89 protein-coding genes and 5 tRNA genes (1 of these 94 running past the window's edge) are annotated in these 93962 nt (G+C 42.7%); 41 read left to right on the top strand and 53 right to left on the bottom strand.

Features of this window, described 5'->3' with window-relative positions:
- The 4 genes from PY091_RS13550 to PY091_RS13535 all read right to left on the bottom strand — a co-directional run.
- Positions 1 to 2257: beta strand repeat-containing protein (locus tag PY091_RS13550; RefSeq protein WP_275650187.1), on the bottom strand; the 2257-nt coding region annotated here is incomplete at its 3' end.
- Between the two features lie 406 nt (positions 2258 to 2663).
- Positions 2664 to 4613 carry an OmpA family protein gene (locus PY091_RS13545; RefSeq protein ID WP_275650186.1) on the bottom strand — a complete coding sequence of 650 codons (1950 nt, stop codon included), beginning with the start codon at positions 4611 to 4613 and terminating at the stop codon, positions 2664 to 2666.
- Positions 4614 to 4624: 11 nt separating this feature from the next.
- Positions 4625 to 5572 (bottom strand): PorP/SprF family type IX secretion system membrane protein, encoded by a 948-nt coding sequence (locus PY091_RS13540; protein WP_275650185.1) that lies wholly within the window; start codon positions 5570 to 5572, stop codon positions 4625 to 4627.
- Positions 5573 to 5584: 12 nt separating this feature from the next.
- Positions 5585 to 9337, bottom strand: coding sequence for an Ig-like domain-containing protein (locus tag PY091_RS13535; protein WP_275650184.1), 3753 nt, complete (start codon positions 9335 to 9337; stop codon positions 5585 to 5587).
- A 396-nt stretch (positions 9338 to 9733) separates the two neighbouring features.
- Here PY091_RS13535 and PY091_RS13530 point away from each other — a divergent pair, with 396 nt between their 5' ends.
- Positions 9734 to 11323 carry a peptide chain release factor 3 gene (locus PY091_RS13530; RefSeq protein ID WP_275650194.1) on the top strand — a complete coding sequence of 530 codons (1590 nt, stop codon included), beginning with the start codon at positions 9734 to 9736 and terminating at the stop codon, positions 11321 to 11323.
- Between the two features lie 107 nt (positions 11324 to 11430).
- Positions 11431 to 11862 (top strand): hypothetical protein, encoded by a 432-nt coding sequence (locus PY091_RS13525; protein ID WP_275650183.1) that lies wholly within the window; start codon positions 11431 to 11433, stop codon positions 11860 to 11862.
- A 34-nt stretch (positions 11863 to 11896) separates the two neighbouring features.
- Here the strand turns inward: PY091_RS13525 and PY091_RS13520 are convergent, their stop codons facing one another.
- From PY091_RS13520 to PY091_RS13395, 26 genes are all read right to left on the bottom strand, one after another.
- Positions 11897 to 12208, bottom strand: a complete 312-nt coding sequence (locus PY091_RS13520; protein WP_275650182.1) for a DUF3467 domain-containing protein — start codon at positions 12206 to 12208, stop codon at positions 11897 to 11899.
- A 58-nt stretch (positions 12209 to 12266) separates the two neighbouring features.
- A complete protein-coding gene (gene rpoC, locus PY091_RS13515; protein ID WP_275650181.1) occupies positions 12267 to 16565 on the bottom strand; it encodes a DNA-directed RNA polymerase subunit beta' in 4299 nt (1432 codons plus the stop codon).
- A 39-nt stretch (positions 16566 to 16604) separates the two neighbouring features.
- Complete coding sequence (rpoB, locus tag PY091_RS13510) at positions 16605 to 20414, bottom strand: DNA-directed RNA polymerase subunit beta (RefSeq protein ID WP_275650180.1); 3810 nt, start codon at positions 20412 to 20414, stop codon at positions 16605 to 16607.
- A gap of 127 nt (positions 20415 to 20541) precedes the next feature.
- Entirely contained in the window at positions 20542 to 20922 is a 381-nt protein-coding gene (rplL, locus tag PY091_RS13505) for a 50S ribosomal protein L7/L12 (RefSeq protein WP_166247126.1), read from the bottom strand.
- 55 nt (positions 20923 to 20977) lie between these two features.
- Entirely contained in the window at positions 20978 to 21496 is a 519-nt protein-coding gene (gene rplJ, locus PY091_RS13500; protein WP_275650179.1) for a 50S ribosomal protein L10, read from the bottom strand.
- Between the two features lie 23 nt (positions 21497 to 21519).
- On the bottom strand, positions 21520 to 22212 hold the full coding sequence (gene rplA / locus PY091_RS13495; protein ID WP_275650178.1) for a 50S ribosomal protein L1: 693 nt from the start codon (positions 22210 to 22212) through the stop codon (positions 21520 to 21522).
- A gap of 20 nt (positions 22213 to 22232) precedes the next feature.
- A complete protein-coding gene (gene rplK, locus PY091_RS13490) occupies positions 22233 to 22670 on the bottom strand; it encodes a 50S ribosomal protein L11 (RefSeq protein ID WP_275614750.1) in 438 nt (145 codons plus the stop codon).
- Positions 22671 to 22737: 67 nt separating this feature from the next.
- On the bottom strand, positions 22738 to 23289 hold the full coding sequence (gene nusG / locus PY091_RS13485; protein WP_036383134.1) for a transcription termination/antitermination protein NusG: 552 nt from the start codon (positions 23287 to 23289) through the stop codon (positions 22738 to 22740).
- Positions 23290 to 23301: 12 nt separating this feature from the next.
- Positions 23302 to 23490: a preprotein translocase subunit SecE gene (secE, locus tag PY091_RS13480; protein ID WP_127138518.1), complete on the bottom strand. Its 189-nt coding sequence runs from the start codon at positions 23488 to 23490 to the stop codon at positions 23302 to 23304.
- A 21-nt stretch (positions 23491 to 23511) separates the two neighbouring features.
- Positions 23512 to 23584: transfer RNA gene (locus PY091_RS13475), tRNA-Trp, on the bottom strand.
- A gap of 73 nt (positions 23585 to 23657) precedes the next feature.
- Positions 23658 to 24845 carry an elongation factor Tu gene (gene tuf, locus PY091_RS13470; RefSeq protein WP_275650177.1) on the bottom strand — a complete coding sequence of 396 codons (1188 nt, stop codon included), beginning with the start codon at positions 24843 to 24845 and terminating at the stop codon, positions 23658 to 23660.
- A gap of 48 nt (positions 24846 to 24893) precedes the next feature.
- Positions 24894 to 24965: transfer RNA gene (locus PY091_RS13465), tRNA-Thr, on the bottom strand.
- Between the two features lie 89 nt (positions 24966 to 25054).
- Positions 25055 to 25127 (bottom strand) — tRNA-Gly (locus tag PY091_RS13460).
- 78 nt (positions 25128 to 25205) lie between these two features.
- Positions 25206 to 25288 (bottom strand) — tRNA-Tyr (locus PY091_RS13455).
- A gap of 23 nt (positions 25289 to 25311) precedes the next feature.
- Positions 25312 to 25385 (bottom strand) — tRNA-Thr (locus PY091_RS13450).
- A gap of 101 nt (positions 25386 to 25486) precedes the next feature.
- Complete coding sequence (hpf, locus tag PY091_RS13445; RefSeq protein ID WP_275650176.1) at positions 25487 to 25789, bottom strand: ribosome hibernation-promoting factor, HPF/YfiA family; 303 nt, start codon at positions 25787 to 25789, stop codon at positions 25487 to 25489.
- Positions 25790 to 25844: 55 nt separating this feature from the next.
- A complete protein-coding gene (locus tag PY091_RS13440; protein ID WP_275650175.1) occupies positions 25845 to 26735 on the bottom strand; it encodes a tyrosine-type recombinase/integrase in 891 nt (296 codons plus the stop codon).
- Positions 26736 to 26832: 97 nt separating this feature from the next.
- Complete coding sequence (gene rpsU, locus PY091_RS13435; RefSeq protein ID WP_090299076.1) at positions 26833 to 27027, bottom strand: 30S ribosomal protein S21; 195 nt, start codon at positions 27025 to 27027, stop codon at positions 26833 to 26835.
- 92 nt (positions 27028 to 27119) lie between these two features.
- Positions 27120 to 28289, bottom strand: a complete 1170-nt coding sequence (locus tag PY091_RS13430) for an acyl-CoA dehydrogenase family protein (protein ID WP_275650174.1) — start codon at positions 28287 to 28289, stop codon at positions 27120 to 27122.
- A gap of 10 nt (positions 28290 to 28299) precedes the next feature.
- Positions 28300 to 28905: a ComEA family DNA-binding protein gene (locus tag PY091_RS13425; RefSeq protein ID WP_275650173.1), complete on the bottom strand. Its 606-nt coding sequence runs from the start codon at positions 28903 to 28905 to the stop codon at positions 28300 to 28302.
- 266 nt (positions 28906 to 29171) lie between these two features.
- Positions 29172 to 30791, bottom strand: a complete 1620-nt coding sequence (locus PY091_RS13420; RefSeq protein WP_275650193.1) for an alanine/glycine:cation symporter family protein — start codon at positions 30789 to 30791, stop codon at positions 29172 to 29174.
- An 84-nt stretch (positions 30792 to 30875) separates the two neighbouring features.
- On the bottom strand, positions 30876 to 31883 hold the full coding sequence (locus PY091_RS13415; protein WP_275650172.1) for a potassium channel family protein: 1008 nt from the start codon (positions 31881 to 31883) through the stop codon (positions 30876 to 30878).
- A 2-nt stretch (positions 31884 to 31885) separates the two neighbouring features.
- Complete coding sequence (locus tag PY091_RS13410; protein WP_014033469.1) at positions 31886 to 32113, bottom strand: PspC domain-containing protein; 228 nt, start codon at positions 32111 to 32113, stop codon at positions 31886 to 31888.
- Between the two features lie 8 nt (positions 32114 to 32121).
- Positions 32122 to 33402 carry a DUF2851 family protein gene (locus PY091_RS13405; RefSeq protein ID WP_275650171.1) on the bottom strand — a complete coding sequence of 427 codons (1281 nt, stop codon included), beginning with the start codon at positions 33400 to 33402 and terminating at the stop codon, positions 32122 to 32124.
- A 25-nt stretch (positions 33403 to 33427) separates the two neighbouring features.
- Complete coding sequence (locus PY091_RS13400; protein ID WP_275650170.1) at positions 33428 to 33739, bottom strand: rhodanese-like domain-containing protein; 312 nt, start codon at positions 33737 to 33739, stop codon at positions 33428 to 33430.
- A gap of 182 nt (positions 33740 to 33921) precedes the next feature.
- Positions 33922 to 34479: a TlpA family protein disulfide reductase gene (locus tag PY091_RS13395; protein WP_275650169.1), complete on the bottom strand. Its 558-nt coding sequence runs from the start codon at positions 34477 to 34479 to the stop codon at positions 33922 to 33924.
- Between the two features lie 134 nt (positions 34480 to 34613).
- Between PY091_RS13395 and PY091_RS13390 the strand changes: the two genes are divergently transcribed.
- From PY091_RS13390 to PY091_RS13340, 11 genes are all read left to right on the top strand, one after another.
- On the top strand, positions 34614 to 35060 hold the full coding sequence (locus PY091_RS13390; protein ID WP_275650168.1) for a MarR family winged helix-turn-helix transcriptional regulator: 447 nt from the start codon (positions 34614 to 34616) through the stop codon (positions 35058 to 35060).
- 8 nt (positions 35061 to 35068) lie between these two features.
- Positions 35069 to 35701: an NAD(P)H-dependent oxidoreductase gene (locus PY091_RS13385; RefSeq protein WP_275650167.1), complete on the top strand. Its 633-nt coding sequence runs from the start codon at positions 35069 to 35071 to the stop codon at positions 35699 to 35701.
- 43 nt (positions 35702 to 35744) lie between these two features.
- Positions 35745 to 36317 carry a YceI family protein gene (locus tag PY091_RS13380; RefSeq protein ID WP_275650166.1) on the top strand — a complete coding sequence of 191 codons (573 nt, stop codon included), beginning with the start codon at positions 35745 to 35747 and terminating at the stop codon, positions 36315 to 36317.
- 243 nt (positions 36318 to 36560) lie between these two features.
- Positions 36561 to 37958, top strand: coding sequence for an anthranilate synthase component I family protein (locus PY091_RS13375; protein WP_275650165.1), 1398 nt, complete (start codon positions 36561 to 36563; stop codon positions 37956 to 37958).
- 3 nt (positions 37959 to 37961) lie between these two features.
- Entirely contained in the window at positions 37962 to 38528 is a 567-nt protein-coding gene (locus PY091_RS13370) for an anthranilate synthase component II (protein ID WP_275650164.1), read from the top strand.
- A gap of 192 nt (positions 38529 to 38720) precedes the next feature.
- Positions 38721 to 39716: an anthranilate phosphoribosyltransferase gene (trpD, locus tag PY091_RS13365; protein ID WP_275650163.1), complete on the top strand. Its 996-nt coding sequence runs from the start codon at positions 38721 to 38723 to the stop codon at positions 39714 to 39716.
- A 93-nt stretch (positions 39717 to 39809) separates the two neighbouring features.
- Positions 39810 to 40595: an indole-3-glycerol phosphate synthase TrpC gene (gene trpC, locus PY091_RS13360; RefSeq protein ID WP_275650192.1), complete on the top strand. Its 786-nt coding sequence runs from the start codon at positions 39810 to 39812 to the stop codon at positions 40593 to 40595.
- A gap of 8 nt (positions 40596 to 40603) precedes the next feature.
- Positions 40604 to 41257, top strand: coding sequence for a phosphoribosylanthranilate isomerase (locus tag PY091_RS13355; protein ID WP_275650162.1), 654 nt, complete (start codon positions 40604 to 40606; stop codon positions 41255 to 41257).
- A gap of 10 nt (positions 41258 to 41267) precedes the next feature.
- On the top strand, positions 41268 to 42452 hold the full coding sequence (gene trpB / locus PY091_RS13350) for a tryptophan synthase subunit beta (protein WP_275650161.1): 1185 nt from the start codon (positions 41268 to 41270) through the stop codon (positions 42450 to 42452).
- A complete protein-coding gene (gene trpA / locus PY091_RS13345) occupies positions 42449 to 43210 on the top strand; it encodes a tryptophan synthase subunit alpha (RefSeq protein WP_275650160.1) in 762 nt (253 codons plus the stop codon). Before trpB ends, trpA begins: the two co-directional genes overlap by 4 nt.
- A 33-nt stretch (positions 43211 to 43243) precedes the next feature.
- Positions 43244 to 44740 carry a M20/M25/M40 family metallo-hydrolase gene (locus PY091_RS13340; RefSeq protein WP_275650159.1) on the top strand — a complete coding sequence of 499 codons (1497 nt, stop codon included), beginning with the start codon at positions 43244 to 43246 and terminating at the stop codon, positions 44738 to 44740.
- Positions 44741 to 44811: 71 nt separating this feature from the next.
- On the opposite strand, the gene PY091_RS13335 is transcribed toward PY091_RS13340, so the two are convergent.
- The 9 genes from PY091_RS13335 to PY091_RS13295 all read right to left on the bottom strand — a co-directional run bounded on the left by PY091_RS13335 (position 44812) and on the right by PY091_RS13295 (position 53152).
- Positions 44812 to 44994 carry a hypothetical protein gene (locus tag PY091_RS13335; RefSeq protein ID WP_275650158.1) on the bottom strand — a complete coding sequence of 61 codons (183 nt, stop codon included), beginning with the start codon at positions 44992 to 44994 and terminating at the stop codon, positions 44812 to 44814.
- A 164-nt stretch (positions 44995 to 45158) separates the two neighbouring features.
- Positions 45159 to 46130 (bottom strand): hypothetical protein, encoded by a 972-nt coding sequence (locus PY091_RS13330; RefSeq protein WP_275650157.1) that lies wholly within the window; start codon positions 46128 to 46130, stop codon positions 45159 to 45161.
- A gap of 82 nt (positions 46131 to 46212) precedes the next feature.
- Positions 46213 to 46716 carry a hypothetical protein gene (locus tag PY091_RS13325; RefSeq protein ID WP_275650156.1) on the bottom strand — a complete coding sequence of 168 codons (504 nt, stop codon included), beginning with the start codon at positions 46714 to 46716 and terminating at the stop codon, positions 46213 to 46215.
- Entirely contained in the window at positions 46713 to 47123 is a 411-nt protein-coding gene (locus tag PY091_RS13320; protein ID WP_275650155.1) for a thiol-disulfide oxidoreductase DCC family protein, read from the bottom strand. Before PY091_RS13320 ends, PY091_RS13325 begins: the two co-directional genes overlap by 4 nt.
- A 111-nt stretch (positions 47124 to 47234) precedes the next feature.
- The gene (locus PY091_RS13315; RefSeq protein ID WP_275650154.1) at positions 47235 to 47945 is read right to left on the bottom strand and encodes a uracil-DNA glycosylase family protein; all 711 of its coding nucleotides are present in this window, start codon (positions 47943 to 47945) and stop codon (positions 47235 to 47237) included.
- Between the two features lie 11 nt (positions 47946 to 47956).
- A complete protein-coding gene (locus PY091_RS13310; protein ID WP_275650153.1) occupies positions 47957 to 50506 on the bottom strand; it encodes a phosphoenolpyruvate carboxylase in 2550 nt (849 codons plus the stop codon).
- Between the two features lie 174 nt (positions 50507 to 50680).
- Positions 50681 to 51442 (bottom strand): peroxide stress protein YaaA, encoded by a 762-nt coding sequence (yaaA, locus tag PY091_RS13305; RefSeq protein ID WP_275650152.1) that lies wholly within the window; start codon positions 51440 to 51442, stop codon positions 50681 to 50683.
- An 88-nt stretch (positions 51443 to 51530) separates the two neighbouring features.
- On the bottom strand, positions 51531 to 52562 hold the full coding sequence (locus PY091_RS13300) for an RluA family pseudouridine synthase (RefSeq protein WP_275650151.1): 1032 nt from the start codon (positions 52560 to 52562) through the stop codon (positions 51531 to 51533).
- A gap of 2 nt (positions 52563 to 52564) precedes the next feature.
- Positions 52565 to 53152, bottom strand: coding sequence for a PASTA domain-containing protein (locus tag PY091_RS13295; RefSeq protein ID WP_275650150.1), 588 nt, complete (start codon positions 53150 to 53152; stop codon positions 52565 to 52567).
- 79 nt (positions 53153 to 53231) lie between these two features.
- Here PY091_RS13295 and PY091_RS13290 point away from each other — a divergent pair, with 79 nt between their 5' ends.
- The 5 genes from PY091_RS13290 to PY091_RS13270 all read left to right on the top strand — a co-directional run bounded on the left by PY091_RS13290 (position 53232) and on the right by PY091_RS13270 (position 58959).
- Positions 53232 to 54206 carry a D-alanine--D-alanine ligase gene (locus PY091_RS13290; RefSeq protein WP_275650149.1) on the top strand — a complete coding sequence of 325 codons (975 nt, stop codon included), beginning with the start codon at positions 53232 to 53234 and terminating at the stop codon, positions 54204 to 54206.
- Positions 54207 to 54239: 33 nt separating this feature from the next.
- Complete coding sequence (coaD, locus tag PY091_RS13285) at positions 54240 to 54695, top strand: pantetheine-phosphate adenylyltransferase (protein ID WP_275650148.1); 456 nt, start codon at positions 54240 to 54242, stop codon at positions 54693 to 54695.
- A 191-nt stretch (positions 54696 to 54886) separates the two neighbouring features.
- Positions 54887 to 56713, top strand: coding sequence for a PAS domain-containing sensor histidine kinase (locus tag PY091_RS13280; protein ID WP_275650147.1), 1827 nt, complete (start codon positions 54887 to 54889; stop codon positions 56711 to 56713).
- Positions 56700 to 57113, top strand: a complete 414-nt coding sequence (locus PY091_RS13275) for a response regulator (RefSeq protein ID WP_275650146.1) — start codon at positions 56700 to 56702, stop codon at positions 57111 to 57113. Before PY091_RS13280 ends, PY091_RS13275 begins: the two co-directional genes overlap by 14 nt.
- A gap of 49 nt (positions 57114 to 57162) precedes the next feature.
- Positions 57163 to 58959: a M14 family metallopeptidase gene (locus tag PY091_RS13270; RefSeq protein WP_275650145.1), complete on the top strand. Its 1797-nt coding sequence runs from the start codon at positions 57163 to 57165 to the stop codon at positions 58957 to 58959.
- Here the strand turns inward: PY091_RS13270 and PY091_RS13265 are convergent.
- Positions 58952 to 59551, bottom strand: coding sequence for an NUDIX hydrolase (locus tag PY091_RS13265; RefSeq protein ID WP_275650144.1), 600 nt, complete (start codon positions 59549 to 59551; stop codon positions 58952 to 58954). The two genes, PY091_RS13270 and PY091_RS13265, sit on opposite strands and share 8 nt — an antisense overlap.
- 7 nt (positions 59552 to 59558) lie before the next feature.
- On the opposite strand from PY091_RS13265, the gene pyrE reads away from it, so the two are divergent.
- Both pyrE and PY091_RS13255 read left to right on the top strand, forming a co-directional pair.
- Positions 59559 to 60197 carry an orotate phosphoribosyltransferase gene (gene pyrE / locus PY091_RS13260; protein WP_275650143.1) on the top strand — a complete coding sequence of 213 codons (639 nt, stop codon included), beginning with the start codon at positions 59559 to 59561 and terminating at the stop codon, positions 60195 to 60197.
- A 9-nt stretch (positions 60198 to 60206) separates the two neighbouring features.
- Complete coding sequence (locus PY091_RS13255; RefSeq protein WP_275650142.1) at positions 60207 to 60605, top strand: SRPBCC family protein; 399 nt, start codon at positions 60207 to 60209, stop codon at positions 60603 to 60605.
- Here PY091_RS13255 and PY091_RS13250 read toward each other — a convergent pair.
- Positions 60599 to 61342, bottom strand: coding sequence for a biotin--[acetyl-CoA-carboxylase] ligase (locus PY091_RS13250; protein WP_275650141.1), 744 nt, complete (start codon positions 61340 to 61342; stop codon positions 60599 to 60601). The genes PY091_RS13255 and PY091_RS13250 overlap by 7 nt on opposite strands.
- 82 nt (positions 61343 to 61424) lie before the next feature.
- Between PY091_RS13250 and rsfS the strand changes: the two genes are divergently transcribed.
- The 6 genes from rsfS to PY091_RS13220 all read left to right on the top strand — a co-directional run bounded on the left by rsfS (position 61425) and on the right by PY091_RS13220 (position 66157).
- Positions 61425 to 61802: a ribosome silencing factor gene (gene rsfS, locus PY091_RS13245; protein WP_275650140.1), complete on the top strand. Its 378-nt coding sequence runs from the start codon at positions 61425 to 61427 to the stop codon at positions 61800 to 61802.
- 6 nt (positions 61803 to 61808) lie between these two features.
- Entirely contained in the window at positions 61809 to 63758 is a 1950-nt protein-coding gene (gene ftsH, locus PY091_RS13240; protein ID WP_275650139.1) for an ATP-dependent zinc metalloprotease FtsH, read from the top strand.
- 71 nt (positions 63759 to 63829) lie between these two features.
- Positions 63830 to 64438: an LUD domain-containing protein gene (locus PY091_RS13235; RefSeq protein ID WP_275650138.1), complete on the top strand. Its 609-nt coding sequence runs from the start codon at positions 63830 to 63832 to the stop codon at positions 64436 to 64438.
- Between the two features lie 4 nt (positions 64439 to 64442).
- On the top strand, positions 64443 to 65246 hold the full coding sequence (locus tag PY091_RS13230; protein ID WP_275650137.1) for a phosphatidate cytidylyltransferase: 804 nt from the start codon (positions 64443 to 64445) through the stop codon (positions 65244 to 65246).
- Entirely contained in the window at positions 65236 to 65901 is a 666-nt protein-coding gene (locus tag PY091_RS13225) for a phosphatidylserine decarboxylase family protein (protein WP_275650136.1), read from the top strand. Before PY091_RS13230 ends, PY091_RS13225 begins: the two co-directional genes overlap by 11 nt.
- Positions 65894 to 66157, top strand: a complete 264-nt coding sequence (locus PY091_RS13220; RefSeq protein ID WP_275650135.1) for an acyl-CoA-binding protein — start codon at positions 65894 to 65896, stop codon at positions 66155 to 66157. The genes PY091_RS13225 and PY091_RS13220 overlap by 8 nt, the downstream gene beginning before the upstream one ends.
- On the opposite strand, the gene PY091_RS13215 is transcribed toward PY091_RS13220, so the two are convergent.
- From PY091_RS13215 to PY091_RS13195, 5 genes are all read right to left on the bottom strand, one after another.
- Positions 66154 to 67422, bottom strand: a complete 1269-nt coding sequence (locus tag PY091_RS13215) for a sterol desaturase family protein (RefSeq protein WP_275650134.1) — start codon at positions 67420 to 67422, stop codon at positions 66154 to 66156. The two genes, PY091_RS13220 and PY091_RS13215, sit on opposite strands and share 4 nt — an antisense overlap.
- Before the next feature lie 55 nt (positions 67423 to 67477).
- Entirely contained in the window at positions 67478 to 68305 is an 828-nt protein-coding gene (locus PY091_RS13210; protein ID WP_275650133.1) for a sugar phosphate nucleotidyltransferase, read from the bottom strand.
- Positions 68306 to 68310: 5 nt separating this feature from the next.
- Positions 68311 to 69363, bottom strand: a complete 1053-nt coding sequence (locus tag PY091_RS13205) for a GHMP family kinase ATP-binding protein (protein ID WP_275650132.1) — start codon at positions 69361 to 69363, stop codon at positions 68311 to 68313.
- A gap of 13 nt (positions 69364 to 69376) precedes the next feature.
- Entirely contained in the window at positions 69377 to 70765 is a 1389-nt protein-coding gene (locus tag PY091_RS13200; protein ID WP_275650131.1) for a Gfo/Idh/MocA family protein, read from the bottom strand.
- A 105-nt stretch (positions 70766 to 70870) separates the two neighbouring features.
- Entirely contained in the window at positions 70871 to 73495 is a 2625-nt protein-coding gene (locus PY091_RS13195; protein WP_275650130.1) for a valine--tRNA ligase, read from the bottom strand.
- A gap of 198 nt (positions 73496 to 73693) precedes the next feature.
- Between PY091_RS13195 and PY091_RS13190 the strand changes: the two genes are divergently transcribed.
- Positions 73694 to 74080 carry a DUF1573 domain-containing protein gene (locus tag PY091_RS13190; RefSeq protein ID WP_417957236.1) on the top strand — a complete coding sequence of 129 codons (387 nt, stop codon included), beginning with the start codon at positions 73694 to 73696 and terminating at the stop codon, positions 74078 to 74080.
- Between the two features lie 58 nt (positions 74081 to 74138).
- Here PY091_RS13190 and PY091_RS13185 read toward each other — a convergent pair whose 3' ends face one another.
- Positions 74139 to 75440 carry an aspartyl protease family protein gene (locus tag PY091_RS13185; RefSeq protein ID WP_275650129.1) on the bottom strand — a complete coding sequence of 434 codons (1302 nt, stop codon included), beginning with the start codon at positions 75438 to 75440 and terminating at the stop codon, positions 74139 to 74141.
- A 189-nt stretch (positions 75441 to 75629) separates the two neighbouring features.
- Here PY091_RS13185 and PY091_RS13180 point away from each other — a divergent pair, with 189 nt between their 5' ends.
- From PY091_RS13180 to PY091_RS13140, 9 genes are all read left to right on the top strand, one after another.
- On the top strand, positions 75630 to 76823 hold the full coding sequence (locus PY091_RS13180; RefSeq protein WP_275650128.1) for a pyridoxal phosphate-dependent aminotransferase: 1194 nt from the start codon (positions 75630 to 75632) through the stop codon (positions 76821 to 76823).
- A complete protein-coding gene (gene murB, locus PY091_RS13175; protein WP_275650127.1) occupies positions 76820 to 77836 on the top strand; it encodes a UDP-N-acetylmuramate dehydrogenase in 1017 nt (338 codons plus the stop codon). The genes PY091_RS13180 and murB overlap by 4 nt, the downstream gene beginning before the upstream one ends.
- Positions 77837 to 78036: 200 nt before the next feature.
- Positions 78037 to 78603 carry an RNA polymerase sigma factor gene (locus PY091_RS13170; RefSeq protein ID WP_275650126.1) on the top strand — a complete coding sequence of 189 codons (567 nt, stop codon included), beginning with the start codon at positions 78037 to 78039 and terminating at the stop codon, positions 78601 to 78603.
- A complete protein-coding gene (locus PY091_RS13165; protein ID WP_275650125.1) occupies positions 78600 to 79358 on the top strand; it encodes an anti-sigma factor in 759 nt (252 codons plus the stop codon). The genes PY091_RS13170 and PY091_RS13165 overlap by 4 nt, the downstream gene beginning before the upstream one ends.
- 74 nt (positions 79359 to 79432) lie before the next feature.
- The gene (locus PY091_RS13160; protein WP_275650124.1) at positions 79433 to 79642 is read left to right on the top strand and encodes a membrane or secreted protein; all 210 of its coding nucleotides are present in this window, start codon (positions 79433 to 79435) and stop codon (positions 79640 to 79642) included.
- 30 nt (positions 79643 to 79672) lie between these two features.
- A complete protein-coding gene (locus PY091_RS13155; RefSeq protein WP_275650123.1) occupies positions 79673 to 80242 on the top strand; it encodes an RNA polymerase sigma factor in 570 nt (189 codons plus the stop codon).
- Between the two features lie 51 nt (positions 80243 to 80293).
- Positions 80294 to 81169, top strand: a complete 876-nt coding sequence (lipA, locus tag PY091_RS13150) for a lipoyl synthase (protein WP_275650122.1) — start codon at positions 80294 to 80296, stop codon at positions 81167 to 81169.
- 23 nt (positions 81170 to 81192) lie between these two features.
- Complete coding sequence (gene gap, locus PY091_RS13145) at positions 81193 to 82203, top strand: type I glyceraldehyde-3-phosphate dehydrogenase (RefSeq protein WP_275650121.1); 1011 nt, start codon at positions 81193 to 81195, stop codon at positions 82201 to 82203.
- Between the two features lie 47 nt (positions 82204 to 82250).
- Entirely contained in the window at positions 82251 to 84422 is a 2172-nt protein-coding gene (locus tag PY091_RS13140) for a tetratricopeptide repeat-containing hybrid sensor histidine kinase/response regulator (protein ID WP_275650120.1), read from the top strand.
- Here PY091_RS13140 and lpxK read toward each other — a convergent pair.
- A complete protein-coding gene (lpxK, locus tag PY091_RS13135) occupies positions 84419 to 85417 on the bottom strand; it encodes a tetraacyldisaccharide 4'-kinase (protein WP_275650119.1) in 999 nt (332 codons plus the stop codon). The genes PY091_RS13140 and lpxK overlap by 4 nt on opposite strands.
- 48 nt (positions 85418 to 85465) lie before the next feature.
- Here lpxK and PY091_RS13130 point away from each other — a divergent pair, with 48 nt between their 5' ends.
- A complete protein-coding gene (locus PY091_RS13130; RefSeq protein WP_275650118.1) occupies positions 85466 to 86560 on the top strand; it encodes a Nif3-like dinuclear metal center hexameric protein in 1095 nt (364 codons plus the stop codon).
- Positions 86561 to 86565: 5 nt separating this feature from the next.
- Positions 86566 to 87345, top strand: a complete 780-nt coding sequence (locus PY091_RS13125; RefSeq protein ID WP_275650117.1) for a zinc ribbon domain-containing protein — start codon at positions 86566 to 86568, stop codon at positions 87343 to 87345.
- Between the two features lie 197 nt (positions 87346 to 87542).
- Here PY091_RS13125 and PY091_RS13120 read toward each other — a convergent pair whose 3' ends face one another.
- Positions 87543 to 88889 carry an FAD-dependent oxidoreductase gene (locus PY091_RS13120; protein ID WP_275650116.1) on the bottom strand — a complete coding sequence of 449 codons (1347 nt, stop codon included), beginning with the start codon at positions 88887 to 88889 and terminating at the stop codon, positions 87543 to 87545.
- Positions 88890 to 89029: 140 nt separating this feature from the next.
- On the opposite strand from PY091_RS13120, the gene PY091_RS13115 reads away from it, so the two are divergent.
- The 3 genes from PY091_RS13115 to PY091_RS13105 are packed head-to-tail and all read left to right on the top strand — an operon-like array spanning position 89030 to position 92003.
- Positions 89030 to 89179, top strand: a complete 150-nt coding sequence (locus PY091_RS13115; RefSeq protein ID WP_275650115.1) for a DUF2256 domain-containing protein — start codon at positions 89030 to 89032, stop codon at positions 89177 to 89179.
- Positions 89169 to 90467 carry a DASH family cryptochrome gene (locus PY091_RS13110; RefSeq protein ID WP_275650114.1) on the top strand — a complete coding sequence of 433 codons (1299 nt, stop codon included), beginning with the start codon at positions 89169 to 89171 and terminating at the stop codon, positions 90465 to 90467. Before PY091_RS13115 ends, PY091_RS13110 begins: the two co-directional genes overlap by 11 nt.
- A gap of 3 nt (positions 90468 to 90470) precedes the next feature.
- Positions 90471 to 92003, top strand: coding sequence for a cryptochrome/photolyase family protein (locus PY091_RS13105; RefSeq protein ID WP_275650113.1), 1533 nt, complete (start codon positions 90471 to 90473; stop codon positions 92001 to 92003).
- Positions 92004 to 92138: 135 nt separating this feature from the next.
- Here PY091_RS13105 and PY091_RS13100 read toward each other — a convergent pair whose 3' ends face one another.
- The 4 genes from PY091_RS13100 to PY091_RS13085 all read right to left on the bottom strand — a co-directional run.
- Complete coding sequence (locus PY091_RS13100) at positions 92139 to 92687, bottom strand: ClpP family protease (protein ID WP_127138456.1); 549 nt, start codon at positions 92685 to 92687, stop codon at positions 92139 to 92141.
- Positions 92688 to 92763: 76 nt separating this feature from the next.
- On the bottom strand, positions 92764 to 93591 hold the full coding sequence (locus PY091_RS13095; protein ID WP_275650112.1) for a mechanosensitive ion channel family protein: 828 nt from the start codon (positions 93589 to 93591) through the stop codon (positions 92764 to 92766).
- Positions 93592 to 93625: 34 nt separating this feature from the next.
- Positions 93626 to 93814 (bottom strand): hypothetical protein, encoded by a 189-nt coding sequence (locus tag PY091_RS13090; RefSeq protein ID WP_275650111.1) that lies wholly within the window; start codon positions 93812 to 93814, stop codon positions 93626 to 93628.
- Positions 93815 to 93962 carry the end of an RNA polymerase sigma factor gene (locus PY091_RS13085; RefSeq protein WP_275650110.1) on the bottom strand. It continues 425 nt past the right edge of the window, so only the last 148 of its 573 coding nucleotides appear in the window; its start codon lies off the right edge, out of view; the stop codon is at positions 93815 to 93817.

Raw genomic sequence — 93962 nt, 5'->3', positions numbered from 1 at the left:
CGCTAAGGTCCACCGTAACATCGGTCGTGCCCTCGCTGATCGTCAATACGTTGCTCGGAGCGTCCAAGGAAGCTCCCGTGATATCGTCATCGGCCATGCTGTCGACATAGGCTTTGGTCGCGGCATCCTGAGCGTTGGTAGGATCTGCGATGTTGGTGATGGCAGCTCCACCACCATCGTTCCCATCGGCAAGCACCTCTCCCAAATTCTGGATCTCGTTGGTTGAGGATAGGTCACCGTCCGCGGCGATATGGTCCGCAATGTCGGTCGCGTTGGCTGAAATGGCCGTGGCATTTGTTGTGATGTTGCCCGTGTTGGTCGAGATGGCCGTAGCGTTGTCCGAGATATCGGAAGCGTTCGTGGCAATATTGTTCGTGTTGGCCGTGATGTTCGACGTGTTAGAAGTAATATTCGAAGCATTCGTTGTGATCGCAGCGGTGTTCGTTGCAATATCGGATGTATTGTCCGAGATGTTCGTGGCATTGGTTGTGATGGCCGAGGCATTGGCCGCCACTCCTGCACTGTCGTCAAGGTCGCTAAGGTCCACCGTAACATCGGTCGTGCCCTCGCTGATCGTCAATACGTTGCTCGGAGCGTCCAAGGAAGCTCCCGTGATATCGTCATCGGCCATGCTGTCGACATAGGCTTTGGTCGCGGCATCGCTACCAGCTGTCGGTGTCCCGAGACCGGTGATTACCAATCCGTTCGCATCGTTGCTTTCTGTAAGTACTTGCTCGATGTTCTGGATCTCGTTGGTCGAGGAAAGGTCACCGTCCGCGGCGATATGGTCCGCAATGTCGGTAGCATTCGCTGAAATGGCCGTGGCATTTGTTGTGATCGCAGCGGTGTTCGTTGCTATATCGGATGCGTTGTCAGATATGTTCGTGGCATTGGTTGTGATGTTGCCCGTATTGGTCGAGATGTCCGTAACGTTGTCCGAGATATCGGAAGCGTTCGTGGCAATATTGTTCGTGTTGGCCGTGATGTTCGAAGTGTTCGAAGTGATATTCGAAGCGTTGGTCGAAATCGCAGCGGTATTCGTTGCTATATCGGATGCGTTGTCCGAGATGTTCGTGGCGTTCGTTGTGATGGCCGAGGCGTTGGCCGCCACTCCTGCACTGTCGTCAAGGTCGCTAAGGTCCACCGTAACATCGGTCGTGCCCTCGCTGATCGTCAATACGTTGCTCGGAGCGTCCAAGGAAGCTCCCGTGATATCGTCATCGGCCATGCTGTCGACATAGGCTTTGGTCGCGGCATCGCTACCAGCTGTCGGTGTCCCGAGACCGGTGATTACCAATCCGTTCGCATCGTTGCTTTCTGTAAGTACTTGCTCGATGTTCTGGATCTCGTTGGTCGAGGATAGGTCACCGTCCGCGGCGATATGGTCAGAAATGTCGGTAGCGTTGGCTGAAATGGCCGTGGCATTTGTTGTAATCGCAGCGGTGTTCGTTTCTATATCGGATGCGTTGTCCGAGATATCGGAAGCGTTCGTGGCAATATTGTTCGTGTTGGCCGTGATGTTCGAAGTGTTCGAAGTGATATTCGAAGCATTGGTCGTTATCGCAGCGGTGTTCGTGGCTATATCGGATGCGTTGTCAGATATGTTCGTGGCATTCGTTGTGATGTTGCCAGTGTTGGTAGAGATGGCCGAGGCGTTGGCCGCCACTCCTGCACTGTTATCCAGACTGCTTAGGTCTACAGTTGCAGATGCTCCATTTTGTATATCAATTTGTAATTGATTTGAACCGTTCAGGGTTGCTCCTGTCAAGTCTTGGTTGTCGGTATTGGTATCAATCAAAGCTGCCAGATCCGCCAATGCTACAGCAAAAGTATTGGCTTCTGAATCCGTAATTACCAAATTGGTATTTGTACCGTCAATATCAAAAGAAGTTACGGTGGTATTTGAATCTGTCAATACATCCTTCAAGCTACTTAAATCAACATTTACATTCCCCCCATCTTCCAAGGAAAGTGATAATATGTTTGTAGCCTCATCAAAAGTAAATCCAGTTAATTGTTGATCGTCGGTGGCGGTCAGTTCCCATGAATCACCGTCCCAGAAATAAATGGTTCCTGTATTGGTGTTGACATAAATGTCTCCCAAATCTGCACCTGTTGGTGTCAAAGCTCCTGAACTGGTTACATCTGTACCCTTAAGAACTTCGCAATTGCATTGATCTTGAAGGGTTACTGTTGTTTGAGAAAAGGCAATTCCTGTAAAAAGCAGAAATAATAAGGCTAGAATGCTCTTTTTCATGAGGTTGCTATTAAATGAAGATTGTATTGCTGTAGTTTTGTTGATTCTTTAAACTTCTGGTCTTTAAATTCTTTGGTGATTCAACACACCGAATTTTCAACCGCATACAAAATTACCCTCACTTTTAGGGGTGGAAAATAATTGTTGTGAACCAATGAATTAGAATTGTATAGCAGTCAAAAAATGAGGTGACCAACTTAATTTTTTACGATATTTTTAAGACAGTTCATCGATGAGCCCACATTATTTAACCAATAAAGTAAGTCGAATCTTACATTTCAAACCTCTGAAATAGAATGACATCATGCCTTAAAATCATCCCCAAAAATTGAACATGTAAATCATACACATATAAAAAAACGGCCCCTTAAAAAGGAGCCGTTTTCTAAACAATTAAAAAATAATGTTATTCGAATATGATAAACTCAGATCTTCTATTTAATTGATGCTGTTCTTCAGAGCATTGAACCCCATTTGCACAATCATTCACTAAGCGTGTTTCTCCGAAACCTTCACCTTGCAACCTGTCCGCAGCTATTCCCTTTGAAATCATATAGTTTACGGTGGACTCAGCTCTTTTCTGTGACAACCACAAATTGTAAGCATCTACGCCTCGGCTATCTGTATGAGAATTGACCTTAATTTTAAGGCTAGGATACTTTTCCATGGCAACGATCACTTTCTGTATCTCAATTTCGGCATCTGGGCGGATATTGAATTTATTGAGATCAAAATAAATCGTGCTCAACTGTAACAACTTGGCCAAATCATCACCAAAACCACCGGTTACCACATCACGTTCCAGATAAAAATCCACAATACGGGGTTTACCGTCAGATATGGGTAAATATTCTTCTGCAGGGACGTAACCATCTCGAGAAGCCCTCACAAAATTACCTTTGGAACAATCCAACATAAGTATATAATTTCCTTCTGAATCCGTTATGGTGGAAGATATCTCGTTATTTTCCTCATCAATGATCTTTACCGTGGCCCCTGCCAGAACTTCATTGGAAATACGATCCCGTACCGTACCACTGACCTCCTGGATACAGTCCAAGGTCAGGGGTTCGTTTTCAACAAACTCATAAATATCGTCATCGCCTGTTCCTCCGTCCCTGTTTGAGGCAAAATACCCTGTACTATTATCGGAATCATAGATAAAAGAAAAATCGTCCTTTGGGGTATTTACAGGTTTCCCCACATTAACCACGGGCTGGGTGTAATCGTTATAGGTGATTTTGGTGGCAAACACATCCAAACCTCCCAGGCCTTGATGTCCGTCTGAGGAAAAGTACAAAATCCCATCCTTGGTTATAAAAGGGAAGGTTTCCCTTGCTATGGTATTGATATTCTCCCCTAGGTTTACAATGGGCCCGTAGGTACCATCACCGATGATATCAGTGACAAAAATGTCCGATTCGCCCAAACTTCCCGGCATATCGGAGACAAAATATAGTTTTTTACCATCAGGACTGAGCATGGGATGGGCAACGGAATAAGAATCACTGTTAAATGGAAGTTCCACGATATTGGTCCAAATACCATCCACATTTTCGGCACTGTATATTTTTAATCGTATGATTCCTTCTTCATCTTTCTTTTTTCTGCCGTCCATGAAGTTGTTCCTTGTAAAGTACATCATGGTTCCATCCTTGGTAATCACTGAAGATGACTCGTGTAGGCGGGTATTTACATCTCCATCCAGCTTTACCACAAAATCATTCGAAACACTATCGGCATTCACCTTGTAAAGGTCCAGAAAGTCCCTTGCATTCCAGGTATGCCTGTATCTTGCAAAATTTCCTGTATCTCGGTCCGAAGCAAAAATGAGTCCTTCCTCATAATAGGCCGCTGCAAAATCTGAATACTTGCTGTTGTAGGGAAACTCCTTTATGGTATACCTGCCTGAATTTTTCTCTATCTTGGCCATGTAATCCTCATCAAAGTCTACCATAGCAGCGGTCATGGCCTTGAAATCCTCCATTACCTTTGTGGCCTGATCATAATTCCCAGTGGATTTAAGACTCTGCGCATACCTGAACACATCCTCCACGGACATTGCATCCGGATAGGTTTCTTCGAGTTTTTTATAAGTCTCTGCAGCTTCTTGGTATTTGGCATTGAAGTAATAGGAATTACCCAGTCGTTTTAACAGGTCAGGGGAAGTATACCCCTTGTCAAGGACTTTCTTATAAATGTCTATTGCAGGACTAAAGGAATATTGATTGTATCGTTCATCGGCCTTTTCCATTACCCGGGCAATCTGTTTATCCGGGATACTATCTTGCTGAGCGTTCAGTTTAATAAAACATCCGCTGGTTACAATCAATATTATGAGTATTCTTTTCAGCATGCTATACTAGATTAAAAGAATCTTGGTGAAATGGTCCGTTGAAAGGACTTCAATAGTTCCAGTCTCAGGAAGACTTCAAAAGAGCCATCGTTAAACTGTGTACCTCCCAATTCGGTAGTCTCACGATCGTAAGCAAGTCCCAACATAATCTGGTCGGTCACCTGAAAACCAACCAATCCGCTCACAGCAGCATCCCACCTATACGCGGCTCCAAAACTAAATTTGTTGGCAAACAGAAAACTTGCCGATAGATCCACCTGTAAAGGTGCTCCTCCTACTGCCTTGGTGAGCAAGGCAGGTTTAAATTGAAGGTCCGGGCCCACATCAAATACATAACCGGTGATCAAGTATACGTTCATTCTATCAGCGGACAGAAAGTTGACGCCATCTTCCGTGTTGTCATTGTCAAAATATTCCGCTTCCAGCACATTTGGCGCCGAGATACCTGCGTAAAATTTATCGGTATGGTAATATACTCCCAGTCCAAAATTAGGATTGAACCTGTTATCTATATTGTTTTGATTGACCACTTCCTGATCAAAATTCCTCAACCCATTAAAATCCAAACTCAACATATTTCCACCAGCTTTAAGCCCAAAGGATAATTTGGCATCCATAGAAACATCGATGGTGTAGGATATCACCGCATCCAAATAAGTCTCTTGGACCACTCCATCACCAATGTTGTCGTTGACTATGGATATTCCATAACCCAACCTACTGTTGCGTATGGGTGAATGCAAATTCAGGGTAAAAGTTTCAGGTGCCCCATCCAGACCTACCCATTGTGATCGGTAGAGTCCTGCAAAACTTAGTTGTCCTCGAGAACCGGCATAAGCAGGGTTGACACTCAACGTATTGTACATGTATTGAGTATACTGGGCATCTTGTTGGGCGATTGCTCCTGTAGATAAAATCCCAATAAACAACAACGTAGTTAAAATATGTTTCTTTATCATTCTGAAAATATGTTATCTGCTTATATAAAGGTATTCCGAATCTGTAAAACTACCTTGTTCGGTCTGGTAATTAAAAATATAAAAATAAACACCTGCAGGAAGGTAATCGTTAACGCTCAAGGCTGATTTGCCCCTTACCCTTCCATCGAAGACATTGTTTACATTATCATAATTATTCCCTTCAAAAACAAGGGTCCCCCATCGGTTGAATATTTTGATAGTACTTGATTTGATGTACTCAACACCACGTATAAACAAAAAGTCATTTTTTAAATCTCCGTTCGGTGTTAGCATTTGGTTCACTTCGATGTCTTCCACAATCACCGTCACTGTTGCCGTATCACAATTATCAGGATTTGCAGCCTCACAAATGGTATACTCTATAGTATAGGTCCCTGCTGGAGTATTCGATGCCAATATTACCTCACCATTATCATTGATGCTGAGCTCGTTGGTAGATGTTGACGTTAAGATCACATCAATGGGCGATACTTGCTCATCATTCAATGTATCATTCAAAAGAACATTGCTATCCGTGATCAAACCACCACCTGAACCAGTGTTATAACCATCATCTACGGCATCGATTTCATTATCCATTCCGGATACTACCTCAACGGTTACCGTAGCCGTATCACAGTTCGTTGTATCCGTTAGATCACAAATGGTATAATCGATTGTATAGGTCCCTGGTCCGGTTCCTGGCACCACACTGACACTCCCATCAGGGTTGATGATCAGTTCATCGGTCGGTGTAGAGCTTAAATTGACATTGTCAAGGGTAGCCGCCCCATCATTATAAGTGTCATTGGACAGTACATTACTATCTGGTATCATTCCGTCATCTCCGCTTTCAACGGTGTATGAATCGTCCACGGCGTCCAATACATTTCCAGCACCCTCCATCACTTCCACGGTTACCGTGGCCGTATCACAATTATTGACATCCATTACATCACATAAAGTGTAGTCAATGGTATAGGTACCTGGTCCGGTTCCTGGAATAACACTGACACTCCCATCAGGATTGATGATTAATTCATCGGTCGGTGTAGAACTTAAGATAACATTGTCCAGGGTAACCTCGCCATCATTATAGGTATCATTGGACAGTACATTACTATCTGGTATCATTCCATCCTCTCCGCTTCCAACGCTAAAGGAGTCGTCAACCGCATCCAATCCATTCCCAGCACCCTCCATCACTTCCACGGTTACCGTGGCCGTGTCACAGTTTGTTGCATCGGCAAGGTCACAAATGGTATAATCGATGGTATAAGTTCCGGGTCCGGTTCCTGGAACAACACTTACACTTCCATCAGGGTTGATGATCAATTCATCGGTCGATGTAGAGCTTAAGTTGACATTGTCAAAGGTAGCCCCCCCATCATTATAGGTATCATTGGAAAGTACATTACTATCTGGTATCATTCCGTCCTCTCCGCTTTCAACGGTGTATGAATCGTCCACGGCGTCCAATACATTTCCAGCACCCTCCATCACTTCCACGGTTACCGTAGCTGTATCACAGTTCGTTGTATCGGTAAGGTCACAAATGGTATAATCGATTGTATAAGTTCCGGGTCCGGTTCCTGGAACAACACTTACACTTCCATCAGGATTGATGATCAATTCATCGGTCGATGTAGAACTTAAATTGACATTATCAAGGGTAGCCGCCCCATCATTATACGTGTCATTGGACAGTACATTACTGTCTGGTATCATTCCGTCTTCACCGCTTTCAACGGTGTATGAATCGTCCACGGCGTCCAATACATTTCCAGCACCCTCCATCACTTCGACGGTTACCGTGGCCGTATCACAGTTCGTTGCATCGGTAAGGTCACAAATGGTATAATCGATTGTATAAGTTCCGGGTCCGGTTCCTGGCACCACACTAACACTCCCATCAAAATTGATCATCAATTCATCGGTCGGTGTAGAGCTTAAATTGATATTGTCAAGGGTAGCCGCCCCATCATTATACGTGTCATTGGACAGTACATTACTGTCTGGTATCATTCCGTCTTCTCCGCTTTCAACGGTAAAGGAATCGTCCACCGCGTCCAAGTTGTTTGCACCAACTTCAATATAAATTGTAGCGGAAGCACAGACACTAGGGTCTGGCAACACATTACAAACCTGGTAAATTATTGTTACAGTAGAGTTGGATTCGGTAACCAATGGCGTATAACCAACAAAACCTGTCTCATTGTTAAAGGTAACCTCGCCTGTTGCATCTCCGCCTATTCTGGTCAAATTAGTAACACCAAGTTGATTAGGGTCGTTATTGGCAAGAAAGTCGTCATTCTCCAGTATATTGATAGCAACTTCCGTTAGGGCAGCAGTTGAACCAAAATCATCACTGGCATTGGCCATCAAAGGGTCTGGATCATTACCATTAGGGTTGCCATCGCCGTCACAATCCAATGCTTCCCAATCTGCGGATTGCGGCAAAGTTACACTCTCGGGATTGTAATCACATGGGTCCAATGGGTCTGTTCCATCTTCTTTTTCATCTTCATTGGTAACCCCGTCCCCATCACAGTCAGAGGTGTTCCATGTCGACGAAGGGTCCATAGTTTGACTTTCCAAATTAAAATCACATGGGTCTTGGGGATCAGTACCGTCCTCTTCTTCATCTCCATTGTTCACTCCATCTCCGTCACAATCTACCTCTAGATAATCGCCTGAGCGAGGAAGTGTTATACTTTCCGGATTGTAATCACAAGGATCCAAGGGGTCGGTCCCATCTTCCTTTTCATCTTCGTTCGTAACTCCGTCACCATCACAATCAGTTTCTTTCCATTCCTGCGTAGGTGTACAATCTTGGTGCTCCAGTATAAAGTCGCATGGATCTAATGGATCTGTATCATCCTCCTTTTCCTGACCATTGCTCACTCCATCACCATCGCAATCAGCGTTCTTCCATTCCTGCGTAGGTGCACAATCTTGGTGCTCCAGTATAAAGTCGCATGGATCTAATGGATCTGTATCATCCTCCTTTTCCTGACCATTGCTCACGCCATCACCATCGCAATCAGCGTTCTTCCATTCCTGCGTAGGTGCACAATCTTGGTGCTCCAGTATAAAGTCGCATGGATCTAATGGATCTGTACCATCCTCCTTTTCCTGACCATTGCTCACGCCATCACCATCACAATCAGCATTTTTCCATTCCTGGGAAGGGGCACAATTTTGATGTTCCAATATCAAATCACATGGATCAAAAGGATCTGTTCCATCTTCTTTTTCCTTTCCATTGCTCACACCATCACCATCACAATCTGCATTTTTCCATTCCTGGGAAGGGGCACAATTTTGATGTTCCAATACCAAATCACATGGATCCAACGGGTCAGTACTATCCTCTTTTTCCTTTTCATTGCTCACACCATCGCCATCGCAATCTGCATTTTTCCATTCTTGGGAAGGAGCACAATTTTGATGGGATAAAATAAAATCACAAGGATCATTGGGATCTGTACCATCTAGGTTTTCCTGTTCGCAGGTCACACCATCGCCATCACAATCAACCGTGCTGAACTCCTGCGCGAGGGGATTCCACAAATTATTTGCCCAACCAACACTTTGGACATCATATTTGTTCTCGGCATGATGATCCCCAGAAGGAAGAGTATGTGAAGTGTTATATGTATTGGCACCAAAAGCTGATTTAAGTCCAACTATAAAAATCAACACCAGTAAGGTGGATTTTTGGACCAAACGTTGCTTTAGTCTTACAAAAGTAAAATTCTCCATAAATGATAAGTTTTGGTCAACTAATCACCATGGCTAAAAGAGGTTGTTGTAATTGTAAGAAAATTGGGGTTTTCTTTTTGTTTTAATGTCACTGGTCCTATTCGACACAACTCGACACAATTACGTCACATAGTTAAACTATTTGACCATCACCTCCTATTTTTCTCGACAAAAGGCGATTTCTTCATCATAATTAACCTTATCCATCTGTTTGACAAACGAATGGTTCCCGCGTAGAATGGTTAGCGATTTTAAAACGGGCGAAAATTACCTTTCTTTTTCGTTTTGGAACGGGTAAATCACCAATTTTTTTCCAATGATATCAACAATTCCGAATCCTTTAGAAAATGAGGGTCAAAACATATAAATCCCCTATTTTTGCGGAAATTTTTGTTGATGGTTTTTGAAAAGGAAATAGCGAAAAGAAGAACATTTGGTATCATATCCCACCCTGATGCGGGTAAGACCACTTTGACCGAAAAATTATTGCTGTTCGGAGGCGCCATACAGGAAGCGGGTGCAGTAAAAAGCAACAAAATCAAAAAATCCGCAACAAGTGATTTTATGGAGATAGAGCGCCAAAGAGGTATTTCCGTTGCCACTTCCGTACTCGCCTTTATCTATAAAGACAAGAAAATCAATATCTTGGATACTCCAGGTCACAAGGATTTTGCTGAAGACACCTTTAGGACACTTACCGCTGTCGACAGTGTAATCGTAGTTATAGATGTCGCAAAAGGTGTGGAGGAGCAGACCGAAAAATTAGTGGAGGTTTGCCGTATGCGGAACATTCCCATGATTGTTTTCATCAACAAATTGGACCGTGAAGGTAAGGATGCCTTTGACCTTTTGGACGAAGTGGAACAAAAATTGGGACTTACGGTTACACCTTTGAGCTTCCCTATCGGCATGGGCTATGACTTTAAGGGCATCTACAATATCTACGAGAAAAACATCAATCTATTTAGCGGGAACAGTAAAAAGAATATCGAAGAGACCATTGCTTTTGACGATTTGGACAACCCGGAACTTGAAAAAATCATTGGCAGTAAAGCTGCCGAAGAACTCAGGGACAATCTGGAGCTGGTGCATGGTGTGTATCCGGATTTTGACAAGGAAGCCTATTTAAAAGGTGAGCTCCAGCCAGTATTCTTTGGATCGGCCCTGAACAATTTTGGAGTACGCGAGCTTTTGGATTGCTTTGTGAACATTGCTCCATCACCCCGCCCTAAAAAAGCTGAAGAAAGGTTGGTAAAGGCCAATGAAAAGGACTTTTCCGGCTTTGTGTTTAAGATACACGCCAATATGGACCCAAAGCACCGTGACCGTCTTGCATTCGTTAAGATTGTTTCGGGAACCTTTGAAAGAAACACCCCATACTTACATGTTAGACAGGGCAAAAAATTAAAATTCTCAAGCCCCAATGCCTTTTTTGCAGAGAAAAAAGAGATTGTGGACATCTCCTATCCCGGTGATATTGTTGGATTACACGACACGGGGAACTTTAAGATCGGGGATACCTTGACCAGTGGAGAAGAATTACATTACAAAGGAATACCAAGTTTCTCCCCTGAGCATTTCAGGTACATCAATAATGCCGACCCTATGAAGGCCAAACAATTGTACAAGGGAATAGACCAATTGATGGATGAAGGTGTGGCACAGTTGTTTACTCTGGAAATGAACGGAAGAAAAATAATCGGTACCGTTGGCGCCCTTCAGTATGAGGTTATCCAATATCGATTGGAGCACGAATACGGTGCGAAGTGCACCTATGAGAATTTCCCTGTACATAAGGCATGTTGGGTCGAAGCCGAGGATGAAAACAATGAGGAATTCAAAGAATTTAAACGCGTAAAGCAAAAGTTTTTGGCCACGGACAAAAAGGGACAACTGGTATTTTTGGCAGATTCCCCTTTTTCCCTGCAAATGACACAACAAAAATATCCTTCGGTAAAACTGCACTACACTTCGGAATTCGAATAGGACACATAAAAACTTGGTTGCACATGAATCTGAATATGAGCAGTTTGCACAGTTTTTGCTACTTTTTTTCGTACATTGAATAGCATAACCAATTAAATAAAGGTATTATGACTACTTCTGTTAAGCCGCCAACATGGTTTTGGGCGGTAAGTGTTATTGCCCTGCTATGGAACTTGGTAGGTGTATTCAATTATCTAAACCAGGCCTATAATCAACAAGCGATTTTGGAAACTTTGGACCAAGCACAGCGAGAGGCGTTTGAAGGTATTCCCGCTTGGGCAACCGCTGCATTTGCCATTGCTGTTTTCTCAGGGACTTTAGCCTGTATTGGATTGCTTATGCGAAAAAAATGGGCCAGACCACTATTTATTATTTCGCTTTTGGCCGCAGTGGCCCAATTTATCCATTGGTTGTTCATCTCCAATGCCGTGGAAGCTTTTGGACCTTCCACTTACACCATGCCCATTATTATACTGGTGATCGGACTTTACCTGATATCATTTTCCGGAAAGGGCATACAAAAAGGTTGGTTAAAATAAAACCAATAAAAAAGCCCCTGTTCAGGGGCTTTTTTTATGCTTCACCGGTAGGTCCAAAATTCAATGGAATCGCGGGCTGCTCATAATCCTGAATGGTTCCGTGGGCCTGTTCAAAACGGCTTACGTTCTCATTTAGGGCCTTGAGCAACTTTTTGGCATGTTGCGGGGTCAATATAACCCTGCTCTTTACCTTAGCCTTTGGAGCACCTGGCATCAAGCTGATAAAGTCCACAACGAACTCGGATACGGAATGGTTGATAATGGCCAAGTTGGAATAGGTTCCCTCAGCGGTTTTTTCATCCAATTCTATATTGATCTGTTTCTGTTTTTTGTTTTCCTCTGCCATAACTTGATAACTTATCTTAAAAATAAAACCCCGGCCTAAGGGCCAGGGTTTATGTTATTTAGAATTTAAATTCCTCCTTTCGGGCCATGATCTCATCGTATTCCTCTTTGGAACCAACTATGATGCTATCATAATCCCTCATACCTGTACCGGCCGGAATCTTATGTCCTACAATTACATTCTCTTTCAATCCTTCCAAGGTATCTACTTTACCGCTTACAGCGGCTTCGTTCAATACTTTGGTAGTTTCCTGGAACGATGCTGCGGAGATGAACGACTTAGTCTGCAAGGAAGCTCTTGTAATACCCTGCAAGATAGGGGTAGCAGTGGCTGCTACTGCATCTCTTGCGGATACCAAGGTCTTGTCCTCCCTTCTAAGAATGGAGTTCTCGTCCCGAAGTTCACGTACTGTCAAAATCTGACCTGGTTTCAACCTTTCTGAATCACCGGCATCTTCAACAACCTTTTTACCGAAAATCTCATCGTTCTCGTTGATAAAGTCATCTTTGTGCACCAATTGATTTTCAAGGAAAATAGTATCCCCTGGATCTTGGATCTTCACTTTACGCATCATCTGTCTCACAACCACCTCAAAGTGCTTATCGTTGATCTTCACACCTTGTAAACGGTATACTTCCTGTACCTCGTTCACCAAGTACTGTTGTACTGCTGATGGTCCTTTGATTGCCAAGATGTCTTCTGGTGTAATGGAACCATCGGACAATGGCATACCTGCACGTACGTAGTCGTTCTCCTGTACCAAAATCTGGTTGGACAATTTGACCAAGTACTTTTTAAGGTCACCTGTCTTGGACTCGATAATGATCTCACGGTTACCACGCTTGATCTTACCAAAGGATACCACACCGTCTATTTCCGACACTACTGCCGGGTTGGATGGGTTACGGGCCTCGAAAAGCTCGGTTACCCTTGGAAGACCACCGGTAATATCCCCTGCCTTAGCAGATTTACGTGGGATTTTCACCAATATCTTACCTTCCTTCACCTTATCTCCGTCATCCACCATAAGGTGCGAACCTACTGGTAGGTTGTACGAACGTAAGGTTTCTCCTTTAGCATCCTGTATCAACAAGGTTGGAATCAACTTTTTGTTTCTGGATTCAGAAATTACTTTTTCCTGGAAACCGGTCTGTTCATCGATTTCCACTTGGTAAGTAACTCCTTGCTCGATATTCTCGTAAGCTATCTTACCGGAGAATTCAGAAACAATAACACCGTTATACGGATCCCACTCACAGATAACCGTTCCTTTGCTGATCTTCTCGCCGTCCTTGATGAACAATTGAGAACCGTAAGGAATGTTATTTGTACTTAGGGTAATTCCTGTTTTTTGATCTACAATCTTAACTTCCGAAGTCCTGGAGATCACAATGTTGGTTTTACTTCCATCACTGGCCTCGCCTTCAACCAAACGCAAGTCCTCGATTTCTGCAACACCATCAAATTTGGACTCCAATTTGTTGTCCTCGGAAATGTTACCTGCAATACCACCCACGTGGAAGGTACGCAATGTCAACTGTGTACCCGGCTCACCAATGGACTGTGCGGCAACAACACCTACAGCTTCACCTCGTTGAACCATTTTATTGGTCGCAAGGTTTCTACCGTAACATTTGGCACAGATTCCCTGTGGCGCCTCACATGTCAATGGAGATCGTACTTCTATTTTCTCGATAGGAGCTGCTTCCACCCTTTTCACATCGACCTCGTTGATTTCTTGGCCTGCTTTAAGGATAAGTTCTTCGGTCAATGGGTTGTACACATCGTGCAATGATACCCTACCTAAGATTCTTTCTCCTAAGGTTTCTACAATCTCCTCGTTTTTCTTCAATGGCTCTACTTCGATACCTCTCAAGGTTTCACAATCTTCGCTATTAACGATCACATCTTGTGAAACATCCACCAAACGTCTGGTCAAGTAACCCGCATCCGCCGTTTTCAAAGCGGTATCCGCAAGACCTTTACGCGCACCGTGGGTAGAGATAAAGTATTCCAAGATCGAAAGCCCCTCCTTAAAGTTGGAAAGAATCGGGTTTTCGATAATTTCACCACCACCAGCGGTGGATTTTTTAGGTTTGGCCATCAATCCACGCATACCGGTCAACTGACGGATCTGCTCTTTGGAACCCCTTGCACCAGAATCCAACATCATATATACCGAGTTGAATCCTTGTTTGTCTTCACGAATACGCTTCATCGCCAATTCGGTCAACATGGCATTGGTAGACGTCCAAACATCAATAACCTGGTTATATCGCTCGTTGTTGGTGATAAGACCCATGTTGTAGTTCATCATAATACCGTCAACCTGCTCATTGGCCTCACCAATCATATCCAGCTTTTCTGCAGGGATGATAATATCACCCAAACTAAAGGATAGACCACCTTTAAAGGCGAAATCGTATCCCATGGCCTTGATCTTGTCCAAGAAATCAGCCGTGGTAGGCACATCGGTTACCGCAAGAATGTCCCCGATAATATTTCTTAGGGCTTTCTTGTTCAATACCTGGTTGATGAATCCTGCTTGTTCCGGCACTTCCGTGTTGAACAATACACGACCTACCGTGGTCTCGATGATTTGATATACCAATTCACCTTCTTCGTTAAAGTCTTTGGCCCTTACCTTAATTCCGGCGTTAAGCGAAACTTTTTTCTCGTTGAAAGCAATCTCAACCTCTTCAGAAGAGTAGAAGGTCAACCCTTCACCCAATACAGGCTCTTCCGGAGTGGATTTTTTATGTTTGGTCATATAGTACAATCCCAAGACCATATCCTGAGATGGTACGGTGATCGGGGAACCGTTGGCTGGGTTAAGGATGTTCTGTGAAGCCAACATCAATAATTGAGCTTCCAAAATAGCCTCTGGCCCCAATGGCAAGTGAACTGCCATCTGATCCCCATCAAAATCCGCGTTAAATGCGGTACAAGCCAATGGGTGCAAACGAATCGCCTTACCTTCGATAAGTTTAGGCTGGAACGCTTGGATACCCAAACGGTGCAATGTGGGGGCACGGTTCAACAATACTGGGTGCCCTTTAAGGACGTTTTCAAGAATGTCCCATACTACGGGTTCCTTCTTGTCTATGATCTTTTTCGCAGATTTAACGGTCTTTACGATACCCCTTTCAATCAACTTACGGATGATGAACGGTTTGTAAAGCTCGGCCGCCATATCTTTTGGAAGACCACATTCGTACAATTTCAATTCCGGTCCAACGACGATCACGGAACGAGCGGAGTAATCCACACGTTTACCCAACAGGTTTTGACGGAATCGACCTTGCTTACCTTTCAATGAATCAGAAAGGGATTTCAATGGTCTGTTCGATTCTGTTTTTACAGCGGATGCCTTTCTTGTGTTATCGAAAAGGGAATCCACCGCTTCTTGAAGCATACGCTTTTCGTTCCTCAAGATCACCTCTGGTGCCTTGATTTCCATCAAACGCTTCAAACGGTTGTTACGGATAATTACCCTACGGTACAAATCGTTCAAATCGGAAGTCGCAAAACGACCACCATCCAACGGTACCAACGGACGCAATTCTGGTGGAATTACAGGAATCACCTTCATGATCATCCACTCAGGGTTGTTCTCCCTGTTTCCTTGCGACTCACGCAAAGCTTCCACAACTTGAAGACGCTTCAAGGCTTCGGTCTTACGCTGTTTTGAAGTCTCCGTGTTCGCCTTGTGACGAAGTTCGTATGACAATTGTTCCAAATCGATTCTGGACAAAATGTCGATCAAACACTCGGCACCCATTTTGGCGATGAACTTGTTTGGATCGGTATCCTCCAAGTATTGGTTCTCGGTAGGTATGGATTCCAAAATGTTCAAATATTCCTCTTCGGTCAAGAAATCCATCTTGTTGATTTCTTCACCTTCCGGACCTTTGGCAATACCGGGCTGGATAACCACATACCTTTCATAGTATATGATCATATCCAACTTTTTGGAAGGCAATCCCAAAAGGTATCCTATTTTGTTTGGCAGTGAACGGAAGTACCAGATATGCGCTACGGGAACCACAAGGTTAATGTGCCCCACACGATCTCTACGAACCTTTTTCTCCGTCACTTCAACACCACAACGGTCACAAACGATACCACGGTAACGAATTCTCTTGTATTTTCCACAGGCACATTCGTAATCCTTTACAGGACCAAAAATACGCTCGCAGAACAATCCATCACGCTCTGGTTTGTGCGTTCTATAGTTTATGGTTTCCGGCTTCAACACTTCTCCTCGGGACTCCGCCAAAATTGACTCTGGAGAGGCCAATCCGATGGAAATTTTGTTGAACCTTTTTTGTGCGTTATTATCTTTTATTCTAGCCATAACAATATGGTGATGATATAATTAATGTAATATAGTGTTCTACTCTTCCAATCGGATATCCAAGCCCAAACCTTTAAGTTCGTGCATCAATACGTTGAAAGATTCTGGCAATCCAGGTTCTGGCATGGTTTCACCCTTAACAATGGTCTCATAGGTCTTGGCCCTACCGATCACATCATCCGACTTAACGGTCAATATCTCCCTAAGGGTAGATGATGCTCCATAGGCTTCCAATGCCCAAACTTCCATCTCTCCAAAACGCTGACCACCGAACTGTGCCTTACCACCCAATGGTTGCTGAGTGATCAAAGAGTATGGTCCAATAGATCTTGCGTGCATCTTGTCGTCTACCATGTGTCCCAGTTTCAACATGTAGATCACACCAACGGTTGCACGTTGGTCGAAACGTTGACCTGTTCCACCATCATATAGGTAGGTGTGCCCAAATCTTGGAACACCTGCTTCATCGGTAAGCTTGTTGATCTCATCCAATGAGGCACCGTCGAAAATCGGAGTGGCAAACTTTTTGCCCAATTTCAATCCGGCCCAGCCCAATACGGTTTCGTAGATCTGACCAATGTTCATCCTTGAAGGTACACCAAGCGGGTTCAATACAATGTCCACTGGGGTTCCATCTTCCAAGAACGGCATATCCTCTTGACGAACGATACGGGCAACGATACCTTTGTTACCGTGACGACCGGCCATTTTATCACCAACTTTAAGCTTACGCTTTTTGGCAATATAAACTTTGGCCAATTTCATGATACCTGCAGGAAGCTCATCCCCTACTGAGATGGTAAACTTGTCCCTTCTAAGGTTACCTTGAATATCGTTCAATTTGATTTTATAGTTGTGCAACAAATCGGCCACCAATGCATTGGTAGCATCATCCGTTGTCCAGCTACCTCCCACCAAGTGAGCAAAATCGTCAACGGCATTCAACATCTTAATGGTGTATTTCTTTCCTTTTGGAAGTACTTCTTCTCCCAAGTCGTTGATAACACCTTGTGATGTTTTTCCGCTGATCAACCCGAACAACTTCTCGATCAATTCATCTTTAAGCTGTTGGAACTTCACTTCGTAGTCCATCTCCAATCTTGCGATGGCTTCTTTATCTTCGGAACGTTTTCTCTTGTCCTTAATGGAACGTGAGAACAATTTCTTATCGATTACCACACCTCTCAATGATGGAGAAGCTTTCAATGATGCATCTTTAACGTCACCTGCCTTATCACCAAAGATGGCACGCAACAGTTTTTCCTCCGGTGTTGGATCGGATTCTCCTTTTGGAGTGATCTTACCGATCAAGATATCACCAGGCTTCACTTCTGCACCGATACGGATCATACCGTACTCGTCCAAATCCTTAGTGGCCTCTTCGGAAACGTTTGGAATATCGTTGGTCAATTCCTCTGCACCCAATTTGGTATCCCTTACTTCCAAGGAATACTCATCCACGTGGATGGAAGTAAAGATATCCTCACGAACCACTTTTTCGGAAATCACGATCGCATCCTCAAAGTTGTATCCTTTCCAAGGCATGAAGGCCACCTTCATGTTTCTACCCAAGGCCAATTCACCTTTTTCGGTAGCATATCCTTCACAGAGTACCTGACCTTTTTTCACCTTGTCCCCTTTTCTAACGATAGGCTTCAAGTTGATGCTGGTACCTTGGTTTGTTTTTCTGAACTTCACCAATTGGTAGGTCTTCGAATCATCATCAAAGCTTACCAATCTTTCTTCTTCCGTTCTATCGTACTTGATGGTGATTTTCTGTGCATCCACATATTCCACTACTCCATCGCCCTCTGCATTGATCAAAACACGGGAATCGGTAGCTACTTGTCTTTCCAAACCTGTACCTACGATCGGAGAATCTGGTCGTAACAATGGAACTGCCTGACGCATCATGTTAGATCCCATCAATGCACGGTTCGCATCATCGTGCTCCAAGAAAGGAATCAAGGATGCCGAAATGGAAGCGATCTGGTTCGGTGCAACATCGGTATATTTTACCTCTGTTGGATCCACAACCGGGAAATCACCTTCCTCACGGGCAATTACCTTCTCTCTTTCAATGGTACCGTCATCAGCCAATGGAATGTTGGCTTGGGCAATCTTCATTCCCTCTTCTTCCTCTGCACTTAGGTAAATGTGGTTTTTGGTATCCACTTTACCATCTTCTACTTTACGGTAAGGAGTTTCCAAGAAGCCCATATTGTTCACCTTGGCAAATACGGACAATGAAGAGATCAAACCAATGTTCGGACCTTCAGGTGTCTCGATCGGACACAATCTTCCGTAGTGCGTATAGTGAACGTCACGCACCTCGAAACCGGCTCTTTCACGTGAAAGACCACCTGGCCCCAATGCGGACAATCTTCTTTTGTGCGTAATCTCGGCCAACGGGTTGGTCTGGTCCATGAACTGGGACAACTGGTTGGTTCCGAAGAAAGAGTTGATCACGGATGACAATGTCTTTGCGTTGATCAAATCGATCGGTGTAAACACTTCGTTGTCACGAACGTTCATACGCTCACGGATGGTACGTGCCATACGTGCCAAACCTACGCCGAACTGCTGGGACAATTGTTCCCCAACGGTTCTCACACGACGGTTGGACAAGTGATCGATATCATCAATCTCCGCTTTGGAGTTGATTAACTCGATCAAATATTTAATGATGGTAATGATATCTTCCTTGGTCAAAACTTGTTTGTCCATTCCGATATCCAATCCCAATTTCTTGTTCATTCTGTAACGACCTACTTCACCAAGATTGTAACGTTGGTCGGAGAAGAACAATTTATCGATAATACCACGAGCTGTTTCCTCATCAGGCGGCTCGGCATTACGTAATTGTCTATAGATATGCTCTACCGCTTCTTTCTCGGAGTTGGTAGGATCTTTTTGCAAGGTGTTGTGGATAATGGCGTAATCCGATTGCGCATTGTTCTCCTTGTGAAGCAAAATGGTCTTCACATCGGCATCAATGATCTCATCGATATGCTCTTTCTCCAAAACTGTATCACGATCAAGTACAATTTCGTTTCTTTCGATGGAAACCACTTCTCCTGTATCCTCGTCCACGAAATCCTCATGCCATGTGTTCAACACCCTAGCGGCCAATTTACGGCCCAATACTTTTTTAAGTCCGGATTTGGAAACCTTAACTTCTTCCGAAAGGTCGAAGATTTCCAAAATATCCTTGTCCCTTTCAAAGCCGATGGCACGGAACAAAGTGGTTACCGGTAATTTTTTCTTCCTATCGATATAGGCATACATCACCGAGTTGATATCGGTGGCGAATTCAATCCAAGATCCTTTGAATGGGATTACCCTGGCTGAATACAATTTTGTCCCGTTTGCGTGGAAAGATTGTCCAAAGAAAACCCCTGGAGATCTGTGCAACTGGGATACTACAACACGTTCCGCTCCGTTGATAACGAAAGTTCCACTTGGGGTCATGTAAGGGATAGTCCCCAAATACACGTCCTGTACAATGGTCTCGAAATCTTCGTGCTCTGGATCGGTACAGTATAATTTTAGACGTGCCTTTAACGGTACGCTATAGGTAAGTCCACGCTCGATACATTCTTGGATGGAATATCTTGGTGGATCAATGAAGTAATCCAAAAACTCAAGTACAAACTGATTTCTGGTATCGGTGATTGGAAAATTCTCCATGAAGGTGTTGTAGAGACCTTCGTTTCCTCTTTCGTCAGATTTAGTTTCAAGCTGGAAAAAGTCTTGGAACGATTTTATCTGAATGTCCAAGAAATCCGGGTATTCCGGTATGTTCTTAGCGGATGCGAAATTAACTCTTTCAATAGTGTTTGTGAACATCTATGGACAAATTTTGATCGTGATTACTAAGTGGGTTGGTGTACGGCTTTATACACTCCTTATATAAATAGGCTAAGGTCTAACCAAAAATGGAAAGACCTTAACCAAGTTCTAATGGGAAAAGCGATTATTTAAGCTCAACTTCTGCTCCTGCTTCTTCCAATGATTTTTTGATACCTTCTGCTTCGTCTTTAGAAACACCTTCTTTAACTGCCTTTGGTGCGCTATCAACGATATCTTTAGCCTCTTTAAGACCAAGACCTGTCAATTCTTTTACCAATTTAACAACTGCCAATTTAGATCCACCAGCAGCAGTAAGGACTACGTCAAATTCTGATTTTTCCTCAGCAGCCTCAGCTTCACCACCACCGGCAGCACCACCAGCAACAGCTACTGCAGCAGCAGCAGGCTCAATACCATATTCTTCTTTTAAAATGTCGGCCAACTCATTTACCTCTTTTACTGTAAGGTTTACCAACTGTTCTGCAAAATCTTTTAAATCTGCCATTTTTCTATCGTTTAATAAAAATTTTTAAAAATATACTTAGTTTATTGTGCGCGAATTATTCTTTCTCAGAAAGTGTTTTAAGGATACCTGCCAATTTACCGCCACCGGACTTAAGTCCAGAAATAACGTTTTTAGCTGGTGATTGCAACAATCCAATGATATCCCCGATAACTTCCTCTTTGGACTTGATGTTAACAAGTGCCTCAAGGTTTTCATCCCCAATGTAAACTGCCTCTTCAATAAAGGCTCCTTTCAATACGGGCTTTTCCGATTTCTTTCTAAAGTTCTTGATAAGTTTCGCTGGTGCATTCCCTGTTTCGGACAACATCAAAGATGTATTGCCCTTCAATACTTCGGGAAGTTCACCGAATTCCTTATCAGAAGCTTCCATTGCTTTTGCAAGCAAGGTGTTCTTAACGACCGCAAGCTTAATGTTTGCCTTGAAACACGCTCTTCTTAAGTTAGAGGTATCCACGGCGTTCAATCCTGATATATCCGCCAAGTAAATGTTTGGATTATCAGCCAACTGTGCAGTCAAGTCTTTTATTACTGTTGCTTTTTCTTCTCTTGTCATAGTTATAAAAATTGAACTACCAGTTATTGAACTGCTTTTGGATCTAATTGAACACTAGGACTCATGGTACTTGACAAGTAGATACTCTTCATGTACACACCTTTTGCAGCAGATGGCTTCATTTTGATAAGGGTATCGATCAATTCCCTTGCATTTCCTGCGATCTTATCAGCAGAGAAAGAAGCTTTTCCTATTGCAGCGTGCACAATACCAGTTTTGTCCACCTTAAAGTCTATTTTACCGGCCTTCACATCGGATACCGCTTTCGCAACGTCCATAGTTACCGTACCGGTCTTTGGATTGGGCATTAAACCTCTAGGTCCCAAAATTCTACCTAATGGTCCTAGTTTACCCATAACACTTGGCATGGTGATGATTACATCAACATCAGTCCAACCGTTTTTGATCTTATCCAAATATTCGTCCAATCCTACAAAGTCAGCACCAGCTTCTTTGGCCTCTGCTTCTTTGTCTGGAGTCACCAATGCCAAAACTTTTACGTCTTTACCTGTTCCGTGCGGAAGGGTAACCACGCCACGTACCATTTGATTTGCTTTTCTTGGATCCACACCCAAACGAACTGCCAAATCAATGGAAGCGTCAAATTTTACATTGGTTATTTCTTTTACTAAAGCTGATGCCTCTTCCAAAGTATAGAGCTTGTTCTTGTCTATCTTGGCCTGGGCCTCTTTTTGCTTTTTAGTCAATCTTGCCATTTCTTAATTGCTTTCAGATTTTAAAAAGGTCTTGGTCCTGCTATTTTCAGACCCATTGATCTTGCTGTACCCGCAACCATACTCATTGCAGATTCCACGGTAAAAGCATTAAGATCCGCCATTTTGTCCTCGGCGATCGCTTTTACTTGATCCCAGGTTACTGAACCATTTTTAACCCTGTTAGGTTCTCCCGATCCTTTTTTAATCTTAGCCGCTTCCATCAATTGAACTGCCGCAGGTGGTGTTTTTACAACAAACTCGAAAGATTTGTCTTTGTAAACGGTGATAACAACAGGTAATACCTTACCTTGTTTGTCCTGCGTACGAGCATTAAACTGCTTACAGAACTCCATGATGTTAACACCAGCAGCACCTAAGGCGGGTCCAACCGGTGGCGATGGGTTCGCAGCACCTCCCCTAACTTGTAATTTAACTACCTTATCTACTTCTTTTGCCATTGTTTCTAATTAAATTTAAAGTGTGTCAATTGGAAGCAACACAGCTTTATATATGTAACAGCTCTTGTTATACTTTTTCTACTTGCATATAGCTTAGTTCCAATGGTGTCTTTCTTCCGAAAATTTTCACCATCACCTCAAGCTTACGCTTTTCTTCGTTGATTTTTTCAACAGTTCCATTGAATCCGTTGAAAGGCCCATCGATAACCTTGACCGTTTCGCCCAACACAAATGGTATGGCCACGTTGTCTGTATTTACAGCCAACTCGTCCACTTTTCCGAGCATACGGTTTACTTCGGACTTTCTCAAAGGAACAGGATCACCACCTTTAACTTCGCCCAAAAAACCAATCACATTGGTAATGGAACGGATAATGTGGACCATTTCTCCTCCAAGATTTGCCTTGATCATAATATACCCTGGAAAGTAAACCCTTTCTTTGTTGATTTTCTTTCCGTTTCTGATCTGAACAACTTTTTCGGTAGGCACTAGAACTTCTTCGAGATAGTCACCGAATCCGGCACGCTCCACCTCGCTTTCAATATAGCCTTTGATCTTGTTCTCTTGACCACTGACCGCTCTAACTACATACCATTTTTTCTCCAGAACCTCAGACATATCGACCGATCTTTATCCTATTAATTTTTCAAAATACAAAGTGATCAAGTTACTGAACAAGGAATCCACTCCCCAAGTCGCCAAAGCGAACAAAATGGAAAAAACAGCTACAATGACCATTAGATTGGAAGCTTTACTTCTTTCCAACCAAGTAACATTGTTTTTAAGTTCCTCGAACGATTCCTTTATGTAAGTGACCATAATCTTTATGTGTTTTACTTGCACGGGAGGAGAGACTCGAACTCCCGACACCTGGTTTTGGAGACCAGTGCTCTGCCAACTGAGCTACACCCGTTTATAATTACACTGAAAGGTATCCCGATGAAATCGGAACACCCTTAAGTGCAATTTTATAATATATATGAATATTAATCTAGAATCTCAGTAACCTGACCGGCACCTACTGTTCTACCACCCTCACGGATAGCGAAACGTAGACCTACGCTACAAGCTACAGGCTGAATCAAATCCACAGTAATTGTCAAGTTATCACCCGGCATTACCATTTCAACACCATCAGGCAAGTTAATGTTACCAGTAACGTCAGTTGTTCTCAAGTAGAACTGAGGACGGTAGTTGTTGTGGAATGGAGTGTGACGTCCACCTTCTTCTTTTTTCAAGATATAAACCTCAGCTTTGAATTTAGCGTGTGGCTTAACAGAACCTGGCTTACAGATTACCATACCTCTTTTGATATCGGATTTCTCGATACCTCTCAAAAGAAGACCTACGTTATCACCAGCTTCACCTCTATCCAAAATCTTACGGAACATCTCAACACCAGTAATGGTAGAAGACAACTTCTCAGCACCCATACCAATGATATCTACAGGGTCACCTGTGTTGGCAACACCAGTTTCGATACGACCAGTGGCAACAGTACCACGACCAGTAATTGTAAATACATCTTCGATAGGCATTAGGAAATCCTTGTCAACCTCACGAGTTGGCTCCTCGATCCAAGTATCAACAGCTTCCATCAATTCCATAACAGTGTCAACCCATTTTTGCTCACCGTTCAAAGCACCAAGTGCAGAACCAGCGATAACAGGACCATTATCACCATCGTACTCGTAGAAAGAAAGCAATTCCCTAACTTCCATTTCAACAAGCTCCAATAGCTCCTCATCATCCACCATATCAACTTTGTTCAAGAAAACAACGATACGTGGAATACCTACCTGACGACCCAAAAGGATGTGCTCACGAGTTTGTGGCATTGGACCATCTGTTGCAGCAACTACCAAAATAGCACCGTCCATCTGAGCAGCACCTGTAACCATGTTCTTTACGTAATCCGCGTGACCAGGACAGTCAACGTGAGCGTAGTGACGGTTAGCAGTTTGGTACTCAACGTGTGAAGTGTTGATAGTAATACCTCTTTCTTTTTCTTCTGGCGCGTTGTCGATGGAGTCAAAGCTTCTAAGCTCAGACAAACCAGCGTTTGCCAATACAGTGGTAATAGCAGCAGTCAATGTTGTTTTACCGTGATCCACGTGTCCAATGGTACCAATATTTAAGTGGGGTTTGGAACGATCAAAAGTTTCCTTTGCCATTTTAAAATAATTTTAATCTTAGTTTATATTAGTGTACAAATCGTTTTGAGCCAATGACGGGAATTGAACCCGTGACCTCTTCCTTACCAAGGAAACGCTCTACCCCTGAGCTACACCGGCCTATGGGTTATCAGGTTTAGAGTTTAAAGTTACAAGCTTAGCTCGTTAAAACTTCAACCTTTATCTTGAAATCCAAGTTTCAAGTTTAGAGCGGGAGACCGGGTTCGAACCGGCGACATTCAGCTTGGAAGGCTGACGCTCTACCAACTGAGCTACTCCCGCATTTTTTTGAACTTTCATCCAAAAGATTCCATTATTTCAATAAACCTTCTTCCCGATTGTTCCGACGAACAATCTTTGTGGGGGGAGCAGGATTCGAACCTGCGAAGGTAAAAACCAACAGATTTACAGTCTGTCCTCGTTGGCCGCTTGAGTATCCCCCCGCCTTAATTTTCAGTAATTTACGAGCCGATAGAGGGACTCGAACCCACGACCTGCTGATTACAAATCAGCTGCTCTAGCCAGCTGAGCTATATCGGCATTTCACCGCTTTTTACTCACTAAAAAAGCCCGCTATTTCTAACGGACTGCAAATGTATATATTTATATTTTAATTCAAAATAAATTTTGAAAAATTTTCATCAAGCTTTCGCCCTGAGCTTCTCCTTCTTTTTAACCAGCTGTCTCTCCAAGGAACTGCAAGCTGAATCAACGGCCTCCTCAAAAGACTTACATTGTTTTTTTACCATGATTTTATCCCGAGGGACGAACACCATGATTTCCACGATCTTATTCTCTTTTGCACTTGTGTTTTCCACTTTTAGATATACATCCGATTCAATCACCTTGTCATAAAACAATTCCAACTTGTCCATTCGTTTTTGGACAAAGTCGAGGAGTTTAACATCAGCTGTAAAATTTACCGATTGTGCGTTTACTTTCATAAGACGAAGTTTTTGTACTGTCCAGGACAGTGAAGTTAAACAATACAAGAATATTTTATTTCTTGTTTCTTGGATGGGCCTTTTGATGTACCTTTTTAAGTTCAGCAATACTGTTGTGCGTATACACTTGCGTTGATGCCAAACTGGAATGACCCAATAATTCCTTTACGGAATTTAAATCTGCCCCCCGATTCAGCAAGTGTGTTGCAAAGGTGTGCCTGAGTATATGCGGGCTCTTTTTAACCTTGGGGGACACCAAACTAAAATACTTATTTATAGTTCGATAAACAAGCGTTTCATAAATTTTAAGACCATCTTTTGTTAATATCAGATAGGAGGAATCCACTATCTTTTTAAGCGATGCTCGCTGCTGCAAATAATTTTGGACCTGCTTTACAGTGGCAGATAACATGGGAACGATTCTTTCCTTGTTTCGTTTTCCCAGCACTTTTAATTGCCTGGCGGAGAGATCCACATCCTTTAATTTTAAATTGACCAGTTCCGCCCTTCGCATTCCAGTGGCGTACAACAACTCTATCATGAGTTTGTCCCGCACTCCCTCAAAATCATCTGCAAATGGTATTTCGGACAATACGGATTCCATTTCCATTTCCGAAAAAGGAACCTCGACTTTTTTGTCGGTCTTCAAGGCCCTGTGTTTCACCAAAGGCGAAGTATTGATTTCACCAATCTTTAATAAAAACTTGTAGTAGGCCTGGAGAGATGATATTTTCCTATTGATGGTCCTGTTGGAAACACCTGTATCCGAGAGGGCAACGATCCAATTTCTGACCAAAGGATAGGAGACACCAAGAATATTGTCCTCATCATGTTGATCTCTGCAAAATTCAGAAAAGACCTCAATATCCTTTTGATACGCTTTTACGGTGTGATCGGAGTAGTTTTTCTCCAACTTCAAATAAGATATAAAAGCTGCAATGGACATATATCAAAAGTAACAATTTGAATCCGCTTAGGTACCAAACGAAAAATCCCGTTCCAATATTGGAACGGGATTTATATATTTTGTAAAAGCGATAGCCCTATACTTCTTCTTGGTCCCTAAGACCCTGAATGTATTGTGCTTTTTGAATTTGCGCTCTACGCTCTACAGAAGGCTTTGTGAACTGCTGTCTTGATCTTAGCTGACGCATTGTTCCTGTTCTGTCGAACTTACGCTTGAAGCGCTTTAGTGCTCTATCGATGTTTTCTCCTTCTTTAACTGGTATAATTAACATGGGCTACAACCTCCTTTCTTTAATATTTTGGAGCGCAAATATACAAATGATAATCAATAGTTAAAGAAATATTTTACTTTTTTGATATTCGCCTAGACAAATCGCTTTTTGTACTCCTTTTTATCCACGATAATCTTGGCAAGAATTTCCTTCAAAATTTCGGAAGTACCACCACCGATAGGGCCAAGCCTACTATCCCTGAGCAATCGAGCCATGGGATAATCCTCTATATATCCATAGCCTCCCAGGAACTGAAGACAATTGTAGATGACCTCATCGGCCATTTTAGTCGATTTAAGTTTGGAAATGGTCGCCTCTTTTACCACATATACGCCTTTTTCCATTTGTGCTATGGTAGCATAATTGAATTGCTTGCACATCACCATATCCGAATATAGCTCCACCAATCGATGGCGCAATGCCTGGAACTGATCTATTGATTTTCCGAAAGCTTCTCGTTCGGACATATAGTTCAGTGCATAATCCAAGGCAAATTCTGCTCTTGCATGTGCATTCACACCCATCACCAAACGCTCCAAAGCAAAAGCCTCCATGATATAGCCAAAACCACTGTTCTCCTCTCCCAATAAATTGGCAGCTGGAACCTCTACATTATCAAACGCAAGTTCTGCGGTATCGGATGCCCGCCATCCTAGCTTGTTGAGTTTGCTTGCGGTCACCCCTTTTGCATTGCGATCCATGATAAACATGCTTATCCCTTTATGGCCAGCATCCTTATCCGTTTTTGCTGCGAGAATGATATAGTCCCCATAAACACCATTAGTAATAAAAGTTTTGGAACCGTTCACAATATAGACATCACCCTTTTTTTCAGCTGTTGTCCGCATAGCGGCAACATCACTTCCACCGAAAGGCTCCGACACACCCAAACATCCTATTTTATCCCCAAGCACACTTGGCTCCAAATAAGCTTTTTTCTGATCATCATTGGCCAGTTTGTTCACATAGGTCATTGCCAAATACTGGTGCGCCCACATGGCAGCGGCAAAACCGCCCGAATTGATCTTTTGCAATTCTTCCAAAAAAATAACGGTATAAAAAAGGTCCAGGCCCAAACCGGAATATGCCTCGGGGGTCATGAGACCAAAATATCCCATCTCGCCGAACTTTTTCCATATGGCCCTGTCTATTTTACCGGACTCTTCCCAATCTCCTATATGGGGAACCACCTCCTTTTGCAAAAAATCCTTTAAACTTTCCCGGAATAAATTATGCTCTTCCGTGAAGTACATATCGCTCATACCACCTATTTTAAAGAGACAAATATAAGGCTATTCTATCTAGTTTTTCCGAAGGAAATTTTTCGATATTTTTCAAGTCTTGGAACGACCGAAACACCCCATTCAGCCCCCTATATTCGACAATATTGTAAGCTAATGATTTGGGAATATAGACCAATTGAGCCAATTCTTCCGCACTTGCTTTATTTATGTTTATTCTTTTTATCGTTGGGACTTCCTTTACCTTAAACTTGAGTAAAGTCTTCTGAACTACTTCTGGTTTGAGTCCATAAACATCGTACAATTGTTCATCCACAAGAAAACCGCCTAAACGATCCCGAAATTTGACAATTCTTTTGGACAAGGTCTCCCCTATTCCATACACTGCCATCAAATCGGAAGCCGTTGCAGTATTTAAATCCTTAACAAGCACCTTAGTTTTAGATTGAGACTGGTGCTTCCTTGTAGTTGATGGAACGGAACTGACCCAATCGGGAAACTTGAAATATGGAGCGATGGTCTTTAAAAGTGTATCCGAAATCTTGGTCACTTCTTGGAATTCTTCGGCCGAATTGACAAATTTTCCTTGATTTCTAAACACAAACAGTCTATCCAATTCAGCAGTCGACAAACCCAAGGTATAGCCTTTGGCATCTGAAAGGAAATTGGGATTGAAAGGAAATATTTTTAATGGGACGTTAGGCCGAGACGTTTTTAGACTATCTATAATTGCCTGCTCCTTAATATTTAGAGCAAAATTATTTTTTAATCTGGATGGATTGGTCTTTACAAGATAGTGGACTCCTTGAAGAGAAATTTAAATCAATAGAAAAAAGAAAATCCCACTTCGTTCCTGTTTATTGAACTTGAAGCGGGATTTTAATTTCATCTTTTACTTTGCTTTTACATTTTATCCACCAAATCCTCGGCACCGTCTTCCAATGCGTCTTCTTTTTTATTGATGGCATTCATGTATTTTCTTAATTCTTTTCTAACTACCGGAGTCAATAATATTACACCGATAATGTTCGGCACTACCATAGCAAAGATCATGGCATCCGAAAAGTCGATTACGGAACCAAGGCTAATGGAAGCTCCAACAACCACAAAGAACAAGAACAATATTTTATATGCTAGATCGCTTCTTTTACTTTTCCCGAAAAGGTACATCCAACCTTGCATACCATAGTAAGACCAAGAAATCATGGTAGAGAAGGCAAACAATATAACCGCTATGGTCAACACTATGGAGAAGTGAGGAATCACAGTATCAAAAGCTGTAGCCGTAATCTCGACCCCTTCTGTAATTTCTGTACCATACTGCAAAAAGCCAGCCTCGTAGTTGGTAATAATAATTACCAATGCGGTCATTGTACAGATAACTACAGTATCAACGAACGGCTCCAAAAGAGCAACGATACCTTCACTAGCTGGATATTTGGTTCGTACAGCGGAGTGAGCGATTGCTGCAGACCCTACACCGGCCTCGTTGGAGAAAGCACCCCTACGAATACCTTGGATCATTACACCGATAAGTCCGCCAGCGATTCCAAGTCCTGAAAAGGCTCCTTCGAATATCAATCCAAAAGCATCATCTATGGAAGAAAAGTTGGCCCCTAAAATAATCAGGGCAGCCAATACATAAATACCTGCCATGAACGGAACAATTTTTTCGGTAACAGAAGCTATTCGCTTAATACCACCAATAATAACGATGGCCACCAATACAGCCATCACCATCCCGAAGTACATTCCTGCATTATCATTTTCCAAGCTGAACAACTGTACAAACTGTGCTGCCGCCTGGTTGGCCTGGAACATGTTTCCACCACCAAAGGATCCACCAATCACGAAGATTGCGAACAACACTGCCAATACTTTACCAAGTCCTTTGGCATTTTTTTCCTTTAGACCTTTGGTAAGGTAATACATAGGACCTCCGTAAACAGTCCCATCTTCACCTACATCCCTATATTTTACACCCAAGGTACATTCCGCGAATTTGGATGCCATACCCAAAATTCCAGCAAGCATCATCCAAAAGGTCGCACCGGGACCACCAATGGACAAGGCCACTGCAACCCCTGCTATATTACCCAATCCAACGGTAGCGGAAAGGGCAGCAGTCAAAGCTTGAAAGTGGGAAACCTCACCATGTGCGGATTCATCCCTTATCGTATCCTGAAGATCGTGCTCTTCGGCCTGGTCACCGTACAAATGATCCACACCATGCTTTTCAATATCCTCGTACTTGCCACGTACTACTTTAATTGCAGTCCAGAAGCCCGTAAAGTTGATCAGCTTAAAGTATATGGTGAAATATAATGCACCACCTACCAAAACAATCAATACCCAAGGAATCTGAAATTCCTCGCTAAATGGAATTTCATAGAAGATGGCATCAACGAACCAGCCAGTGTATTTGGAGAACACTGCATCGATTTTTTCCGATGTACTTTGTTCTTGCGCAAAGGAGAGCGCCGGTAACATCAAACTTAAAATGGAAAGAAGTCTATACTTCATCATATTGTTTTGGTTATGTTAGTTTTTTGTAAAGGCCCCAATATCCTAAAAAATTTCTTCGCAAAAAAATTAATGGGTGTTAAACTAGCCTATCTGAAACATTTGGTTGAGCTTTCGTATTTGCTCCGGCCTGCCCAATACGATTACCTTGCTATTGGGCTGTAAAACCATATCGGCTTCGGGGTTGATAATATATTTACCATTGGGATCTATATAACCAATGATGGTACAGCCCGTCTTTCTTCGCAGATCCAAGTCCCTTAGTGAGTGACAATCCATTTGATTGGTAAAATCCTCAATGCTGACCTCCTCTAAATTTGTGGTGTGTTCCCCCTCAATGGAGAGTTGGTCCAGGAAGGTGATCAAATCGGGCATTACTACTAAAGATGCCATATGGTCACCACCGATCTTATCGGGCATAATTACCTTGCTCGCTCCAGCAAATTCCAATTTCTTGATAGAGGTCACCTGTGATGCCCTGCTTATAATAAAGAGATTTTTATTGAGCTGCCTTGCCGAAAGTACAATGAAAAGGTTTGCTGCATCATCGGGAACCGCGGTGATCAAATATTGAGCTCGATCAATACCCGCTTGTAACAGAACTTCGTCCTCATTGGCATCTCCTTCCACAAATAAAATATCCTCCTCATGCCTTTCTATGATATCCTTGTCCTTTTCAATAACAACAAATGGTTTCTTGTAGGCAATCAACTTTTCTGCCGCTTGCATACCATTTCTACCAAAGCCGCAGACCACTACGTGATTCGAAAGACTATCTATCTGTTTCTTCACTTTTTTCTTTTTTAGCAGTTCCAATGAGTTTCTTCCCAAAATGTATTCCGAGACCACAGAAATGGCAAAACCAAAAATAAATACACTGGTGACGATTAAAAATACGGTAAAAATCTTTGCGTTGGCATCCAACGGTCTTACCTCGGAGAAACCGACCGTGGTCACCGTAATTATAGTCATGTAAATAGCCTCGATCCAAGTAAAATCGGACAGCATTTTATACCCGATTACCCCAAATAAAAGGACAATCACCATTAGGGATAGTGCCAATACTATTTTGGAGCGCATCAGTCTAATCATGGCTATAGGTCAAATACGGAAGTTCGTTTTGTGTAGATCAAGTCTTTTATCCGTAACCAAAATGCAATAAAAAGATAGAGGGCAAAACCGAAACCTAGGGTCACAAAAGTCAGATAAATAAAACTGGTCCTGACCACTCTTGCCCTGATTCCAAGTCGTTCAGCTATTCGCCGACAGACCTCAAAGCCTCTTTTTTGAAAGTAGTATAGGGTATTATAGAATAAAGACATGGTTAAAATTATGTAATTCTATTCAATAATTGAGTACCAACAACGCATTGCATGCATTTATTTTTAGAACAATAATTGGTATAGAGTTCCAACTTTGCCTGACTCTCCAATGCATTTTGGGTTTTAGATCCAATAGCTGCAAAATTTTTGATGATGGAATTATCCTCCTTTGCCAAATCAGATACCAGGGCAATCAAATCCTCGTTCCAGTCCTTGCCCAAATGCTTTGCATAACAAAACTTAAGTGGCAACAAGGTGTTTATTATTATAAGATCTATAAACTTTTTGGACAGCAGCTTTTCCCTTTTCTTTGAAACCTTACCAAAAGTGTAATGCTCTTCCCAATACAGGCCTGCTGAAATTTCGAAGGCTCCATAAATCTCTTCTTTACCCTTTAAAGCCATTAAAGTAGAAAATAAATTATGGGTGCCCACATACAAATTCACCAATTGCGACACTCTGATCGTAGGGAAGTTCATAGGCCTTAGGCCAAAAAAATCGGGTTTGGACAATGGCCTATCCAGATTAAACTTTCTACATATATAGTCATACTCAATCTGAAGCTGTAAAAAATAAAGGTCCTTGCAATCCTCGACTCCCAAAAGACCAAAATGTCCAAAAAGCAAAGCTTCCAATTGCAACGGTTCGTTGCTTGTTTTGCGTACAATGGAAAAATCCAAAGCCGCCGCCCGCTCCAAAAAATAGGTTCCATTTACTTTAGAACCAAAATTTTTGGCGAGCATTATAAACAGAACCGATTCCCAATCATTATTTGATTTTTTTAGGAGCCCCTGTATCAACTGTGACTTATTTTCGAGTCGCTCTATAAACAATCGATGCAACCAGTTCTCCATTTTAAAGGAGTCTACAGCTTTTAGATCGCGTTCACAATTAATAAAACTAGAGCTCGAGTTTTGCATCAAGCTATGATAACCGTCCAATATTTGATCGGAAACATAGTGCTGTATTTCCAAAGTGGGAATCTGTGAACCGTCCTTCCTAAAAACAGCAATGTCATCCTCCCAAACTACATGGAGAATGACATTGTTATAATTATCATCGTTCTCGTGGTGATGCGCATACCAATCGGAAGATTTGAGGTGCATTTCCACATTCCCGGCCCATAACTGACCATCGATTTCAACTTTTGCATTAAAAAAATCGGGGCCTGCCAACCTATTTTGGGTTCCAGGTGACCTGATTACAATAGTCTCACCAACGCCGGTGAATAGCGCTTTTGTTGAAAGCTTATTATGCTTCCAAATAAAATAAAGTAGGTCTTCTCGCATTGATTTGGGATAAATGGAGAAGTGCTTAATCTACTCGGTCACCTTCCCAATTCATGAATCCTCCTTCCAGGTTATAGGCATTTTCAATTCCTATACTGTTCATGATAGCACAGGCTTGTCCGCTACGGGCTCCCGACCTACAGTAAACGTAATAATTTTTGTTCTTGTCCAATTTCTTGAGTTCCTCCAAAAATTCCTCTCCCAAATAAATATCCAGGTTTACTGCCCCGGGAATATATCCTTCTTCAAATTCTTGAGGAGTTCGCACATCCAGTGTAAAGGCGTTGTCATCATTTTGTAATTGCTCAGCCCATTCTTCTTGTGATAAATCTGCCATTATTTTCAATTTAAGTTCTGCAAAAATAAAAATCCGAAGCATTACTCCGGATTTCTGAGGGTTTTATTTTGAAACTAGGGATTTAAGATAGCATCCCAACTTGTTCTCTTAGCCATATTTGGCAATTGTATTTTATTGGACGATCCTGCAATCTAAATTACCGCCCCCCTCCTTCTAAAGCCCTATTGACCTATAAATTTGTTTACCTCCGCATCCAACTGTTCAAAGGAAAAACCGTGCTCATAAAAAGCCCGCTTATCCTTATTATATATTAAGGTCGCGGGAATGCCTCCACTCCAATCCGCTGACACCTTGGGAATCCATTCCTTCTGTTTTGGATCATCCAGTATAATTACTTCAGATGCAATGCCCTTGTTTTCTACATAGGGTTCCAATCGCTTTTTCCACATGTGGGGCATATCCAAATTCACTAAAACAACTTTTATATTATGATCTTTATATGCGGCATTTATGCGTTCAAAAAAAGGCATTTCCTCAAGGCAAGGTTTGCACCATGTGGCCCAAAAGTTGACGATATAGGTATTCCCGTCATTTCGGTGCAGCATGGGTTCGAATTCCTCAAAATCATACACGGGAAAATTCACATCAATACGTCCATTTACTTCATCTTCAACCATTTCATGGTTCGTACTGTCCTCGTTATCAGTCTTTGCCCCTTGCTTTTCAACACAACCAGCCAAAGAAAACACAAGGAAGCTGAAAAATATTAACCTACTCATTTACTGCTGTTTAAAGCCATAAAATTAACCATCCAGAGATCGACTTCCCTCTCTTTAACAAAAATTTATCGATCAAAAATTTGGATGGGCGAACAAAATCGACATACATTTGTATATACAAATATTGTTTATACATGAATGTTGAAGAAATCATAAAAACCTCAAAAGAAATTCCTTTGGAACCTAGGACTTTGATTCACTTGCAATTAGTTCACAATAAGGTGAACGAAGCAATGAACGTTGCCCTGAAGCCTTTTGAAGTTTCCCTTCAACAATTCAATGTATTAAGAATATTAAGAGGTCAACAGGGCAAACCGGCCAACCTATCCACCTTGAATGAACGTATGGTCACCAAAATGAGCAATACGACCCGATTGGTGGACAAACTTTTGGCAAAGGGATTCGTCAACAGAACGGTATGCCCCTCTAACAGACGAAAAGTGGAGATTGTCATTACAGATAATGGACTTAAAGCTCTGGAACAGATGGACAGTGCATTGTCCAACGCTCATAAGACAATCTTTGAAAACTTTGATAAAAAGGAGTTGGAACTATTAAATACACTATTAGATAAATTTTAGATATAGCAATGAGTACAGTTATTGAAAATAGAACATGGCGCTATGCCACCAAAAAATTTGATCCCACCAAAAAGATTTCGGCAGATGACCTAGAAACCCTATTGGAGGCCACTCGTTTGAGCGCATCCTCCTATGGATTGCAGCCTTATCATGTGATCGTGGTATCCGATCAAAACGTAAAAGAGCAATTAAAACCTGCTTCTTGGGACCAATCCCAGATAACTGATGCATCCCACATCATCGTTTTTGCCAATGCCGCCGATTTTGGAGAAGAATTGGTAGATGATTTCGTGGCCAATGTTAGCGAAACCCGAAATATTCCATTGGAAGGACTTAAAGGATATTCCGATTTTATGAAATCCAAGCTTATCGACCTTCCGGTGGAAACCAAAAACAGCTGGACCACAAAACAAGCCTACATAGCTTTTGGAAACTTGATGCAGGCCGCTGCGGAGTTGAAGATCGATACATGCCCAATGGAAGGCTTTGAACCTGAAAAGTACAATGAAATCTTAGGGTTGAACGAGAAAAACCTGAACGCTGCCGTAGTTTTGGCCGTAGGTTATCGTTCAGAGGAAGATGCTACACAGCATTTGCCCAAGGTCCGCAAATCAAAAGAAGAATTATTTACAATTATATAATTATTGAACCCTTAACAATTAGAAACAGAAATTTTAAACAATCATGAAAAAGACAATTTTAAGTTTAGCCTTGGTCACTCTTTTTGGAGCCTCAGCAGTTGCAAACCCTATCAAAAAGGAAACCAAAGAAGTAAAGACTTCCGAAAGCACTGTAACCTGGAAAGGTTATAAGGTCGGTGGTTCTCACACAGGAACGATCTCTCTGGAGTCCGGTGCTTTGGAGTTTGATGGTGACAAATTGGTAGGCGGCGAGTTTGTTGTGGATATGACAAGCATCAACACGACCGATTTGGAAGGAGATTATAAAGGCCAATTGGACGGTCACTTAAAGTCCGACGACTTTTTTGGAACTGCCAATCACCCAACGGCTAAATTGGTTTTCACCAAAGTAAAATCTACAGGTAAAAATTCTTATGCAGTAACTGGCGACCTTACTATAAAAGGCACCACAGAGCCTGTTAGTTTTGATGTATCCGTTTACGGGGACAAAGCTACTGCTACTTTGAAAGTGGACAGAACCAAGTACGATGTAAAATACGGATCTGGAATCATTGGTACCGCCAAGGACAAACTGATCTACGATGAATTTGATTTGGTAGTTGACCTACAGATGTAATCAACTACTGTTTAGTGTGTGAAAATCCCGTTCGAGCTAATCTTGAGCGGGATTTTTTATTTTAAACAAAACATTGTTGTCCCGTTAAAAATTCCTCCCTATATTTGATGCAATGAATAACAGAATAGCAAATACCTGGTGGTGGATAAACTTATGTCAAACGTCGTGAGTTAAGTCCCCATTATAACCATACAAGAGGCTTGTCATCACGACAGGCCTTTTTTAATTTATAGCAGTTTCAAAATGAGTTATACCCTTAAGACACATTACAAAAAAATACTTGCGGACACCATTACGCCCGTGAGTGTTTATCTAAAAATCCGGGATAAATTTCCAAACAGTATTCTTTTGGAAAGTAGCGATTACCATGCCAACGACAACAGCTTTTCATATATCTGTTGCAACCCGATCGCATCCATCAAGGTAGAAAACGAGATCATTACCCAACGGTTTCCCGATGGTAACAAAGAAGTTACCCAAATAACCCCTGATATCGATGTGACCGAAGTCATCCATAATTTCTCGCAAAAGTTTTCAGTTGCCCAGAATGATTTCAAATTCATCAACAATGGCTTGTTCGGGTACATGGCCTACGATGCTGTTCGCTATTTTGAGGATGTGAAGATTTCCAAAAAGGAAGATTCCGTAAGCATTCCGGATATTTATTATGCAGTGTACAAGAACATCATCGCCATCAACCATTTTAAAAATGAGGCCTATTTGTTTGCCCACTGCTATGATTCAGAAAGCAATGTGGATGAAATTGAACAATTGTTCAATGTTCGCACCTTCTCATCCTACAATTTCCATAAAGAGGGAGAACCCGAATCCAACTTAAAGGATGAAGAATACAAAGAACACGTGGAATTGGCCAAAAAGCATTGTCAGCGTGGCGATGTATTTCAGTTGGTGCTCTCCAAAAGGTTCAAACAAAAATTCAAGGGGGACGAATTCAATGTATATAGGGCACTCCGTTCTATAAACCCTTCCCCTTATCTTTTCTATTTTGATTACGGCAATTTTAAAATATTCGGAAGCTCACCCGAGGCGCAACTTATCGTAAAGGATGGGAAAGCAGAGATTCATCCCATAGCAGGCACCTATAAACGTACCGGAAACGATGAAAAAGATGCCGAACTGGCCAAAAAATTGGCACAGGACGAAAAAGAGAACAGCGAACATGTAATGCTTGTGGATCTTGCACGAAACGATTTGAGCCGCAATGGCAATACCGTAAACGTGGAAACCTATCGCGAAGTCCAGTATTTTTCCCATGTCATCCATTTGGTATCAAAAGTAACGGGACAAAAGAAAAAGGACAGTACCACCATGAAAGTGGTCGCCGATACGTTCCCGGCCGGGACTTTGAGCGGTGCACCCAAGCATATGGCCATGCAACTTATTGAAAAGTACGAAAAAACAAGTCGTTCCTACTACGGTGGCGCCATTGGGTTCATGGATTTCGAGGGCAACTTTAACCACGCCATTATGATCCGGACATTTTTGAGCAAGGACCATGACCTGTATTACCAAGCCGGAGCTGGTTTGGTAGCAGCGTCCAATCCTGATGACGAACTTCAAGAAACATACAATAAACTGGGCGCACTGACCAAAGCGCTGGAAATTGCCGAAACAATCTAAGCCATGGGACGAAAGATTTTAATGATAGACAACTACGATAGTTTCACCTATAATTTGGTGCACTATCTGGAAGATTTGGATTGTGAGGTCACTGTAAAACGGAACGACCAACTCACCTTGGACGAAGTGGAACCGTTCAAATACATCGTCCTCTCCCCTGGACCGGGAATACCAGATGAGGCCGGACTGTTAAAGGAGATCATCAAGACCTATGCACCGACCAAACGGATTTTTGGAGTTTGCCTGGGGCTCCAAGCAATCGGAGAGGTATTTGGGGGAACCCTGATCAATTTAGATGAGGTATACCACGGAGTGGACACCGCCATTATCGTGACCAAGGACGACCCTATCTATCAGAACATGGCCAAGACCCTTCAGGTAGGTAGATACCATTCATGGGTAGTGGACCCTGACCTTCCTGAAGTTTTGGAAGCTACCGCACTGGATGAAAACGGACAAGTAATGTCCCTACGACATAAAGAACTCGATGTTACGGCCGTGCAGTTTCACCCAGAGTCAGTTTTGACACCTGAAGGCAAACAAATGCTTGAGAATTGGTTGGAAAGTTAGTATGATCTCATTCCTGCAGTACCCTTAACGAAATCGAAGGGAAGCAGGAATACAAATAAATTGAATAAAAGATTCCGGATCAATTGCGGAATGACAAGCAAGAATAAAACGATTGTCATTCCTGCAAAAGAAGGAATCCAACAGAAATAAAAATTAGATCCCGCAACAGGTACGGGATGACAAAGAAGAACAATGAAAGAGACTTTAAATAAACTGATCAATCACGAGATACTTCCAAAGGAAGAGGCCAAGCAAATTTTGGTGAACATTGCCAAGGGAGATTACAATACCTCCCAAATTGCCGCTTTCCTTACCGTTTATATGATGCGAAGTGTGACCATTGAGGAACTTGAAGGTTTCCGCGACGCCCTGTTGGAACTTTGTTTGGCAGTGGACTTGACCGAATACGACCCGATCGACCTTTGTGGGACCGGTGGCGACGGAAAAGACACCTTCAACATTTCCACTTTGGCATCTTTTGTAACGGCCGGTGCAGGAATCCATGTGACCAAACACGGCAACTACGGGGTATCTTCCAAGTGCGGAAGCAGCAACGTCATGGAATTTTTGGGCATCAAGTTCAGTAACGATGCCGATTTCCTCAAAAAAACCATAGAGGAAGCTGGTATTTGTGTACTGCACGCCCCTTTGTTCCACCCAGCCATGAAAAATGTAGCCCCCATCCGGAGGGAATTGGCGGTCAAAACCTTTTTCAATATGTTGGGACCCATGGTAAACCCTGCATTTCCAAAAAATCAAATGGTAGGGGTATATAATTTGGAGTTGGCCAGAATGTACGGCTACCTGTACCAGAACACGGATAAGAGGTTCACCATTTTAAACGCATTGGATGGATATGATGAAATATCGTTGACAGGCGACACCAAAACCATATCGAACAGCACAGAAGCCATGCTCGCTCCAAAGGATTTTGGAGTGGAGAAAGTTTCGCAGCAAGAAATCGTAGGTGGTGCCGATATCGCTGAATCCGCCCAAATTTTCATGGATATTCTACAGGGAAAAGGCACCGAAGCCCAGAACAATGTTGTCTGTGCCAACGCAGGGGTCGCAATTGCCACGGTAAAAGGTACTTCCCCTAAAGAAGGTTTTGAGAAAGCAAAAGAATCCTTGTTTGGTGGTAAAGGACTGTCGGCATTAAAGAAATTGCAGGAATTGAGTAAGGACTAAATTTGATCAAATTGTCATTCCTGCGAAAGCGGGAATCCAATGGACATTAAAGAAATGGATTCCGCATCAAACGCGGAGCAACAACAACAGAAAATGAACATACTAGATAAAATAGTAGCGGATAAACGCAAAGAGGTGGCTTTAAAAAAATCGCTGGTCACCCTTCCGCAACTGGAAGCTTCGGTGATGATGGAACGCACCTCAATTTCATTGGCCGAGGTCTTGCGCAAAAGCGATTCGGGAATCATAGCCGAGCACAAACGCCGTTCCCCCTCCAAATCGGTCATCAACCAAGACCTGAGCGTTCAAGATGTAGCCAAAGGGTATACCGATGCCGGAGCCTCTGGCATGTCCGTTTTGACCGATGGAAAATATTTCGGTGGTTCCTTGGACGATTTGATCCTTGCAAGGGCATCCTCCAATATTCCCATTCTGAGAAAAGAATTCATCATAGATGAATACCAGATTGCAGAGGCCAAGGCATACGGCGCCGATGTTATTCTGCTGATCGCAGCAATATTGTCCAAAGAAGAGATTAAAACTTTTTCCGAAGTTGCAAAGGGTCTGGGACTGGATGTACTCCTGGAAGTGCACAATGAAGAAGAACTGCAGAAATCCCTAATGCCCAGTTTGGACATGTTGGGTGTGAACAACCGTAACCTAAAGACATTTGAGGTAGATTTGGACATAAGTAAATCACTCTCCACTAAGATTCCTGATGAATTTGTAAAAGTCTCGGAGAGCGGAATCAGCTCTGTGGATGCCATTCGTGATTTAAAAGAGTTTGGTTACAGAGGCTTTTTGATCGGGGAGAATTTTATGAAGACCGATGATCCTGGGGCAAGCGCCAAAAAATTTATTACTGGACTAATTTCTTAATCAGCACCATGAAACTGAAAATTTGTGGCATGAACCATAACCCGGAAGAAGTGGCAGAATTACAGCCCGATTATTTGGGGTTTATCTTTTGGGAACCTTCTTCCCGTTATTTTTCGGGAGAGATGCCTGTATTGTCCAGTTCCATAAAAAAAGTAGGGGTTTTTGTGGATTCCCCATTGGAAGAGGTCTTGGAGAAAACGGCCCTTTATCAGTTGGATGCCGTGCAACTCCATGGAAAGGAAAGTGTTCAGTATTGCTCCGATCTAAAATCCAACTTTCCATCATTTCGAGCGCAGCCGAAAAATCCAGACATCATCAAAGTATTTTCTATCAAAGATGATTTTGATTTCGATGTACTAAGGGAGTTTGAAGGAGTCTGTGATTATTTTCTTTTCGATACCAAGGGAAAACTACCTGGAGGTAATGGCTATACATTTGATTGGTCAGTTTTGGAAAAATATCCATCTGACAAGCCCTACTTTTTAAGTGGTGGCATAGGTTTGGATTCCATTGGAAAGTTGCAGGATTTTTTAAAAAGCCCTGCTTCCGTACATTGTTTTGCCATTGACGTCAATAGTAAGTTTGAGACAGCTCCAGGATTAAAAAATATTCAAGATCTAAACATATTTATAGATTCGCTGCAAAGCGGTCATAACCAGTAAACAAGAAACGATGAACAGTTATCATGCCGATGAAAGGGGGTACTACGGTGAATTTGGGGGAGCTTTTATCCCCGAAATGCTATATCCCAATTGCGAGGAGCTTCGCCAAAATTATCTGAGCATTATGGAAGAACCTTCCTTTAAGGATGAATTCCATCAATTACTGAAGGATTACGTAGGTCGACCGACCCCTTTATATTTTGCAAAGCGACTATCCGAGAAGTATAACACCAAAATTTACCTTAAGCGCGAGGACCTCTGCCATACTGGGGCCCACAAGGTCAATAATACTATCGGACAAATACTGATGGCAAAAAAATTGGGCAAGCATAGGATCATTGCAGAGACCGGTGCCGGTCAGCATGGGGTGGCAACTGCTACGGTATGTGCATTAATGGGCATTGAATGTGTGGTATACATGGGTGAAATCGACATCGCCCGCCAAGCACCGAACGTGGCCCGCATGAAAATGTTGGGAGCCGAGGTTAGACCGGCCACATCGGGCAGTAAAACCTTGAAAGATGCGACCAATGAGGCGATCCGTGACTGGATCAATAATCCAGTGGACACGCATTATATCATAGGTTCGGTAGTTGGGCCACATCCCTATCCCGATATGGTGGCCCGTTTCCAATCGGTGATATCCGAAGAAATCAAAGGTCAACTCCTAGAAAAAGAAGGCAGGCAAAACCCAGATTATGTTGTGGCCTGTGTCGGCGGCGGAAGTAATGCCGCAGGGGCCTTTTATCATTATCTTGATGTCCCCGAGGTCGGCATCATTGCCGTTGAGGCAGCAGGAAAAGGCATTGATTCGGGGGAGAGTGCCGCAACTTCCGCTTTGGGAAAGGTGGGCATTATCCATGGAAGCAAAACATTGTTGATGCAGACACAAGATGGTCAGATTACAGAACCCTATTCCATTTCTGCCGGTCTTGATTACCCAGGTGTCGGACCCATGCACGCGCATTTATATACATCTGGACGTGGAGAATTTATTTCCATAACCGATGACGATGCCATGAAGGCGGGCTTGGAACTTTGCAAACTGGAAGGCATCATACCTGCCATAGAATCATCGCATGCCCTGGCCATTTTTGAGGATAGAAAGTTCCAACCTGAAGATGTTGTGGTAGTGAACCTTTCCGGTCGTGGCGACAAAGATTTACAGAACTATATTGATTATTTCAAATTATGAACAGAATCAAGCAAAAACTAAAAGAGGACAAAAAAATCCTATCCATATACTTTTCTGCAGGCTACCCAAATCTGGAGGATACCGTACAAATCATCCAAGAGTTGGAAAAGAACGGTGTGGACCTCATCGAAATAGGACTCCCTTTCAGTGACCCTTTGGCCGACGGCCCCACCATTCAAGAAAGTTCCACTATAGCATTAAAAAATGGAATGAACACGGCACTCTTGTTCCAACAATTAAGGGATATCCGCAAGTCGGTTTCCATTCCGCTTATCTTGATGGGATATTTTAACCCAGTACTACAGTATGGCGTAGCAGAGTTTTGTGCCAAATGCGAAGAAATAGGTATCGATGGATTGATTCTTCCCGATTTGCCCTTGGATGTCTACAAACAAGAGTATGAGACAATTTTTAAAAAGCATGGTTTGATCAATGTCTTCCTGATTACACCACAGACCAGTGACGAGCGCATCAATGCCATTGACAAAGCTTCCGATGGCTTTATTTATATGGTCAGCTCTGCAAGCACAACAGGGGCAAAACAGGGTTTCGGTATAGAACAATCCGATTATTTTGAGCGCATTGCCCAAATGGACCTCGACAATCCACAGATAGTCGGCTTTGGAATCAGTAACTCGGAAACTTTTGAGCAAGCGACCCAAAAGGCGAAAGGAGCAATTATCGGATCGGCATTCATCAAACATTTAACAGCAAATGGAGTACATGGAATTGCTGACTTTGTGAGTCAAATTCGTTAAATTACAACCCTTAAAATCTATACGATTCCTTCCATGAAAAAAACCTTATCCTTAGTTTCCCTTTTCCTTAGCTTAAACCTGTTGGCACAGGATGATATGGCGGTTAAATCGCAGGTGGCCGATGCCATCAACGAGATCCGTGAATTTATTGCAATTCCGAACGATGCCCTGGATGCGGCGGATATCGATCGTAACATTATGTGGCTCAAGCGAAAATTTGGGGATAGAGGTTTCAATACAGCCGTATTGGACACCGAGGGACTGCCATTGTTCTTTGCGGCCACCCCGGTGAGCAGCGAAAAACCGACGGTACTTATTTATATGCATTTTGATGGTCAATCCGTTGATCCTTCCAAGTGGGATCAGCCGAATCCCTATCAAGTAGTATTAAAAGCTCCCAAGGACGGAGAATATGAAACCGTCTCCTTTGATGAGTTGGATGATGACATCAATTATGATTGGCGCTTGTTCGGACGTTCTACCTCCGATGACAAATCACCTATAGTAATGCTCTTGAACGCCATGGACCTATTGAGGAAAGATGGTACGGAAATTCCTTTTAATATCAAGGTAATCTTGGACAGTGAGGAAGAAAAGAGCAGCAAACCCCTACCGGCCGCTGTAAAACAATATCGGGAACTCTTGGAGTCCGATTTTTTGATGATAGTGGATGGACCGGTACATGCCTCGGAAAAACCGACAGTGGTATATGGGTGTCGTGGCATCACCACTATGACCCTTACCACTTATGGTCCGATCAAACCTCAGCATAGTGGTCATTATGGTAATTATGCTCCAAATCCAGGGTTTCAGTTAGCTCAATTATTGGCTACCATGAAAGATACTGAAGGGAGGGTGACCATTCGAGGATATTATGATGGTATTTCCATTGATGAAAAAACAGACTCGATTTTAAAGCGTGTTCCCGACAGTGATAAAGCAATTGCGGAAAAACTCCAGTTTAAAACAGCGGAAAAAGTGGGTGGGTTCTATCAGGAAGCACTACAGTATCCCTCGCTGAACATACGTGGTTTGGGTTCTGGATGGATAGGTGAAAAGGCCAGGACCATTGTTCCCGAAAATGCCACTGCCGAACTGGATCTCAGATTGGTCGTGGAGAGCGATGGCCATCGATTGAAACAATTGGTAAAGGACCATATTGCCAAGCAGGGTTACAAAGTACTGGACCACACTCCCTCGCTCGAGGAGCGTATGCAGTTTGATAATATTGTAACTGTAAAAGAAGGTAGTGTAACCGATGCGTTCCGGACAGATCTGGACAATAGATATGGTGATTTTATCGTAAACACCCTCGACCAAAGTTTTGGAGAAGATGTCATCCAGATACGTACCATGGGAGGAACTGTACCAATTGCACCTTTTATCAACGAGTTGAAGATACCTGCCTTTATTGTTCCGGTCGTTAATCCCGACAACAATCAACACAGTCCTAACGAGAATATTAAAATTGGCCAATTGGCTTATGGCATAAAGGCTTTTTATAGCATTCTGTCGACATCGATAGATTAAAACATAAAATACATCAACAGTAAAAAAGCCCCTTAAAAATGGGGCTTTTTATAGAATATAAGTTGCAAAAACTATAGGTTATTGCCATTCTTCTTTTGTTGTCCGGGAGCATACTCCTTGGCACTCTGGGCACCTGTAATCTTTTTCACTTGTCCGGGAGCTGTTGCACTATTTCCTGCTCTTCTATGTACGGAACATGATCCGAACAATAATACTGCACAAACAACCCCTACGATTTTGGTCATTGATTTCATAATTCAATATTTTTCATTTATCCATCTATATATCTACGGGGATAACGGAGAAAAAGATTAAATAATGCTTTAGTTGCTGCTAAAAACAAAAAATATGATTCAATTAAATTCCAAAAAAGTGAAATAAATCTAATTGTAAATAACGAAAGTTTGGGATATGCTTTTTAACGACCCTGCAACCTATAGATCAACTTTGTCTTTCGCTGTTTAAGCATGTGATATATAGAGGCAAGATCTGCATATACTGTTTTCCAATCCATTAGCAAAACACAGATTACCCTATAATATGAAAAGCTTAGCCCCATGGTATAACCAATGACACTATGCATTATAATTACGGATACAAGAAAAATATTTCTTAATCTTGGATTTACAAACACAATAAAACCAGCTAATTCCAACAAAACAGTTAGGATAGAAATCGTAGACATCAAAAACTTGTTAGAGCCTAACCAAGAATTAAAAGCTCTATTTGTTGGCGAGGTTCGGTAATTCCCATATGTATGAGAATAAAGTCCATAGGGGCCTTTCCAAACAAAATCATTTTCGTCAACGCTCCTACCCATTAATATTTGCTTTTTTCCTTCCTCATAATCCATCATTTTATCCTGAATATAGAAGCTAAGAGTCGAACCATCCAACCATTCAATCCCTCCATATCTTAATTTGGAAACGCCCGCTGTAAAATAAGTAAATGCCACTACAAGTAGAATAACATTTGTACTCATTTTAATAATTTTATTATCGGCCCTAACAAAATCTTTCTTCTTCCATATTTTGCCCATCACCCACTTATCAATCGAGTAGGACAATGTGCCTGGCAAAAACGCTAGGATAAAATAGATTTGACTAGGTAAAGAAAGGTTATGGTCAAAAATCCCAATTCCTTCCACCATACCGTTCATCATAATAGCGGTGAATGCCAATAAAAATATGCTCAACCTCCCAAATATTCCAACAACTGCAGTAATTGTGCATACTATGATCAGGTAATAATAGAATTCAAAATTACTTTGATTTACCAACATCTCCTTTGGAATCATACTATTGATCCAGGTCAATGAAAGTTCATAGGTCTCGTTATTCTTAACACCGATCAAAAAATTTAACCGCTCTAAAGCATTTTTACCAATCAATAAGGTTAAAAAAATTCTTAGTGTAAATAAAGGGTTACTTAAAAACTTGAGTATTTGATTTAAAATTGACTTGATCATAATACTAATCCATTATTACTTTATATTCCTTACTTGCGCAATTATAGGTTCCGAATGGTCTATAATCACGAACAATGTTTCTTTCACTATCCACTTGGGCAATTTTAACCTCGATACTATCGAATTTAAGTTGATACTCCTCCCAAAGAAATTTCTGGTAGCTATCAAAAAACAATGTCAACCTTTCGTGAAATCTCTCCTCATCTTCCAATACCCGACCAGAAAATGGTGTAAAGTAATCGGAAGAGCCGTACACCTTACTAAAAAAATGCCTAATAAATCTTAACTCCGATTTACCATAATAATCTACGAGGTCAACACTACCATCGGCAGTATGCCCTTCAAATTTTAGAAGATATAATTTGGTGTTCGAGTCTATGTAATGTCCGAACATCGGTGCTTGTGTGTAAGGAAAACTCTCAATACCCAAAGCCATAACAAAAAGGTTCGGCAGTAAAAAAATGGCAGCTATGAAGAAAATATAATTCTTCCTTGATAAAATTTTCATCCTATAGTATCTATGAATCTATTAGACATGCTTTTCGATGGCAACCAACAACTTTCCTTCTTGCCCATCATCTTATATCGATTTTTTGCAATTAGGTCATAAACAGCATTGTTGAATCTAAGAGGTAGAAATGAAAATATTCTCAATAGGGGCCACGGTGCTTTTAAATTCTGGATAATCTCAAAGAACGCCTTACTTTTAATATAGGCCTTTTCATTTTTGATAAATACAATGGAATCCACGGAAGAGGAATCAACGCCATATTCTTTTAATAGTCGTCGCCCTTCTTCAGACTGTAATGAGGCAAATGAAATATTACTGTTCTTCTCCCTTTTGATCACAAATTGCACAAATCCACTGCACAAATTGCAAACACCGTCGAACAATACAATGTTGTTAATGGTCAATCTTAAAATTTTCGGAAAAAGTAACTGTATTAATAAATCGGCAATCAATTAAATCGTCCAATTGCCTAAAAGTTGGCTAATCAGTAATCACTGGCTTGTTATCCAATTGTGTTATAGCGAATCTGAAGTAAAAAACTTGCTGTATTGCAGAACTCTAAAATCCAACGTATTGAATTCAGGGTTCTTGCCCTTTAGATCTTTATAAGCTTGGAGACTCCCAACCGCCCTATTGGCTGCACCGGAGGGTGCGATTAAAGAGACTGTTTTTACAATTCTGGACTTTGGTATTGGGGAATTGGATGGATTCATGGGAAGTTCCAAATGATGGATTCGGGGCACCTGATCGGAAATCACCCTTAACCTAAGACCATGCTCCTTAAGCTGTCGACGAAAGAAGTATTCGGGACCATTCTTACTGTTCCCTCCGGTAAACAAAAGGGTTTGGATATTGGGATATTCTCTCAAGTAGCCCACTAAATCACGTAGGACCACATTTTGCATCCCCAGATCAGAGGCATCGATTTTTTCACGTTCCGCGCTCTCCACGATATCGCACACTCCAATTTTATGTTCCATCAAGAACCTCTTCCGTTCTTGAATGGCCTCCTCGCTGGTTTCATAGGAAAGTCCCAGATTGAATATCCTATCCAAAATGGGCCATAACTGACCATTGCTGCTTCCATAGCAAAAATCCACATCTTGTGGTTTAAGCTCCCCAGTGGTAAACCGGGGAGGAGGAAGTGTACCTACGATCAACTTAGTGGCCTCCTTTAACAAAAAGGGGGCATACGGGTGTGTATGTTTAAAAAGTGTCGAACCCAATCCTTATCTATCTAGGCGGAGTTTCTACTGGCGTTGATATTTCCATATAGGGAACGTGTCACGATTTTCTCGTAAAGTTCCTTGTATTCCGAATTTTGTGTGATATGGTACAATGCATTTTGCTGTATGACCAACAAAGGCAATACTATTTTTTCCCTGATCTTCACGGACTCCCTTGAAACAGCCTCGTCCTCCATCAAGATTTTGAGACCGGAAATCTGCAAGAGCATCTTTTTGGACAGCTGGAATTCTTCGTGCAGAATGTTCCAGAAATCACCGAACTCGGGATCATCCTTCATGTAGCTTGTTAAATCGAAATTGGATTTTGCCAAGGACATCATACTATTCAACATTAAAGCCTTAAAAAATGGGACTTCTTTGTACAGTTTTTTCACCTCACCGAGCCTTCCTTCATCCTTTAGTTTTTGCAGTGCCGTTCCAAGGCCAAAATAACCAGGCACGTTCTGTTTTAACTGGCTCCATGAACCTACGAAGGAAATGGCACGCAAATCGGATAGGGTCAGCTGTTTTTTATTGCCACGTTTCCCTGGTCTACTTCCAATATTGGCCTTGGTATAATACTTCAATGTACTTCTATTCTCCAAATAAGGAATAAATTTTTCATGCTGTTTTAGGGCATCATATTTGTCAAAACTCGACTCGGAAAGTTCTTCTATCAACTTTCGTTGTGCGGCCGATATAGTGAGTTCCTTTCCAAAGAGGTTATTGCTCAGTCCGGCAGTGAGCAATTGCTCGGAATTGTGCATAAATTGCTCCTTTGTTCCATAGGTACTGGTAATGGTCTGTCCTTGAATGGTCAATTGTATTTCGTGATTGGCCACATCCTTGGTCTGGGCGGCATAGAACCTATGTGTCTTACCTCCTCCTCGTGCTGGCGGTCCTCCCCTACCATCAAAGAAAATAGCGGCGATTCCATTTTTCTTACAGACTTTGCTTAGCGTCTCCTTGGTTTTTAGGATGGACCAGTTGGCCTTCAGGTAACCGCCATCTTTTGTACCATCGGAAAAGCCCAACATTATGGTATGTATATCCCTTCTGCGCTCCAAATGTTGTCTATACTTCGGAATATCGAACAAGGTTTGCATCACTTCTTCGGAAGCCTCCATACCTTTCATGGTCTCGAACAATGGAACTATATCGAAAGTGATTTCTTTCTCGTCCCATCCGCACCATCTAAATAGACCGAATACGAACAGTACGGCAAAAACATCTTCTGAGTTACTGATGATATATCGGTTACATCCATCCTCTCCATTAGTTTCTTGAATGGTCTTCAAATTTTGGATATTGACAATGGTATCCTTTACAATATCGTCTTCAAAATCCTTTGGGTCGAGCTTAAAATTGTCTTCCAATAATAATTTCACCAATTCCTTATCCTTGAGCTCATCAAGGTTTTCCTTAATGATGCCCTGCTTTTTTAACACGGATTCGACGACCATAAAGTGCTTGCTGTGGTCCTGACGGATATCCAAAGTGGCAAAATGGGTTTTGAAGATATGGACCTTATCGATAAATTGGTCCAACTCATCCAAATAGAGCTCATGGTAATGATCCACCAATTGTGCCCTTACTGCACTCAAATGGCCAATGATCGTCTCATAGGAGATTGGCGCATTGGGGTCGAACATGGCCTTGTACAATTTGGAACTCAATTCATTGATCTCGCCCTGCATGCTCTTAAAGGTCAATTTCTTCCTAAGGTCTTTTAACTCGTTATAGTAACACTTCATCAAGGTCAACCTCAGTTCATCGGCCACTTGTTTTGTAATATCGGCGGTTACAAATGGGTTTCCATCACGGTCACCACCCGGCCAAAACCCGAGCTTCATCAGGTTATAGTTCTCGAACTTGTCGTCACGTATATTGCTCTTCACATATTGGTACAGCTCGCCAACTGCATCGTAATAAGTGTTTCGAAGAATATAAATAATGTTTTTGGCCTCGTCCAATGGTGTTGGCTTTTTGGCATTGATCAAAGAGGTAAGACCCAATTGTTGGAGGGTGACATCGATATCATGAATTCTGTCCTCGTCTATCAACGAACGTAGTTCGGCAATGATATCCAGAACTGCAGGGGTATAAAACTGTGTTGGGTGGGCCGTTAAAACTATACGTGCACTGAAGGTGGATAGTTTTTTGGATACCTTGTCCCAGTTTTTGGTACGGTTCACCAATTCAAAATAATCCTTGATGGTCAGTGAACTACTGTATTCCTGTAATTTTGGAAAAGCGGAATCCTCCACACTGTCATAGAGCACCACTTGGCGCTCCACATATTGGACAATCCTGAACATAAAGTCCAATCGTTCGCGCTCATCCTGGATATCGACAAAATTTGAGAAGAACACTTCCAAGATCTCTTGGGGTTCTTTACCTGCTTTGAGTCCTTTCTCGCATTGATCCAATAAAAGTGGAATCAATATCCCCACGTTTTCCACATTCTTGTATGGTAAACTTAGGAATAGACTATTATAGATATTGAACTTATTGGTTACCGATTTTTTAAATTCCTCTAACCGTTTGGTCTGCTGTTGCATGTATATTTTTTATGTTAGTGTTAAAATAAAGACAAACACCCAAAGTTCGTGAATAAACCGTAACCTCGGGTCCAAATTTAAGCGTATCACAATTTAAGGCATGCGTCCTTTAATCGTAACAACATGCCTTGTCGACTATAACTTAAAGATTACTTCGGATTTTACCAAAGTTTTTTATCGAATGAACACGGGTTCATTTGCCTTCACGGTATGTTCTTCACTGTACAAGTACCCGTCGTAGTTGAAGTTTTTGATGTCTTCCAAAGTTTCGGCACCTGAATCGAGAATATACCGTACCATGGAACCCCGAGCTTTTTTGGCGTAGAAACTGATGATTTTCAACTTGTCGTTTTTCCAATCCTTGAATACCGGCGAGATAACGGGAACTTTCAAGTTTTTGACGTCTACGGCACTAAAGTATTCGTTGCTTGCCAGATTCACGAACAGCTCGTCCTCCTGGAGTTCCTTGTTCAAGGATTCGGTGATTTCCCCTTTCCAAAACTCGTACAGGTTCTTTTTTCTGCCCACTTTTAATTGTGTGCCCATTTCCAATCTATAGGGCTGCATCAAATCCAATGGTCGGAGTACACCGTAAAGACCGGACAAAATTCTGAGGGTGTCCTGTAATCGGTCCAACTTGTCCTCCGGAATGGTGTAGGCGTCCAAGCCCTGGTATACATCCCCACTGAAGGCATAAATGGCAGGTCTTGCATTATCGGCAGTAAAGGGTAGCTCAAACTTTTGATTTCGTTCCCAGTTCAGGTCGGCCAGTTTATCCGAAATGGACATTAGATCGGCCAATGCTTTGGGCTTTTTCTTTTTCAATACGGTATTGAGCTTTTCAGCTTGTTCCAAAAATTGGGGCTGGGTATATGTTGATGTAGGCAAAGCTGTATCGTAGTCTAGGGACTTTGCCGGTGATATCACAATTTTCATCTTCTACTGTTTTTGGTAAAAATAACGAGCTTTTTACTTTTTTGGAAGCATATCCCAATGGTGTTTTCAATCTCGTAATTGAAGAAACCTATGATTCGTGGTGCTTGGCATACCCACGCCATTTCTCTATTCCATTGACCATATCCTCTGGCAATTCAGAGTCAAATCGCATAAATTCCCCGGTCACTGGATGCTCAAACCCAAGGGTTTTGGCATGGAGGGCCTGTCTTGGCAATACTTTAAAAGTGTTTTCAACAAACTGTTTGTACTTGGTAAAGGTGGTGCCCTTTAATATTTTATCGCCACCATAACGTTCGTCGTTGAACAAGGTATGCCCAATGTATTTCATGTGCACTCTAATCTGATGGGTCCTTCCGGTTTCCAGTTTGCAGGAAACCAAGGTAACATATCCCAAACGTTCGATCACGTTGTAATGGGTAACAGCTTCCTTTCCATCGCTCCCATCCGGGAACACCATCATCTGCAATCGGTTTTTGGGATTGCGGGCAATATGTCCTTCTATGGTTCCTTCATCCTCTTCCACATTGCCCCAGACCAGAGCAACATATTCACGCTCACTGCTCTTCTCAAAAAACTGTTGGGCCAGATGAGTCATTGCCGATTCGGTTTTGGCAATGACCAATAAGCCGGATGTATCCTTATCGATTCTGTGTACAAGTCCTGGCCTGTCAGAACTATTATTGGGAAGATTTTCAAAATGATAGACCAGCGCGTTGATCAATGTTCCAGAATAATTGCCATGCCCGGGGTGCACTACCATACCTGCCGGTTTGTTCACTACCAGGAGCACATCGTCTTCATAAACAATATCCAAAGGAATGTCCTCGGGGGTCAACAAAAACTCATAAGGAGGATGCTCGAACATCACCTTTACCTCATCACCGGCCTTTACCTTATAGTTTTGTTTTACGATGGAGCCATTCACCCATATATGGCCTTTTTTGGCTGCTTGTTGAATTTTGTTCCTGGTGGCGTTCTCGATAAAGTTCATCAAGAATTTGTCCACCCGCAAGGGCTCTTGTCCTTTGGACGCCACAAAACCGTGATGTTCATAAAGGTCGTCCTGCGAAAGTTCGTCCAAATTTTCGGAAGTATCCATATTTAGTTGGAATCAGCCTGCACCCTTGCACTACCCGGAATGGTCCCGTTCCCGCAAATCAATTCCACTTTGGAGGTTTTGGGCAAACGGTCGCCAGGTTTTATGTACTTACCCTTGTACTTCATTCGGTAGACCATGTCCTTACCAAGCTCATCGATATAGGTTACGCGCTCCACATCCAGGCCAACGGCCCTTAACATAGAAGAGGCGTTACGTTGGGTCACCTGTACAATATCGGGCACACTTACTTTTTTGTATCCGGAAGGGTTAACGGTAAAATAAATTTTACGATTGGACTTTACCTTGTTTCCAGCAGGTGGATTCTGATCCAAAATGGAAAATCTTGGGTAGTCCGGATTGTATTCCGAGGAATCCAAAACCTGATATCTGAGCCCGGCTTCCTCAACGGCCTTGCGCATCTCCATCACCGACATTTTTGAAAAGTCCGGCACCTCCACAAACTCACCATGGTTTGTAGTGCCCTTGAGCCATTGCAGTGCCACGAACACCAAAACCAATATGGCGACTGCCGCCAATCCGAGTTGGATGAGAAAGGTCTTGCTCTTTAAAAAGTTGAAAAAATTTTTCATGTAGTTCACCTTAACGGAACAAATATAGGAAAGCCAGTCCTTTTTTCTTTAATTTGGCTTCGCGATATTAATTAAGTCAATGAAAAAGAACATTGCCATCATCATGGGCGGCTATTCCAGTGAGCACAATATTTCCATAAAAAGCGGTAATGTGGTTCACAAATACCTGGACAGGGACAAATACAATGCCTACCGTATCGTCATCACAAGGGACAAGTGGTATTATTTGGACGGGTCCAACAGGGAACACCCCATGGAAAAATCAGATTTCAGCATAGGTGTCGATGGTAAAAAAATACAGTTTGACTGTGTTTTCAATGCCATTCATGGCACCCCTGGTGAAGATGGCCTAATGCAAGCATATTTTGAACTTCTGGGTATACCCCAGACTTCCTGCAACCATTACGAAGCTGCACTCACGTTCAATAAACGGGATCTATTGAGCACCCTCAAACCTTATGGTGTGCCATGTGCCACATCTTATTTTTTAAACAAGGGTCAGACCATAAACGAGGAGGCCATCGTAGAAAAGGTTGGGCTCCCATGTTTTGTAAAGGCCAATAGGGCGGGCAGCAGTTATGGCGTGTCCAAGGTCTACGACAAAAAAGAACTGGGAAAGGCAGTGGAAGATGCGTTCAAGGAGGACACCCAGATAATCATAGAATCCTTTTTGGACGGAACGGAGGTTTCCGTAGGGGTCATCACTTACAAAAGTGAAGTAACTGTACTACCCGCGACAGAGATTATTTCGGAAAATGATTTCTTTGATTTTGAGGCCAAGTATATGGGGAAATCGAAGGAAATCACCCCTGCAAGAATTTCCGAAAAACAAGAGACCAATGTTAAACAATTGGCTGAGTTCATTTATAAGGCACTAGGATTGAAAGGCTATACACGTAGTGAATTTATTTTTATCGGTGACGAACCCCATCTGCTCGAAATAAACACCACACCCGGTTTGACGGAGGAAAGCCTTTTGCCCCAACAGGCCAAAACCGCTGGAATATCTTTGGAAGAGCTATTTGACAGTGCCATTGTTGAAGCTTTGCGATAGAAACCGTATTTTTAAAAAACTTTATTCCACAACATGAGACGCGCATTGTTCCCGGGTTCGTTCGACCCACTTACTTTAGGACATTATGATATAATCAAAAGGGGAGTCACACTTTTTGACGAACTGGTCATCGCCATCGGAATCAATGCCGACAAAAAATATATGTTCTCCCTAGAAGATCGGGTGAAATTTATTGAAGAGGCTTTTAAGGACGAGCCAAAAATAAAAGTGACCACCTATAAGGGAATGACCGTGGACTTCTGCAAAAAGATCGATGCCAATTTTATATTGCGCGGATTGCGGAACCCTGCCGATTTTGAATTTGAAAAAGCCATTGCACATACCAATAGAAAGCTTTCCGAAATTGAAACAGTGTTCCTATTGACATCCTCTGGCAAATCGTTCATCAGTTCATCGATTGTGCGTGATGTGATCCGAAACGGTGGGGATTATACCGGTTTGGTGCCAGAAACCGTGGTCGCCAAGTAAAAATCTGACGCTGACCGACATAGCGCACTGTACGTAATTTCTTTCGATTCTTACATTGACACACCTAGTCAATTCGTGTAAATACCACATTAATAAGTGTTTTCACAACATTAACTACGCTTGAACAATGAATAATTTTACTTTGGCTGTAAATTCCTGAGTAGGAAAAGGTTTTTAAACATCCCCCAGTTTTGAAAGCAGCAGAGAGCATTGACCAATTTTATTTACTAAAACAGTTGCCCAAGGCAACGGCACTTCTTTGTAAAGAAGGTAGGCTGCTCGATGCTTCGTGCTCATGGCTCGAACTCTTCAATCTCCCTCCACAAAATGGAGACCTCAAAACCAAAGTTTATAACTTGTTTCCGGAAAATTCCGAGCTCAATAAAAAACTTAAAGAAAATAAACCTTTTACCATCCAGCACAAAAGAGCGGCAGCAAATGGCACCCGTTATTTAAAAAGCTATTTCTCCCCTTGGTTCGACAAGGAGGAAAATGTGGTCGGGACCATTGTACAAACCGATGATATTACCATGGAGGTGGAGAAGGATAAAAAAATCAAATGGCTCGAAAATGTACTGGAGACCAAGGTCGAGGTATCCAAAACGGGATGGTGGGAATTTGACGTGGAAACAGAAACACTAACATGGTGTAACGAAACCAAGCGAATACATCAGGTACCCGAAAACTATACCCCCACTACAAGCGAAGCCATCAACTTTTACAAAACCGGTTATTCCCAAAACAAAGTCGGGATGTTGTTCCACCGCGTCAAGGAAAACCAAGAGTCCTATGACACCAAACTCATGTTGGTCACTTTCCAAGGTCAGGAAAGGTGGGTACACGTCACGGGCAAGCCTATTGTTAAAAATGGCAAGGTCACCAAGGTATTCGGAACCATTAAGGACATCCATGAACAGGAAATGGCCGAAACCAGGGTTAAGGAGCACCAACAATTATTATCCACGTTGATAGACAGCCTCCCATTGAACGTATACGTTAAAGACCTTGAATCAAGAAAAATGTTGGTCAATAAAGGTGAATGCAACTATTTCGGCAAAACGGTGGGCGAGCTTATTGGCAAAAATGACTTTGACCTGTATGATGAAGAAATAGCCAAAGTCTCCAGACAAGAGGACATCGAGGTCATGAAGCATCTCACTCCTATAATCGGCAAAGAGACCACAAGCACCCTTAACGGCAAGACAACATATTTTCTAACATCAAAAATCCCGCATTTTGATTTAGAGGGCAAGGTTTGTGGACTGATCGGCATGAGCTTGGACATTACTTCCATGAAAAAGAAGGAAGAAGAGCTTCATAACCTGATAGACATTACCTCCATGCAAAACCAAAAATTAGTGAGTTTTGCACACATTGTGTCCCACAATTTGCGATCGCATTCAGCAAATTTCTCCATGCTTTTAGGCTTCCTTAACTCAGAAAATGACCCCAAAGAAAGACAACGCATAATAGACATGCTATCGCAGGCTTCGGACAATTTACTTGAAACCCTCGGGAATTTGAACCAAGTTGTGGATATAAATTCCAACACTTCCGCGACCAAGAAAAAATTGAACCTCAAAAAGAACATTGTCAAGGTCCTGCAAAACTTTTCTGCAGTTTTGGAAAAGAACGATTCCAAAATCATCAACAATGTTTCGGAAGATATAGTAGTGAGTTGTGTTCCCGCTTATCTGGACAGCATAATTCTCAATCTGGTCTCCAATGCGGTCAAATACAAAAGTAAGAACAGATCACCTCTTATAATCATCGATGCCATAAAATCAAGTGAAGGAATACTTCTGAGCATTTCGGACAATGGTATGGGCATAGATTTAAATAAATACGGTGACAAGATATTCGGAATGTACAAGACATTCCATAATAGAAAAGATGCCAAAGGTTTCGGTCTTTACCTGGTAAGGAACCAGATAGAAGCCATGGGCGGAAGTATAACGGTGCAGAGTGAAGTTGACAAAGGCACTACATTTAATGTGTATTTTAATGAAGACAGTTAGTTGTATTTTTATTGTGGACGATGATCCAATTACGGTTTTTGGTATAAAAAAAATGTTGAAATCCGTTGCCAATTGTGACGATATCCAAATTTTCCAGAATGGGCAGGAAGCCTATGAAGCCGTCAAGCTAAGACATGAACAAGGAAGACCTATTCCGGAAGTGATTTTTTTGGACATCAATATGCCGATAATGGACGGATGGGACTTTCTTGAAGAAATCATCGCCCTCGATATCAACGAACATATCGTGATCAACATGATCACTTCATCCATAGATCCTTTGGATTACGAAAAATGGAACGGTTTTAAAGATAGGTGCCCTTATACGCTCAACTTCAAGAACAAACCCATTTTCAAAATCGATTCGGCCGATCTTGGTTGCATCAATGTAGCTTCATAAATTATAATAATCTGTATTTTTGGCACATACAAACAGATGTACATTTTGTATGAACCAAAGTTCCCAAAGTATTTTGAAGCACATTTACCCAATTATCGCTTTCATTATTTTCATCTCCTGCGAGTCAGAGACCCAGGATGAAAAACCCTCTTACCCGACCCATTATGAACTATCGGAGGGAAAGGAGACCGCTACCTATAAGCAGACCATTGATTATTACATTGCCCTTGCCAAGGACTTTCCCGAAATCAATATCCATACGATAGGGAAAACGGACAGTGGTAATCCTTTGCACATCGTCACTTTTAATCCAGATGGCGACTTCAACTATGAAAATATCCGTAAGGAAAAATCCATTATACTCATCAACAATGGTATCCATCCAGGGGAAAGCGATGGTATAGATGCCACCATGATGCTCTACAGGGACTTGGCCACCGAAAAACTGGAAATGCCAAAAAACACCGTACTTGTCACCATTCCCATCTATAATGTCGGGGGTTCGCTAAATAGAAACTCCACTACCAGGGCCAATCAGAACGGTCCGTTGGAATATGGCTTTAGGGGCAATGCACGCAATTACGACCTTAATCGGGACTTTATAAAAATGGATACCGAAAATGCCAGGACATTTGCGCAGATTTTCCATCTGGTGAAACCCGATGTCTTTATCGACAACCATGTGAGCAATGGTGCCGATTACCAGTATACACTGACCCATCTTTTTACCCAGCACAACAAAATGGGCGGTAAAATGGGCGCGTATCTACACGAAACATTCATGCCCAGCCTGGAAACTTCCCTGGCACAAAAAGAATGGGATATTACCCCTTATGTAAATGTATTCAATGTTCCACCGGAAATGGGATTCAGTCAATTTATGGACCACCCCCGATATTCCACTGGGTACACTACACTATGGAGCACATTGGGCCTCATGGTCGAAACCCATATGTTAAAACCATACGAGCAACGTGTGGAAGGGACCTATCATCTTATGCAAAGCCTTATTGAGCTTGTGGAAGGTGAGCACGATAACATAAAATCGCTCCGTAAAGAGACCTTGGAGAACAACCTCGACCTTGCCGAGTACCACTTCAATTGGCAAGTGGACAGCACCCAAAGCTCCACCTTGCTTTTTAAGGGTTACGAAGCCGAACAACTGACCAGTGAAATCACGGGTCTTCCCAGGTTGAAGTACAACCGGGACAAGCCGTTCACCAAAGAAACCGTTTACCAAGACTATTTTTATCCGGCCGACACTGTAGCTGTTCCTGCAGCCTATATTGTCAAGAAAAGTTGGAAAAGGGTCATAGAACGATTGGATGCGAACAAGATTCAATATACACCCATTACAAAGGACACTGCCCTGACAGTGGAAGTCTATCGAATTTTGGATTACGACACCAGGAGAGCACCTTATGAAGGGCACTATCTGCATTCCAATACCAAGGTCTCCAAAAGTAAGAGGGAGGTTTCCTTTAGTGAAGGTGATCTTTTGGTTCCGACTCGCCAGCCAGGAATCAGGTACTTAATGGAAACCATGGAACCGCAAGGGACCGATTCTTTTTTTAACTGGAACTTCTTCGATACCGTACTCCAACGTAAAGAAGGGTTCTCCCCATATGTTTTTGAGGACGTTGCACTGGAAATGCTAAGAAATGATTCATTGCTCCTACAGGAGTTCGAAGCAAAAAAGGCAGCGGAGCTCAATTTTTCCAACAACTGGTACGCCCAATTGGATTGGATTTTTGAACGTTCAGAGCATTTTGAAGAAGCCTATCTGACCTATCCGATATACAGGGTTGCCAAAAACAGTGAAGCCTCGGGATTGTTGCCTAATTAAAGGGCCAATCTTCGAACAGAATCTTAATGTTGTGGTAAGAATTCTTTAAAGCTTTCTTGGTCTTTCGTGCACCTTTCCACTTAACTTTTTTGATTCCTTCGGATTTTTCGGCCACCAATTTGCCGTCATAATCTGTGGACATAATGAACCAGTGCGTCTGTTTCAACCTGTATTCACCGTTCCTTTTGAATATATGGTAGGTCGTATGCAAAAAACGGTCGATCTTGAGGTTTTTTACACCGGTCTCCTCCTCTACTTCCCTAACAGCGGCATTTTCGATGGACTCACCTTTGTCCACTTTTCCCTTGGGTAGATCCCATTTTCCATTTCTATAAATAAAAAGGACCTTACCCTTTCTATTGATCACAAAACCGCCACCTGCTATCACTACCGGTATCTTGTGCATGAATAATTTCAGGATCTTCTGCTCATCCGGATGGTACAAGTAGGCCTTTTTCAATTTCTTTTTGGACAAAAGCCTGATGGCCTCAACAATGGAATCACCATCCAAAGAAAACAAATTACCATTGGAATCCTGGGGGCGCTCGTTTGTTAAAATCAGTGGAGCCTCATTAACAAAAACTTCATACATTTGCGCAATGGTTTTAGATAAGCAAATCGCAAAAAAAACAGCTGAGCTGTTATTACAAATTAATGCAATTAAGTTGGAACCTGAAAATCCTTTTACATGGGCCTCAGGTTGGAAATCCCCTATTTATTGTGACAATAGGATAATGCTCTCCTACCCCATGGTCAGGAATTTTGTCCGAGAGGAGATCGCGAAACAGGTCGAGAACCTTTACGGCAAGCCAGATGTTATCGCCGGGGTGGCCACCGGGGCCATAGGAATTGGCATCTTGGTCGCTGAGGCATTGGGACTCCCCTTTGTTTACGTAAGGCCCAAACCAAAAGAGCACGGCAGGCAAAACCAGATCGAGGGATATTTTGAACCGGGACAAAGTGTCGTGGTGATCGAAGACTTGATCAGTACGGGCAATAGCAGCCTTAATGCGGTTCAGGCATTAAAGGAGCAAAATGCCGACATCAAGGGCATGATCGCAATCTTTACCTACGGCTTTCCAGTTTCCACCGAGAATTTTGCAAAAGAAGGCGTGGAACTCCACACGCTGTCCGATTATGAAAATCTAATCGAACAGGCATCGGAAACCAATTACATCAAAGAAAACCAATTACAGACCCTATTGGAGTGGAGATCGAATCCACAAGAATGGAACTAAAATTTCACCATGCACATAGAATCATCAAAAAAAACGGTTGCCAAAAGCAACAAAGAGGTATTTGAATTCTTGACCGACATCAAAAATTTTGAAACCTTGATGCCAGACAATATTGACAAATTCGAAGTATTGGACGAGAATACGTTCAAGTTTGCATTGAAGGGCATGCCGGAAATAGTGCTCAGATTAAAAGAACAGAATCCCCATGATAAGGTGGTTCTAGGCGCCGCCAGCGACAAACTTCCTTTTACCCTAACCGCGGACATCAAGTCGTTGGGTGAAAATGAAAGCGAGGTAGGATTGAGTTTCGAGGGGCAGTTCAATGCCATGATGGCCATGATGATCAAGGCACCTATCACCAACTTTATAGGAACGTTGTCCAATAACATGGACAAAATAGGTCAATAGAGCAGGCTGACCTCTTTTAGGTCGAACTCCTTTAAGATGTGATCCTCCAATTCAATGACCAGTTTGCCAATGGGCGATATCTTTCTGATATACCCCATGAACATCTCCCCATGGACATCGGTAAAGGTGGAAGGCTTGTCCTTTCTAAAAAGGAGTTTTTCGTAAACGGGCAATAATTGGGAAACCGTTTTGGCCTCTATCCCCTCTAAATGGAACCGTAACCGCTGCAAGAGGTTTTGCAGCAATTCATCCAGATCATATTGGGCACCGGTGACCAATTTCAAGGAAGAAACTTTTTCTAGCCCGATAAAATCGGTTTGGTTCACATTGAGCCCAATACCTATAACGGTCTGACCCACCCAAGGTCCCTTCAGGACATTTTCGATCAAAATTCCACAGACTTTCTTGGAACCTGACATTATGTCGTTGGGCCATTTAATGCTGACATCGGGAACGGAGAGTCCCTCCAACACCTCATGAACCGCCAAGGAGACCGCGATATTAAGTGCAAACTGATGGGACACACTCAAGGCCTCAAAACGCCTCAAGACACTGAACGTAAGGTTTTTGCCAGCATCCGATTGCCAAACAGTGCCCATTTGTCCCCGGCCTTTGGTCTGATTCCCGGTGACCACTACGGTATAATCCGAGGGATTTCCCGAACGCAACAATTCTTTCAAAAACAGATTTGTTGAATCCGTGGCATCAAGTTTGAGTATCTGAAATTGTTTTCCCAATATGACAAGCCTTTACGATTTGTTAAAAACTAGGGCTAAGAAAACAAAAAAAACATAACTTTGTAAAAACTAAACTTTTTGAATGCAGAAAAAGAAAGCTAGCGCAGATGAATTGATTGCCTTAATCCTGGAAGGAATAGAAGACGTTAAAGGAGTTGATATAAATCTACTGGACCTTAGGGAAATCGAAAATACAGTTTGCGACTACTTTATCATCTGCAACGGTACTTCCAACACACATGTAAACGCTATTGTTTCCTCTATCCAAAAAAAGGTAAGCAAAGCCATACAAGACAAGCCATGGCATGTCGAGGGCTCTGAAAATGCCGAATGGGTACTGATGGATTATGTCAATGTTGTAGTTCATGTATTTCAAAAACATATTAGGGAATTCTATGACATTGAGGGACTTTGGGGAGATGCCAAGGTTACTATGGTGGAAAGCAGTTACAATTCTTAAGAAAAAATGGCAAAAGAAAACAATCCAAATAATGCTCCAAAAAAGCCACGTTTAAGTTCGTGGTGGATATATGGTGTGGTAATCGCATTGATCATCGGCTTTCAGTTTTTTGGCGGAAGCAGTTTTTCAAGTACGGAAAAGACCACAACATCCGAATTACAGGAATTTTTGCGCAATGGCGATATCTCCAAGATCGTCATCATAACCAATACGCGCCAAGCCAAGGTATATCTTACCGAGGAGGCCATGAACAAGGACGTCCACAAGGGTGTGGCCGAAAAACCCTTGTTCCCGTCCACTAGCTTGGTACCACAATATGTATTGGACTATGGCGACCTGCAGATTTTCCAAAATGAAATAACGGAAATCAAAAAAGAGAACAATCTCGACACCATAGTGGAATTCGATACCGAATCCAACGTGCTCGGTGAAATATTCCTGACCTTACTGCCTTTTGCATTGATTATCGGTATATGGATATACTTGATGCGCAGAATGTCGGGAGGGGCCGGAGGTGGAGCCGGTGGCCAGATTTTCAACATTGGAAAATCCAAGGCAAAACTTTTTGACGAAAAAACGGATACCCGTACATCTTTTAAGGATGTAGCAGGACTCGAAGGAGCCAAAGAAGAGGTTCAGGAAATCGTGGAATTCCTAAAAAACCCCGACAAGTACACTTCACTTGGTGGTAAGATACCCAAAGGAGCGCTGTTGGTAGGACCTCCAGGAACCGGTAAGACCCTGTTGGCGAAGGCCGTGGCAGGAGAAGCAAAAGTGCCATTCTTCTCGCTATCCGGTTCTGACTTCGTTGAGATGTTCGTAGGTGTGGGGGCCTCCAGGGTACGTGATTTGTTCAAACAAGCGAAGGACAAATCCCCAGCTATCATATTTATTGATGAAATCGACGCCATTGGACGTGCAAGGGGCAAGAATAACTTTACAGGTTCCAATGATGAGCGTGAAAATACATTGAACCAGTTATTGACCGAAATGGATGGTTTCGGAACCAACACCAACGTAATTGTGTTGGCAGCGACCAACCGTGCCGATGTACTGGACAAAGCATTGATGCGTGCTGGACGTTTTGACCGTCAAATTTATGTTGACCTTCCCGACCTGAACGAAAGAAAAGAAATATTCGAAGTACACCTTCGTCCCATAAAAACAGCTGAAACCCTTGACTTGGACTTTTTGGCCAAGCAAACACCAGGTTTCTCCGGTGCGGATATTGCCAATGTTTGTAATGAAGCAGCACTTATTGCCGCCCGTAAAGAGAAAAAGGCGGTAACCAAGCAGGATTTCTTGGATGCCGTAGATAGAATTGTTGGTGGTCTTGAGAAGAAAAATAAAATCATCACTCCGGATGAAAAGAAAACCATAGCCTTCCACGAAGCGGGACACGCTACTGTAAGTTGGATGTTGGAGCATGCCGCGCCTTTGGTAAAAGTTACCATTGTACCTCGTGGACAATCCTTGGGAGCAGCTTGGTACTTGCCGGAGGAACGTTTGATCGTTCGCCCTGAACAAATGTTGGACGAAATGTGTGCAACTATGGGTGGAAGGGCCGCAGAAAAAGTAATGTTCGGAAAAATTTCCACAGGTGCATTGAGCGATTTGGAAAAAGTAACCAAACAGGCCCGTGCCATGGTTACCATCTACGGACTTAACGATGAACTTGGTAACATTACCTATTATGATTCATCCGGTCAGAACGAGTATGGATTCACCAAGCCCTACAGTGAGGAAACGGCACAAAAAATCGATCAGGAAATATCCAAAATGATCGAAGAACAATACCAACGTGCCATTAAACTGCTGGAAGACAACAAGGACAAGCTGACTGAACTAGCTGAAAGACTTTTGGACAAAGAGGTGATCTTCAAGGACGATCTTGAGAAGATTTTTGGTCAAAGACCTTTTGAGAAAGAAGAGGAGAAACTCGAGCCAGCAGAATAAAATCGTTTAGCAAAGTCTAATCAAAAGAAGTATATTGGTTCATTAGAAAGCGAAAGAACACAAAACCATAAATGGGAGTTTTTAAAAAACTTTTCGGAGGAGGAAAAAAGGTTTCCAAAGAAACCACGGAAACCCGCGGTGACCATATGCCCGATCTAAAAATTCCCGTAGATGAAAAATTTACCATCTACTTTAAAAAGAATGGTGGAAAGTTCATTTACTGCGAAGACTTTGCAGAAGTTTCCGAGGCCTTAAAGAACATTATTTCGGAAAACGATTGGCAAAACCACCTTTTCTATTCATTGGACCCACGTCTGGAAACAAAGTTTGCATCTGAAAAACTACAGTTCACCGACAAGAGAAGTGAAAGCAACATTTTCTTCACCACCTGTGAGCATCTGGTGGCACACAATGGATCTATTTTGGTATGTTCCAATCAGATCAAAGAAAAAAAGTTGGACGAGCTTCCTTCCAATCTGGTCGTTTTCGCAACCACCAGCCAATTAGTGGATTCCATAAGTGAAGCGCTCAAGATCATAAAAGAGCGATATCAAAAAAACATTCCCAACAACATTACCACCTTAAAGCATTTCCAACCTACCGCAGAAAACAAAGATGACTTTCTTTCTTACGGAAGTGCCTCAAAAAATGTATATCTTTTACTCCTAGAAGATTTCTAAATACATGAGAGAAATTTTAAGACGCTCCATTACAGGGGTGATTTATGTGGTACTTCTATTGGGTGCGGTATTTCTGAGTTCAGATGCCTTCGACTTTTTGTTCATGGCCTTTGGCCTTGGCTGTCTATATGAATTTAAACGTATCCTAAGGCTAAAGGGCTACCATATCTTTGTCGCCTATTTGGCTCTTTGGTGGATATTCATCTATCTCACCAACGATAGTACCATTATCAACCTGCTCATGCTCTGCACCATAACTGTGGACCTGGCCCTGTTGATGTTCCTCTTTTCCAAAAAACCCAGAAATTTCACCAACCTTCAAAAGTTCCTTATAGGACTATTTTACATTGGTGGCGGATGCATTTTTTTGACCATGATCCCTTATAAGCATGACAGCTTTGCCCAATTTTTGATCATGGGAATCTTTATTTTGATTTGGGTCAACGACACTTTTGCTTACTTAACGGGCAGAACTTTGGGGCGTACTAAGCTTTTTCCTTCAGTTTCACCAAAAAAAACCATTGAAGGTTCTGTTGGAGGTCTTATTTTTGCATTGGTAGCCGCTTACTTTTTATCGTGGTACGAAACACGGCTTTCGGTAACGGAGTGGATGGCAATGGCATGTTTAATAGTGGTCGCAGGTAGTTTGGGCGATCTTTTGGAATCCAAGTTCAAGCGAATGGCCGGCGTAAAGGATAGCGGAGCTATACTGCCCGGACACGGTGGAATTTGGGACCGATTGGACAGTTTGGTCTTTGCTGCACCTTTTGCATATTTGATTTTAAATATTTTCTCCTATGTTTCATAAAGAGGGTCAAAAGATTATTATAGTCACCTTTTTTAGTGTGGTCGCCGCTGTATTGGCCGCTCAATACCTTATTGATCTGGAATGGGTGCGCCTTTCCGTCCAGATCGCTGCACTGGCAATCCTAATTGCCATCCTGCAGTTTTTCAGGAACCCGAAAAGGCTTGTCACCCCGAATTTTGACGATATATTGGCTCCTGTAGACGGCAAGGTAGTGGTGATCGAAGAAGTCGAGGAGCCCGAATACTTTAAGGACAAGAGAAAACAGGTTTCCATTTTTATGTCTCCCACCAATGTACATGTTACCCGTTACCCGGCAAGCGGGACGGTGACCTATTCCAAATATCATCCCGGTAAATACCTGGTGGCATGGCATCCCAAATCCAGTACGGAAAACGAACGGACAACGATAATTCTTCATACACCCAAATTTGGGGAAATCGGATACAGGCAAATTGCTGGCGCCATGGCTCGAAGGATAGTGAATTATGCCGAGGAGGGCGAACAAGTGGCACAGGGCGAAGATGCCGGTTTCATAAAGTTCGGTTCACGAGTGGACCTCTTGTTACCGCTCGATTGCAATATTACCGTAAAGCTAAATCAAAAAGTAGTGGGAGCCCGTACATGTATCGCTTCCTTAAGACCGTTGGATGATTAACGAGGAACTACATAAAAGGTTCAATGAGGCCGTTAAATTTGTAAATGACTACACGGACCCCCTACCGGCGGACCTATTGCTGAAGTTGTACGCCTATTTTAAGATCGCCAACAAAAACTTTGAAAATCCGGGCAGCAGGACACCGCTCATTAATGCATTCAAAGCCAATGCACTTTTTCAGGCAAAAAGAATCAGTGTTGAGGAAGCCATGGAAAATTATGTGGAATTAGTGGAGAAAGAGCTAAAAACGCTTTAGGAGACCAAATCTTGTGTTGCAAAGGACTTCTCGAAATATGTAAAGTAGATTCCACCAAAAATGGTAATCAAAAAATAGACGGCCACCAGATAACTGCCCATATACAGGAACGAATCCATACCGAACCAATCTCCGCTCAGATAGATCAGGACCAGGCCACCCACTCCCCGGACCACTTCTATCCAAACTGCATAGTTCTTTCGATCCATCAATGTTGTATACCCATAGATGCCAACAAAAATAAAAGCCCCGAACAACAGAAGGCCATCAAAACCAATATCGGAATAACTATAAAACATGAACAGCATCAAGAAAGTGGTAACGATAAGTTGGAACAGAGCATAACCCTTTAGGGATTGCGAAGCCTCTGGACGGTATTTCCTGAAATTATATACGTTCTGTATTATGGCAATGGGGTATTTTTCCTGTACGTCCTTTGGACGCCAACCAGTGGGCATGAACCATATTCTGATCTTGTCCCAATAACTTTTGGTCCGCCAAGCATCCTGCACCAATCTCCATAAATGTTGAAAATTAATAATGATGGGGTTCCATGTATTTGCGGGTTTCAATACCCCATATTGCGGTGGCACCGAATCCAGCTCCTCCTGGAAGGTTCCGAACATCCTGTCCCAAACGCAAAAAATCTGCCCGAGATTTTTATCTATATACTCCCGGTTTATGGCATGGTGTACCCGGTGCTGTGATGGTGTAACGATCACATACTCCAAAAAACCCATTTTTCCGATATGCTGCGTATGGTACCAAAATTGCGCAAATAGGTGTATGGGTGCCAATATGGCTATTACCTGGTTGGGCACACCCAACAATGCCGCGGGAACCAATAAAAGTGCATAATAACCCAGCAAATTGGATATGGGCTGACGTAGTGCACAGGCCAGATTAAATTCCTCACTGCTATGATGGATGACATGCTGGTTCCAAAAAAAATTGATGTGATGGCTCAGCCTATGGTTCCAATAACCTGCAAAATCCAAGGCGATAAAGGCCACGACCCATACCAGCCAGGTTGCTTTGATCTCCACCAGGGCCAAATGTTCCAACAAAAAAGGGTAACTCACCAAAATAAGCACCAGCCCCAAAGAATCCTTCACCACATTGGTAAGACCGGAGCTAAGACTGCTCACGGTATCCATGAGATTGTGTTTTTGGTCTTTCACAAATCGGCCATAAAGAATCTCGATCAACACAAGGCCGATAAAAAAAGGTGTAGCATATAACAATGCCGTTGCATACGATTCCATATCAAGAAAAATTAAACTTTTGCTCGATGCAAGAATGGGATTATATGCCTATAAGTTACTCTAAATTTTTAAATAACTGAATATCATTTGCATCGGTTAGATCTGGAATATGCTCGGAACGGGGCATACAAAGAACACTTTGTGATTCTTCAGCCACTAAATTGGCTACGGCTTTGGGCAATTCCTTTTCATCCCGCTGCGGATCAAGAGGACAATTTTTTAAATAGGGATAGATTTCCTCTCCGGAAAAGCTAAAGATGTTCATGCTCACCCGCAACTCACCCAACGCATCTTTGTATTTGGGAACATCCTCCACATTGGGTTTCTCTATAATTTCTTTCAAAAAACCATCCGAGGAAATATCCATTACGGCGAACTTGGAGATGCGTTCCTCAGAATATTCAAAACCTGAACTACCATAACTGATCAACGCATGGGGAGCCTTTCTTTCTTTCCTTAAATCCATTAAGGCCCCGACAGAATAAAGATTGTCACCGTTGCAGACCGTGAAGGTGGTCCGCTTCAATACAGGGTACTGATCTAGGCATTGTTGGAGCGCATCGGCAGTTCCCAATGGCTTTGTTCTTCCCTTGGGCACCGATTGCACGGCCAAAAACACTTCCAATCCGGCTGGAAGGACATCTTGATCGATCAATTGTTGGAAGGCACCGTTATCCGGACTTGTGATCAGGAACAACTTGTTGTATCCAGCCTCCACGGCATTAAGGACCAAATAATACAAAAACGGCCTCCCCTGCTTTCCGACCGGAATCAAACTTTTGTGCGGTATGTTGCGCATAACCTGTTCGTCCCGCTCCTTCAAACTTCTCTTCATTCGTGACGATGCACCACCTACCATGATGATCAGACTGTTATTTTCCATTGCAATCAACTTGTTAATTCTACGGCATAGACCGCTTTGGCACCTTTGTTCAAAAATGCCTGTCTCACGTTTTCCTCGCTATCTTCTGTGACCATGGCCACCATGCACCCTCCACCACCGGAACCAATGATCTTTGTGCCCATGGCGCCTGCTTCTAGTGCAGCATTCATCATCCCTATCATTTCCAAAGGAGTGTTCTTGATTTCATTTTGAAGAATAAGCTGATGCCGGTTCATTAAATCCCCTAAGATTTTACTATTGGGATTCGGATTCAACAGTTCCTTTTTTGCCTCCAGCGTGATATGGTAATTATAAATGGTCGCATACCAATAGCCTTGAAGTTCCTTGGGGACGAATTCTAGATATTTTTCATAATCTTCCAAAGTGGCAGCTTCCAATTCAAACTCCGGATGCACAGCTTTGACCGCATCAACACCTTTTTGCGCATAAACCCTGGCATTTTTCAGCACTTCCAAGGTCTTTTTTGGCACTCCCGACTCCGCTACCAACAATCTCCCCATATGGGCATGGAGCCTAGTACTCTCGCCACTTTGGGTATCTATGTAAAGTAGCCCCCTCTGTGCAATCGTATACTGATCCATTAAACCACCGGGTTGATTAAAGAACAATACTTCGGCCTCATAGGCCCATCTTCCGATTTGTTCGTCATTAAACTCATTGGATCTACCCTGCGTTTCCACTAAAAACCGAATCCAGGCAACCACTAGTGCAGAAGAACTGGAGAGTCCAGCATTCACGGGAATGTTTCCGGAAATATCAATAGTATATCCTTGGGAAAATGTAAAACCTTCCTTTTTCAGCACGGCCATCACAGATCTAAAATAATCATCAGGTTCAATCGAGGTCAAAACATCAGCAAGCGCAATGGAAGTTTCCTCATCAAGGTCCAATAACTGTAAAATGAATCTATCCTGCGAATTCGGGGTGGCCCTTAAGTGAATAAAGCGGTCAATAGTCCCTGCAATAACAGGTAATCCCAAATAATCCTGATGGTCCCCGTAGAAACAGATTCGGGCGGGCACTTTAATTTCTATCATATTTCGAGTCTGCTTAACTTATGATCCGCAAGGGTTCGGTTTCCTGCCAATTGCCTCGGGTAAAATCAGGGAAAGGCTGTGGGGCACCTCCACTGGCCACAGAACGTTCACTCAAGGGAGATACTGAGCTCCATAGGCAGCCTTCATATACATTTTGATCCATAGGCAACCCTTGTTGCAGACATTCCACAATGCGATATACCATGATTCCATCCATACCTCCATGCCCACTGCCTTTGGCAGCCTCGTTCAATCGCTTATAAAGAGGATGGTCATATTTCTCGTACAATTTTTCCAGCTGTTCTCCTTGGACCCATGAATGATGGTCCTCGGTCAACCCTTCTACCCCGCCTTCCAAGGCAACACGCGTAGGGAACCCTGCCAAAATTCCTTTGGTCCCCTGTACCAAATTCAGTCTAGAATAAGGCCTTGGACTGGTTTCGTCCCATTGTACCATAATGGTTTTTCCAAAGTGGGTTTTAATGATGGAGGTATTCAAATCTCCTCCTTTAAATTCCAGCTCGTTCCATTTATGGTCTGCCGGATAGTTTTTCTCCGCATAGAGGGCCCTGCCCCTTGCCGGTGTGGAAAAGGACACCAAACTACCAAAGGTATCATCTTGTCTTGCCAAGTTCATATACTGTGCAACCGGTCCCAGACCATGGGTCGGATATAAGTTTCCGTTACGGTTGGCATAATGATGGGTGCGCCACGAACCGGTACCCCGCTCCTGCTCTTCCATTTGCCAGCGCAGTTCATGAATATAGGCTGCCTCACCATGTAAAATTTCCCCGATCAGACCTTGTCTGCACATATTAAGGAACATCAATTCGTCGCGGCTGTAGTTGACATTTTCCAACATCATGCAATGCCTTTGTGTTCGCTCACTGGCATCCACAATATCCCACATATCCTGGATGGTGGTGGCTATGGGCACCTCAACGAAAGCATGCGCACCATGTTCCATCGCCCCAATGGCCATTGGGGCATGATTGGCCCAGTTGGTGGCAATAAATACCACATCGGGCCTTACTTCTTCGAGCATGGTCCGCCATGTATCTTCATCTCCCCAATATTGGGCAATGTTTTTATGCCTATTTTCTCCAGCGGCATCTTTTACCCATTGCGTCTTTTCTTTGACCAAATCCTCGTATAGATCGCAAATGGCAACGACTTCTGTTCCTTCCAATGCGGCAAAAAACTTGGCATGTGTTCCGCCCCGGGCCCCTACCCCGATAAATGCGGCCCTTACTTTTTCCAGCTTAGGAGCGGTAAATCCCCCCATATAGGTTGAAGAAAATGGCCTTTCGGAATTGGCTCTTAAATAGCTTGGGACTATCGAGACTGCAGCTGCGGTCAAGGAAGTTTTTTGGATAAAACTTCTTCTATCGAGGTTTTTCATTTGTCTTGAAGTAATTGGTTATTCTACGTTCCAAAGTATGAAAAATAAAAAGAAAAGGGAAGCACGCTTCCCCTTTCAATTTCAATCCGTAATATATGTTTTTGACTATTTCAAACTAGCCAAACTCTTTTCCAAGGTTTCAATCTTGGCCTCTGCATCAGCTGCCTTTTTTCGCTCCATGGCCACCACTTGTTCCGGCGCATTGTTCACAAAGCGGTCGTTGCTCAATTTCTTTTCAACGGACCTTAAAAATCCTTTGGTATAGTCAAGTTCCTCGGTAATCTTGGCAATCTCTGCTTCGACATCGATGGCCCCGCTAATTGGAATAAAATATTCATTGCTCTTTACCCTAAAGGTAAGGGCTCCATCCAAGCTTGCTTCTACCATATCCATTTTGGAAAGGTTCCCCAATTTTTGGATTATGGGATCCATTTGGGAACCTACGTTTTCGGCATTTAGAATAAATAGTTCCAATGCATCCTTTTGCGGAATGTTCTTCTCCTTTCTAATGGTTCTTATCCCTGAAATCACATCTGCGGCAAATGCAAAATCCGAAATCAAGGCCGAGTCAACATCCTTGGCCTTGGGCCATTGGGAAACTATCAAGGCTTCCTCCGGGGTCCGTTCGGCGATGTGCTGCCAAACTTCTTCGGTTAAGAACGGCATAAACGGGTGCAATAATTTCAAATTTTCCTCAAATAGGCCCAATACCTCATCATATGTCTTTTGGTCTATGGGCTTTTGATACTCCGGTTTCACGATCTCCAACAACCAAGAGCAGAAATCGTCCCAAACCAATTTATAGATGGCCATCAAGGCATCGGAAATACGGTATTTGGAGAAATGGTCCTCGATTTCCACCAAGGTCTGATCGAACTTGGCCCTGTACCACTCGATTCCTTTTTGTGCGGCTTCGGGTTGCGGAATATCGGCCACTTCCCAGCCTTTTACCAATCGGAAGGCGTTCCATATCTTATTGGCAAAGTTGGCACCTTGCTGACAAAGGGCCTCATCGAACATAATATCGTTCCCAGCGGATGAACTTAACAATAGTCCAACACGTACGCCATCGGCACCAAAATCCCTGATCAATTTTAAGGCATCCGGGGAGTTCCCGAGTTGCTTGGACATTTTTCGTCGCTGTTTGTCGCGAACCAGTCCAGTAAAATATACATTTTCAAAAGGTCGCTTACCTCGATATTCGTAGCCTGACATGATCATGCGCGCCACCCAGAAAAATATGATGTCGGGTGCCGTGACCAAATCACTGGTTGGATAGTAATAGTTGACCTCTTCATTATCCGGGTCCAAAATCCCACCGAACACACTTATGGGCCACAACCATGAGGAAAACCATGTATCCAGAACATCTGCATCCTGGCGAAGGTCCGATGCCTGTATATTTGGGTTTTTGGCCTTTGCCAATTCCAGAGCTTCCTCCGGGGTTTCGGCCACCACGTAGTCTTCTTGACCATCGCCATAATAATAGGCAGGAATCTGTTGTCCCCACCACAACTGGCGTGAGATGTTCCAATCCCTGATTCCCTCCATCCAATGGCGGTATATATTTTCAAACTTTTTGGGATAGAACTTGATGTCGTTCGTTTCAAGGACACCTTCAAGGGCCGGTTTGGCCAAATCCTCCATTTTCAGGAACCACTGATCTGACAACCTTGGTTCTATAACGGCCTTGGTCCGTTCCGAAGTACCGACCTTGTTGAGATGCTGCTCCGTTTTTACCAAGAATCCCTTTTCTTCGAGCTCTTTTGCAATTTCTTTGCGCACCACAAAACGGTCCTTCCCTTCATAGTGAAGCCCAAAGGAATTCATGGTCGCATCATCATTGAAAATATCGATGACCTCAAGGTCGTGCTTTTCACCAAGATTTTTATCATTCTCATCATGGGCCGGTGTAACTTTAAGGCACCCGGTCCCAAATTCAACGTCCACGTATTCGTCCTCAATGATCGGTATCACCCTATCGCATATAGGCACAATGGCCTTTTTGCCCCTCAAATGATGGTATCTTTCATCATTTGGATTGATACAAATGGCAGTATCTCCCAAAATGGTCTCGGGGCGTGTAGTGGCAATGGTCACTTTTTCATCGGAACCCTCGATGGCATAAGACAAATAATACAGGTTACCTTGTCTTTCCTCATAGATTACCTCTTCATCCGAAAGTGTTGTTTTGGCTTCGGGGTCCCAATTGACCATTCGATACCCTCTGTATATCAACCCTTTGTTATATAAATCAACAAACACCTTGATTACCGAGGCCGACATATCCTCGTCCATCGTAAACTTGGTCCTGTCCCAATCACAGGAGCAACCAAGCTTTTTAAGCTGCTGCAGAATAACACCTCCATATTCATTGGTCCAATCCCAAGCATGCTTTAAGAATTCATCCCTCGACAACTTGGATTTATCGATGCCCTCGCTTTTAAGCTTGGCAACCACCTTGGCCTCGGTAGCAATGGACGCATGGTCCATTCCTGGCACCCAGCAAGCATTTTTCCCCAACAATCGAGCCCTACGGATTAGCACATCCTGTATGGTATTGTTTAGCATGTGCCCCATGTGGAGCACCCCGGTTACGTTGGGTGGAGGGATTACGATGGTATACGGCTCCCTGTCATCCGGTGTGGAACTAAAATAATCATGCTCCGACCAGTAGGCATACCAGTGCTCTTCTACCCTTTTTGGGTCATATTTTGATGGAATTTCCATTTTTCGGTACAGTTTTTGTTTAATAGAACTGTGATTGGTTTTTTTGAAGGGAAAGCTAAATGTTAATTTTACGCCATTCTTCCGATAAGGGCCAATCCAGAAATACGAAACAAAAATAAGTAACGTTATTCTATAACAAAAGAATTTTGGATGCAGGTATCAAAACATCTACATTTGAAGTTCACCCAAAAACCAAAAATGATGAAAAAAACTGTACTCATGCTGTTTGTAGGGCTTTTATCCTTAGGGATGTATGCTCAAGAAACTGCTAAAATCGAATTTAAGAGCGAGACCATTGATTATGGGGAAATTGAAAGAGGTAGCGATGGTGTGCGTGTATTTGAATTCACCAATACAGGTGATGCACCTTTGGTAATCAGCAATGTAAGATCTAGCTGTGGCTGTACCATCCCTAAAAAACCTGAAGAACCCATTATGCCCGGTAAAACTGGTAAAATCGAGGTAAAATACGATACGAACAGGGTTGGCCCTATTAGAAAGGCCATCACTGTGACCTCCAACGCGGACACACCTACAAAGGTTTTAAAAATAAAAGGTACCGTTAAGAGTCCAGGAGCAAAATAAGCAAAAGGAAAATTATATTATTGGACCCCGGGACCATTTGGTATCGGGGTCTTTTTTTTTAATCATCGTCAAATACTTTTTTCAGCACGAAGGTGAACAATAGGTCACGGTTGTACCTCTCTATCAAAACCTTGATGCGCTTGCCCTCTCTTTCGTTGAGCATTTTAAGTATTTCCTGAAGTTTGTATTTATGAATTCGTTTACCATTTACAGCAAGGATCACATCTCCTTCCTTAAGCCCAGCTTCTTCCGCAGGGCTTCCAGCTCTAATCCCGGATACGACAATTTCGGGCACAAGGCTTAGCCTTGTTTTATTTTCCAATAATATTTGAACATTGCCAAAGCTGTCCCCGTTATCACCTTTTACAATACCGTTCACATCGGCTATACTCTCGGCAATGTAACGAAGTCCGTTATGTTGTAGATCTATTCCCGCCAAATTGTACTGAAACGGATCATTGAAGTTTCCATTCTTCTTCAAAGTGACCAGTCCTCGACCATAATCGAATACCATATTGAACCTTTTGAGCACTTCCCCGCCCAAGCTTCCGTTTCGATCTCCAAGACTGTCCATGCCCTGGAAAAATTCGCGGTAGGGAAAGGCCACTTTGGCTTCGTCCAGTTTAAAATCACCGATACGGACCCCATTTATTTTACTGCGTTTGCCGAATATGTCACCGCTCAGTCCCCTTCCCAAATGATCCTCGTAGTTCTTTTCCGGAACTTCCAGGCCCTTTTTAGGTTCCGGGAACAGCCAAAGTGCATCGCTACTTCCCGTGTCCACCAATAATTTGACCGGGATATTCGCAGTATCCCTCATGAGGACGGTTCCCTCCACATAGGCCTTTCGCTTTTCGACGATCAATGGAAGGGTCTGTTCCTTTTTCCGGTCCCTGTATCTGTAATGTTTAGGATTGTGCAATTTTATGCGTTTTGCCGCATAATTCACTTCGACAATAAAATCCCTGAACAGATCGTAACCCATGATTCCATGGACAGGAATCCCCAAAGATGTCGAGAAGTTAATGCCCCTGTCCAGAACTACATAAAGATCCTGGGAATAATTCTTGGCCATACCCAATTTAAAGGCATTCCCTTTGGAACTAAGCGCCTTCATAGGCTCACCGCCACCAAGTCCGCGAATAGTGACCTCGGACACATTGTTGATAGGAATGGAATCGGACTCCGATAAGTTAAAAAGAATGGGTTTGCTCACCCCAGAGTCCAAAATAAAGGTCAGTTCCGTACCATTGATCTCCACCGGAATTATGATAAGGTTGTTGATCAGCTCGAATTTTATTTTTTGGAATTTTTCCCCTTCAGGCAATCGATATCCTTGCCCAAAAGCGAAATCGGACATAATTAACAGAAACGCAAAAAAGACAATAATTTTCCTCAACATACTTAATCTCAACTGGTCATACTTATTAAATATACAAATTAAGCGTCATACATGCTTGAAGTTTAACATTTTGATAAGCCAGTAATTATTCCCGAAAGTTGTTGTTTTCGATAGTTGGTTTTCTCATTTTTGCCAAAACTTTAGCTCATGCCAAGTATTTCCAACAAGGGGACTCAGATGCCAGCTTCCCCGATACGTAAATTGGTTCCTTTTGCGGAAGCCGCCAAAAAGCGAGGTGTACATGTCATCCACTTAAACATTGGGCAACCCGACATCAAGACGCCAAAGGTGGCGTTGGACGCTGTACGCAACCATAATATCGAAGTGCTGGAGTACAGCATGACGCAGGGGTCGGAGGAATACCGCACCAAAATAGCAGCTTATTATGCGAAGCGGGATATTGATGTAGCGGCAGACGAAATCATTGTGACCACCGGAGGATCGGAAGCCCTTTCCTTTGCGATGGGCACTATTATGGACAACGATGATGAAATCATTATCCCCGAACCTTTCTATGCCAATTACAATGGTTTTGCAACCGCTGCCGGTGTAAAGGTAAAACCGATCGCCTCCTCCATAGAAAACAATTTTGCGTTGCCCCCAATATCCAAGTTCGAGGAACTCATTACCCCTAAAACAAAGGCCATACTTATCTGTAATCCCGGTAACCCTACGGGATACCTTTATAGTAAGGAAGAAATTCGGCAATTGGCAGATTTGGTCAAAAAACACAACCTTTTCCTAGTAGCGGACGAAGTCTACAGGGAGTTCACCTATGATGGTCGGAAACATTATTCCATCTTACAGGAAAAAGGTCTGGAGGAACATGCCATCGTAGTGGATTCGGTATCCAAAAGGTATAGCATGTGCGGAGCGCGTATCGGATGCCTTATCTCAAAAAACAAAGAGGTCATCGGTACTGCCATGAAGTTTGCCCAAGCACGCCTATCCCCTCCCACATTTGCACAGATAGCAAGTGAGGCCGCCCTGGACACGCCACAGTCCTATTTTGATGATGTAATCAAGGAATATGTTTCGAGAAGGGACCTGCTGATAACGGAACTCAACAAGTTGCCAGGTGTAAAGGTTGCCGTCCCACAGGGTGCATTTTATTGCGTTGCGGAACTCCCTATTGAAGATGCAGACCACTTTGCCCAATGGTTACTGGAAAGTTTTGAACTCAACGGCAATACGGTGATGGTCGCCCCTGCAGCAGGTTTTTACGCCAGTCCTGGATTGGGAAAAAATCAGATAAGAATTGCCTATGTGCTCGAAAAAGAGCAACTTGTGAAGGCCGTGCAGATTTTGGGCAAGGCCTTAACCGAGTATAAGAACAAGTGAACATCCAGGAAAACATATCCTTAAAAAGTTACAATACCTTTGGTATTGATGTCAAAGCAAGGTTTTTTGTGGAAATCACCGGTCTGGTCCAGCTACAAAAGGTTTTGGAACTCAAGGCATATCCCAAAAAATTTATCATCAGTGGTGGCAGCAATATGTTGCTGACCAAGGATATAGACGCCCTAGTGATCCACATAAAGCTAAAAGGCATCTCGATCGTTGAGGAAAACGAGAATTTTGTAGAGGTCAAGGCAATGGCCGGGGAAAATTGGCACGAACTTGTCCTTTGGAGCCTTAAGCATGGTTTCGGGGGACTGGAAAACCTCTCCTTGATACCGGGGAATGTTGGGACGGCCCCTATCCAGAACATTGGCGCCTATGGAGTGGAGCTCAAAGATATATTTGTGAGCTGTGCCGCCATGGATGTACAAACAGGGGAATTGGAAGGTTTCAACCGTGAGGACTGTAAATTTGGTTATCGCGATTCCATCTTTAAGAATGAGGCCAAGGACAAGTATATTATCACATCCGTGGTCTTAAAACTCACCAAAAAGGACCATGTCCTGCACACAGGTTACGGTTCCATCGAAATGGAACTGAAAAATAAGGGAATCGTGCACCCCACGATCAAGGATGTCTCCGATGCCGTCATCGCCATACGCAGGAGCAAACTTCCCGATCCAAAGGAGATAGGGAACAGTGGCAGCTTTTTTAAGAATCCCGTAATCCCCAAAAAAACCTTCGAAAAGTTTATAAAAAAGAACCCAAGCGCCCCTTATTATGAAATGGAAGAGAACCAGTTTAAAATACCGGCAGGATGGCTCATAGAACAATGTGGGCTAAAAGGCAAACGTTTTGGGGATGCAGGTGTACATGACAAACAGGCCCTTGTTTTGGTGAATCACGGTAACGCCACTGGCAAGGAAATTCTTTATCTGGCCAAAAAAATACAGGAAGAAGTGCTCAAAAACTTCAAAATCAAGATTCAACCGGAGGTCAATATAATAAAATAACCCCCGCATTGAAGACAATAACGAGGGTTATACCAAACCAAACTAACCAAATTTATCTATGTTGTCAGGGCTTGACACCCTTTATTTCTTTATCGATGGACAGTAGCAAAATGCTTTTTCTGTCTTAGCTTTGTTTTATATACGAGATAAATCCTATTTTAGATTTTGTCCCTGAAAAAAAATTACCAAAAGCACCTTAAATGAGCACTTTGATCGAGCGACATATTGTATCACTCCTTGCGGAAAAAGACGACAAGGCCATCTCCTTACTATATGAAAATTACGGGGATACGCTCTTTGGTGTTGCTTTCAAAGTGGTCAAGGACGAGGATTTGGCACAGGATGTACTGCAAGAAAGTTTTATTAAAATCTGGAAAAAAGCAGATACTTACGACCCATCGAAAGCCAAGCTTTTTACCTGGCTGTTCCGAATTACCAGGAACACGGCCATCGATAAATTACGAAGTGTCAACAATAAATCGGACAAAGAGATCCAAATCGACGTTTCAGACGTATATAATGTAGGAGTCAAGGGCATAAACCCGGAACATCTGGACATCCAAGAAAACTTGGACAAAATAGAAGACAAATACAGAATTGTTCTAGAGGCCCTGTTCTTTGAGGGAATGACGCAGCAGGAGGCAAGTGATGAATTGGACATTCCTTTGGGGACCATTAAGTCCAGATTAAAGATAGGGCTTAGGGAACTTGGAAAGATTTACGGTACAACCATGTCACTGCTCCTTTTATTAAACTTATTGTCATGAAAGAGAAAGTTAAAATATTTTTAGATTCCGACATTTTGGAAAAGTACCTTTTGGGAGACACCACCAAAGAAGAGACCCAAAAGGCGGAAAGGTATATCGCAATGTACCCTGAGGTCAGGGAGACCTACGATATCCTCCAAAAAAACCTGGAGACCTTTGCCAATATGTACGCAAGAAAGACCCCTGAAGGCCTAAGGGAAATTATAATGGCTAGCGCCAAAAAGGAGACAATGGTCAGTAAGCGATTCATGCGCTACGCTGTCGCTGCCAGCGTTGCCATTATGATCTTTGCAGGTTCCTCCCTGTTCTTCTGGAACCAGAACAAATCCCTTCAAGAGGAAAACACCATGGTCACCAACCAGATCAAGTATCTGGAAAACAACATGAAGGACCAATTGGCCGACATGAGGAACCAGTTCATTGTACTGAACAATCCCGCCACTAAAAAGTATCAGGTCAAAGGAGAGCGCGAAGGCAGGGAACTTAAGGCCATTGCCTATATCAATCCGGTCAAAAAGCTCTCGTACATCAATGTAAGCAATGTTCCCGAGCTTCCAGAGGACAAATGTTTCCAGATGTGGGCAGAGGTCAATGGTGAATTGGTCAATTTGGGCGTCATCAAGAACTTTGACGAGAAAGACAAGCTTCTTGCACTGCCCTATGCCGATAATGCCGTAGGTTACATTACCATTGAGCCTAAAGGTGGAAACAACACCCCTTCCGTTGACAATATTGTGGCCAACATCAAGTATTAGGCCCGACTTTAAAGAAACCTTAAACAACCCCTCCTTTACCAAGGTATTTTGTACCTTTGTACAAAAGTTGGAATATGAAGTTAGCATTAGTGACCATTGGATTATTGGCCCTGGCATTCGCGGGAATAGCCATAAAAATCTGGGCAAAAAAGAACGGTGAGTTTGCAGGAACATGTGCAAGCCAAAGCCCTTTTTTGAACAAGGAAGGTGAAGCTTGTGGTTTTTGCGGGAAACTTCCCGAGGAACAGGACTGCAAAAAGGATACGGTCACAAACACCCAATAACAGAAAATACTTTTAGGAAAGACTCATTTTTTGGATAAAACCGACACTTCCATCAAGGAAATTATACGAAGGGCAAAGGAAGGAAACCAAATTGCCTTTAGTACACTTTTGGATACTTTTTGGAACGATGTATATGGTTTTCAGGTTCTTCGTACCAAAAATGAGAACGATGCCGAGGATATTACGATCAGGACATTCTCCAGAGCTTTCGATAAAATAGATACTTATGACGAAAATTACGAGTTCAAGACGTGGTTGATCACCATTTCCAAAAATCTACATGTGGACCTGCTCCGCAAGCGCAAAAGAAGTCTATTGAACGAAATGGAGTCGCGGGGAGATGAAGTAAAGCGAGTGTTGGACGAAACACCGACCGTGGAGGACCGTTTGATCACGGAACAAAATCTTGCCCACCTGCTCCGTGACATCAAAAAATTGAAGCCTCATTACCAAAAGGTAATCAACCTCCGCTACTTTCAAGAATTGAGCTATGCGGACATCGCAAAAGAGCTCAACGAACCGGTGAACAATGTTAAGGTCAAACTACTTCGGGCCAAAAAGCTTTTGGCGGAAATCATCAAAAAAAGCGATACCAGATAAGGTTCCATCTTTCTTTCGCAGTTTCGTATCTTTGTACCTCAAATTCATTCTATGAGCACAAGCGTAGCAGAAAATGTTCATCCTCCAAAAGGAAAGCCGAAATGGTTAAGGGTAAAACTCCCAACGGGTAAAAAATATACCCAGCTCAGAGGCTTGGTGGATAAATATGACCTTAATACCATTTGCACTTCTGGGAGCTGTCCCAATATGGGAGAATGTTGGGGAGAAGGTACAGCTACATTTATGATCTTGGGTAATATTTGTACCCGTTCCTGTGGATTCTGCGGGGTAAAAACCGGACGTCCCGAATCCGTGGATTGGGCCGAACCAGAAAAAGTGGCCCGCTCCATAAAAATCATGAACATAAAACATGCGGTACTTACATCGGTAGACCGTGATGACTTAAAGGATATGGGATCCATAATCTGGGCGGAAACGGTGAAGGCCGTAAGACGCATGAACCCCGAAACAACCATGGAGACCCTAATTCCCGACTTCCAGGGCATATCCACCCATTTGGACAGGATCATCAAAGTTGCCCCCGAAGTAATATCCCATAATATGGAGACGGTGAAAAGGTTGACCAGGGAAGTACGTATCCAGGCAAAGTACGAGAGAAGTCTCGAAGTTCTGGACTATCTGAAGAAAAATGGCGCCAATAGGACCAAATCCGGCATTATGCTGGGGCTTGGAGAGGAAGAGGACGAGGTAATCGCCACCATGGAGGACCTAAGAAGGGCCGAGGTAGATGTAATCACCATAGGCCAGTATCTTCAGCCTTCGAAAAAACATCTTCCCGTAAAACAATTTATCTTACCGGAACAGTTTAAAAAATATGAGGAAATAGGTTTGGAAATGGGCTTTAGGCACGTCGAGAGCGGTGCATTGGTGAGGTCCTCCTACAAAGCGCACAAGCATATACACTAAGGCGGCCTACCCCCTTCACAAGCATGAAGAAGATTACAATTGGAATCAATGGCTTTGGCCGGATAGGCAGGACACTGTTCAGGCTCTTGCTCGACCATCCGAATATAGATGTAGTTGCCATCAACGATTTGGCCAATGCCGAAACCCTTTCACATTTGTTGAAGTATGATAGCATCCATGGGGTCCTAGATACCAATATATCCCATCAGAACAATCATATTCTTGTCAATGGCAACAAAATACCTGTTCTAAATCACCGGCACCCTAGCGAAATAGATTGGAAATCCAATGGTGTGGATATTGTTGTGGAATCCACAGGGAAATTCAAGACGAAGGAAGAACTGGAACTGCACCTGGAGAATGGGGCAAAAAAAGTAATCCTTTCGGTACCTCCCATGGACGATTCCATAAAAATGGTGGTCATGGGCGTTAACCATAATGTCCTACAAGCTGATGACCATATCATTTCCAACGCCTCCTGTACCACCAATAATGCCGCCCCAATGATCAAGGTCATCAAGGACCTATGTGGCATAGAACAGGCCTACATCACCACGGTTCACTCATATACCTCCGATCAGAGCCTCCACGATAGCCCGCACCGCGATTTAAGGAGATCCAGGGCCGCCGGACAGTCCATAATTCCCACGACCACTGGAGCAGCCAAGGCCTTGACCAGTATTTTCCCAGAACTCTCAGACGTAATCGGAGGATGTGGCATTCGAGTACCCGTACCCAACGGGTCCCTCACCGATATTACCTTTAATGTAAAAAAGGAAACTTCCATTGCAGAAATAAATGCTACCTTTAAGAGGCAATCGGAAAATGATCTAAAGGGTATATTGAACTATACCGAGGACCCAATAGTTTCTATCGACATAAACAATAGTTCTTTCTCTTGTACGTTTGATTCATTGATGACCTCAGTGATCGGTAAAATGGTTAAAATCATTGGGTGGTACGATAATGAAACTGGATATTGTTCCAGAATTATTGATTTAATAGCTTTGCTCATAAAGAAAAATTACGTTTGATCTTCAACCTGTTTGACAAAGGGATAGGCAAAAAGTTGCCACTTCTGATGTGCATTATATTATGCACACAGCTGTCCTTTGGCCAAAATGATGGTAACTCCACTACCGACGTCAAGAAAATTTTCGACCAATTTATGGAGTACCGCCACCAGAACAACGTGGACCAGGCCATGGAGACCTTGAACAAAGCTGCCAACATTGCCGAAAGCAATGAGGATACCAAACTTTTATTGGACACCTATCACCAATATTCCCGATTGTTCTTGGAAGAGGGAGATCGTGATACAGCAATGGATTATTGGAACATTGCCAGTCTTCTTCTAAAGGACACCTCCTATTCCTATGGACAGGCTTTCCACCTTTATTTGGAAGCAGCGATAAGATATGATGAAGGGAACAACTTCCAAGCCCTAAAACAGTTGGAAGAATCACGAAAACTCAGCAATAACAGGAATCTAACCAATAACATCCTTTTATTGGAGGCTAGCATCTACACCAATATTGAAAAGTATGATGACGCCATTAAAAACCTGCATGCCCTTATCGTTAACTCGGATGACAAGGAGCGTGCCTTCTTGGCCACTCGGGCAAACCTTCAATTGGCCGACATCAGTGTTAAGCTAGATGACCTGGAAGAAGGGGTAATCCATTCCAAAGCTGCTTTAGAACTGGCGCAAAAACATGGTTTTGCCAAAGAGATCAGAGAGGCCTTTGAGGCATTGGCCAAGATATACGAGGCCAATGAAAATTTTGAGCAATCCTTGTTTTATGCAAGGGGACTGGCCCAAATAAAAGATTCCATATTCAATCTACAGAAAGCAAGATTGGAAAGTGATACGGCAGAAAAGATCAGGTACGATCACTTAATGAACGAGATGAACAAACTCCAGGCAAAAAACGAGGAGTTGAGCGAGTCCAAAAACCGTTCGGAAATCACTGCCATCCTAACATCTGCCTTTTTGACCATTATTTCGCTTTTGGCCGTTTCCCTTTTCAGGAACAACCAGATCAAACTTAAGACCAACGACCTACTTTATACCAAAAATAAAGAATTGGAGTTGGCCAGGGACGCTGCGGTATCGGCCATGGAAGCAAAAACCAACTTCCTCTCTACCGTTACCCACGAGCTACGGACACCGCTTTACGCCGTGACGGGCCTTACCCATCTATTATTGGAGGAAAACCCGGCCGATCACCAAAAAGAACACTTGAAATCCTTAAAATTTTCTGGGGAATACCTTCTTAATTTCATCAATGATATTCTGCAGATAAATAAAATCGACGCGGACAAACTGGAACCGTTGAACATAGAGTTCAAATTGCACAAGGTGTTGGACGATGTCGTGGAATCCCTACAGCAAAATGCCCACGAAAAGAAGACGGAGCTAATATTGGATTACGACCCCACCATTCCCAAAAAACTCTTGGGTGACCCCATAAAGCTGTCCCAGATATTTATGAACCTTGTCGGAAATGCCCTGAAGTTCACCAAAAATGGTAAAGTGGAGGTCATTGCCAAAATGTTGAAAAAAGAGGAAGACTCCGCAAAATTATACTTTGAGGTAAGGGACAACGGAATCGGAATTTCAGAGGACCAACAAAAAAATATTTTCGAAAGCTTTGAACAGGGCTCTATACAGATCAACAGGGAATATGGTGGCACGGGCTTGGGCCTTACCATAGTTAAAAGTCTATTAGGGTTGTTCGGAAGCACGATCCATCTAGAGAGTGAATTGGGACAGGGAAGCTCCTTTTATTTTGAAATGGACATTGATTATGAGGCCAAGGAGGGTGAAGATATTTCGTTCGAGCTCAATCCGGAAGAATTCCAGTTCAAGGGGTTGCACGTACTTGTTGTTGAGGACAACAAGATCAATCAGGTGATCACCAAAAAAATGCTTACCAAAAAAGAGATCACCTGTGATATTGCCAATAATGGTAACGAAGCCATCGACTTGGCAAAGAACAACCGTTATGATGCCATCCTTATGGATATTCATATGCCAGGGATAAGTGGTGAGGAAGCCACAAGGCAGATACGTAAATTCGACCCCAATATTCCCATTATCGCATTAACGGCCATTTCTTTGGACGACAGCTTGGATAGTTTCTACGAAGCTGGCTGTAACGATGTGGTGACCAAACCCTTTAAACCAGAGGTGTTCTACCAAAAAATAGGAGAAAATATCTTTAGGCGCAAAATGGAAGGCTCGGTCTAGAGCACCCCTTGCACTTCACTTTGTAAAACAGCATGGTCTTCTTTGGAGAAGCTATGGGAAATTCCCAAAAAGTATAAATGTTCCACCCTTCCCTCCAAGCGAACAAAATCTTTTTCCGTGGTCAGGATCATATCATGGCCTTTAAACCGTTCTATGTCCTGCTGGGAAAAATGATGGTGATCCCCAAATTCATAATGTTTGAACCCAATCCCCTCTGTTTTCAAATACTGGACCAAGGGACCCGGAGATGCAATTCCAGTCACAAGTGCCAAATTTTTACCACGTAATTGGGATAACCCTATTTTTGTGTCGGCTCCATCAGAGACAAAATCCGAATATTTCAATGTAGCGAACAGCACTTGCTGATGGTTCTTGGGCCTGAGTTTTGCGACCACGGTATTTCTTTGCTCCTTCCCCAAACCTTTTGGACATTTGGTCACAATGATAAGATTCGCGCGTTTTGCCTCCTTTTTTGCGTCACGTAGACTTCCCGTTGGCAGATACCAATCATCTACATATAAATTTTGATAGGTGGTCAACAGGATAGAAAATGTAGGCGTAACCTTTCTATGTTGAAAGGCGTCATCCAAAACTATGACGTCAGGCCCCACCTGTTCCTCCAACCTTTCTATCCCATTTCGCCTGTCCGCATCGACTGCCACGGTAACCTCAGGAAACTTTTTATGGATTTGAAAGGGCTCATCACCGAGTTGAAGTACCGTACTATTACCATCGGCCATATAAAACCCTTTTGATGCTCTCTTGTACCCCCTACTTAAAACGGCCGTATTCCGTTGTTTCAGCAACCCAAGAAGGTACTCCGTCATGGGTGTTTTCCCCGTACCGCCAACGCTCAGGTTCCCAACACATATAGTGGGTGTGCCATAAGAATTGGACGAAAAAACACCGACATCGAACAAATAGTTCCTTATATGGACGACCAGTGCATAGACCAAAGAAAAAGGGAACGCTATTTTCCGTATGAGTTGAAGCATTGAACGAAAATATAATATTTTATCTTTAGCCCACTTAAGATTTTTAAAATGACCGTTAACGAGATAGCAAAAACACTGGAAGAACTTGCTCCATTGGCCCATGCCGAGGATTTTGACAATGTGGGCCTATTGGTGGGCGACCCAAAAATGAAAGTGGATGGCATCCTGGTAACCCTCGATACCTTGGAAAATGTAGTGGACGAGGCCATCGAAAAAAAGTGCAACCTTATCGTAAGCTTTCATCCCATCATTTTCAAAGGATTAAAAAGGTTGACCGGTAGCAACTATGTCGAGCGCGTTGTGCTGAAGGCCATAGCCAATAACATTGCCATTTACAGTATGCATACCGCATTGGACAACAGTAAAATGGGTGTGAATGCCAAAATTTGCGAGGTCCTGGGGATCCAAGATCCAGAAATCTTGATCCCAAGGGCAAAGAGCATCAAAAAGTTGACCACCTATGTTCCCAGAGCAGATGCCGAAAAAATTAAACTGGCACTCTTCGAAGCAGGGGCCGGGGATATCGGCAAATACAGCCACTGTAGCTATAGTTTGGAAGGGACGGGAAGTTTTAAAGCGGAGAACGGTGCCAATCCTACAGTGGGAACCGTAGGCGAGGTTCATTTTGAAAAAGAGACCCAGATCAATGTCATATTTTCCTTTGAAAAGGAGAAAAGCATTCTACGAGCGTTGTTCGAGTCGCACCCTTATGAAGAAATCGCCTATGAGGTCATCACCTTGGAAAACACCAACCAAGACATGGGAATGGGAATGATAGGCACCCTATCCACGCCCATTGAAGAAAAAGAATTCCTCAAATCGGTCAAACAAAGAATGAATGCTTCGGTTGTGAGGCATTCGGAACTACTTGGAAACAAAGTCAGTAAAGTCGCCGTACTGGGAGGAAGCGGAGCTTTTGCCATAGGTGCTGCCAAAAGATCGGGAGCCGATATCTACATCACGGCAGACCTTAAATATCACGATTTTTACCAAGCAGAAAAGCAACTGGTTGTTGCCGATATCGGGCACTTTGAAACTGAGCAGTTTACAAAAGATTTATTGGTTGATTATCTTACGAAAAAAATTCCTAATTTTGCAGTCTCTTTATCGGAGAGTATAACGAATCCCATCAAGTATTTATAAAATATATGGCGAACAAGAAAGAAAGCACTGTGGAGGAAAAGTTGAGAGCATTGTACGATTTACAGCTCATTGACTCCAGAGTGGATGAAATCCGCAATGTTAGAGGCGAATTGCCTTTGGAAGTACAGGACTTGGAAGATGAAGTTCTTGGTCTTAAAACAAGGTTGGACAAATTGAAAACGGATGTTGAGACGGTGAACTTTGAGATCACTGCCAAGAAAAATCTTATCGACGAGTCCAAAGCGCTTATCAAAAAATATAGCGAGCAACAGAAAAATGTAAGGAACAGCCGCGAGTTCAATTCCTTGACCAAGGAAGTGGAGTTCCAGGAGTTGGAGATTCAATTGGCCGAAAAGAACATCAAGGAGTTCAAGGCACAGATCGAGCAGAAAAAAGAAGTGATTTCCGCAACCAAGGAGAAATTGTCCGAGCGTGAAGGGCACCTGAAGCACAAGAAAGGTGAATTGGATGCCATTCTTGCCGAGACCGAGAAAGAAGAAAAAGCACTTTTGAAAAAGTCAGAGGAGTACGAAGACAAAATCGAAGAGCGTTTGATCAAGGCCTATAAAAGAATCCGTCATAATGTAAAGAACGGTTTGGCCGTTGTTCCCGTAGAGCGTGGAGCATCAGGTGGTTCGTTCTTCACCATTCCACCACAGGTTCAGGTAGAGATTGCATCTCGCAAAAAAATCATTACCGATGAGCACAGTGGAAGAATTTTGGTAGACCCTCTTTTGGCCGAGGAAGAGCAGGAAAGAATGGAAAAACTTTTTGCCAAAATCTAATTTCCATTGAAACAATAAATAAAAAAGGCCACCCAAAAAGGTGGCTTTTTTTATTCTTTGTTGTGAACTGAGTATAGCAATTGAGAAATCCAAATCAACGTCAATATGATTACTTCGATTATGCTCCGTAAACAACTTGCATTTCTTAAAAAATCTTACCCTAGATATCTATTATTAGGTCAAAATGGCAATTGCATCTAATTATCCAACAATCCAAGAATCATTTCCTCCACCTCCCTAGAGTCCCATTTTTCTTCGATATTTGGCAATTGCATCACCTGCTGCATAATTTCTTCCTGCCTATCGCCTATCGCCAGTGCTTCTGAATAAGGCCTATCCGAAAAAGTTACACGGCTGTAAACGGGAACCCACTTTTCGGGATGAAGGGCAGCAAAATGCTTTTCTATTTTTTTCTGCAACAAAAACTTGGGGTCTGCAGTTTTACTGCTCATTTCCATAAAGTTTCTATAGCTGAGTTCTGCAATCGCATCCGCATTGGGTTTCCTTTCTTCCTGATATTCGGAAAAAATCGTATCCCAATCATCCCCATGCTTTTCCATAAGTTGATTGAGCACATAAATATCTTCAAAGCCTGCATTCATGCCCTGCCCGTAAAAAGGGACAATGGCATGCGCCGAATCACCAACAAGCGCAACCTTGTTCCAGTAAGTCCAAGGATAGCATTTCATGGTGACCATCGCGCTGGTCGGATTATCAAAAAAGTCCTTGGTCAAATCTTCGATTACCTTACGGACATTGGGGAAGTACTTTTTGAAAAACTCCCTCGCGTCATCTTCTGTGGTCAAGCTTTCAAAAGACACCTCTCCTTCGAACGGTAAGAACAGGGTGCAGGTAAAGCTCCCATCAATATTGGGCATAGCAATGAGCATAAACTCACCTCGCGGCCAAATATGGAACGAATTTTTGTCCAATTTATGGGTCCCATCCTCATTGGCCGGAATGGTTAGTTCTTTATAACCTACATCAATAAAGTTTTGGGAATAATTGAACCTACTTCTACGCTGCATTTTATGACGAACACGAGAAAAAGCACCGTCACAACCAAAAATCAGGTCGTACTGATATTCCCTCCATTCGCTCTTTTCCGTCTCTCCAGTATAAATCTTGGCTTCTGGTAAATTAACGTCCCAGACCTTTTCATTGAATCGAAACTCAGCACCTTCTTCCTCTGCCAAATCGATCATACGTTTATTGAGCACCCCTCGCGAAATGGACCATATGGCCTCTCCGTCCTTTCCATATTTCTGAAAATACATGGGTTTGTCGTTCACATGCATCGCACGCTTATCCAATGGTATCGCAATATCCTTGATTCTATCCCCTATACCTACCTCATTTAGAGAACGCCAGCCCCTATTGCTCATGGCCAAGTTAATGGACCTACCTGAAAACTTGATGGTCCTGATATCCGGTCTTCTATCAAAAACGGTAACGGTATGCCCAATTCTTCGAAGGTATATTGCTAATAGGGAACCCACCAATCCGGAACCGATGATGGCTATATTTTTTGGAGTCTGTGCCATAAATGCCCTGTGGGCCAAATTCTGATTAGAGGGTAAAAATACGCATTTTACTCGTTAAAGTGTTCCGATGATTGGCTTTCACCACCATCAATCAATATTTTGTTTAATTTTTTACTATTTTTATTAAACAATAAATCAATTTGGCGCACAAGAAACCTCATCTACCCACAAAAACATGCCCTGTATGCAAAAGACCTTTTGCCTGGCGAAAAAAATGGGCCAGGGAATGGGAGCAGGTCATTTATTGTAGCGAACGATGCAGGAAAAATAAACATACCAATGGAAACTAATCTTATTTGGTTCGGAAATAACCTAAGGGTTCACGACAACGAAACATTGAAGCAGGCCTCTCGATCCGATAGATTGATTGCCGTATACTTTTTCGACCCAAGACATTTCTTGATCAATTCTTTCGGTTTTAAAAAAACGGAACGCTTCAGGGCTAAATTCTTGTTAGAGACAGTGCAACAGCTCAAGAATAATCTGGAAAAACTCAATATTACCTTACTGGTCTATCACGAAAAACCCGAAGATAGAATCCCCGAGCTGGTAGAGGAGTATAATATCAACCGAGTTTATCTTCAGAATGAATGGACTTCAGAAGAAAGCAAGGTGATCGATGAGGTTAAAAAGAGGGCTTCCAACTCCGTGATTCTTCACACAACATTCGACCAGTTCCTTTTTCATCCCAAGGACATTCCTTTTGAGTCCTTCGACCAAATCCCCCAAGTTTTCACCGTTTTCCGCAAAAAGTGCGAAAAGTATGTTCAGGTAAGACCCTGTCTTGATAAGCCAAGGGTGTTCCCTTTCGACAATCGAATCGAATCCGCACCGCATCTACCCACCTTGGAAAATCTAGGGTTCTCCAGCTTTGAAACCGACCATAGGTCCGCCTTCCCTTATTCGGGTGGCGAGAACAGCGCTTTGGAACGTATGGACCATTATTTTTGGGACACCAAAAAACTGGCCTATTATAAAAAAACCAGGAATGGACTTGTAGGCATCGATTACAGCTCTAAATTCTCACCTTGGTTGGCCAATGGTAGTATTTCTGCCCGAACAATCTATTGGGAGGTAAAGCGCTTTGAAGACGAAGTCAAGAAAAATCAAGATACCAATTGGTTGATATTTGAATTGATTTGGCGGGATTACTTTAAATATGTTTCCCTGAAGCATGGCAACCATATCTTTAAAATTGATGGTATTCTACAAAAGGAGTATGATTGGCACACGAACGAAGCTGCCAAAGAAGATTGGATCAATGGTAAAACAGCTGATGATTTTGTCAATGCCAATATGATAGAGCTTAAAAAAACAGGCTGGATGAGCAATCGCGGCAGACAGAACGTGGCCAGTTATTGGTCCAAACACCTGAAACAGGATTGGCGCATCGGTGCCTCTTATTTTGAAGCCATGCTCATTGACTACGATGTGCACAGTAACTGGGGCAATTGGATGTACAACAGTGGCGTGGGCAACGACCCGAGGGACCGTACTTTCAACACCAAAAGACAGGCGGAAATGTACGACCCCAATAAAAAATTCCAAAACCTTTGGCTCCAACCCACCTTATTCTAATTCATGAAAACTCTCAGACTTATATTAGGTGATCAGCTCAACCAATCCCATAGCTGGTTAAACCAAGTGGATGATGACCATGTATACCTCATGGCCGAAATGCGACAGGAAACCGATTACGTAAAGCACCACATCCAAAAAGTGGTCGGCTTTTTTTGTTCCATGCGGAATTTCGCAAACACACTGAAAGAGAAAGGGCATAATGTGATATACTTTAAAATCGGTGACCAAAACAATCCCCAGAACCTTCCCGACCTTATCAAGAAAACCATATCGGAGCACAACATCGAAAAATTTGAATATCAATTGCCAGACGAATACCGATTGGACCAACAGCTCCATGAAATTTGCGATTCCCTATCCATTCCCTCAGAAGCTTTTGACACGGAACACTTTTATACCAGCAGGGATGAGCTGAAAAATCATTTTAAGGGCAAGAAACAACTATTGATGGAAAGTTTTTATCGGATGATGCGAAAGAAACACAACATATTAATGGTAAACGATCAACCCGAAGGTGGGAAATGGAATTTTGACCAGAGTAACCGAAAAAAGTGGGACGGCTCTCCCAGCATACCCAAGGAACTTTCTTTTAACACCGATGTTACCGAACTACTGGAAGAAATCAAAAAAGCGGAAGTAAACACTTTTGGGAACATTGATGCCCAAAACTTTCCGTGGCCCACCTCCTACCAAGAATGCAAGGAGCTATTGGACTTTTTCTGTTCTAAACTGTTACTCCATTTCGGGGACTATCAAGATGCTTTGCATACCCAGGAAAAATATCTGTTCCATTCCCGTTTGTCCTTCGCCATGAACAGTAAAATGCTTTCGCCCAAGAAAGTCATCGACACCGTAGTCGACCATTATTATGAACACAAAAATGATATCGATATTTCACAAGTGGAGGGGTTTATTCGTCAGATATTGGGCTGGCGCGAATACATGCGGGGCGTGTATTGGAAGGAAATGCCCGGCTACGCTAAGCTGAACGAACTGGAGAACCATAATCCCCTACCGGATTTCTTCTGGACCGGAAAAACGAAAATGAACTGTCTGAACAAAGCCATCACTCAGAGTTTGGACGACGCTTATGCCCATCACATTCAGCGATTGATGGTCATTGGAAACTATGCCTTGCTGACCCAGGTAAACCCGGACGAAGTGGATGCTTGGTACCTAGGGGTTTACATCGACGCCATTGAATGGGTCGAGATTACCAATACAAGAGGGATGAGCCAGTTTGCAGATGGTGGATTGGTGGCGACGAAACCATATGTGAGCAGCGCCAATTACATCAATAAAATGGGTGATTATTGTAAGGAATGCTCCTATAGTCATACTGTTAAGTCGGGAGAAAACTCTTGCCCGTTCAATGCACTGTATTGGAATTTTTTAGAGGAAAAGAAATCGCATTTTAAGAACAACCAACGCATGTCGATGATGTTGAGTCTATTGGAAAAGAAAAGCAAGGAAGAGTTGGATGAGTTACAACAAAGGGCGCGCAAGATCATTGAGCATCCCGATAAATTTTGATTTTAACAATCCTTTAAAATCTATTGGCACCCAAATTGCCGTATATCATATAAAATATTCCGCTTCGGCGCCTATATATAAAAAGTCCTTCACAAACACTTGCGAAGGACTTTTCACTTTTTAAGAATTGTCGTCTTATTTCAAGATTTCATCCACGATTCCGTATTCCACGGATTCCTCGGCGCTCATCCAGTAGTCACGATCAAAATCCTTCATTACCTTGTCATAATCCTGTCCACAATTCTCAGAAAGAATTTTTGCACCCAATTCCTTGGTCTTGATAATTTCCCTGGCCTGGATCTCGATATTGGAAGCCTGTCCCCTTGCCCCACCACTTGGTTGATGGATCATGACACGGGCATGCGGCTGAATAAACCTTCTACCCTTTTCCCCTACCGAAAGAAGAATGGAACCCATAGAGGCTGCCAATCCGGAACATACCGTGGACACAGGACTCTTTATCTGCTTAATGGTATCGTAAATAGCAAAACCGGAGGTTACGTACCCACCTGGGCTATTTATGATCAATTGAATTTCTTTATTGTTCAACATGTCCAAATATAGCAACCTGTCGATTACGTGCTTTGCAGAATCATCATCTACTTGGCCCCACAAAAACACTTTGCGGTCTTCTAACAGTTTTTCTTGGATCAATTCCTGAACTTTTCCTTTTTTTGAACTCATTTTTTACGTGTTGTAAGACTTCAAAAATAATCAAATTCCAAGGAAGTTACCGCACATGTTTTGCACAATACTTCCTTTATGATTTTATCTGCACCTTTTGGGATACCACATCCTTGATGGGAATCACAAATTTCCCGTCCATGGTTTCCAGGGTAAGACTGTTGTTGTCTATGGCCTTGATGGTTCCTTCATCACCTCCGATCACGATTTTATCGCCCACCACATAGGTCTTTCGGGTGTAGAATGCCCTTAGGATATCTGCGACAATATCGCGCGACCCCAAACCAACGCCCAAGGCGAATGCCAAGAGAAAGGAGCCAAAAATCAGGGTGATATTATTGGTAATGATGGTCGTGTCCACACCGGCCTGGTTCAATGCGGTGATGGACATAAAAATGACAATCACGTAGAAAAACAAGTTGCTCACAATGTTGGAACCTCCAAATTCCAGGGAATCGAATAATCGCTTGATGGTCTTCTTTACAAAGTTCCCTATATAGAACCCTAGCATCAACAGAGCGAGTGCACTAAAGAATTTGGGCAAATAATGCAATAGGTTACCAATCTCCTTTGATATGATCTTCCAATCCAGGATATCCGCGGCAACAATAAGAAAGACCAGTATCAAAAACCATCGGACAAAGCCTAATATCACTTTTATGACATCTACATTAAGGTCCCCTTTTCCCGTAACATCCATACCATTGATCTTATCGTTGAGCATATCCACTTTGGCCAGTTTTAAGATCTTTTTTAAGAGGAAGAGTACAATTTTGATGATGATCCAACCTAAAACTAAAATAACGATCGCGCCCAAGATCTTGGGAAAGGCCAAGGCCATTTCTTTACCCATTCCGGATAGGGACTCCAGGGTCACATTTTTCCATTCATTAATAATCTCCATAGTTGTTGTTTATTTATAGTGTTCTGTTCGTTGATTAGTGATCTCCCATAGTTCTGAATAGCTTGCGCAAAGCACTTCCCAAATTAATAGAGAACAATGAAGCCATGTCCATGATCAACTTTGCCGCAGCAATGTCGTTCATCACCTTTTGCTTCATTTCGGGCGGTGCCTCGTGCAGGGAGGCCTCCAGCTCTTTGAATGGGTTTTTGTGTTTTTTTGCCATCTATTCCAGGGTGTTGTAGATTTCCAATAGTCGTTCCTTAGCTCTTTTAAGACGCATCTTCACCGCGCTCTCCCCGATATCCATCAAACCGACCAATTCTTTGATACTGGCCCCATCCTGATACTTGAGCAACAAAATGGATTTCTCT

Origin of the sequence: Flagellimonas okinawensis (assembly GCF_029194005.1) — a bacterium.
Lineage (GTDB): Bacteria > Bacteroidota > Bacteroidia > Flavobacteriales > Flavobacteriaceae > Flagellimonas > Flagellimonas okinawensis.
This window is presented reverse-complemented; position numbering and strand designations above follow the sequence as displayed.

Bases quoted from the DNA above. Each gene is read 5' to 3' on its own strand.
- PY091_RS13545 (WP_275650186.1), bottom strand. From the start codon at position 4,613: ATGCTGAAAAGAATACTCATAATATTGATTGTAACCAGCGGATGTTTT.
- PY091_RS13540 (WP_275650185.1), bottom strand. From the start codon at position 5,572: ATGATAAAGAAACATATTTTAACTACGTTGTTGTTTATTGGGATTTTA.
- PY091_RS13535 (WP_275650184.1), bottom strand. From the start codon at position 9,337: ATGGAGAATTTTACTTTTGTAAGACTAAAGCAACGTTTGGTCCAAAAA.
- PY091_RS13530 (WP_275650194.1), top strand. From the start codon at position 9,734: ATGGTTTTTGAAAAGGAAATAGCGAAAAGAAGAACATTTGGTATCATA.
- PY091_RS13525 (WP_275650183.1), top strand. From the start codon at position 11,431: ATGACTACTTCTGTTAAGCCGCCAACATGGTTTTGGGCGGTAAGTGTT.
- PY091_RS13520 (WP_275650182.1), bottom strand. From the start codon at position 12,208: ATGGCAGAGGAAAACAAAAAACAGAAACAGATCAATATAGAATTGGAT.
- rpoC (WP_275650181.1), bottom strand. From the start codon at position 16,565: ATGGCTAGAATAAAAGATAATAACGCACAAAAAAGGTTCAACAAAATT.
- rpoB (WP_275650180.1), bottom strand. From the start codon at position 20,414: ATGTTCACAAACACTATTGAAAGAGTTAATTTCGCATCCGCTAAGAAC.
- rplL (WP_166247126.1), bottom strand. From the start codon at position 20,922: ATGGCAGATTTAAAAGATTTTGCAGAACAGTTGGTAAACCTTACAGTA.
- rplJ (WP_275650179.1), bottom strand. From the start codon at position 21,496: ATGACAAGAGAAGAAAAAGCAACAGTAATAAAAGACTTGACTGCACAG.
- rplA (WP_275650178.1), bottom strand. From the start codon at position 22,212: ATGGCAAGATTGACTAAAAAGCAAAAAGAGGCCCAGGCCAAGATAGAC.
- rplK (WP_275614750.1), bottom strand. From the start codon at position 22,670: ATGGCAAAAGAAGTAGATAAGGTAGTTAAATTACAAGTTAGGGGAGGT.
- nusG (WP_036383134.1), bottom strand. From the start codon at position 23,289: ATGTCTGAGGTTCTGGAGAAAAAATGGTATGTAGTTAGAGCGGTCAGT.
- secE (WP_127138518.1), bottom strand. From the start codon at position 23,490: ATGGTCACTTACATAAAGGAATCGTTCGAGGAACTTAAAAACAATGTT.
- tuf (WP_275650177.1), bottom strand. From the start codon at position 24,845: ATGGCAAAGGAAACTTTTGATCGTTCCAAACCCCACTTAAATATTGGT.
- hpf (WP_275650176.1), bottom strand. From the start codon at position 25,789: ATGAAAGTAAACGCACAATCGGTAAATTTTACAGCTGATGTTAAACTC.
- PY091_RS13440 (WP_275650175.1), bottom strand. From the start codon at position 26,735: ATGTCCATTGCAGCTTTTATATCTTATTTGAAGTTGGAGAAAAACTAC.
- rpsU (WP_090299076.1), bottom strand. From the start codon at position 27,027: ATGTTAATTATACCAGTTAAAGAAGGAGAAAACATCGATAGAGCACTA.
- PY091_RS13430 (WP_275650174.1), bottom strand. From the start codon at position 28,289: ATGAGCGATATGTACTTCACGGAAGAGCATAATTTATTCCGGGAAAGT.
- PY091_RS13420 (WP_275650193.1), bottom strand. From the start codon at position 30,791: ATGAAGTATAGACTTCTTTCCATTTTAAGTTTGATGTTACCGGCGCTC.
- PY091_RS13415 (WP_275650172.1), bottom strand. From the start codon at position 31,883: ATGATTAGACTGATGCGCTCCAAAATAGTATTGGCACTATCCCTAATG.
- PY091_RS13410 (WP_014033469.1), bottom strand. From the start codon at position 32,113: ATGTCTTTATTCTATAATACCCTATACTACTTTCAAAAAAGAGGCTTT.
- PY091_RS13405 (WP_275650171.1), bottom strand. From the start codon at position 33,402: ATGCGAGAAGACCTACTTTATTTTATTTGGAAGCATAATAAGCTTTCA.
- PY091_RS13400 (WP_275650170.1), bottom strand. From the start codon at position 33,739: ATGGCAGATTTATCACAAGAAGAATGGGCTGAGCAATTACAAAATGAT.
- PY091_RS13395 (WP_275650169.1), bottom strand. From the start codon at position 34,479: ATGAGTAGGTTAATATTTTTCAGCTTCCTTGTGTTTTCTTTGGCTGGT.
- PY091_RS13390 (WP_275650168.1), top strand. From the start codon at position 34,614: ATGAATGTTGAAGAAATCATAAAAACCTCAAAAGAAATTCCTTTGGAA.
- PY091_RS13385 (WP_275650167.1), top strand. From the start codon at position 35,069: ATGAGTACAGTTATTGAAAATAGAACATGGCGCTATGCCACCAAAAAA.
- PY091_RS13380 (WP_275650166.1), top strand. From the start codon at position 35,745: ATGAAAAAGACAATTTTAAGTTTAGCCTTGGTCACTCTTTTTGGAGCC.
- PY091_RS13375 (WP_275650165.1), top strand. From the start codon at position 36,561: ATGAGTTATACCCTTAAGACACATTACAAAAAAATACTTGCGGACACC.
- PY091_RS13370 (WP_275650164.1), top strand. From the start codon at position 37,962: ATGGGACGAAAGATTTTAATGATAGACAACTACGATAGTTTCACCTAT.
- trpD (WP_275650163.1), top strand. From the start codon at position 38,721: ATGAAAGAGACTTTAAATAAACTGATCAATCACGAGATACTTCCAAAG.
- trpC (WP_275650192.1), top strand. From the start codon at position 39,810: ATGAACATACTAGATAAAATAGTAGCGGATAAACGCAAAGAGGTGGCT.
- PY091_RS13355 (WP_275650162.1), top strand. From the start codon at position 40,604: ATGAAACTGAAAATTTGTGGCATGAACCATAACCCGGAAGAAGTGGCA.
- trpB (WP_275650161.1), top strand. From the start codon at position 41,268: ATGAACAGTTATCATGCCGATGAAAGGGGGTACTACGGTGAATTTGGG.
- trpA (WP_275650160.1), top strand. From the start codon at position 42,449: ATGAACAGAATCAAGCAAAAACTAAAAGAGGACAAAAAAATCCTATCC.
- PY091_RS13340 (WP_275650159.1), top strand. From the start codon at position 43,244: ATGAAAAAAACCTTATCCTTAGTTTCCCTTTTCCTTAGCTTAAACCTG.
- PY091_RS13335 (WP_275650158.1), bottom strand. From the start codon at position 44,994: ATGAAATCAATGACCAAAATCGTAGGGGTTGTTTGTGCAGTATTATTG.
- PY091_RS13325 (WP_275650156.1), bottom strand. From the start codon at position 46,716: ATGAAAATTTTATCAAGGAAGAATTATATTTTCTTCATAGCTGCCATT.
- PY091_RS13310 (WP_275650153.1), bottom strand. From the start codon at position 50,506: ATGCAACAGCAGACCAAACGGTTAGAGGAATTTAAAAAATCGGTAACC.
- yaaA (WP_275650152.1), bottom strand. From the start codon at position 51,442: ATGAAAATTGTGATATCACCGGCAAAGTCCCTAGACTACGATACAGCT.
- PY091_RS13300 (WP_275650151.1), bottom strand. From the start codon at position 52,562: ATGGATACTTCCGAAAATTTGGACGAACTTTCGCAGGACGACCTTTAT.
- PY091_RS13295 (WP_275650150.1), bottom strand. From the start codon at position 53,152: ATGAAAAATTTTTTCAACTTTTTAAAGAGCAAGACCTTTCTCATCCAA.
- PY091_RS13290 (WP_275650149.1), top strand. From the start codon at position 53,232: ATGAAAAAGAACATTGCCATCATCATGGGCGGCTATTCCAGTGAGCAC.
- coaD (WP_275650148.1), top strand. From the start codon at position 54,240: ATGAGACGCGCATTGTTCCCGGGTTCGTTCGACCCACTTACTTTAGGA.
- PY091_RS13275 (WP_275650146.1), top strand. From the start codon at position 56,700: ATGAAGACAGTTAGTTGTATTTTTATTGTGGACGATGATCCAATTACG.
- PY091_RS13270 (WP_275650145.1), top strand. From the start codon at position 57,163: ATGAACCAAAGTTCCCAAAGTATTTTGAAGCACATTTACCCAATTATC.
- PY091_RS13265 (WP_275650144.1), bottom strand. From the start codon at position 59,551: ATGTATGAAGTTTTTGTTAATGAGGCTCCACTGATTTTAACAAACGAG.
- pyrE (WP_275650143.1), top strand. From the start codon at position 59,559: ATGGTTTTAGATAAGCAAATCGCAAAAAAAACAGCTGAGCTGTTATTA.
- PY091_RS13255 (WP_275650142.1), top strand. From the start codon at position 60,207: ATGCACATAGAATCATCAAAAAAAACGGTTGCCAAAAGCAACAAAGAG.
- rsfS (WP_275650140.1), top strand. From the start codon at position 61,425: ATGCAGAAAAAGAAAGCTAGCGCAGATGAATTGATTGCCTTAATCCTG.
- ftsH (WP_275650139.1), top strand. From the start codon at position 61,809: ATGGCAAAAGAAAACAATCCAAATAATGCTCCAAAAAAGCCACGTTTA.
- PY091_RS13235 (WP_275650138.1), top strand. From the start codon at position 63,830: ATGGGAGTTTTTAAAAAACTTTTCGGAGGAGGAAAAAAGGTTTCCAAA.
- PY091_RS13230 (WP_275650137.1), top strand. From the start codon at position 64,443: ATGAGAGAAATTTTAAGACGCTCCATTACAGGGGTGATTTATGTGGTA.
- PY091_RS13225 (WP_275650136.1), top strand. From the start codon at position 65,236: ATGTTTCATAAAGAGGGTCAAAAGATTATTATAGTCACCTTTTTTAGT.
- PY091_RS13220 (WP_275650135.1), top strand. From the start codon at position 65,894: ATGATTAACGAGGAACTACATAAAAGGTTCAATGAGGCCGTTAAATTT.
- PY091_RS13215 (WP_275650134.1), bottom strand. From the start codon at position 67,422: ATGGAATCGTATGCAACGGCATTGTTATATGCTACACCTTTTTTTATC.
- PY091_RS13210 (WP_275650133.1), bottom strand. From the start codon at position 68,305: ATGGAAAATAACAGTCTGATCATCATGGTAGGTGGTGCATCGTCACGA.
- PY091_RS13205 (WP_275650132.1), bottom strand. From the start codon at position 69,363: ATGATAGAAATTAAAGTGCCCGCCCGAATCTGTTTCTACGGGGACCAT.
- PY091_RS13200 (WP_275650131.1), bottom strand. From the start codon at position 70,765: ATGAAAAACCTCGATAGAAGAAGTTTTATCCAAAAAACTTCCTTGACC.
- PY091_RS13195 (WP_275650130.1), bottom strand. From the start codon at position 73,495: ATGGAAATTCCATCAAAATATGACCCAAAAAGGGTAGAAGAGCACTGG.
- PY091_RS13190 (WP_417957236.1), top strand. From the start codon at position 73,694: ATGATGAAAAAAACTGTACTCATGCTGTTTGTAGGGCTTTTATCCTTA.
- PY091_RS13185 (WP_275650129.1), bottom strand. From the start codon at position 75,440: ATGTCCGATTTCGCTTTTGGGCAAGGATATCGATTGCCTGAAGGGGAA.
- PY091_RS13180 (WP_275650128.1), top strand. From the start codon at position 75,630: ATGCCAAGTATTTCCAACAAGGGGACTCAGATGCCAGCTTCCCCGATA.
- PY091_RS13170 (WP_275650126.1), top strand. From the start codon at position 78,037: ATGAGCACTTTGATCGAGCGACATATTGTATCACTCCTTGCGGAAAAA.
- PY091_RS13165 (WP_275650125.1), top strand. From the start codon at position 78,600: ATGAAAGAGAAAGTTAAAATATTTTTAGATTCCGACATTTTGGAAAAG.
- PY091_RS13160 (WP_275650124.1), top strand. From the start codon at position 79,433: ATGAAGTTAGCATTAGTGACCATTGGATTATTGGCCCTGGCATTCGCG.
- lipA (WP_275650122.1), top strand. From the start codon at position 80,294: ATGAGCACAAGCGTAGCAGAAAATGTTCATCCTCCAAAAGGAAAGCCG.
- gap (WP_275650121.1), top strand. From the start codon at position 81,193: ATGAAGAAGATTACAATTGGAATCAATGGCTTTGGCCGGATAGGCAGG.
- PY091_RS13140 (WP_275650120.1), top strand. From the start codon at position 82,251: ATGTGCATTATATTATGCACACAGCTGTCCTTTGGCCAAAATGATGGT.
- lpxK (WP_275650119.1), bottom strand. From the start codon at position 85,417: ATGCTTCAACTCATACGGAAAATAGCGTTCCCTTTTTCTTTGGTCTAT.
- PY091_RS13130 (WP_275650118.1), top strand. From the start codon at position 85,466: ATGACCGTTAACGAGATAGCAAAAACACTGGAAGAACTTGCTCCATTG.
- PY091_RS13125 (WP_275650117.1), top strand. From the start codon at position 86,566: ATGGCGAACAAGAAAGAAAGCACTGTGGAGGAAAAGTTGAGAGCATTG.
- PY091_RS13120 (WP_275650116.1), bottom strand. From the start codon at position 88,889: ATGGCACAGACTCCAAAAAATATAGCCATCATCGGTTCCGGATTGGTG.
- PY091_RS13110 (WP_275650114.1), top strand. From the start codon at position 89,169: ATGGAAACTAATCTTATTTGGTTCGGAAATAACCTAAGGGTTCACGAC.
- PY091_RS13105 (WP_275650113.1), top strand. From the start codon at position 90,471: ATGAAAACTCTCAGACTTATATTAGGTGATCAGCTCAACCAATCCCAT.
- PY091_RS13100 (WP_127138456.1), bottom strand. From the start codon at position 92,687: ATGAGTTCAAAAAAAGGAAAAGTTCAGGAATTGATCCAAGAAAAACTG.
- PY091_RS13095 (WP_275650112.1), bottom strand. From the start codon at position 93,591: ATGGAGATTATTAATGAATGGAAAAATGTGACCCTGGAGTCCCTATCC.
- PY091_RS13090 (WP_275650111.1), bottom strand. From the start codon at position 93,814: ATGGCAAAAAAACACAAAAACCCATTCAAAGAGCTGGAGGCCTCCCTG.